This window comes from Hydrogenophaga borbori (genome assembly GCF_003417535.1).
Classification (GTDB): domain Bacteria; phylum Pseudomonadota; class Gammaproteobacteria; order Burkholderiales; family Burkholderiaceae_C; genus Hydrogenophaga; species Hydrogenophaga borbori.
The window spans coordinates 56,553-168,796 of record NZ_QVLS01000012.1 but is presented as its reverse complement, the minus strand read 5'-3'; the positions used below and the strand labels follow the sequence as shown (position 1 = coordinate 168,796).

Genomic DNA, 112,244 nt, shown 5'->3' with positions numbered 1-112,244 from the left:
GGAGCGAAGCCGGTTCCGCCACAGACGCACAGCAAGGGGCCACCGGCTTCGGGATCGAGGTCCACCTGGCCGAACGGCAGCTCCACATCGAGCAGGTCACCGGGCTGGAGGTCCGCCACCAGGGCGCTGAAACGCCCACCCGCGACGTGCCGCACGTGCAGTTGCACGCCGTCGCTTTCATGCGGCGGGTTGGCCATCGAGTAGCTGCGCCGTTCGCCATCGGGCAGCTGGACCTGCAGGTACTGTCCCGCGCGGAACTTGGCGCGCTGACCCGCCGGCAGGCGCAGCTGCAACAGGCTGACGTCGGGTGCGGCCAGGGTGTTGCGGTAGACCTTGAGCTGCAGGCGCTTGCGCGCGCCGGGCTCCAGGCGCCGCCAGCTCGACGGCGCGATCGCCAGATCGGCGCGCGGGCGGCATTGGCACAGCAGTTCCTGACCAGGCGGCGTCGCTTCGGCGGACACGGTGCCGCGCTCGAAGTCGCCGCCCTCGACGCGCGCGGCGCAGTTGCCGCACACGCCCTTGCGGCAGGAATACGGCATCTCGATGCCGGCCTTCAACGCGGCGTCGAGGATGGTTTCTCCGGGCTCGCATCCGAAACACACGTCGGAGCCCACGATGCGGATCTGGTGGCTCATGGCAAATGAAAGGAGAAGGTCAGTCGCGCAACGGGTCCAGCACCAGGCGCAGGCTGCGCAGCAAGGCATCGGGCCGCGCCCGGCCGGTGCCGGCGATGTCCATGGCGCTGCCATGGCCGGTGCTGGCCAGCAGCACCTCGGCGCCGATGGACAGGGCGCTGGCGCCTTGCGGGGCCAGCAGCTTGATGGGGATGTGGCCCTGGTCGTGGAACATGGCCACGTACAGGTCGTGCGGGCATCGCGCGTGGTCGGCCAACAGCACGTCGGCGCCTTGCGGCTCACCCACGTCCAGGCCCTGCTCGCGCAGCGCTCGCGCCGCGGGCACGGTGCAGCGCGCGTCGTGCGGACCGAACAGCCCCCCTTCGGAGGCGTGCGGATTGATGCCGAACAGCGCGACGCGCGGCTGAGGCAGGCCCAGCCGCTGACAGGCGCGCACGCCGGCGCGCGCGGCCGCCGCCACCAGCTCGGGACTCAGCCGCGACAGCGCGCGCTCCACGCTTTCGTGCAGCGTGGCGTGCACGATGCGCAGGCCGCCGCCCATGAGCAACAAGAAGACCTCGTCTTCGCCGAGTCCGCACACCGAGGCCACCAGGCTGGGGTAGCCGCTGAACGCGATGCCGGCCTGCGCGATGGCGGTCTCGTGGTGCGGGCCGGCCACCACGGCTTGCACCTCCCCCGCACGGCAGGCCTGAATGGCGGCGCTGGCGCTGGCCACCGCGCTGCGGCCGGCGACGGCGTCGATGCGACCGGGCCGGTGCGCGCCCCTCGGCAGGCCGCCCACCTGCACCTGCTTCAGGCCGGCCAGCATGCCTTGCAGACCCAGGCTTTGTGCCGTGGCGCGCAGCACCTCGCCCGGCCCATAGACCACGAGGCGCTCGCGCGCTTCGGGCGCCAGCTCGGCCAGGGCCTTGAGCGCGATCTCCGGGCCGACGCCGTTCGGATCGCCCAGGCTCAAGGCCACGCGCGGCTTGTTCATCGCTGCCCCGCAGCCGTTCACAGCGGCAAGGCCATGAGCGTGTCGGTGACGGTGCTGTCGCACACCGCCACGCGCTCGGCCAGCAGCAGCTTGCCGTCCAACCGAATGAAACGGTCGTGGTAGACGCCGGTCGCGAAGAGCTGCGTTTCGCCGTGCGCCATGATGCGCGCCACCATGAACGGCGTTCGGGCGCGCGCCGACGGCGCCTCGGCCGACTCCAGCACCGGCACGCCCAGCAGGTGGCGGTAGCGCTGGCGCTCGTAGATGTTGGCCTCGCGCAGCGCGGCCACACGGTCTTCGAGCATGGCTCGCGAGTCGGCCCAGACGATACCGGCTGGCAGGCCCTGCTGCTCGTTCTCCACATGGGTGATGCGGTAGAGCGCATCGGGCGCGAAGAAGTCGGGCCACTGCTCCAAGCGGTCGCTATCGATGGTGTCGGCGTAGGCCGCGTGAAAGGCCATCAGGCTCAGCAGGTCGATCACGACGCCACCCCCATGTGCTGGCGGTAGGCTTTCCAGAAGCCGCGCACCGAGGTCTCCGTGGCACGGCCTTCGCCCGAGGCCACCACCTCGCCGCCCATGGCCACCACGGCCTGCTGGTCTCGCGCGCCAGCGATGCCGCGCTGCACGAAGCCGCCCACGGCGCCGTCTTCCATGGAGATGAAGCCCGCCGGGCCCACCAGGTTGCACTGTTTGAGCCGCACGCGCAGCCGCTCGGGCGTGTCGTCCTCGAAGCCGAGGTAGACCCAGTGCAATTCGGCGCGGTCCTTGCCCTTGGTCACCACCTGGCGCACGGCCAGGCAGTTCTGGATCTGCTGCAGCACGAAGCCGGGGAACACCGACAGGATCTGCAGCGTGACGCCATCGGGCCATTCGTCGAAGCCTTCGAGCAGGCTCGGGTCCTTCAACCGGTAGCGGTCGTGGTCGGAACGCAGGCCCTGCTCCTTGTACGACGCGTCCTTGGCCGAGGGATCGATCATCGAATAGCTCACGTGGTTGCCGCCCGACTCGTCCACGATCACCCCACCCTTTTGCGAGAGGCGGTTGATCTCGAAGGTGGTGAAGAACAGGTGCAACAGGCTCGCGTGGTAGCTGTCGCGCACGTTCTCCACGTAGAGCTTCCAGTCGTTGGGCAAGGCCTGCGTGAACCGGCCGATCACCTTCACTGGCTTGTGCAGCACGCGCTCGATGCGCGCGCAGATGTCCTCCCCCAGGTACTCCTCGATCGGCGGCACCTCTTCGCTGAAGCTGCCAAACACCAGGCCGCAGAACACGGCCACGCGCAGCTTGCGCGGCCCGTGGTCTTCCTTGCAGAAATCCGGCGGCATGCCACCCTGGCCCTTCACACCCTTCTCGAAGGCCACGCCGGTGAGGTCGCCCTGGCGGCTGTAGCTCCAGGCGTGGTACACGCACTGAAAGCTCTCGGCCTTGCCTGACTTCTCCAGCGCGATCAAGGCGCCGCGGTGCGCACAGCGGTTCTCGAAAGCGTAGACCTCGCCATCGGCGTCGCGTACCACCACCACCGGCGTCTCGCCCACGTGCGTGGTGCGGTAGCTGCCGGCCTCGGGCAACTCGGCGTCCAGGCAGAGGTAGTTCCAGGTGGCGCCTCTGAACACGCGCGCCTGCTCTTGCTCGTGGACGCCGTCGTCCGCATAGACCGCGTAGGGCACGCGGCTGAGCCGATCGGTCCACCGGATGGTTTGCACGTCTGGCATGGCTGGCATTACTCGAGGGTCACGTTGGCGGTCTTGATCACGCGGGCCCACTTGTCTGACTCGGCCTTGATGAAGGCGGCCGTCTGCTTGGGCGTCTGTCCACCGGGTTCGGCGCCTTGGGCGGCGAACTTCTCGCGCACGTCGGGCAAGGCCATGGCTTCGGCGAAATGCTTCTGGACCTGCTGGGCCACGGCGTCGGGCGTGCCGGCGGGCGCCACCACGCTGAAGAAGGTCACGGCCTGCATGTCGGGCAACTTGAGCTCGGCAAAGCTCGGCACGTCGGGCAAGGCCTTGGAGCGGCGACTGTCGGCCACGGCCAGCACCTTGATGCGCTTGCCCTGGTGGTACTGGGCCGACGACGCGATGTTGTCGAAGAAGACGTCGACCTGGCCACCGACCAGGTCCGTGAGCGCGGGCGCGGTGCCGCGGTAGGGGATGTGCACCATGCGCGTGCCCGTGAGCTGCATGAACAGGTTGGCGGTCAGGTGCGAGGTGGACCCATTGCCTTGCGAGGCATAGGTCACCTTGTCGGGGTTGGCCTTGAGGTAGGCGATGAACTCTGCCAGGTTGGTCACGGGCAGTCGGTTCGACACGCCCAGCACATTGGGCACCGTGGCCACCACGGTCACCGGTACCCACTTGGTGGGGTCGAACGGCATGGACTTGTAGAGGTGGTGGTTGATCGCGATCGGGCCCGGGGGCGATACGAGCAAGGTGCTGCCATCGGGCTCGGCGCGCGCGACGAACTCGCCGCCGATGTTGCCGCCCGCGCCGGTGCGGTTCTCCACCACGATGCCGGCGGGATAGGCGTCGCGCATCTTCTCCGCCAGCACGCGCGGTAGCACGTCGGCCGTGCCACCGGCCGGAAACGGCACCACCAGGCGCAGCACCTTGGGTGCCGCTGCCGATTGGGCCTGCGCGTTGAAGGGCAGCACGGCGCTGAGGCCGGCGGCGACCGACGCCGCGGCCAGCGCGCGTCGCGTGATTCGTGGGGAGTTCATGTCATTCCTCTACTGGGGGTGGGCAGAACGTGGCGGCCAAACACCGGCACGGCGGCGCAGTCTAGGCGCGCACTTGATGCACATCAACGAATTCGAACAAAATGTGCGCCATGCGAACTTCACCCAAACCCTCTCCTGACACCCCTGCCGACGGCGCGAGCCATGAAACGGATGAACGCGCCGAACGCGGCGAGCGCGACTACGTCATGGCGCTGGAAAAAGGGCTGGCCATCATCGAAGCCTTCGGTCAGTTGCGCAGCGGGGCCACGCTCACCGAGCTGGCCGACGTCACAGGCCACACCAAGGCGTCGGTGCGCCGTTCATTGCATACCCTGTGCCACCTGGGCTACGCCACGCAGGACGGCCGTCAGTTCCAGCTCGCCGCGCGCGCGCTGCGCCTGGGCTCTGCCTTCGTGGTGTCGGACGCGCTCACGCGATTGGCCCAGCCCATCCTGGAAACCACCGCCGAGCGCACGAAGGAATCGGCTTCGATCGCGGTACTGGATTCGCAAGACTCGGTGTTCGTGGCCCGCGCCACGCACCGGCGCAGCCTATCGGTGGGACTGGGCGTGGGCGCGCGCCTGCCGGCCTACGCCAGCGCCACCGGGCGCGTGCTGCTGGCCGGGCAGCCGCGCGACGCGGTGCGCTTCATGCTCAGCCGCATGGGCCGCCCCGCGCTCACGGTCAAAACCATCACCAGCCTGCCGAAGGTGATGCAACAAGTGGAGCTGGCGCAGCGCCAGGGTTACGCGCTGTGCGACCAGGAACTGGAGATCGGCCTGCGCTCGATCGCGGTGCCCATACTCGACCGCCGAGGCCGCACCATCGCGGCCATGAGCCTGTCGGTGGCAACGAGCCGAATGGACATTCCGGCCATCATGGACAAGCTGTTGCCCGAGCTGGAGCGCGCGAAGCAGAAGTTTCCGGCGCTGTTGTGAAGCGGCGGCCTACGCACAGCTGCGTCCCCGACCTCATCAGCCTGGGCCTCTTCACAGGGGCCCGCGAACAGGAACTGTGCAGCTTGACTGCAGCCCAGGTCGAGGCCAGGTGCGGCAGCTACGTCTGTCTTCGCGCCCAGCCCGTCGCCCATGAGGTCAACGGCTCAAGGGCCACTCCCAGCTTCCGGCCTTCTGCAGTCAGTTGATAGCCCCCAGCGACGTGCTCCACGAGCCCCGCCTCCTTCAACTCGGCGAGCCGCGTGTTCAGCAAGCGCGAGTTGGTCTCGCATGCGTCCTGTAGCGCCCTGAATGTCAACGGGTCTCCGCGCAGCTCCCACAGGATGCGCAGCGCCGTACGCCGCCCCAGAAGGTCGAGCGCGACCATGATGGGACGCCCAGACTTAGAGCCGCGAGCGGGGGAGCCGATGCGAGGTACCATGCTTTAAAATATACAGCAACTCTGGAGACGCCATGCCCACGCGAGTAGCCCCCGCCGTTCCGCCGTTCGAGCCCGAGGTCGCCACCATCATCGACCGCACGATGAAAGGGCAGCCCCCGCTTCACCTCTTCGCCACGCTGGCCCGTGACTCGCGCCTCGCCAAGAAGTTCTTCGCGGGAGGGCTGCTCGACAAAGGCAACTTGACCATCCGCCAACGAGAGGTCGTCATCCACCGGACCACCGCCCTATGTCGATCGGAGTACGAGTGGGGAGTCCATGTCACGGCCTTCGCGCAACACGCAGGACTGACTCCCGAGCAGGTCCACTCGACCGCTGCGGGCACCGCCGAGGATGCCTGCTGGACCCCCGAGGACCGTGTGCTGATTCGCCTTTGCGATGCGCTCCACGAAACCTGCGACATCGACGACGGCCTGTGGCAGGAGCTGCAGGAGCGGTTCAACGAGAACGCCATCATGGAGTTGCTGATGCTCGCCGGGTTCTACCGGACCGTCAGCTACCTCACCAACGGGCTGCGGCTGCCGCTGGAATCCATCGGGGCGCGGTTCCCGGTGTGAACGGAGTACGGGGAGGGCCTACCGACAGCGCTTCCTTCGCGTCCGGCTCTTGAAGCCCCCGGGGGTGGGCTTTCTCAGTGCGCGTCCTTTGCCACAAGGTATCGGCGTCCGCAACGGGGCGCAGGTGTGCGCAGGGCCTGGCGGAGTCGACCCAACTGAGCCGCTCGATCAAGCAGGGCATTCCGAGCAGGCCATGACGGCGAGCCAGCACCAGTGCCTCAGCCATCATCGGGCCTCGCTTGTCGCCTACGGGATTCAACGCACCGCCACAACGAAAAAGCCCCGCGTCAGCGAGGCTCTTATCGTGCACCCCCAGCATGCACCCACACCAGCCTGGAGGCCGCATGAATGCTGGGGTTCAAAGGGTGGGGTGGCTGATGGGAGACCACCGGCCACAAAAATTCGCTCCGCGCTCCAAGGCGAGTCGCATCCTGCTACACGGCTCTGTGTCACAGCCAGTGTAACAGCGCAGAGGCCTTTGTCGATAGCGTGGGTGCGCCGAAGACAGCCTCCGCTTGAACATGCGCAAAACGCGACCCTCGAAATGAGGGTCGCGGTGAACAAAATAGTCAGAACGGCTCGGCAGCAAGCGGGAGCGCCGTGCGACTGCGGCGCTTGCCGGCGCCTACGGAACCGAGTTCGCGAAGAATCCGGACGATGGTCCCGTAGCTGCCTCTACCCAGTTCCAGTCGCACGTTGGTGGGGCCTATTTGACGCCCTTGAGCATTCAGCGCCTCGCAAGCCCGCCGAACGTCCTCGCGCGTAATACCTTTGCGCCCCCGTCGTGGTGGCGCGCCTTTCTCTTCCATCGATTGCCTCATGCGGTCGTTGATGTCGACCTCACCGCGTGTAGCAATCGCCTGTCGGCCGGGCGCCCGGGAATTTCGTAATCGAAAGCAGTTGCGCCCACCGGTCGAAGCACGGACCATCGCCGGCCGATGCTCAACCTCAAACTTCAACTGACGGACGAGATGCGCCGGAGCGTCACGCGCACCGGGTCCATTCGCAACGTCGGAACAACCCACGCACCGCGCCTTGCCACCGAGCTTGCCCTTGGCAACGGCGAGCCCTCCGTCACGTCCACCTGCGAGATGCCTTTCACATGGGAACTGACCGTTCCGCAGGTTGTCGTGCACTGCCTTGCAACGACGCTCGCGCGAGACAGCAGCCCGCGGCTGGACGTCCGCAAGTCGATGGGTACCGCTCAGGTTTCGGTGCGCAGAGGCTCCCGCGTGCTTGTTGCCCACACAGCTTGGCGCGTCTATGAAGACATGCACGACGAGTCTGGCGAATGGGAACCCCTGGGCCGCCGTGCCGTGACGGCGTGGCAACTCGCCATGCTCATGCTGCAACGCCCGCGGGAGCCGGCGTTCGCGACGGCCAAGACTTCCATGCCGCCGGCCCACGTCAAGGCGCAGCGCTCCTACTGCCGCGTCTCGGACCTTCCGGAAGCGCTGCAAGCGGACTACTGGGCGCACGGGTGCCTGCAGCCTCAGCCCATGGTCAAGGGGGTGCCGGATGCCGTCTACCCGCACGAGATGGCCAGGTTCTTGGCGCTGCACAACTGACGGCGCGGGGGTGCGCTTGCTCTACGGCGGTCTGCACGCCGTAGCTACACGCAGTGCAGGCCACTACAGATAGAAAGGATTTACTTGTGCACGCCACCCTCAGCCAGCGTCTTCACCTGGCGCGGATTCTGACCCCTCAGCAGTCCCAAACGGAGGCAGCCGGACTCAAGCAGCGCCCGAGCTTGCCCCCGTACATGTTCCACGCAGCGTTGCCCGATGCCGTCGTGCAGCGCTTCGAGGACCGAACCGCGTATATCGCGCGTCGTTTCAACATCTATCCCTTGCCATGCGGCGGCTGCATGGCGGTCGCAACGCTCCAGTCCGACGGGCTTCAACTGCGCACCGCGGTTCCGCTGCTGGACAGGACTACGCATGCCTGGCTGGAGCACCTCATTGCCGCGGGCGAGCTCACCTGGCTGCTGGAAATCGAAGAGCTCAGGCAAACTGCGCAATTCGTCGCGCGCTGTGACATCCCCGACCCCGCCGAGCTGCGGCGGGTGGTTGCGCAAGCTTCCCCCTTGCGCAGGGTCGAACTTGCAGGTGCTCTGGAGTTCCAATGTGCAGCCCTGCTTGAGCCTCTGGCAATTGAGAGCTGCCTGCCAGCGTTTCAGGTCACGGAAGCCCATGTTGGCCTCGTCGTCCCCGACATTGCCCAGATGGTCGCCGACGACAGCCACTGATTGATATGCCGAGCCTTGGCTTGGCTTGATTCGAGAGGCGCCTTTACGGGCGCCTTATTTCTTTGGCGGACGGCCAGCGGCGCCGGAGCACGCACCAGCGTCATGTGCGAGCTCCGGCGCCGCAGCGCGAGAGGCCCCTCCTGTCGGTTCGCACGTCGCTCTCTCGACGGACGATGGGTCTTATAAAAAATTATTGTCAGGTCTTATAACTATGGAAGCCGGCACATTTCTGGCCCGCAGGTGGCTAAGACAGCGATTGGCCCTCTTTCTTCCGCAAAAGCGACCAAAGGCCCCACCTTTTGGTGGGGCCCCTTCGGGCGTTGACCGCGATTCCCTCCAGTCCTGAAAGAAGAGCCGGCGGCGGTTAGACCGCCGGCTCCCGAATCAAGAATAAAGGCGAGGCGCGAGCCTCGTTGCATGCAGCAAGCCGCATGCGCTTTCCTCTATCCCCACAGACGATTCACCAAGGTGCCTCCCCTGGTTTCGTCCACCTGCCCATGCCATCACCCAGCGCAGCGCCAACCGCGCCGGGTGTCTAGCAGGCATGAACAGGTTCGGTCGATGGCCGCCACAGCCATCGGTTCCTCTCGAGCCCGGTACCACCCGGGCTCTCGTTCATCACATCCCATCAGTTCTGTTCCGACTCGGCACCCCGCCAGGGGGCCGGCCGCTCAACCGCACACTCAGGTGACATCTCGGGACTGTCCCAGCATTGCTGCCGGCCCGACCTTCGTTGTGAGCAGTTGTCTCATAGCCGTTGGTTTCCGCGGGTACCAATTTCCGCGGACCGCCGGCCATTTCGTCTTCGTTAGACCCGTTGAGTTTGACGAGCAGACCACCAGTCCCTCACGAACTGCACAGCTTTCGGGCGCATCTCCCGTTTTCCCCATCCCGAACCCATTAAGCGGATGGTTACTCGAGGCTGTGTTCTCAGTTCATTTCCAGGAATTCCAGGCACTTCAGGCCCTAGCTGGTTCTTACTCTCCCCATGCCGTCACCGGCACTTACACGCTTTTGCTCTCGGCGAGGCAAAGGACTTCCAGGCGCGACCCTGTTCATCCTCTGCTCCCGTGCCAGACTCCTCCGTCGATTCCTTCTCGACTTCATGTCCGGCCCTGCAGGCTTCGACCCAAGGACTGATGTCCTTGTGGCCTCGCAGCTGCCCTGCCTGTCTACGTGGGGGCTTTTCGTCGCGCATCTGTGCCTTTCCAGGGTCACAGGTAGCGCGCCGACGGCGGACTTCAACGACGATGCAAAGCGCATCCCCGTCATACCGCATTCAACAAATCAGGAGCTCGCATTGGGTGATGAATCCAATGGTCACAGGCATTTCTGCCCCTGGTGCGCTTGTTACCGCGCACCGTCCGTTTCCGAATCGCACTGATTCATCTGGCAGGTCAGTGCCAGGCTGCTCCGGCGCTTTCACGCCGGCTCGATGAAGTAGAGGTGGGGGATTACTCCGAGAGGCCTGAGCCCCTCGGGATTACTCCCCACCCCCCTTCCGACACGTGACGGGCGCCTTTTTGGGACGCATCACGCGCTGCGGCAGCGGTGGTAAATCGCTGAACGCCGGAAGGAACTGATAAGACATGAGCAAGGTCGGTGGCGCCGACGTTGCTCACAAGACGATGAACGTTTGCGAAGCAGCATTGGCGTGCCGCTGACCTTGTGCGATGTGGTGATGCATCACAGTAGTCCTACATCGTCTAGCGACGCACTTCGGCCGGGGTCGGGGCCCTGACCGGCCACCCTGCCGCCTCCGCGTGAGCGGCATGCCGCGCGGACGCCGCTGCAGACGGCCGGGCGGCGCGAGGCACAGGCGGCACCGACTGCGCCGTATGCCGCCCACGTCGAGCCGCCCCAACCGCGCTCCACGCGCGGTCGACAGCTCGCTTTGCCGCCGTATGCCGCGGCAAAGCGGCGGCCCCCGTGGTCGGGGACCGCGCAATGGCTCAACCGCGAGCCATCGCACTACCGGGCCCCCGTCGGCCGTATCGGCCGACGGGGGCCCGGTAGTAATGGGCTCATTGTCTGTTGACACGTCCGTGTCAACAGACCGCATCGACTGGAGCGGCGTCTCTATACGTCGCATGCCCAAAGACAAAACACTCGCTTTCAAGCCCCTCTCCGTTCTGGACCTCCCCGTCCCGAGGTCGCAGACCGCATTGATGCAACTGCTTCAGCTCCTCGTGGGCCGCGAGCGGTACCGCTACTGGTGCGGTGGCACGGTGCGCAAAGACAAGCTCGCGGTTTTCGCCGAGAAGATGAGCAAGCGCTACCCGCTCACTCGCAATGCCCGCCAGCGGTCCTACGACCGCAAGCGGGGACTGGCGTGCGTTCAGTTGCTGGTCAGGCCGGCAGTCGGCGACAACGTGCAATGGTGGCTCGTCTCAACGTCGGGCAAAGGTGGACTGGCCGACCCGGTGAGCCCCGACGCGCAGGTTGCTCGTCACGCGGACAGCAAAGCAGGACACGTGGTAGTCGACGACTACGTGCTCATGTACGCGACGAAGCCTCTGGTTCCCTACAAATGCAAGGACGGCGACTCGGGCGTCGTCGGAGAGCCGCAGAGCCCTGAACGCGGAGCTGCGCATGAGAAGCCCTCCCAGACTTCGACTTGGACGTGGAAGCTGCGCGGGGATGCCGTGACAGCCTTGCAAGCCGCGGTCGAAGAGGAATGCGCACGACTGGCCTTCGGCACCGAGGGCGCTTCAGCCTGGGGTCTTCGAGGCCTGCTGGCGGCTCAACGTCACCGCCCCCTGTTCAGCGGCGTTCGCAATCAAGTGCTTGAGCTGCACCGCTTCGCCCGAAAGCAATGGGCGCGTCGACGAGATTCCTGGCTTCATCTGCATCCTGGCATGGCGGAGCGCTACGGCGATGCCGCTGGGCAGCTCCCCAGCCTCAAGGTGACCCTGACGCAGCAACTGCCCTTGATGGTGCGGATGAAAGTCTATGACGCGCCTCCAGCTTCCCTGCGCAGCTTGTGCACCTCGACCCAAGACGAGTGAGAGCCGCACGTCACCCCCCGACAACGACAACCCATTGGTTCTACACATGCCCACCCTTCGCATCAAAGCCGACAAGGACCGCCGCAGCGCTCAACTGGTCCGCTATCGCTACTGCAAGACAGCCAAGCGCAGCGTGACGACCTACGTCGGGACCGTATCCGCGAATGCCGACCCCGACTATCTCCACGAGGAGGTTCAGCTCAAAGCAGGTGAGCAACTAGGGTGCGCCGACTACGAGCTCATCCGTGCCTGGCTCGCGTTGCACGGAACGTCCCAGGGACCGAAGCGCAGGCTCGCGCTACGCGAACAGCTCGCCGATGAGCTTCGTGCGCAGGAACGGACACAGGACCGTGCGCAGAGCCTATGGACGTGCGCCACCGACGCGCTCTCTGCTCTGGCCCAGGCAATTGAAAGCGTGCCGTCGGAAGTGGGCGAATCCACGGGCGAACTCAAGGTTCAGTACAAGGCCGTTCGTATCGCCTTCGAAGCGGTCCAAGCCGCGGGGCAGAAGCAAGGCTTCGTTAAGCAGCGACGGCTCGAAAGGCAGGGTGAGACACCTCGAGAGAGTAGCTCAGCGTCGAGCACCAAAACCTCGTGATAGGCGCCCATGTAGATGCCTGTTCCCATCGCTGCTGATTTTGACGACGCCACGAAACCACAGCATGTTCGTCCCACATGCCACGCCCAACGGCGGCTCAATTTTGAGTTCAAAACTGCCTCCCACACTAGGACGTGGTCTTCGACCTCGTCCAGCGCTCGTCGGCGGCGGGGTCGCGCCCTGCCTCAGCCAACCTGTCGCGAGCAACTCGAGTACGCGGCAGGCCTATTCGCCAGGGAGGCGAATCAGTTCGACTTGGCCGGTGAAGCCCCAAAGAGCGTCAAACCGTTGTTCAAGCGAGGTCACCGCTGCATGGAGCCGGCGCTGCAGTTGTATAACGGCGCGCCCAGTTGCGCGGGCCAACGACGCCTTCAACGCCATGATGTCGCGGACGTCCTGGACGATGGCAGAGTGAGCGGCCGCATGAGCGGCATTCCCGGCCAAATCAAGTGCAGGGACAGGAACGTCCGCCAGAACCGCACTTCCCCTGCTGTAGTACCCGCCTCGGAACGGGCTTCCCCGTTTGCGCAGGAAGTACTCAATAACACGCTGATTCAGCAGGCCCATGACGAATTCAAGAGAGTAGCCGTCGCGAGGGTTTAGCACCATGACCTCGCCTGCGGTGCCGCCGGACGCCACCGCGACTCCGACCGTGTCGAACGCGTACTTGTCACCGGTCTGGTTAACCGAGTAGATGATTTTCGGACGGGTGAAGACTGTCTCCAGCGATTGGTGGCGACCGAACGCATAGAAAACCCCAGCTGGTGGTGGCGGAGACACGTCGCGCTTTTCCAAGGTGGCACGGTAGTGCCGCAAGTAAGCCCAGCCTAGGGGGAAGTTCTTCTCTAGGTAGGCCGGCGCCATGACCTGGGGCGTGCCGCTAGGGCCCACGGCGTAAGGAAAGACGACTAGGGAGTCGGCCTGAATCTCGCCAAAGGACTTCACTTGCCCCGAGTCAGCCACGTACGGGCGTGTCAGCGCTTTCTCAAGCTCCCACTGGGCACCCTCCTTTTGGAAAAGGACCGTGCGCCCGGTGTCCGTGTAGTTTGAGATGACAAACACGCTATTCTTGCTTGTCTGAACCCCGTTCTTTATTTCGACAAGGTCGCCTAGCTTGCGGCCGCTGGCGTACAGCATGGAGAGCACCGTGTGCTCCTCCAGCGTCCCGGGCAGAACCCATGCAGACTCTCCGAGTGCGCTCAAGACGGCACCCGGTTGGACGTACCCCTTGCCTGCGGGGTCAAGTTCGAACTCGGCCTGCTTGTGGATGTTGCGATAGCAGAACTCGGCTACGCCAGGCTGCAGTATCAGGATGCAGACGTACGCTGACTTACCTGCGAACAGCGACTCATTGCCGAAGTCCAAAACCTCACGCACGGCCATTTTGTCGGCCATGAGCTTGCGCAACTTGCTCGCCGATTCGATGGTGAGCCACTTGTTCGGTACCAGCAGACCAACGGTGCCCGCTGGCGCCAGTGCACGAAGTGCCCGCTCGATGAACACGAAGTACTTGTCGAATTGTTTGTGGCAGCTGGTGTACTTCGCTTTGTAGTAGTCAAACTCCCTGCGATTCGCCGTCCTCATGTCATCGGTTGTCACGTACGGCGGGTTGCCGATGACAACGTCGAACTCGGACGGGAGCCCTTCGTCCTCCCAGTCAATGGGCGCCGTCTCCTCGCGCGCAGCAGGCGGTCCAACGAAATCCGTCCCCACCACCGTGTTGCCCCAAACAACATTTCCATTCAAGTCAGGAAGGATTCGCTTTTCAGCAGGAAGCGTCTCTGCCGTTTCGTCCTCCAGGAGCTTCACCATCAAGCTAAACTTGGCGACTTCCACCGCGTTGAAATCAACATCTATCCCGAATAGGCACTTCTCCAGCAACTGCCGCTTTGCCTCGAACCTCAGTCTGAATTCATTCGCCGAGGCTTTGTAGATTCGCTTGTCCTTGGGGTTCCCCGTGAGCAGCAGACTGATGGCGGTGTTGGCCAGCTTATCCAGGGCATGCAACAGGAATCGGCCAGAGCCAATGGCGACGTCCAGGACTCGGACGGCGCAGAGCTCCTCAAAGGTCGACACCGGCGCGGCTGCAAACCGGGCGTCGAATGCGCGCTGGATGACTTCCTCGACCAGCGGCTGCGGAGTGGTGACAATCTCTCGGTCTTCGTAGGCGGGCTTCTGTACCAGGCAAATGCTTCCGTCGTCGAGAAGCTCGAGACGCCTGGCCAGAAAGTGCTCATACACCTGCCCCAAAAAGTCCGCGTCCAGTACGGCAAAGTTGTAGGGCGACGCAGGCGAATAGACTTCCTCAACGAAGTCGTGGAACAACGTCGCATTGAGTTCGTACTGGTCCTGCAGCCGGTCTTCGGCAACGTCAAAGAGCCCGGTGTTATACCGGTCATCCAGCTTTTTGAAGAACGTCCGCAGCTCAATGACGCTCCTCTTCCCCGCGACTTTCCGCAGAGTCTCGCGCACCTCGATGCCGCGGTCTTCGCACATGCGCAAGAAGATGATGCGGTTGACCACCTTCTGAGCCAAGTCGCTAAGTTCGTTAACCGTCAGGCCGGGATACCGCCCATGGAGCTCGTTCGCGAGGCGGACGCGCCAGCCGTTGATGCGCGCCAGAAACTTCGCGCTTACGGCGAGAGTCCCGTCGGTTGTGCTCCCGTAGAAACTGTCGATTGAGCCGTTCGCTACAGCGGTCCGGCCAAAGCGGGCGACCAAGTCATTGAAGCGAGCAGGGAGTTCCGCATAGCTGATGCTGTCCAGAAGTCCCACGTCTGCGTCGTCGGTGGACTTGGGTTCCAGTCGTGAATCGTAGATTCGAAGCGTCCGGAAGTTCGTTAGTATGGACACGGGCAGTCCCACCGTGTACCCGTAGCTACGAGCCTGGAAGGCTGCCGTCTTGTTGGTTGTTATATCGATAGAGGGCTTCTTAGCCTCTACGAAGAACTTCTTGGCCGATGCGATGCGGAACGTATAGTCTGGCCGGCCACCATCGCCTTCCTGCGACTCTTCCCGCAGAACGTCCTTGAGGTTGTTGGGTAGTCCTTGGGCATTCGCCATATCCCAACCCAGGAGCTCAAGGAATGGGTCGATGTACTCGACCCGTGCCTCCGTCTCTTGATAGCCGGAAGCTGATGCCATGAGCTTTGTCTCGTCGGCAGCAAATCGCGCCACGAGGTCAAGGAGCCGGGCCGGCGTCGTCACTCGCCGTCCCTCACAGCCACCTCGCCTAGGAGTCGATGTCGGCGACTGCGAATCCGAATGAGTGCGTGACGCAGCAGTTCAGCCTCATCTTGGGTGAGGCCTGCAGCCGTAAGCACCTTGTCGTCTTGCGTTTTGAGGAGCTGTAGCGGGCAGGTTCCTGCCCGAACAGCTTCATCAAGCTTCGCCAGGTTGGGTCGCACCGCCGGAAGTGGAACAAGCAGTTTTTCAATTTCGCTGGGAACGAGTTCAAGGACGCCGCCGCCGTAGTGACGTCCCTCAAGCTCCGCAGTCAAGGCTGTGAGACTGTTTATGAAGCAGTACACCAGCTTCCCGGCCGCCGGTCCATCTGGCAGCGGCGTTATGCGGTAGGCCGTGTCCGTCGTGTACGCGCCCAGCGGGTTTAAGATTAGACGCGGATAGTTGTGAGAGCGTTTAAGAAGCCCAATCGGGGTAGCGTAAACCGACGGCACGCTGAACCAGGGGCTCCGAACGCGGCACTTGTAGCGGGTATGCAGCTTCTGCGACTCGCCGAGTTGGATATATTCGCGAACTCGCTTTGGCAATCGCGCGACGTTTGCGTCCTTCGCGATGGAGAAGAAGTTTGTAGGGAGCCCACGCTGGCGATTTGCCTCATGTACCCTTTGGTCGTAGACCACGCCGGGGCAGTGCTCACTGCGGCCGAACATCGGCCTTACGAACTTCTCGAGGCCGTACTGAGCGACGGTGTTGTCGTCGACCAGGAAGAACTTGTTCGCGCCAGTGACGATACCGACGTCGACCGTCGCAACGTCGCAGAATCGCTTGACAGAGGGCAGCGCCTCGGCCTTCTCGAAAACCGCCAGCTCCGCCGGCTCGAGCAGCACCTTCATCCACTTTCCGTTCAGAACGCCGCCGCTTACGTACTTTGCTGTTCGAAACAGCTGTTCCGGGTCACCGTTCAAAAACGAGTTGTCCGGGGCCGCGTGGATGGCGACGCCCTCCGACTGGTCAGAAGAAGTCGCCTTCTTTTCGACCATTAGGAGCACAGTTCCCTGCAGGGCTGCTTCGAATAGAAGTTCGTTTGGGTCGACCATCAGCACCCGTCGCGACTGCTCGAGAAGGAACTTGCGTAACGAGCCTGCGTGCAGGACGTGCATCAGCTCCGACGGAATGACCATTGCGAGGCGCCCGCCGGGAGAAAGGAGCGCGACACAAGCAATCACGAACGGCACCCAGGCGTTAGTGTGCTTCGTGAAGGCCAGGGAGAAGCGCGCAAAGAGCTGCTCTGACAGCCGCTGGTCCTCTTCGTCCAGGTACTGGTAGCGGATGTATGGTGGATTGCCGGTTACTGCGTCGAAAGACGCCCCGGCGTCAAGCCGCTCGTGGGCCCATTGCAGGAAGTCCGCCCGTACGACCTGTGCCGAGCGCAACTTCAATGCAGTTGCTGCTTTCCGCGCCTTCGCCGCCTCGCCAGCAAGTCGCTCCACGCCAGTCACCGCCAGCTTGGAGGTGCTCAGGCCATTTAGCGCACGGAAGAACGCACCGTCCCCGCAGCTTGGTTCGAGGATGCTTTCGGGCTGGGCGCAGAGCACCCACCGCGACAGGAAACGGGCGACATCAGGCGGCGTGTAGTAGCCGCCACGGAGCTTGTCTTCGGTCTCGTTCTCTTTGAAATTCATACACGCGCGCGTAAGACGGCAAAGCCGCACCGTTGCGGCCACCTTATGTGCTGTTTAGGCGCCGTGTTTCTTCACGTCCGTTATCCCTCCAGCAGAGGCGCGCTCGCTCCGTCAAATGCACGAGTTTAGATGAACATGAGCCAGGAGTTACGAAACCGAAGCTGATGGTCACAGTCGGCACGTCTTTTCCGTTTTCGGCTTCAAATCTATCCTTCGGGTGAGCTTCGACTGGACCCTGGTAGGGTTGGAGCGAGACGAGGTTCTGCTTACCCTCAATGCGCAGGGCCTTGCACAAAGAGGCGGCGGTTGGCGCCGAGAGCCGGCCGTATGCTTTGAGGCGCGATGGTGCTGTCAAACGCCACGCGCAGCCACGCTATTCGGACTCGCACTTCCCGCTTCTCCTCCTCAAACTGAACTGGTCACTCCCAGGTCTGCACCATGAGACCCGCTGGTCCGCAAAAGGTCGGCCGCGGGTGTGTTGAGCCCTCTCTTCCCACAAAATTGCGTAGCCGGGCCATTTGTACAAGCGCGCCCAGCGGTCTCTCAACAGGGAGTGCCATTCTGCCGGCCACCTTCATAGCCCGTTGACCGCAGCCAGGAATAAAAGACTGCTGAGCCTGACCGGCTTCGCATCCCTCATCAGGGTCAGTGTGACGACGGTGGTAAGCGTCCGTTGGTCGGCGCCCAAGCGGTGCGACCGCCCGACCGCTGCAGCTCGTCGAATCCAAGGGTGTGGCAGCACTCGTCCTTTGACGACCCTACTACCCTCTCGGCTCAACGGTAGCATGCCCACCGACGACGAGATTCCCCTTCTCACCCTGGAACATTTCCACTCCGCAAAATAAACCGCCGTTCGCTATAGGTGGCATGGGGCCGCCATGGGGGTGGCCCAAAGTATGCGCCCCTGGCTCCAGCTTTGGTCGGCAGGGAGGCAGGGGCGCGGCGGATAAAGATGACTACAGCAACGCATAGGTATCGCCATTTATCCGCCTTGCGGAGCCCTGGCGATGACGACTTCATTGCAACTCATGGGGGACGTCGGCTACGACGAGCCCCTGCACTACCACGACGCACAGAGAGGCGGCTTCGTGTCGGTCCTCTCGAAAGAGCACGGCAAGACGCGGCAAGCATCCTTCAAGCTGGTCGACCTTGAATCGAACCTGAGCCGCTGGCACGGACAGCCTGACGTCTGGCTGTCGCAGTGCGAGTTCTTCAGGCCGAATCGGCGCAGGGTCAATCTGTGGCGAATGCCGCTGTGCTACGTCGACCTCGACACGTACAAGCTCGCACACCTCGAAAACCACACACCCGAACACCTGCTCCAACTTCTACTTGTTGAATGCATCGACCAATCCCTTCCGCCGCCAAGCCTCGTGGTGAGTTCCGGCCGAGGGCTCCAAGCGAAGTGGCTGTTCGAGTCTCCTGCACCGCGCGCTGCGCTACCACGCTGGGAGCGCGTTCAGCTTCAACTGTGCTCTGCCCTGCAAAGGTTGGGGGCCGACTTCGCGGCCATGGACTCCGCGCGCGTACTACGGCTCACAGGCTCGACAAACTCGCGCTCAGGCAAGGTAGTCCGCCTCGTCCACGAGTGCCGAACGCCGACTCTGGGCGGCGCGTTGCTGCCATCAGGAATCGTGGGCTATGACTTCGACGTGTTCGCGGACACCGTGCTGCCTCGAGCACGCGCGGACATCGTCCAGGAACGCTTGGCTCGGGCGACAGCCTCCGGGGACCGTGACGCAGCCACCACCGCAGCAGCGGCTGTTGAGAAGGCCCGGCGCGCAGCTGGTCTGGGTGGCCCTTCGACGGCAGGTTGCCTGCGCCAGTTGCAGGGGCACAAGCTTGCGTGGGACCGACTCGCAGACCTGCGACGACTCAAGGAGCTCCGCTGGCCAACACACGCCTATGCAGGCATCCCGTCCGGGCACAGGAACATGTTCCTGTTCCTCGCGGCTTGCTTCCTCGGCGACTGCTGCCCAATGCACGAGGTCTTGCCAGAACTCATTGCGCTGCGAGACGAGTTCGCACCGGGTTGGTCGCACGAAGAGCTGCTCTCCTCCACCACGTCGGCGCTGTCGCGCGCACGAGCTTGCGCAGCAGGGCAGACGGTCGAGTTCGATGGCATGAAGGTTTCCCCGAAGTACCGCTGGAGAAACAGTACGCTTCTTGAACGCTTGGCCATCACGCCCGACGAAGAGAGACAGATGCAGACCATCATCAGCAAGGCCGAGGCAACCCGGCGGAACACGGAGCGGCAGCGGTCAGCCCGGCGCGCACAGGGGATGCAACCTCGTGAACAGTACTTGGAAAACGCTGCGCAGCAGCGTCAGGCAGCTCAGCAACTGCGAGCCGATGGACTGAGTAACACGCAGATTTCCCAGGCGCTCGGAATCAGTCTCGCCAGCGCCAAGCGTTACACCCAAAAATCGACTGGCGCTTGAGCTGGCTCAAGTGTGTGGCTACATATGGGGGAGTGGCGTAGCCGGCAGACGGGAGCGCCATAGAACAGGCAGGCTCCACCACAACCCCTCAGTGTCCTTCGGGTGGGCGCGGAGCCGAGCTCACGGACCAGCGCGAAGCCTCACAATCCTCATGCGACACCCCGCCCTTCGGCCGTGTGGTGAGCACGCCCTCGTGACCTTGTGTAACCCACCGACATGACGCACACCAGACCGTTGTTCGAGAAGCCGCCGCACTACTCCCCCGAGCACATCCAACGAATCAGAACCCAAGTCGCAAAGATGAGCCCGGCCGTCTTTGCTTCGTTCATGAGGGTGAGCGCTTCGACGGTGCATAAGTGGGAATCCGCCTCCGTCGGTCAGCGCCCAAGCGGTGCGGCCGCTCGACTGCTGCAACTCCTTGAGTCCAAGGGCGTGGAAGCACTCATCGTTTGAGGAGGTTGCCCCGTTCGCGCAGCGTCTTCGACGCGACGCAGTACGACCGGAAAGTGCCTCATCAGTTGATGCGCACATCGCGCAAGTCGCAGGGTGCGGTCTGCGAAAGCGCCGTCACTTCGTCTTTCGCCGTTGACTAGTAGCTCCGCGACCCGGCTCCCACGGCAGCGCCGGAATGGCCGGGAATCTGACTCGCTTGAACTGCTCCAACATCAGGTCAAATGGCAGGTCCGAGCCGTACCCGTCGGTCACAACGCCATCCCCAGACGTGTGCCCGAGGAATCGCTGGAGGTACTTCGTCTTAAAACCGGCCTTCTCCAGCATGTCCTTCATTGTGTGCCGGAACGAGTAGAGCACCTTGCGACTGTCGGTGATGCCGAGCGCCCGCAGTTCGCGCCCAAAAAACTTCGAGAACGCGCCGCCGAGCTTGCCGTGCCAATCTTTGGCCAACGTTGGAAAAAGTACCGTCTCTTTGCGTGCTCGCAGGTGCTCGACATACCGCAACAGACCCAGCTCGATGAGCTCCTTTGCGACGGGGACCCGCCGTTGGGATGCGCCGTTCTTGAGCGTGCGACGGTGGCTTGCGGGCACCTCTTCATCGAACAGGTCGTGGTCTTCGTTCGTCGGGCGGTCAAGCAGTTCGAAGTACCAGCCATCGTCAGAATGCTGGCGCAGGTCGCTCAACGCCAGTCCGCACAGTTCCTCGGGGCGGGCGCCGGTGTAGAACATCATCAGCGGTATCCAGTAGCTTGCTTCGCCGGACTGCCCTCGCGAACGTTTGTGCGCTGTGTAAATCTCCGACCCGAAGATTGTGCTCAAGTCACCCTCATCGAAGGGCAAGCGCCGTTTGCGGCGTCGCTGGGCACTGTTTTCCTTGAAACCCAGCGTGTCAGCCGCCGGATTGACGTCCAGCAGATGCCGTCCCACGGCAATCTTGTAGATGGCGCGGATTTTCGAGATGCGTTCGTTGATGGTGTCGACGGCCAGCTCGCGGTCGCGCATAGACTGCGCGAAATCCGTCATCAACCGTGGCGTGACCGCATCGGGTGACATGGTGTTGTGAGCCGCGGCGAACCGTCGCAGGTCACGCCAGGGCGTCTGGGCCGCGATGGTCGTCGATTTCGGACGGTTATCGACGTGGTCTCGCCACTTTTCGAAGACGCTATCCCAGGTCGCCCCATTCGCATTCCCGGGCGCTCGCTCGGGGGCCACCGTGCAGAGCGGATGCTCGGCCGCCGGCACGACCTTGGCCGTGTCGACAATCTCCCCTCGCTGGCGCGCGAGTTGATGGTCGAGGGTCTCGACGACTGCGCGGAGAAAAATGTAGCAAGCCCGCTTTGCATCCTCTCCCTCAGGGTTGAAATCCAGGCCGCATAAATACAAGAACCCGTGCATGGCGGGATAGATGTCCTGGGTCTTGCCCTGCGCAAGCAACCGCCCCAGTTCGACCCGCTGTTTGGTCAACTGTTCACCGAGTTCGTCGAACTCCTCGTCGTCCAGACACTGCTCTCGCCGCTTCTCGTCGGTCAGCAGGACCTGCTGAGACCAGAATCGCCCAGCCGACCGCAACTGCTCGTCCGAAAGCTTGCTGACCCTTTTGGCCGCCATGGAGGCACAACTAAGGTCAAGCTTCTGACGTTTGGAGGTGAATTCGGCGTCGATGCGCGCGAGTTCGGCATGCGCGCGTGCCTTGGCCTCGCGAAGGTCCGACGTACCGAGACTTTGAACGATGTGCGTCTGGTGACTGGGGTATGCCGACCGGAGGGCGGCGGGGATGCGGCGGCGCACGTATTTGGTGGCGTGCTTGCCGCGCTCATAGATGTGCTCGGATATTGCTTTCATTGCCTGATTCACATGGTTGTGTCACAGGCCGTGTAGCAAGTGCTGCCGGCACTTAAAGCGAAAAGTGCCTGATTCCCTAAGAAATCAGGCACTTACCGGTGCTTTAACGAATTTTGGGGTGGCTGATGGGACTCGAACCCACGACAACAGGAATCACAATCCTGGACTCTACCAACTGAGCTACAGCCACCGCAAGCCGCGCATTATAGCCTCAGCTGGAAAGCGCTTCAGCGCGCGGCCACGGTGGCCGCGCCGGGCTTGGGCACCTTGATGCTGGCCTTGTAGCGGGCCTTGAGCGTCTCGTAGTAGGCCAGGCCTTCGGCGCCCGACCACCACTGCGACACCTGCTGCACTTCCTGGCCCAGGCGCTGGGCGTTCACCTCGCCGCGCGGCAGCACCTGGCTGACCTGCACCACGGCATAGCCCTGCTCGCCCAGGTTCACGCCGGCCCAGGCCGGCAAGGCCTTGGGATCGGCGCTGAGGGCGGCGTCGAGCACGCGCGGATCCAGGTCGAGCGGGGCGTCGCGCGACACGGTGACCGCGGCGCCCAGCGCGCCCGCATCGGCACCGCCCTTCCAGGCCGCCAGCTGCTTCTCGCCCTCCTGCTTGGCCAGTTCGGCGGCGCGTTGCGCGACCAGTCGGGCGCGCACATCGTCGCGCACCTCGGCCAGGCTCAGGGTGCGCGCGGGGTGGTATTCCACGATGCGCGCCGACACCAGCTGGTTGCTGCCGGTGTCGATGGCCTCGGTGTTGCGCTTGCTGGCGGTTGACTCGGGCGCGAACAGGGCTTCGAGCAGGCGGCGGTTGCTCAGCACGCCCTGGGCACCAGGGGCCGGCACGCGGTGCAGGCCCTTGGCGGTCTGGATCGTGAGGTTCAGGCGCTCCGCGGCGGGCTTGAGCGAATCGGGCTGCTCGTAGACGAGGTTGGTGAAGCTGTCGGCCGACTCGGCGTAGCGCTGCTGGGCCTGCTGCTTGCGCAGCGCGGCCTCGATCTGCGGGCGCAGTTCCTCGAACGAGCGCTTGGGTGGCGCCTTGATGTCCGTGAGCTGAATGATGTGCAGGCCGAAATCGCTCTCGACCAAGTTGGAGATTTCGCCCTTCTTGAGTGAGAACACGGCCTGCTCAAACGGCGGCACCATGGCGCCGCGACCGAAGAAGTCGAGGTCTCCGCCGTTCGCAGCCGAGCCCGGGTCCTGCGAATGGGCCTTGGCCAGTTCGGCGAACTTGGAGGGATCGGCCTTGACCTTGGCGAGCAGTTCCTCGGCCTTTTTTCGAATCTCCGCCTTCTGCTCGGGCGTGGCGCCCGGGGGCACGCTCAGCAGGATGTGTCTGGCGCGGCGCTCCTCGGCCCCGCTGAGCTGCGCGGCGTTCTGCTCGTAGTAGGCGCGCAGGTCGGCCTCGTTGAGCTTGACCGATTGCTCCAGCGCCGCGGCGTCAAGCACGAGGTACTCGATGTCGGCCTGCTCGGTGGCCTGGAACAACGCCTGGTTCTGGTTGTAGAAGGCCTCGATGTCGGCGTCGCTTGGCGCCACGCGCGAGGCAAAGTCCTTGGCCGCGAAGGTCTTGACGCGCACCTGGCGTTTCTGGAAGAAGGCATCGAGCGACATCCGCGCCATCGCGCTGCCGGCGAAGCCGCTGTCCTGCACGCTCTGCAACACCTGGCGCTGCGACAGGTCGGCGCGCACGGATGCCTCGAACATCTCGGGCGTCATGCCTTGGCGCGAGAGCAGTTGCCGGTAGGCCTCGACGTCGAGGCTGCCGTCGGGGCGGCGCATGGCGGCGATGGTGGGGTTGGACTGCAACTCGCGCGCGAGGCGCTGGTCGCTGGTGTAGAGGTTCAGCTTCTGCGCGGCGGCGGCCAGCACGCGCTCGCGCACCATGCGCTCCAGCGTGCCGTAGCGCGCCTCGTCGGAGTCCAGCATGGCGGGGTCGATCGTCGGCATCATCTCGCGCAAGCGCTGCGATTCCTGGCGGTGCGCCTGCTCCCACTCGGTGCGCTTGATGCTCTTGCCATCGACCGTGGCCACCGCTTCGCCACCCTCGCTGAACCGGGTGTAACCCTCGACCCCGAAGAGCACGAAGGAGGGAATGATCAGGATCAGCAGGAAGCCCATGAGGTACTTCTTGTGATCGCGAATGGAATCGAACATGCGAACGTCCTTGAGGTGGCGGGTCGAGTGCCGGATTCTGAGGGACAACAAAAAAGGCGAACCCGGGTTCGCCTTTTTGTGGTGGGTGCTGACGGGGTCGAACCGCCGACCTACTCCGTGTAAGAGAGCCGCTCTACCGACTGAGCTAAGCACCCATGTACTTGAATGGCCAGGTCAGTTGACCGCGTCCTTCAGTGCCTTGCCGGGGCGGAACTTCGGCACCTTGGCGGCCTTGATTTTAATCTCGGCGCCGGTGCGCGGGTTGCGGCCCTTGCGAGCGGGACGTTTGCTCACGCCGAACGAGCCGAAGCCCACCAGGGAAACGGTGCCGCCCTTCTTGAGCGTGGTGCGGATGGCGGCGATGGTGGAGTCGAGAGCACGCGTCGCAGCGGCCTTGGAGATGTCGGCGTGCTTGGCGATGTGTTCGACGAGTTCGGTTTTGTTCACGAAGAGCCCCTCTTGAAATGGATTGGGTGAAGCGTGTATTGGGCCGGGTGCGACGGCCGCCGCGGGGGCCGGCCGGTGTCTGCCCGGGAGCGCAGGCCCTGGCGGAAGTGCCGGAATCCATGCGCCGAACGATTAGACCCATGTGCCGCGGCGCGTGTCAACAAGACATCGGGCGCCGAGGCCCATGGGCCACACGAGCGGCGATTCTAGACGCAGATGCCCCACACAGGCCTCCTTCGCCTGGGGCATCGGCGCGTCGGCGAGATCAGCGGTCAGAGGAGCGAGGCGATCGCGCGGCCCACGTCGGCCGTGCCCGCGCGCCCGCCCAGATCGGCCGTGCGCGGCGCACCACTGTTGGGCTCCAGCGTGGCCTCGATGGCGCGCAGCACGGCGTCGTGCGCCTCGCGGTGGCCCAGGAAGTCGAGCATCATCGCGCCGCACCAGATCTGTCCGATGGGGTTGGCGACGCCCTTGCCCGCGATGTCCGGCGCCGAGCCGTGCACCGGCTCGAACAGCGACGGCTGGGTGCGGTCGGGGTTGAGGTTGGCGCTGGGCGCGATGCCGATGGTGCCGGTACAGGCCGGCCCCAGGTCCGACAGGATGTCACCGAACAGGTTGCTGCCGACGACCACGTCGAAGAAGTCGGGCCGCTGCACGAAATGCGCGGTGAGGATGTCGATGTGGAACTTGTCCACCGTCACATCTGGATACTCTTTCGCCATTTCGGCCACGCGCTCGTCCCAGTACGGCATGGTGATGGCGATGCCATTGCTCTTGGTGGCGCTGGTCAGGTGCTTCTTGGGCCGCGAACGCGCCACCTCGAAGGCGTAACGCAGCACGCGGTCGACGCCGTGGCGCGACATCACGGTTTCCTGCATCACGATTTCGCGCGGCGTACCGGCGTACATGCGCCCACCGATGCTGCTGTACTCGCCCTCCGTGTTCTCACGCACGATGACCATGTCGATCTCGCCCGGCTGGCGCGGACTGCCGTCGCGGCGCACGACCGGCGCGACCACGCCGGGCATCAGGCGCGCGGGTCGCAGATTGATGTATTGGTCGAACTCGCGGCGAAAGAGCAGCAGCGAGCCCCACAGGGACACGTGGTCGGGCACCTTGGCGGGCCAGCCCACGGCACCGAAGTAGATGGCCTCGTGCCCCCCGATGAGGTCCTTCCAGTTGTCGGGCAGCATCTGGCCGTGCTTCTCGAAGTAGTCACAGCTGCTGAAGTCGAAGTGGTCGAACTGCAGGTCGATGCCGAAGCGCGTGGCCGCGGCCTCGAGCACGCGCAGGCCCTCGGGCATGACTTCGGTGCCGATGCCGTCGCCGGCGATGACCGCGATGCGGTGCTTGCTCATGGGGGGTCTCCTGGTGGTGCCGTCGAATCGGTGCGCCACTGTAACGAATCCATTCGCAATAATCCGTGCATTGATTATTGAGCCAGGAGCAATTCATGGACCGCGCCGATCTGGAGATGGTGCAAGCCGTTCGCCAGCACGGCAGCCTGGCGCAGGCTGCTCAGGCCCTGGGACTCACGCCGTCGGCCATCACGCGGCGGCTGGCGGCGCTCGAGGCCTCGCTCGGCGTGCGCCTGTTCCAGCGCACCACGCGCCGCGTCAGCCCCACGGCCGACGGCGAGACCCTGTCGCTGCGCGCGGTCGAGCTGCTGCGCGGCTTCGAGGCGGCGGAGGCCGAGCTGCGCGAGCGCCAGGCCGAGCCCGCCGGGCCGATCCGCCTGGCGGCCACCTTCGGCTTCGGGCGGCGCTGGCTGGGGCCGGCGCTGGCGGCCTTTCAGGCGAAGCACCCGGCGGTGTCCATCCAGTTGCAGCTCACCGAGCGCCTGCCCGACCTGGCCGCCGAAGGGCTGGACGGCGCCGTGTGGCTGTGGAGCGCGCCCGACCAGCGCGCGGGCGAGTGGGTGTCGCGCCGGCTGGCGCCCAACCGGCGCGTGCTGGTGGCCGCCCCCGCCTACCTGGCGGTGCACGGCGCGCCGCACACGCTGGACGACCTGGCCATGCACCACTGCCTGGTGGTGCGCGAGCACACCGACGCCGACCCGAGGCGCCACGACCACTGGGCGCTGCAGCACGAGGGCGACGCCGCCCTGCGCCGGGTGGCCATCGCCGGGCCGCTGTCGAGCAACTCGGGCGAGCTGGTGCGCGACTGGTGCCTCGCGGGCCAGGGCATCATGCTGCGCAGCCTGTGGGACATCGCGCCGCAGATCGCCAGCGGCGAGCTGGTGCACGTGCTGCCGGCCTGGAGCCACCGCGACGCCGACATCCACTGGCTGGCGCCCTGGCAGGCGCAGTCGCCCAAGCGCATCCGGCTGCTCGTGACCGCCCTGGCCGAGGCCTTCCGCGACGAGCCCTGGCGGCCCGCGCCGGCGCTCAGCGCGGCGAGCGCACGACCAGGCTCACGCCGAAGGCCGTGACCGCGATGCCCGCCACCGTGAGCGGCGTGATCGGCTCGCGAAACAACAGCCAGGCGATGACGGCCGTGGTCGGCGGCACCAGGTACATCAGGCTGGCCACGCTGGCCGCGGCCCCGCGCTGGATCAAGAGGTAGAGCAGCGAGCTGCCGCCCAGCGTGAGCCCCAACACCGACCAGGCCATGGCGCCGATGAACTCGCCCGTGTAGTGCATGGGCTCGGACTCCAGCAGGGCCAGGGGCAGCGTGACGATGAAGGCCGCGATGAGCTGCACCGTGTTGGCGGTGCGCACGTCGCAGGCCTGAACGAAGCGCTTCTGGTACAGGGTGCCGGCCGTGATGGCGAACAGCGCGAACACCGCGTACGACAGGTTCTCCGCATTGGCGTGGTCGCCCGGCGAGCCGTCGACCAGCTTGCGCGACACCACCAGCACCAGCCCCGCAAACCCCAGCAGCAGGCCCAGCCACTGCCGGCGCGACACCTGTCCCTGCGCGCCGCCCACGGCGCTGAGCCAGATGGCGGTGAGCACCGGCTGCAGACCGACGATGAGCGAGGACAGGCCCGAGCCCATGCCGGCCTTCACCGCCGCCCACACGCCGCCCAGGTAGCCCGCGTGCATGAGCACGCCGACGACCGACAGGTGCAGCCACTGCGCGCGGTTGGCCGGCCACTTCACGCCGGCCCAGACGATCCACGGCAGGAAGCACAGGATGGACAGCGCGTAGCGCATCGCCAGGAAGGACAGCGGCGGTGCGTGCGGCATGCCGTAGCGCGCGACGATGAAACCCGTGCTCCAGATCAGCACGAACACCCAGGGCATGGCGCGCAGCCAGGCGTTGTCGGTCGCGGGAGGACTCACGGGCTCGCTTTCAACGGGAACGCGCGCGGATCTCGGGCAGCGCCTTCTGCAGGTAATAGACCATGGACCACACCGTGAGGACGGCCGACATCCACAGCAGCCAGGTGCCCCACAGGCGGGTGTCGATCAGACCGAACAGCCGGCCGTCGAACAGCAGGAAAGGGATCGCGATCATCTGCACCATGGTCTTGACCTTGCCGATCATGTGCACGGCCACGCTCTTGGTGGCGCCGATGATGGCCATCCACTCGCGCAGCGAGGAGATCGCGATCTCGCGACCGATGATGATGAGCGCCGCGAACACGTCGGCACGGCCCATGTGCACCAGCACCAGCAGGCTGGCGCAGACCAGGAACTTGTCGGCCACCGGGTCGAGGAAGGCGCCGAAGGCCGAGGTCTGGTTGAGCTTGCGCGCCAGATAGCCGTCGGCCCAGTCGGTGAGCGCGAAGACGATGAACATGGCGGTGGCCACCAGGTTCTGCTCCGCCGGACCGAGATGGCCCACGTAGAACACCCCCACGATCAGCGGAATCGCCACGATGCGGGCCCAGGTCAGCAGGGTGGGGAGGTTGAAGAACATGGGCGGATTATGCGGGCTGGTCCGCGCGGGCCAGGACGGGGGCCGCAGCCACCGAGCGCCACTGCATAATTGACGTTTACGTCAACGTCAACGCCACCCCGGCGCACCCATCCCCTCAGGAGCACAAGCATGGAGATTGCAGGCAAGGTATTCATCGTCACCGGCGGCGCCTCGGGCCTCGGCGAAGGCACGGCGCGCATGCTGGCGGCCAACGGCGGCAAGGTCGTCATCGCCGACATGCAGGCCGACAAGGGCGAGGCCGTGGCCAAGGACATCGGCGGGGTGTTCGTCAAGTGCGACGTGAGCAGCGAGGCCGATGGCCAGGCCGCGGTCGCGAAGGCGGTGTCGCTGGGCAAGCTGATGGGCCTGGTCAACTGCGCGGGCATCGCCCCGGCCGAGAAGACCGTGGGCAAGAACGGCCCGCACGCGCTGGCCGTCTACACCAAGACCATCATGGTCAACCTGGTGGGCAGCTTCAACATGATCCGCCTGGCCGCCGACGCGATGTGCAAGAACGATCCCGAGTCGACCGGCGAACGCGGCGTGCTCATCAGCACCGCCAGCGTGGCGGCCTACGATGGCCAGATCGGCCAGGCGGCCTACAGCGCCTCCAAGGGCGGCGTGGTCGGCATGACGCTGCCGATTGCGCGCGACCTGGCGCGCAACGGCATCCGCAACATGACGATCGCCCCCGGCATCTTCGGCACGCCCATGCTGTTCGGCATGCCGCAAGAGGTGCAGGACGCGCTGGCCGCCAGCGTGCCCTTCCCCAGCCGCCTGGGCACGCCGCAGGACTACGCCAAACTGGCCAAGCACATCATCGAGAACGACATGCTCAACGGCGAGGTGATCCGCCTGGACGGCGCGATCCGCCTGGCGCCTCGGTAAGCCGGCGCTTCGGGCGTAGAGTCGCGCCATGAAGCGCTGGCTCTCCCCCCTCCTCCTGACCTTGCTGCTGGCGGCCTGCGCGCAGCCGCCCGCCGCACCCCCTCAGCCCGAAGCCGCCTCCGGCTACACGGCGAAGCCGGGCTGGTCTTTCGAGCGCTTCGCCGTCGCTGCCGCCAACCCGCTGGCCACCGAGGCGGGCGCGCGCGTCCTGCGCGAGGGGGGCAGCGCGGTGGACGCCGCGATTGCGGTGCAGATGGTGCTGACGCTCGTGGAGCCGCAGTCCAGCGGCATCGGCGGCGGCGCGTTCCTGCTGCATTGGGACGGCCGGCGCGTGCAGGCCTACGATGGCCGCGAGACCGCGCCGGCCGCCGTCGACGAGCGCCTCTTCCTCGACGCCCAGGGCCAGCCGATGCCCTTCGCGCAGGCCGTGGCCAGCGGCCGTTCGGTGGGCGTGCCGGGCACCGTGGCCATGCTGGCGCTGGCGCACCGGCAGCACGGCCGCCTGCCCTGGGCGCGGCTGTTCCAGCCCGCCATCGACCTGGCCGAGCGCGGCTTTCCCGTGAGCCCGCGGCTGCACACGCTGCTGGCCGCCGAGCGGGCACTGCCGGCCGACCCCGTGGCCCGCGCCTACTTCTACCGCGCCGATGGCACGCCGCATCCCGTCGGCCATGCGCTGCGCAATCCCGAGCTCGCGGCGGTGCTGCGCGACATCGCGGCCATCGGGCCACGGGCCCTGGTCGACGGCCCGGTCGCGCGCGCCATCGTCGACAAGGTTCGCCAGCACCCCAGCCTGCCCGGCGCGCTCACGCTGGACGACCTGCGCCGCTACCAGCCGCGCGAGCGCGAGGCCTTGTGCCACCCGCTGCGCACCGGCGGGCGCTGGGTGCGCCTGTGCGGCTTTCCGCCGCCCAGCTCGGGCGGCATCGCGGTCGGGCAGATCCTGGGCCTGCTATCGCGCACGCCGCAGGCCCTGGCCGGGCTGCGCGACGGCCGACCCGGCGCCGACTGGCTGCACGCCTACACCGAGGCCTCGCGCCTGGCGTTCGCGGACCGCGCCCAGTACGTGGGTGACCCCGACTTCGTGCCCGCGCCCGGCGGCGACTGGAACAGCCTGCTGGCCCCCGAGTACCTCAACGCACGCGCCCAGCTCATCGGGCCGCAGCGCATGCCCGAGGCCCGACCGGGCCGGCCGGCCGGCGCGACGCTGGCCTTCGCGCCCATGCCCGCGCAACCCGAGGCCGGCACCAGCCACATCAGCATCGTCGATGGCCGCGGCAACGCACTGGCCATGACCACCACCATCGAATCGGCCTTCGGCTCGCGCCTGATGGTGAGCACCGATCCCTCGCGCCCCGGCGGCTTCCTGCTCAACAACGAGCTCACCGACTTCAGCTTCGCGCCCGCCGATGCCCAGGGCCGCCCCATCGCCAACCGCGTTCAGCCGGGCAAGCGGCCGCGCTCGTCCATGGCGCCCACGCTCGTGTTCGACGCGCACAGCGGCGAACCCCTCATGAGCGCGGGCAGCCCGGGCGGCGCGCTCATCATTCACTACACCGCCAAGGCCCTGCACGGCAGCTTGCACTGGGGTCTGCACCCGCAGGCCGCGCTGGACCTGCCCAACTTCGGCACCCTGGGCGGCCCGCTGATGCTGGAGCAGAACCGTTTCCCCGACGCCACCGTGCAGGCGCTGCGCGCCCTCGGCCACACGGTGCAAACGGTGGAGATGACCAGCGGCGCGCAGGCCCTGGTGCGGCGCGGCGCGCGCTGGCTGGGCGGCGCCGATCCGCGGCGCGAGGGCATCGTCGCAGGCGATTGACCGCCACCCCCGTCGGCGCGAGAGGTCCCGTCCACACAGGCCACGGACCTGGCCGTGCCGCTCCGTCGGCCAGGCATCCTCGAGGGGGCCGCGCGCGGCGCGGCGGGGGTGCTTCATACTCTCCCCCTTCCCCATGGCCATCCCCCAGAGCTTCATCCAGGAACTGCTCACCCGCGTCGACGTGGTCGACGTGGTGGGCCGCTACGTGCAGCTCAAGAAGGGCGGCGCCAACTTCATGGGGCTGTGCCCCTTCCACGGCGAGAAATCGCCCTCGTTCAGCGTCAGCCCGTCCAAGCAGTTCTATCACTGCTTCGGTTGCGGGGCGAACGGCAACGCCATCGGCTTTCTCATGGAGCACACGGGCATGGGCTTCGTGGAAGCCGTGAAGGACCTGGCCGCCCAGGTCGGCCTGCAGGTGCCCGACGACGCCGCCTCGCCGCAGGACCGCGAACGCGCCGCGCAGCAGCGCCAGCAGCAGGCCACGCTGACCGACGTGCTGGAGAAAGCCGCGCGCGACTACCAGAAGCAGCTGAAAGCCTCGCCGCGCGCCATCGGCTACCTCAAGGGCCGCGGCCTGTCCGGCCAGATCGCCAAGGTGTTCGGTCTGGGCTACGCGCCCGAGGGCTGGCGCCACCTGGCCGGCGTGTTCCCGGACTACCAGTCGCCGCTGCTCACCGAGTCGGGCCTGGTGATCGAACACGCCGACGAAAAGGGCCAGGATGGCCAGGCCAAGCGCTACGACCGCTTCCGCGACCGCGTGATGTTCCCCATCCGCAACGTCAAGGGCGAGTGCATCGGCTTTGGCGGGCGCGTGCTCGACAAGGGCGAGCCCAAGTACCTCAACTCGCCCGAGACGCCGGTCTTCAGCAAGGGCCGCGAGCTCTACGGACTGTTCGAGGCGCGCACCGCCATCCGACAGCACGGCTACGCCCTGGTCACCGAAGGCTACATGGACGTGGTGGCGCTCGCCCAGCTCGGTTTCGGCAACGCCGTGGCGACGCTGGGCACGGCCTGCACAGCCGACCACGTGCAGAAGCTGTTCCGTTTCACCGACGCCGTGGTGTTCAGCTTTGATGGCGACGCCGCCGGCCGGCGCGCCGCGCGCAAGGCGCTGGACGCCGCCCTGCCCTGGGCCAGCGATACGCGCAGCGTGAAGTTCCTCTTCCTGCCCACGGAACACGACCCCGACAGCTTCATCCGCGAGCATGGCACCGAGGCCTTCGCCGCCCGCGTGAAGGAAGCCATGCCGCTGTCGCGCTTCCTGCTGGAGGCCGCCGGCGCCGATTGCGAGCTCGACACCGCCGAAGGCCGCGCGCGCATGGCCAGCCAGGCCCGCCCGATGTGGAGCGCCCTGCCCGACGGCGCGCTCAAGAGCCAGCTGCTGGCCGACATCGCCCACACCGCCGCGCTGGACGCCCAGGACCTGCTGCGCCTGTGGGCGCCGGCGGGCGGCCGCGGTCAGCCGGGCAGCGCCTCGCCGCGCACGGCCCGCGCCCGCCAGGAACCGCGCGACCACGGTGCGGGCCCTGAGCGCGATCATGGGTACGAACACGGTGGCGGATACGGGCCCGGTGCCCCGCGCCGCCGCCAGGGGCAGGCCGCCACCCAGCACGCCTGGCATGGCCGCTCGTCGGCTTCGCGCCGCGGCCTCATGAGCCGCGAGGACCGGGCTTTGGGCCTGCTGCTGTCGCATACGCCGTCCTGGGACCAGCTCTCTGCCGACGACCACCACCTGCTGGCCGAGCTGCCTGCGCCGCACGGCCCCCTGTTCGCCTGGCTCGAGGCGCAACTGCACGAACACGGTCACCAGCCCTGGGCCGCCCTGCGCGAGGCCCTGCGCGGCCACGAGCACGAGGCGCTGGCCTGCCAGCAGGTGGAGCGCTGCGCCCTGACCCCGGGCGCCGAGGAAGACGCCGAGGAACTGGGCGGCGTCATGCTGCGCCTGCGCATCGAGCACCTGAAGGCCCTGGAGGTCGAGGCCATCGCCCGCGCCGGCAACGACCCGGCCGAACTGCGGCGTTATGCCGACATCCAGGCCCAGCGCAAGGCGCTGGAGCACCAGATCGGGGCCGCGCCGGTATAATCCTCGGTTGCACCGCAAGCGCGACAGCAGCACCTCCGGCACCGGCCCGGCCCTCCTGCAAGGGCTACATGGCAACACCGCCTGGCCACCCCGCCCTCCCCGGGCGCGCGGAAACCCGCAAGGACTGCACACCAAATGATCGCCCCACAGCTTGCAGGCCCGCCCGCACCGGCCCGTGGCGGGTGCCGTGCTCTTCCAAAACCACCGGTTGACCCCAAGTAGGGTTTTCTGGCGGCTGTTGGGTGTTCTGCCGGTTCCATCGACGTTTTTTTGAGGTTCCCATGCCCGCGAAGAAAGCCAGTCCGTCCGCTGCCGCCACCAAGACCGCCGCCAAGAAGGCCGCTCCTGCCAAAGCCCAACCGGTGGCCGCTCCCAAGAAAGCCCCTGCAGTGACGACCAAGACCACCCCCACCAAAGCCGCCGCCAAGGCCGCGCCGGCCAAGAAGGCCGCCGCCAAGACCACCGCCAGCAGCACCGCGAAAAAAGCCAAGCCCGAGGCCCTGGCCGAGGAGCTGCTGGAAGGCGAAGCCCCCGCCAAGAAGAAGCCTGGCCGCCCCGCCAAGGCCGCGGCCGACAAGCCCGCCGCCAAGCGCGGCCGCAAGCCCAAGGCCGACGCCAAGGGCAAGGGCGAGGACGATCTCGACGACGCCGACCTCGGTGACATCGACGAGGACCTCGTCGGCGACGACGTGCCCGAAGAGGCCAGCACCGAGGAAGCGCAGCCGGTCGAGAAGGCCAAGCCGCTGCGCATGAAGATCAGCAAGGCCAAGGAGCGTGCGCTGATGAAGGAATTCGGGCTGGACGAGACCGTCCTGTCCGAGGAGGAGGCGCGCGCCCGTCGCGAGCGCCTCAAGACCCTGATCAAGCTGGGCAAGACGCGCGGCTACCTCACGCACGGCGAGATCAACGACCACCTGCCCGACAAGCTGGTCGAAGCCGAGACCCTGGAAGTGGTGGTCTCGCTGCTCAACGACATGGGCGTGGCCGTCTACGAACAGACGCCCGACGCCGAGACGCTGCTGCTCAACAACACCGGCCCCACCGCCGCCACCGAAGAAGAGGCGGAAGAGGAAGCCGAAGCCGCCCTGTCCACCGTGGACAGCGAATTCGGCCGCACCACCGACCCGGTGCGCATGTACATGCGCGAGATGGGCACGGTGGAGCTGCTCACGCGCGAGGGCGAGATCGAAATCGCCAAGCGCATCGAAGGCGGCCTGCACAGCATGATGGAGGCGATCAGCGAATCGCCCGCCACCATCGCCGAGATCCTGGCCATGGCCGAGGAGATCCGCGAAGGCAAGGTCGTGATCTCCACCGTGGTGGACGGCTTCGCCGACGCCGACGAGGCCGACGACTACGTCGCCGAGGAAGACTTCGACGACTACGACGAGGCCGACGACGACGATGGCAAGGGCGGCTCCAAGGCGCTCACGCGCAAGCTGGAGGAACTCAAGCGCGAGGCGCTGGAGCGTTTCGACGCCATGCGCGGCATGTTCGAGAAGCTGCACAAGACCTACGACAAGGAAGGCTACGGCAGCCCCCACTACGCCAAGACGCAGCAGGCCATCACCGAGAAGCTGATGACCATCCGCTTCACGGCCAAGGCGATCGAGAAGCTGTGCAGCACCGTGCGCGGCCAGGTCGACGAGATCCGCAAGAAAGAGCGCGAGCTGCGCCGCATCATCGTGGACAAGTGCGGCATGCCGCAGGAGACCTTCATCAAGGACTTCCCGCCCAACCTGCTCAACCTCAAGTGGGTGGAGAAGCAGGCCGCCGCGGGCAAGCCCTGGAGCACGGTGCTCGAACGCAACATCCCGCCGGTGCAGGAACTGCAGCAGGGCCTGATCGACATCCAGAGCAGCGTGGTGGTGCCCATCGAGCACCTCAAGGACATCCACAAGCGGATGAACAACGGCGAGGCCTCCTCGCGCGACGCCAAGAAGGAAATGATCGAGGCCAACCTGCGCCTGGTGATCTCCATCGCGAAGAAGTACACCAACCGCGGCCTGCAATTCCTGGACCTGATCCAGGAAGGCAACATCGGCCTGATGAAAGCGGTGGACAAGTTCGAATACCGCCGCGGCTACAAGTTCTCGACCTATGCCACCTGGTGGATCCGCCAGGCCATCACGCGCTCGATCGCCGACCAGGCGCGCACCATCCGCATCCCGGTGCACATGATCGAGACCATCAACAAGATGAACCGCATCAGCCGCCAGCACCTGCAGGAGTTCGGCTTCGAGCCCGATGCGTCCATCCTGGCCGAGAAGATGGAGATGCCCGAGGACAAGATCCGCAAGATCATGAAGATCGCCAAGGAACCGATCTCCATGGAAACGCCGATCGGCGACGACGACGATTCGCACCTGGGCGACTTCATCGAGGACACCACCAACACCGCCCCCATCGAAGCGGCCATGCAGGCTGGCCTGCGCGAGGTGGTGAAGGAAATTCTCGACAGCCTCACGCCGCGCGAAGCCAAGGTGCTGCGCATGCGCTTCGGCATCGAGATGTCCACCGACCACACGCTGGAAGAAGTGGGCAAGCAGTTCGATGTCACGCGCGAACGCATCCGCCAGATCGAGAGCAAGGCGGTGCGCAAGCTCAAGCACCCGAGCCGAAGCGACAAGCTGCGCAGCTTCATCGACTCGCTCTGATCGGGAGGGTTGACCAGGAAAAAAGGGAGCCATTGGCTCCCTTTTTTTTCTGGTCGAGTGGATCAGGTGCGGCGGGGCCGCACGACCAGCTCAAGGTAGCCCGTCGCCGCATCGGGCTCGCGCGCGAAGTCCCAATCGGGCAGCCAGGCGATCAGCAGCTCGGCCGTGGTGCGCACGCAGCAACCCGCCATCACATGCCCGCCCCACACACGGCCCTGGGCGTCCGCCACGCTCATGTGAAAGTGCGCGTGGTCTGTGCCCAGCGAGCCGCTGAGCGTCAGGATCTCACTGGGCCCGGGCACGAGCAGCACATCCTCCGCCGCCGCCAGGCGCAGGCGAGCGTCCACCAGGCTGCCGATGCCCGCGACCACGAAGGCCGCGCGCTGCCGGCGCTCGCGCGCCGCCGATTGCAGCGCAGCGCGCAGGTCGTCACCGGGGCTCAGGCGCAAAGGCAGGTGGTCCATGGTCGCGGTCTACATCAGCTCATCGAGAAATCCGCGCGCCGCCGGCGACAGCGGATGGCCGTTGCGCTGGTAGATATAGAACGCGCGCTCGATCGCGGGCTCGACCAGCGGGATGAAGCTCAGCTTGAGGTCGCGGCGCAGGGCCCTGGCGTAGTCGGGGGCGGTGGTAACGCCCAGGCCCTGGCCGACCAGCGCGAGCGCCGTGGGCAGGTGCTCGACGACGGTGGCGTCTTCCATGCGCTGGGTGCGGCCGTGCCGCCACAGCGCCTCGCGGATGTCTTTCTCGAACGTGCTCGGGTAGCAGATCCAGGGATCGTCCTGCGTGTCGCTCCACCGGATGGACCGCTTGCGCGCCGAAGGGTGCGCGGACGAACAGACGAACTGGATCGCGACCTTGCGGAAGAAACGGCGTTCCACGCCGGGATCGCATGGCCGGTCCGGACCGATGCCGAACTCCACCGCACCGCGCGAGACCGCGGCGGGAATGTCCTCCAGCGCCGTGTCCATGATCTGCACGCTGACCTGCGGGTGCCGGGCCGAGAACGCGGCCAGCGCCGGGGGAATGAGCGTGCAGGCGAGCAGGCTCGGCGCGCTGAAGCGCAAGGAGCCCCGCTGCAGCTGGCGGACGTCGGCCGCGCTGATGGCGATGCGGTCCAGATCGTCGAGCATGCGCTTGGCGATGGGCACCAGCTGCAGGCCCATCTCGGTCGGCGTGATGCGTTTGCCCTCCCGATTGAACAAGGGCAGGCCGACCTCGGCCTCCAGCTGGCGGATCACCATGCTGACGGCCGACTGCGTCAGGTGCAGTCGGTGCGCGGCGCGCGTGAAGCCGCCGGTCTCGACCGCGGCGATGAAGGCCCGCAGTTGCCGGAGACTGATGTGCATCAGCTGAACTTATGGGTGGGTCAAAAAACAGCGTTTGAATCCTAGCACCGGGGGCCGCAGACTCCAGCGCCAGCACACACCCCATCCACGACGCCCATGCCCCGAATCACCTTTGTCAGCCCCGATGGCGGGCGCAAGACCATCGACGCACCCGATGGCGAAACCCTGATGCGCGCCGCGACGCAGCACGCGGTGGACGAGATCCTGGGCGAATGCGGCGGCGCCTGCTGCTGCGCCACCTGCCATGTCTACCTCGACGACGCTTCCCTGGCCAGGCTGCCGCCGGCCAGCGAGATGGAACGGCAGGTCCTCGAATTCACCGCCGCGCCGCGGCGAAAGGGCAGCCGGCTGGCCTGCCAGGTGCTGGCGGACCGCTTGAGCGACGGGCTGATCGTTGAACTGCCAGCGACCCAGATCTAGGCGCCCCCCAGACACCCTTCCACCACCCCCGCCATACCGCCATGTCACAAGTCCCTCGCCCCCGCTCCTTCCAGCTCCATCCCGACGACAGCCCCTGGGAGCCCGCGGACTACAACATCCTCTGGGAGGACGGCCGCGAGTACGGGCGCTTCCGCCGCGTGCTGCGCCGCGACGCGCACGGCCTGACCGTCATCGCCCGCTTCGTGGCGCCGCCGGGCAAGGCCTGGAAGATCATGGGCCGCGCACCCGAACTCGGTGAAGAGGTCTACATCATGAAAGGCGCCTACTACGACACGCGCGGTCGGGTCGTGGCCAGGGAAGGCAGCTTCATGTACAACGCGCCGGGCGCGCTGCACGGCGGCATCTCGACCGACATGACGCTGTACCTGCACTGGTGCAGCGGCAAGCCAGACGAGATCGTGTCGGTGGACCTGATCGACTTCGAGGTGGCGCCCGGCGCCTGATGCCGCGGGGCCGCAGCCCTCAGCCCATGTGCAGGCCGCCGTTGACCGAGAAGTCGGCGCCGGTGGAATAACCCGCCTCGTCACCGGCCAGCCAGGCGATGATGGATGCGATCTCGCTCGGCTCGCCCAGGCGCTTGACGGGCACGGTGGCCACGATCTTGTCCAGCACGTCGGGGCGGATCGCCTTGACCATGTCGGTGCCGATGTAGCCCGGGCTCACGGTGTTCACCGTGACGCCCTTGTTGGCCAGCTCCTGCGCCAGCGCCATGGTGAAGCCGTGCATGCCGGCCTTGGCGGCCGAGTAGTTGGTCTGGCCGGCCTGCCCCTTCTCGCCGTTGACCGAGCTGATGTTGATGATGCGGCCCCAGCCCTTCTCCACCATGTCGGGCACGACCTGCTTGGTCACGTTGAACATGGAGTTGAGGTTGGTGCTGATGACCGCGTCCCAGTCCTCGCGCGTCATCTTGAGGAACATGCGGTCGCGCGTGATGCCCGCGTTGTTGACCAGCACGTCGATGGAGCCATGGTCGGCCTTGGCCTTGGCGAACGCGGCGACGGTGGAATCCCACTCGGCCACATTGCCCACGCTGGCGTGGAACGTGAAGCCCAGGGCCTTCTGCTCGTCGAGCCACTTCTGGTAGTCGCGCGTGGGCCCGCAGCCGGCAACGACCTTGAAGCCCTCCTTGTGCAGGCGCTGGCAGATGGCGGTGCCAATGCCCCCCATGCCCCCCGTGACGTATGCAACCTTCTGACTCATGGTGACCTTTCCAGGCGATTGTTGTTGAACACGTTCATGCTAGCCGCGCGCTCAGCGCTCGACAGCAAGGGAAACCCCCATCCCGCCGCCGATGCACAAGGCCGCGAGGCCGCGCTTGGCGTCGCGGCGCTGCATCTCGTGCAGCAGCGTCACCAGCACGCGACAACCCGAGGCACCGATCGGGTGCCCGATGGCGATGGCGCCGCCGTTGACGTTGACGCGCGACGGGTCCAGCTCCAGCGCCTTGTTCACCGCGCAGGCCTGGGCCGCAAAGGCTTCGTTGAGTTCGAACAGGTCCACGTCGGCCGCCTTCCAGCCCGCGCGCGCCAGCGCCTTCTTCGACGCCGGCACCGGCCCCATGCCCATGGTGGCCGGGTCCAGGCCGCTGGTGCCGAAGGCGGCGATGCGCGCCAGCGGCTTCAGGCCCAGCGAAGCCGCTTTCTTCGCGCTCATCACCACCACGGCGGCGGCGCCATCGTTGATGCCGCTGGCGTTGCCCGCCGTCACCGTGCCCGCCTTGTCGAACGCGGGACGCAGGCCGGCCAGCGCGTCGGCGCTGGTCTTCTTGTTGATGAACTCGTCGGCGTCGAAGACCAGGGCGTCGCCCTTCTTCTGCGGGATGCTCACGCCCACGATCTCGTCCTTGAACCGGCCGGCCTCCTGCGCGGCCGCGGCCTTCTGCTGGCTGCCCAGGGCCAGCGCGTCCTGCATCTCGCGCGTGATGCCGTGCGCCTTGGCCACGTTCTCGGCGGTGATGCCCATGTGGTACTGGTTGTAGACGTCCCACAGGCCGTCCACGATCATGGTGTCGGTCATCTTCCAGTCGCCCATGCGCTGGCCGTCTCGGCTGCCGTTGAGCACATGCGGCGACGCGCTCATGTTCTCCTGGCCGCCGGCGATGACGATCTCACTGTCGCCGGTCTGGATGGCCTGGGCCGCGAGCATCACGGCCTTCAGGCCCGAGCCGCACACCGCGTTGATGGTGAGCGCGGGCGTTTCCTTGGCGATGCCGGCCTTCATCATGGCCTGGCGCGCGGGGTTCTGGCCCACGCCGGCCGCCAGCACCTGGCCCATGATCACTTCGCCGATGGCGTCGTTGGGCAGGCCGCTGCGCTCCAGCAGCGCCTTGATGACGGTGGCGCCGAGTTCGGTGGCGGGCGTCTTGGCCAGCATGCCGCCGAACTTGCCGACGGCGGTGCGGGCGGCGGCGACGATGACGATGTCTTCCATGGATGCTCCTGTGTGATGCAAAAAGTGGGTCAGGCCTTGGCCTTCACATAGCGGCCCGGCGCGGGCTCGATGGCGCCGTAGGCTTTGCCTCGGCCATAGGTCTTGGGCGCGGGAATCTGCTTGCCTCCCATGGGCTTGAGCCAGGCGGCCCAGTCGCTCCACCAGCTGCCCGGGTGCTCGGTGGCCTGGGCGATCCAGTCCTTCACGTTCTCCGGGAAGGCGCTGGAGCCGCTGGTCCAGTGGCTGCGCTTGCCCTTGCTCGCGGGGTTGATGACGCCGGCGATGTGGCCCGAGGCGCCCATGACGAAGCGCTTCTTGCCCGGGAACAGCTGCGTGCTGCCGTAGGCGCCGCCGATGGGCACGATGTGGTCCTCGCGCGAGCCGTAGATATAGACCGGCAGCTTGACCTGGCGGAAGTCGATCTTCTGCCCGCAGACCGTCACCTCGCCGGGCTTGATCAGGTCGTTCTGCAGGTACATGTGGCGCAGGTACCAGGCGTAGTAAGGGCCGGGCAGGTTGGTGCTGTCGGAGTTCCAGTACAGCAGGTCGAACGGCGGCGGCGTTTCGCCCTTGAGGTAGTTGCCCACCACGTAGTTCCAGACCAGGTCGTTGGGCCGCAGGAAGCTGAAGGTGGTGGCCAGGTCGCGCCCGGGCATGAGGCCGCCATGGGCGAACTGCATCTCGCGAAAGCGCACGAAGTTCTCGTCGATGAAGACATCGAGGATGCCGGTGTCGCGGAAATCGAGCAGCGTGGTGAGGAAGGTGGCGCTGTGCACCGGCTGCTGGCCCCGGCCGGCCAGCACGGCGAGCGCCGTGCCCAGCATGGTGCCGCCCACGCAGAAACCCAGGGCGTTGATGTCCTTGGCGCCGCTGATGTCGCGCACCACCTCGATGGCCCGGATGACCGCGTCCTCGATGTACTGGTCCCAGGTGGCCTGCGCCAGCGACTCGTCGGGGTTGCGCCAGCTCACGACGAAGGTGCGGTGGCCCTGCTCCACCGCGTAGCGGATCAGCGAGTTATCGGGCTGCAGGTCGAGGATGTAGAACTTGTTGATGCAGGGCGGCACCAGCAGGAAGGGCCGCTCGTACACCTTGGCCGTGAGCGGCTTGTATTCGATGAGCTGAAACAGCTCGTTTTCGAACACCACCGCGCCTTCGGTGGTGGCCACGTTCTTGCCGACCTCGAACACGCTTTCATCGGTCATGGACACGTGGCCCTGCTTGATGTCGTGCAGCAGGTTGGCCACGCCCTTGGCGATGCTTTCGCCCTGGGTCTCGATCGCCTTCTTCTGCGCCTCGGCATTGAAGGCCAGGAAATTGCTCGGCGCGCTGGCGTCGATCCACTGCTGCACGGCGAAGCGCACGCGCGCCTTGGTCTTGGCGTCGCCCTGCACGGCCTCGGCCATGGCCATGAGGGTGCGGGCGTTGAGCAGGTACGTGGCCGCCGTGAAGGCCGCCAGGGGGTTGCCGCCCCAGGCCTCGGACGCGAAACGGCGGTCGCCCTCGGGCTTGGCCGCCAGGCCCTGGTTCCACAAGGCCGCGGCGTCCTTCAGGTAGGTCTGCTGAATCTCCAGCAACGTGGCCGGATCGAGCGAGGCCTGGGCGCCACCGGCCTGCTGGAACAGCTCGGTGAAGGCCGGCATGCCCATGGGCGCGGCGCCCTGCGCGGGGGGCATGAAGGCGCGCAAGGCCGCCATGGGATCGGGCGTGGGCCCGGCCGCCGCGGCCGCGGCGCCAGGAAACGACTGGGCCATTTGCGTCCACTGCCGCACCAGGCCCTGCTGGAACTCCTGGGCCGCCTGCGCCCAGTCGGCCGTGTCGTTCTTCTTGCCCGATGCCATGCCAGTCTCCTCAGCTTTCACGCTAGGCCTACAGTGTCGGCCCTTGTCTTCAGGAATGTCCCAGTATCCCTGCGCCGCCCAATGCGGGGCTTGACGCCAATCAACGAGAAAGCAAGCCGTGTACCTGGTCGTGATCGCTTGGATGTACGTCGTGCTGATGATGTCGGTGGCCGAGGCCACGAACACGACCGGCTCGGTGCTCGGGGCCATTGTGACCTTTTTTCTCTATGGGGTACTCCCCCTGGTCGTGGTCGTGTACCTGCTGCGCACGCCGCAGCGGCGCCGCGCGATCAAGGCGCGCGAAGCGGCCGAGGACGCGGCGCACGCGGCCGGTCGGGCGGCTCCCTCAGCCCAGCCAGACGCAGGCGGCGAAGCGGCCGGCGCCGCCGAGGCGGGCGGCGTCGCGCCGGTGCGAAAAGAACCTTGAGCGCTCGCTGACGGTGCACCAGCCGGCGCTGCCGTCGTTGCCATACAAGGAGCGCAAGCCGGCCGCCGACAGGCGCTGGCGCGCGAGCGCGGGCAGGTCCGCCCACCACTTGCCGCGCGTGGGGTGGGCGTGGAAGTGCGCGGCGGCCGCGCGGTCGGCGCTGACGAAGGCCTCCCACACCTCCTCTCCCACCTCGAAGGCCGTGGGGCCGATGGCCGGCCCCAGCCAGGCCATCACCTCGCCCGGACCAGCCACCTCGCGCAGCCGCTGGAGCGTGGCCTCCAGCACCCCGCCGTGCAGGCCGCGCCAGCCCGCGTGCGCGGCGGCCACGGCACGGCCGCTGGCGTGGGCGAACAGCACCGGCAGGCAGTCGGCCACCATGATGGTGGCGGCCAGGCCGGGCGTGTGCACCACGGCCGCGTCGGCCTCGGCGCCGTCGGGCGTGCCGGCGTCCAGCACCGCGACGCCCGTGCCATGCACCTGGCGCAGAAACACCGGGCGCGCCGGCGCGCAGAACGCGGCCAACCGCTGCCGGTTGACGGCGACGGCGGCGGGATCGTCGCGCACGTGGTCGCCCAGGTTGAAGCTGTCGAAGGGCGGCGCCGAGACGCCGCCCGCGCGCGTGGTGCACAAGGCGCGCACGCCCGCGGGCGCGGGCCAGTCCGGCGTGAAAACGGCGGCGGGGGTGTCCGGCGCCATCAGGCCGCGATGCCGCAACAGCCCTGGGCCATCAGGCCTCGGCGTCCGGACAGGCCGAGGGCTGCGCCTTCTGGAAGGCGTCCAGCGCCATGCAGGCCTCGAACGCGGCCATGGTGCGCGGCAGGCCACTGAAGTCGGCCTTGAAGCGCTGGCCGTTAAAAATCTGCGGCACCAGGCAGCAATCGGCCATGGTGGGCGTGTCGCCGTGACAGAAGCGGCCCGAGGGACCGGCGGCGAGCTGTTTCTCGAAGGCCTCGAGGCCGACGCGCACCCAGTGGCGGTACCAGTCGTTCTTCGGCTCCTCCCCCACCTTGAGCTCGTTGACGAGGTACTTGAGCACGCGCAGGTTGTTGATCGGGTGGATCTCGCAGGCCACGATCTGCGAGAGCGCGCGCACGCGGGCGCGGCCCAGGGCATCGGTAGGCAGCAGCTTCGCGCCGGCCTGGGTTTCGTCCAGGTACTCCATGATGGCCATGGACTGCGTCAGGCGCGTGCCGTCGCCGAGTTCCAGGGTGGGCACCAGGCCTTCGGGCAGCTGCTCGGACCAGGCCGCCTGCTTGTGCTCGCCGCGCGCGATGTGGATCGGCACGTACTCATAGGGCAGGCCCTTGAGGTTGAGCGCGATGCGCACGCGAAACGAGGCCGAAGAGCGGAAGTAGTTGTAGAGCTTCATGGCCCCCGAGGATAACCCCCGGGGGCTTCTGCACCGTGGCGCTCAGGCGCCGGCCAGCGCCGGGTAGTCGGTGTAGCCCTTCTCGCCGCCGCCGTAGAAGGTGGCCCGGTCGGCGGGATTGAAGGGACCGCCCTGGCGCAGGCGCTCCACCAGGTCGGGGTTGGCGATGAAGGGCTTGCCGAACGCCACCAGGTCGGCGCCATCGTTCAGCGATTGCTCGGCCAGCGCGAGGTCGTAGCCGTTGTTGACCATCCAGGCGCCCTGGCCACCGGCCGCGCGCCAGGCTTGGCGCAGCGCGGCGTAGTCGAAGGGCCGGTCCTCGATCTGGCGCGGACCGCCGGTGGCGCCCTCGATGACGTGCACGTAGGCCAGGCCCAGCGGGCCGAGCTCGCGCGCCACGTACTCGAAGAGCGGCTGCGGGTCGGCGTCGACGATGTCGTTGGCCGGCGTCACGGGCGACAGACGGATGCCGGTGCGGCCCGCGCCGATGGCGCCGACGACCGCCCGCGTGACTTCCAGCAGCAGGCGCGCGCGGTTCTCGATGGCACCGCCGTAGGCATCGTCGCGCTGGTTGGCGCCGGTCTTGAGGAACTGGTCGAGCAGGTAGCCGTTGGCGGCGTGGATCTCCACGCCGTCGAAGCCGGCCTCGATGGCGGCGAGCGCGGCGCGGCGGTAGTCGTCCACGATGCCGGGCAGTTCGTCGGTGCGCAGCGCGCGCGGCGCGGAGGTCTCCACGAAGGTCGGCACGCCGTCGACGATGAGCACGGTCTTGGTCTTGGCCGTGACGGCCGAGGGCGCCACCGGCGCGCCTTTGCCCGGCTGCAGCTCGGTGTGCGAGACGCGGCCCACATGCCAGAGCTGGGTGACGATCTTGCCGCCGGCCTGGTGCACGGCCTCGGTCACGCGCTTCCAGCCGGCGATCTGCTCGGGCGCGTACAGGCCCGGCACGTCGGCGTAGCCCTGCCCCTGGTGGCTGATGGCGGTGGCCTCGGTGATGAGCAGGCCGGCGCTGGCGCGCTGGCGGTAGTAGGTCGCCATCAACGGCGTGGGCACGGCGCCGGGCGCGCGGTTGCGCGTGAGCGGCGCCATCACGATGCGGTTCTTGAGTGCGATGTCGCCCGCGCGGGTGGGCTCGAACAGGGTGGTCATGGGCGGATTCTCCGGATGAAGGGGCGCGGCCCACAGGCCGCCGACACCCGCATTCTCCGGCCGCGCCGCAAAGGGCCTACGCCCCGTACGGCCAAGCGATTGGCGCTAACCGGCGCCGCCCCGCCAACCGCCTCAGCCCACCACCAGCTTCATCAGCGGCATCACGCGCTCGCTTTCGCTGCGCCGCTCCAGCGCCAGGCGCATGTTCATCTGCGCCACCTGGGTGTGCTCCACCGCCAGGGCCTGGGCGCGGGCGCCCTCGCCGCGCTTCAGGGCATCGAACAGCATGTGGTGCTGGCGGTGCGCATAGAGCATCCAGTCGCGGTCCATGGCCACGGTGCCCTGCATGGGCAGCATGGCCGAGGCCGGCGCGAAGGGCAGCTTGTCGTTCAGCACCACGGCGCGCTGCAGGGCGCGGTTGCCGCAGGCCTGCAGGATGAGCTCGTGGAAGCGGTCGTTCATGCGCGCGTAGGCCGCGTAGCTTTCCAGCGTGAGCGGGTCGTCGGCCAGCAGACGGTCGCCTTCGTCCAGCACGGCCTGCAGGTCGTTCTGCAAGGCTCGCGGTATCCCGTGTTCGGCCACCAGCCGCGCGGCCATGCCCTCCAGGTGGCCGCGCACGGCGATGGCGTCGACCACCTCCTGCGCGGTGAACTGGCGCACCAGGTACTTGCCGGTCTCGTTCGCCTCGACCAGGCCTTCCTGCTCCAGCGTCACCAGCGCGGCGCGCACCGGCGTGCGCGAGGCGCCCAGGCGCTCGGCCAGCTGTTGTTCGGCCAGCCGCTGGCCGGGCTCGAACTGGCCCGACAGGATCCAGTCGCGCAACTGCATCAAAACGGTTTCTTGCAAGCTCATGGTCGAAACTGTACACTGCATTTGCAAAACGGGATACCGTTTTAGACAGAACCCCCCACCCAAACCTTCCAGAGCCCCATGAAAGCTGAACTGAATCAACGCCTTACCCAAGTCGGCCCCGGCACGCCCGGCGGCAATCTGCTGCGCCGCTACTGGCAGCCCGTGGCCCTGGTCGACGAGTTCAACCCGGCGATCGATCCGGCCATGGCGGTTCGCCCGGTCAAGCCGGTGCGGGTGCTGGGCCAGAACTTCGTGCTGTTCAAGAACAGCGAGGGCCGTTTCGGCCTGCTCGACCGCGATTGTCCGCACCGCGGCGCCGACCTGGCCTACGGCCGCAACGAAGGCGACGGCCTGCGCTGCCCCTTCCACGGCTGGAAGTTCGACGTCGAGGGCCGCTGCCTGGAGACGCCCGCCGAGCCCGCCGGCAGCACCCTGTGCAAACGCGTGACGCAGAAGAGCTATCCGCTGATCGAGCGCAGCGGCGTGCTGTTCGGCTGGTTCGGCCCCGAGGGCATGGAGCCCCCGCCCCTGCCCGCGCTGGATTGCTTCAGCGCGCCCGACACCCACGTCTTCGCCTTCAAGGGCCTGTGGAACTGCAACTGGCTGCAGTCGCTGGAGGTGGGCATCGACCCCGCGCACGCGTCGTACCTTCACCGCTTCTTCAACGACGGCTCGCTCGACGACGCCTACGGCAAGCAGTTCCGCGGCGCCAGCGCCGGCGAGGTGGACGGCGAGCGCTGGCCCATGACGCGCGTGATGCGCGAGTTCGGCCAGCCCGAGATCCTGCACGAGCCCAAGCCCTGGGGCCAGCAGCTCACCGCGCTGCGCCGCCTGAACGACGAGCTCACCCACGTGCGCGTCACCAACTGCGTGTTCCCCCAGACCTTCGTGATCCCGCTGTCCGAGACGATGACGATCACGCAGATGCACGTGCCGGTGGACGACACCCACAACTACTGGTACGCCTTCTTCACCAGCTTCGACAAGGCCGTGGACAAGGACGCCATGCGCAAGCCGCGCCTGGACGCCGTGACCCTGCCCTTCTTCCAGCCCAAGATGGGCCGCCACAACGACTGGGGCTTCAATGCGAAGGAGCAGGTGGAGCGCACCTACCTGGGCATGGGCGAGGAAGACATCAACGTGCACGACCAATGGGCCTGCGAGAGCATGGGCGCCATCCAGGACCGCACGCGCGAGCACCTGGGCACCAGCGACAAAGTCATCATGGCCCACCGCCGCATGTTGCAGCAGGCCATCGACACGGTGGAACAAGGCGGCACCGCCCCCGGCATCGCCGACGCGGCCAAGCATGGCGACATCCATGGCCCCGACACCATCGACGGCTTCGCCCCCACGGGCGACTGGGACGCCTGGTGGCGCAAGGCGGTGAACGACCGCCGCGAGCGTTCGCCCTGGAGCGCGAAGGACGCGGCCACGGCGGGCGCCAAATGAGCTTCGCCGAACGCTGCGGACTCCACACCCCCGAGCGCGAAGCCGCCTGCCAGCGGCTGGAACGGCTGATCGCCGAGCGCGGCATCGAGCGCGTGCGCGTGGGTTGGTGCGACGCGCACGGCCTGCTGCGCGGCAAGACGCTGATGCCACACGCCGCCGTGCGCGCGCTGCGCCAGGGCGTGGGCATGGTGGGCACGCTGATGCTCAAGGACACCGCCGACCGCACCGCCTGGAAGGTGTTCGAGCCCGGCGGCACGGCCGACCTGCCCGGCTTCGCCGGTGCCTCCAACCTGCTGCTGCTGCCCGACCCCGAGAGCTTCATCGAGCTGCCCTGGTCGCCCGGCACCGCCTGGCTGCGCGCCCAGCCCTGGCATGAGGACGGCCGGCCCGTGGCCTTCGACAGCCGGCGCGTGCTGCAGGCCGCGCTGGAGCGACTGGCGCAGCGCGGCCTGGGCTTCACCACCGGGCTGGAAGTGGAATTCCACATCTACCGCCTGACCGACGCCACGCCCCAGCTCGACCCCGAACTGGCCGCCTGGCCGGGCCTGCCGCCGGCGGTGCAGATGGTGCACCCGGGCTACCAGCTGCATGGCGAGGCCATGACCGACATGGCCGAGGATGCCCTGCGCATCGTCGAACGCACCGCGCTGGGCCTGGGGCTGCCGCTGCAGTCGCTGGAGATCGAACTCGGCCCGAGCCAGGTGGAGGCCGTGTTCGACGCCACCGACGCGCTCACCGCCGCCGACCAGATGGTGCTGCTGCGCAACGGCGTGCGCCAGGCGCTGCGCCGCGAGGGCTACCACGCCACCTTCATGTGCCGGCCGCCCTTCCCCGGCATCATGTCCAGCGGCTGGCACCTGCACCAGTCGGTGGTGGCGCTGGACGGCGGACGCAACGCCTTCATGCGCGACGCGCCCGCGCCCGGCACCGACCCGCGCGACGCCACCCACACGCTCAGCGAACTGGGTGCCGGCTGGCTGGCCGGTCTGCTGGCGCACGCGCCCGCGCTCACGCCGCTGTGCACACCCACCGTCAACGGCTTCGGCCGCTTCCGCCCGAACGCGCTGGCGCCGCAGGCCATCCTGTGGGGCCGCGACAACCGCGGCGCCATGCTGCGCGTGGTGGGCGGCGCGGGCGACGGGGCCACGCGCATCGAGAACCGCCTGGGCGAGCCGGCGGCCAACCCCTACGTCTGCATGGCCGGCCAGATCCACGCCGGCCTGGACGGCGTCGACCAGCGACTGGCCGCCCCCCAGGGCACCGAGGCACCCTACGCCGAAGGCAGCCAGCGCATCCCCAACAACCTGGGCGACGCCCTGGCCGCGCTGCGCGCGGACGCCGCCATGGTCAAGGGCCTGGGCGAGACCGTGGTGAACCACTTCTGCCGCATCAAGCAGAACGAGTTGGACCGCCACGCCGCCGCCGAGGACAAGACCGACTTCGAACGCCGCGAGTACTTCTCGCGCTACTGAACCCCACGCACCATGATCAAGATCCGAATCATCAACGCCGACCAGAGCGAGACCGAACTCAGCGGCGCGCCCGGCAGCAGCCTCATGAAGGTGGCGGTGGACGCCGGCGTCAGCGGCATCGCGGCCGACTGCGGCGGCACCCTCACCTGCGCCACCTGCCACGTCTACGTGGACCCCGCCTGGGCCGACAAGCTGCCCGCGCCAGCCACCGACGAAAGCGACATGCTCGACTTCGCCGCCGCGCCGGTGCGGCCCGAAAGCCGCCTGTCCTGCCAGATCGTGCTGACGCCCGAACTGGACGGCCTGGTGGTCACGCTGCCGGCCAACCAGTATTGAAGTGGCACACTCCGGGGTCATGAACGCCTACGTCATCACCCCGCCCCCCACCGTCTCCGTGCCCGTGGTCGGGCGCGCCGAGCGCTTCCCGGTCCACCGCATCTACTGCGTGGGCCGCAACTACGAGGAACACGCCAAGGAGATGGGCTTCACCGGCCGCGAGCCGCCCTTCTTCTTCCTCAAACCGGCCGATGCCATCGTGGTGGCCGACGCCGGCCAGACGGCCAGCATCCCCTACCCGTCCCTGACCCAGAACCTGCACCACGAGATCGAACTCGTGGCCGCCATCGGCACCGGCGGCAGGAACATCAAAGCCGCCGACGCGCTCCAGCACGTCTTCGGCTACGCCGTGGGCCTGGACATGACCCGGCGCGACCTGCAGGGCGAGATGAAGAAGCAGGGCCGCCCCTGGTGCATCGGCAAGGCCTACGACCAGTCCGCCCCCATCGGCCCCATCACCCCGGCCGCCCAGGCGGGCAACATCGCCAAGGCCGCCATCTGGCTGCAGGTCAATGGCGCCGACCGCCAGCGCAGCAACGTCGGCAAGCTGATCTGGAACCTGGCCGAGACCATCGAACACCTCTCCGCCGCCTGGGAACTGCAGCCCGGCGACCTCATCTACACCGGTACCCCCGAGGGCGTGAACGCCGTCGTCAGCGGTGACACCCTGCACGGCGCGGTCGACGGCTTGGTGCCCATCACGGTCAAGATCGCCTGAAAACCGCCGATCTTGGGGTTTGACCTCTGATACAGGGGCACACCCAAGGTTTAAGCTTGAACCAGTTCACCAACCCCGGAGACCCTCCCATGATCCAGCGCAGAACCCTGCTTCAATCCGGCGCGGCCATCGCCCTCGGCGCCCCGGCGCTCACCGGCTTCGCCCAGCAAAGCGTCACGCTCAAGTTCCACACCTTCATGGCGCCCCAGTCCAACGTGTGGCTCAACATGCACAAGGCCTGGATGGACAAGGTCGAGAAGGACTCCGGCGGACGCATCAAGTTCGAGGCCTACCCTGCCATGACGCTGGGCGGCTCGCCGGTGCAGCTGTACGACCAGGCGCGCGACGGCGTGGTCGACGTCGTCTGGACCCTGCCGGGCAACACCCCGGGCCGCTTCCCGCGCATCGAGGTCTTCGAGCTGCCGTTCATGATGAACAACGCCGAGGCCACCTCCAAGGCCTACTGGGAGTACGTGCAGACGGTGGCCCAGGACGAGTTCAAGGAAACCCAGCCCATCGCGCTGCAGGTGCACGGCCCCGGCATGTTCCACATGCGCAACAAGCTCATCAAGACCGCCGACGACCTGCGCGGCTCCAAGGTGCGCGGCCCCACCCGCCAGATCACCAAGATGCTGGGCCTGCTGGGCGCCACGCCGGTGGGCATGCCGCTGCCGCAGATTCCCGACTCCCTCTCCAAGGGCGTGATCGACGGCTGCGTGATCCCCTGGGAGGTGGTGCCGTCGGTGAAGGTGCATGAACTCACCAAGTTCCACAGCGAATTCGCCCCGGCTGGCGGCGCGCTGTACACCACCACCTTCGTGATGGCCATGAACAAGGCCAAATACAACAGCCTGGCGCCCGACCTCAAGGCCGTGATCGACAAGAACTCGGGCATCGAGACCTCGGGTTGGCTCGGCAAGACCCAGCAGGCCGGCGACGCCGCCGGCCGCAAGGCGGCGGCCGACCTGGGCAACACCATCTACCAGATTCCCGCCGCCGACGCGCAGGAGTTCAAGCGCAAGGCCCGCCTGGTGGAGGTGGAGTGGATGCAGGACATGGACAAGCGCGGCTTCGACGGCAAGAAGCTGTTCGAGACGGCCAAGGCCCTGATCGAGAAGCACGGCAAAAAGGCTTAAGCCGCCCGATTGCTTGACCAGCCGGGGACATCCCCGGCTTTTTTTTGCGTTCCGCCCACTACACTGCCCCGATGCTGCGTCCGCCCGCCAAGTTCTGCCGCCACTGCGGCACCGCTGTGCAGATGCGCCTGCCCGACGACGGCGACACGCGCGAGCGCGCGGTCTGTCCGGCCTGCGGCACGGTGCACTACGACAACCCACTGAACGTGGTGGGCACGGTGCCCGCCTGGGGCGCCGAAGGGGACCGGGTGCTGCTGTGCAAGCGCAACATCGAGCCGCGCTGGGGCAAATGGACCCTGCCCGCTGGCTTCATGGAGCTCGGCGAGACCACCGCCGAGGGCGCGCTGCGCGAAACCGACGAAGAGGCCGGTGCGCAGATCGAGCTGGGTGAGCTCTTCACCCTCATGAACGTGCCGCGCGTGGGACAGGTGCATCTGTTCTACCGCGCGCGGCTGCTCAGCGAACGCTTCAACCCGGGGCACGAGACCATCGAGGCCCGGCTGTTCCGCGAAGACGAGATCCCCTGGGACGAGATCGCCTTTCGCACGGTGCGCGAAACGCTGCAGTGCTATTTCGCCGACCGCCGGCAGGGCCGCTTCGGCTTCCACACCATCGACATCGTGTGAGGCATGGCCAGCAACACGCCACTCGTGTTGCGCCTGGGGACGGCCCAGACCCTGGCCTGGGCCTCCAGCTACTACCTGCCGGCCATCCTGGCACGGCCCATGGCCGAAGGCGCGGGCGTGTCCGAGGGCATGGTGTGGACGGCGTTCTCGGCAGCGCTGCTGCTGTCGGCCGCCATCGGCCCGTTCGCCGGGCGCGCCATCGACCGCTTCGGCGGCCGGCCGGTGCTGGTCGCCAGCAACCTGGTCTTCGCCGCCGGCCTGGGCCTGCTGTCGCTGGCGGATGGGCCGGCGCCGTTGTTCGCTGGCTGGCTGCTCATTGGCGTGGCGATGGGCGGGGGCCTGTACGAAGCGGCCTTCTCGGCGCTGGTGCGCCTGCAAGGTGAGGCCGCGCGCGACGCCATCACCGGCATCACCCTGCTCGCGGGCCTGGCCAGCACGCTGGGCTGGCCCCTGTCGGGCTGGATGGAGGCGCAGTGGGGCTGGCGCGGCGCCTGCCTGGGCTGGGCGGCGCTGCACCTGCTGCTGGGCCTGCCGCTCAACGCCCGCCTGCCGCGCGCACTGGCCTTGCCACCCCCCCGGCCGCACAGCGACGGCCAGGAGACGGGCGCGCCACCACGCGCGCCCCGCCACGTGGCCTGGGTGCTGGCCTATGTGTTCGCCGCCACCTGGTTCGTCAGCACCGCACTGGCCTCGCACCTGCCGGCCATGCTCATGGCCAGCGGCCTCAGCCTGGCCGGCGCGCTGGCCGTGGGCGCGCTGGTGGGGCCGGCGCAGGTGGCCGGCCGCCTGCTCGAATTCGGCGGGCTGCGGCGCTTTCACCCGCTCGTGTCCGCGCGCGTGGCCGCCGCCATGCACCCCGCGGGCGTGCTGGTGTGGATGGCGGCCGGCGCGGTGGCCGCGCCGGTGTTCGCCATGCTGCACGGCCTGGGCAACGGCATCCTCACCATCGCCAAGGGCACGCTGCCGCTGGCCTATTTCGGCCCAGTGGGCTATGGCCGCCGGCAGGGCTGGATCGTCGCGCCCTCGCGCGTGGCCCAGGCCTTCGCGCCGCTGCTGTTCGGCGCGCTGGTGGAGCGCTGGGGCGCGCAGGCGCTGTGGGTGTCGGGGGCGCTCGTGGCCAGCGCGCTGCTGTGTCTGCTGTGGCTGCACCCTTCACCGGCCACCCCCAGGGCCTAAGGGTTCGCCCTGTCATTCCAAGGCGGGGGCTCCCACCGGCCGGCCCCGCGCTTGGACCGGCCATTGGCTTTAGTGCCTAGGCGTCTCATGTGACTGGAACATGAGCTGATGACTCCGTCACCCATGCAGCGTCGTGGTGATCACTGGAGTCGACATGGAAGAACCCGATCTGTCCACCTGGCTGCAGGACTGGCGACACGCCGCGCGCAGCGAAACGGCGCTCGGCATACACAGCCTGGACCCGATCGTCGTGTCGATCGACGACGACAACTGGGTCACCCTCTCGGCCACCGCGTCGCCCGAGATGCTGCGCCTGGACATGGTGCTCGACGCGGACCTGCCCGACGAGGTCATTCCCTGGCTGGTCCGCCAGATCCTGCACTGGACCTTCGACCACCCCTACGCCGAAACCGCCCTGCAATTCGCCCTCGCGCCCGACGCGACGCTCCTGGCCTACACCCACCTGCGCGTCTCGCCCGAGGACGACGCGCCGGTGGTCATGGACAGCATCCACACCGCGCTGGACCAGGCGGAGGACGCCTGGGGGCAGATCCTGGTCGACGCCCTGCTCAAGGCCCATCTGGACGAGCGCGTCCCGGCCGGCGAACCCGCCAGCCTCGCCGCCTGAGGGCGCCACGCCCATCACCCAACGCCCTCGCGCACGCATCGACATGAAGCACTGGACGCGACAGCCCTACGAACAGCACCGCCATTTGTGGTCGACGTCAGACTCGAGCACCCGCCGCCAGAGATCGGGCAACACCCCGTCCGACGAAGCATCGTCGGAGGAGCTCGCCACCCCCCTGCTCCAGCAACAGGCGGCCCAGCACATCGCCTTGGCGCACGCCTGTCCGTCCTGGCGCCACCCAAGGGGGAGCGCCAGCTTCGGTGCGATTCACCCGCCGGACGGTGCCATGCCCGTGCACACCCCGCTGGCGCTGCCCGCCCTGCCAGACGCCCCCGGCATGGCCGGCACCCAGTCTCTGATGCCCTGGGCGCCCCCGCCACGGCTCCCCGGGGACATGGCGGCGGAGATCACGCAGAACCAGCGCCACCGCGTGGCATTGACAGTGCACAACAAGAGCGTGGTCTATGGGCTGTGGGCGCTCACGGCGATTGGCCAGGTGATCCTGGCCAGCGTGAGCGCGGGCGCGGGCGTGGGCGGCCAGGCCTCTCCGGCGCCCGCCTTCCTGAGGAGCTTCTTCTCCTTTTACGACGGCTTCATCGTCAACAGCGACCACCGCTACGCCCATCGCGACTACCAAAAGGTGCAGGGCCTGCTCGAACAGGCCCTGGAGGACTGGCGAACCATGGCCCGGCAGGTGAACGGGCAGCCGCTGGACGAAGCCTCCGAGCAGCTGCTGGCCGCGACCCGCTACGCCGTGACGCTGCTGGCCGAGGTGTTGAGCGGGATCGAGTCGACCTTCCTCACCATCCCGCAGGCCAAGCTGCTGAAAGCCCATCGCGATCTGTCGCTGGCCGCCGAAGACAAATGGCTGGAGCGCCAGCGACTGCCCGATACGGTTCTCAACGCCCCCCAAAGGGCGGCGCTGGACCAGGAGATGCACGCCCTCCTGGATCAGCTCCATGCCTTGCCACACCAGCGCCACCCCCCTGCGACGCGCCGCGATCTCAAGCGCCTGCAACTGGAGGTCCGCCGAGGGGAACGTCGGATTCGCCGTCTGGAAAAGACGGCACCCCACGATCCCCAGCTGACCGCCCTGCGCGCCGAGCAGGCCGATCGGCAGCACCGGCTCGACCAGCTGCGACCCTTCTTCAGTCGAGGCCAGGGCATCGCCCTGCTGGGCGACCCCCGCGATATGGGGCTGCGGCAATTGGTGGAGATGCGCGATTGGGAGATCAACAAAATCACCGTGCCCGCCTCGGTGGCCTCCACGCTCACCGGCCTGATCGTGTCGAACCTGCACCTGGGCGCTCTGGCCTCACAAGGAACAGGCATTGCCGGCTCCTTGCTCGGCCTGTTGCTGACGCCGATCAGCTTCCGGTTCGCCGAACTCGACATGGAGGTCGCCCAACGGGAGCGCCTGAGCACCGCCGCCGGCATTCGCAGGGTGTTCGGGCGACTGGCGCACGCGGTCGCCCTCAAGAACGACATCGTCGGTGAGTCCGCCCAAGCCACCATCGGCAGGTACCTGGTTGACAACCAGATCACCACCTTGCGCGGCGAGTTCAAGGCGCACAAACAAACCCAGTGGTACACGGGCATTCGCGCGCTCAGGGCGCAGTGCGTGTTCCTGGTGACCACGCCGGTGGCGGCCATCGTCCTGGGCAGCGTGGCCCTGGCCCTGATCATCGTGGCCAACGTGGCCACGGCCGGCCTCGTGAGCGTGGTGGGCCTGGGCATCACCGCCGCGGTGCTGGCGCCGTTCTATGCCAGCATCTGGCACCGGCTGCGCAAAGCCAAGCAGGCCAAGGACCACGACAAGCAACAGCTGCGCATCGAGCAGCACCTGCAAAAGGTGCTGGGCACGGACTACACCCAGTGGATCTACACGCTGTCCGACACCGAGTTCGATCGGCGCATGCAAGTGGCGAGGCTGAGCGCGCCCAAAGGCTTGCGCCAGGGGCTGGAGCGCCAGGCCTTGCTCAAGCACAACAAATTCGTCGCCATCGAATGGCTCTCGCGCGATCTCTTGGGCGCCGCGCAACAGGCCGGCCTCAAGGGTGAGGCCGTGCGCGAGTGCTTCGCGGCACAGATGCTGCGCAAGATGGGCATGTCCGACGACGATGTCGACTACCTGCGGACCTGCCTCCCCCACTGCCGTGATGAGCAGCACTACCTCAGCGTGTGCCGCAGCACCATCGCCGCCAAGGTGTACAAGACCCGTCACTTTCAGTCCGATCGCCTCCCGTTCCACAAACGGGCGGCCTCCGTGGAAGACACCCACCAGGCGCTGCTGGCCCTTCTGGACGATCCCGCCCATGCGGGCCTTCGGCAAGACCTGATCGGCGCGACCTCGCGCGATGCCCTGCATCCCTGGGGTGCGGCCACGACCCAGAAACGCCTGAACCGCGAGGAGTGCCTGGCCCGGTTCAGGGCCGCGCTGCTTGAAAAGAACATCGATCCGGACGACCTCGAGCGGTTCAGAACCGAGCGCACCGCCTTCCACATGGACTTGTCCGACCAAGTGACGACGACGGCGACGACGGCCACCACCACCATCACCACGACAACAACGACGACAACAAGGGTCATGGGCCACCAGCTCCAATGGCTGCTGGAGGTGCTGATCGACCCCAGCGAGCACGTACCGTCGCCGCGTTATCTGCAGCCCCTGGCCCAGGCACCCCAGGTCCAGGCGCCGTTGATGGGCCACGAGGTGCTGGTCGGCGCCATCCAGGAAGTCGGCCACACGAAACTGAAGCCCTGGTTGGTCAGAGAGCTGGAGGGCTCCAGCTTCCGCACACCCAATCCCATGGGCACGGCGGGACAGTTTCTGAAGCGGATCGATCAGCGCCCCGAGCTGATCGACGAGGTACTGATCGCTCTGAAGGCGTGGAAGCTGCGCGAACTGCGCAAACTGCCCGACCCACCCACCACCCCCCCGGGATTCAACAGCATGGACGACTGGTTGCTCGCGGCGTTGCGGGAACGCATCGACCACTCCCTGAAGCTCAGCGAAGGCATTGAGGCCAGCCTGGCCGACGGGCACAAGCACCAGGGCAAGCGGCTCCACCGCCACCTTGCCGACGGGTATCTGGCGGCCAAGGCCTGCGCGCAGCGCCAGGAGGCCCTGATGAACGGAACGGCCACCGCCCTGCATCCCGTCACCGGCTTTCAGCGCTGGATCCCCGTCGAGTAGAGGCCATGGACCTCGCCCATGGCGCGCTTCGGCTGGCACCACCGGTGCGGGCCTTCGCAAACAAAAAGGCCTTGCGATCACTCGCAAGGCCTTTTTTCTGGAACGGGGTTCCTGGTGGGCGGTGCAGGGTTCGAACCTGCGACCCCTGCCGTGTGAAGGCAGTGCTCTACCACTGAGCTAACCGCCCGATCAGCGCCGCTTGGCAGCGCTGTCGGAAGCCTTGCATTATAGCCAGATTTTCGGGCCGCTCTTTCAGGCCGCTTCCAGCCGGCGCCACAGGGTCTTGCCCTTGCTGGATTTGTCGAGTTCGGCCAGCACGCTGTCGTGGGCCTGGGCTTCCTGCTCGTTGGCGCGCAGCACGGGCAGGTCCAGGCGGCTCAGGTCCACCGCCTCCACCACCCCGCCCTCGCCTGGCGCGTCGGCCACCTCGATGAGCAAGGCGTCCTGGCCACGCGTCATGTTGATGTAGACGTCGGCCAGCAGCTCGGCGTCCAGCAGGGCTCCGTGCAGCGTGCGGCCCGAGTTGTCCACGCCCAGGCGGTCGCACAGGGCGTCCAGGCCGTTGCGCTTGCCCGGGAACATCTCCTTGGCCATCACCAGGGTGTCGAGCACACCGCTCACCACCTCGGTCACGCGCGGCAGGCCCAGGCGCCTGAACTCCATGTTCAGGAAGCCAATGTCGAAGGGCGCGTTGTGGATGATCACCTCGGCGCCGCGCAGGTACTCGAGCAGCTCCTCGGCGATGGCCGCGAACTTGGGCTTGGTGCGCAGGAATTCGTTCTGGATGCCGTGCACCTTGAGCGCGTCCTCGTGGCTGTCGCGCTCGGGGTTGACGTAGTGGTGCAGGTTGTTGCCGGTGAACTTGCGGTTGAGCAGTTCCACGCAGCCGATCTCGATGATGCGGTCGCCGTTCTCGGCCGACAGGCCGGTGGTCTCGGTGTCGAGAATGATCTGGCGCATCAGTGGTTCTCTTTGGCGTGATTGATCGTGTACTTGGGAATTTCGATGGTCACGTCCTGCTGGGCCAGGATGGCCTGGCACGACAGGCGCGACTGTGGCTCCAGGCCCCAGGCGCGGTCGAGCAGGTCTTCCTCGTCCTCCTGGGCCTCGTTCAGGCTGTTGTAGCCCTCTCGCACGATGACGTGGCAAGTGGTGCAGGCGCAGCTCATGTCGCAGGCGTGCTCAATGTTCACGCCGTTCTCGAGCAGGGCCTCGCAGATGGAGGTACCGGCCGGCGCGCTGATGGTCTTGCCCTCGGGCGCGTACTCGGTGTGCGGGAGAATCTTGATCGTGGGCATGGGGTTCTTCGACTCAGACTTCTTCGATCTTCTTGCCGGACAGGGCCTGCTGGATGCCGCGGTTCATGCGCTCGGCGGCGAAGGACTCGGTGCCTTTGGCCAGCGCCTCGATCGCGGCCTCGATGGCGGCGGCGTCCTCGCCCCCGGCGGTGGTTCGCAGCGTGGCCATGAGGGCGTCGATCGCATCGCGCTCATCGGCCCGCAGCAGATCGCCATCGGCCGCGAGCGCGGAGTGGGTGGCCAGCAGCAGGCGCTCGGCGTCCACGCGGGCCTCGACCAGGGCGCGGGCCTGCATGTCCTGCTGGGCGGTGGCGAAGCTGTCCTGCAGCATGCGGGCGATCTGCTCGTCGCTCAGCCCGTACGACGGCTTGACGTCGATGCTGGCCTCGACACCCGAGGTCAGCTCTTTCGCGGCCACGGCGAGCAGGCCGTCGGCATCGACCGTGAAGGTGACGCGGATGCGCGCCGCGCCCGCCGCCATGGGCGGAATGCCGCGCAGCGTGAAGCGCGCGAGGCTGCGGCAGTCGGCGACCAGGTCGCGCTCACCCTGCACCACGTGCAGGGCCAGCGCGGTCTGGCCGTCCTGGTAGGTGGTGAAGTCCTGCCCGCGCGCGGTGGGAATGCTGCTGTTGCGCGGCACGATGCGCTCGACCAGGCCCCCCATGGTCTCGATGCCCAGCGACAGCGGGATCACGTCGAGCAGCAGCAGGTCGCCGTCCTTGCTGTTGCCGGCCAGGGCATTGGCCTGGATCGCCGCGCCCAGCGCGACGACCTCGTCGGGGTTGAGGTTCACCAGGGGTTCGGTGCCGAAGAAGCCGCCCACCGTGCGGCGGATGACCGGCATGCGCGTGGAGCCGCCCACCATCACCACGCCCTGCACCTCGTCCTTGGACGTGCGCGCATCGCGCAGGGCCTTGCGCACGGCGGCCATGGTGCGGGCGGTGAGCGGCTCGGTGCAGGCCTCGAAATCGGCGGCGGTCACCGTTTGCTCCACCACGCGGCCCGCCAGCGTGGCACGGAACGGCACCTGCGCGTCGGCCGACAGGGCCTCCTTCACGCGCCGCGCCTCCTTGTGCAGCGCCGCGCGCGCGGAGGCGTCCAGCGATTCGATCGCGATGCCGTGGCGCTGCAGCACCCAGGCCGCGAGCGCCTGGTCGTAGTCGTCGCCCCCGAGCGCGGAGTCGCCGCCCGTGGCCAGCACCTCGAACACGCCGCGCGTGAGACGCAGGATGGAAATGTCGAAGGTGCCCCCGCCCAGGTCGTAGACGGCGTAGACGCCCTCGGCGCCGTTGTCCAGGCCGTAGGCGATGGCCGCGGCCGTGGGCTCGTTGATGAGGCGCAGCACCTCGATGCCGGCCAGCTTCGCGGCGTTCTTGGTGGCCTGGCGCTGCGCATCGTCGAAGTACGCGGGCACGGTGATGACGGCGCCGAACAGGTCGTCGGCGAAGCTGTCCTCGGCGCGGTAGCGCAGCGTGGCCAGGATCTCGGCGCTCACCTCCATGGGGGTCTTGCGGCCGGCCACGGTGTCGATCTGGGCCATGCCGTCCTGGTCGACCACCGCATAGGCCAGGCGGTCCACGTCGACCACCTGGTCGCGGCGGCGGCCCATGAGGCGCTTGACCGAGCTGATGGTGTTGGCCGGGTCGTCCACCTGCGCGGCCAGCGCGTCGTGCCCGATCTGGCGGCCCGAACCACCGGCCGAGGCCGGGAGGTAGCGCACCACGCTGGGCAAAATCACGCGGCCTTGCTCGTCGGGCAGGCATTCCGCCACGCCGTGGCGCACCGCGGCCACCAGGGAATGCGTGGTGCCGAGGTCGATGCCGACCGCCACCCGGCGCTGGTGCGGGTCAAGGGACTGGCCGGGTTCGGAAATCTGCAGGAGCGCCATCGGGGTTGTCTGTCTTGTCGGTATCGCGGGAACGGGAGCCGCCTATTGTCCCCGCTGATCGAGCCGATCCTCCACGTCGCTGGCAAAGCGCTCAATGAACATGAGGGCTCTGACTTGACGCGCGGCCTCCGGCGCATCGCCCCGTTCGTCCAGCGCGGCGCGCAGGGCCTCGATGCGCGCGCGCCTCGCCTCGGCCACCTCGTCGGCCAGGGCCTCCAGCGCGGCCACACCCTCGGTCTCGTCAAGCGACTCGCGCCACTGCATCTGCTGCATGAGGAAGTCGGCCGGCATGGCGGTGTTGTTCTCGGCCTCGATCGGGGCGCCGCGCCGCTCGCACAGGTAGGCCGCCCGGCGCAGCGGGTCCTTCAGGCGCTGATAGGCTTCGTTGATGCGCACCGACCACTGCATGGCCTGGCGCTGCGTGGCCGGGTCGGCGTGTGCGTTGCGGTCGGGGTGGGCATGGCGCTGCAGGTCCTTCCAGCGCGCGTCGAGCGCGGCGCGGTCGATGGCGAAGGACTCGGGCAGGCCGAAGAGTTCGAAATCGCTGGATTGCAGGTTCATGGAAAAAGAAAGACCGCCGAGGCCTGCGCCGGGCGGTCGATTCGAGACCTCATCGCTCAGATTCTGAAGCTCTCGCCGCAGCCGCAGCGGTCCCGTTCATTGGGGTTGTTGAACTTGAAGCCCTCGTTGAGGCCCTCGCGCACGAAGTCGAGTTGCGTGCCGTCGATGTACGGCATGCTTTTCGGGTCGACCAGCACCTTCACGCCGTTGTCCTCGAACACCACGTCCTCGGGTGCGATCTCGTCGGCGTACTCCAGCTTGTAGGCCAGGCCCGAGCAGCCGGTGGTCTTGACGCCCAGGCGCACGCCCACGCCCTTGCCGCGCTTGGCGATGTAGCGCGTGACGTGGCGCGCCGCGGCTTCGGAAATCGTGACGGCCATGGGATCAGTTCGCGTGCTTCTTGCGGTAGTCGTCCACGGCCGCCTTGATGGCGTCCTCGGCCAGGATGGAGCAGTGGATCTTCACCGGCGGCAGCGCGAGCTCCTCGGCGATCTGGCTGTTCTTGAGCGCGGCGGCTTCGTCCAGCGTCTTGCCCTTGACCCACTCGGTCACCAGCGAGCTCGAGGCGATGGCCGAGCCGCAACCGTAGGTCTTGAAGCGCGCGTCCTCGATCACGCCGGTGGCCGGGTTCACCTTGATCTGCAGCTTCATCACGTCGCCGCAGGCCGGCGCGCCCACCATGCCGGTACCCACCGTCTCGTCGCCCTTGTCGAAGGAGCCGACGTTGCGGGGGTTTTCGTAGTGGTCAACGACTTTTTCGGAATAGGCCATGTTGTTCTCCTTCGGATCAGTGGGCCGCCCACTGGATGGTCGACAGGTCGACGCCATCCTTGAACATTTCCCACAAGGGTGACAGTTCACGCAGCTTGGCGACGTTCTCCTTGATCGTCGCAATCGCGTAGTCGATCTCTTCTTCGGTCGTCCAGCGGCCGATGGTCATGCGCAGGCTGCTGTGCGCGAGTTCGTCGCTGCGCCCCAGGGCGCGCAGCACGTAGCTGGGCTCCAGGCTGGCCGAGGTGCAGGCCGAGCCCGAAGACACCGCGAGGCCCTTGATGCCCATGATCAGCGATTCGCCCTCGACGTAGTTGAAGCTCATGTTGAGGTTGTGCGGGATGCGGCGCGCCTCGTTGCCGTTGATGAACACCTCCTCGATGTCCTTCAGGCCATTGACCAGGCGGTCGTGCAGGGCCTGGATGCGCCGGTTCTCCTCGTGCATCTCGGCCTTGGCGATGCGGTAGGCCTCGCCCATGCCCACGATCTGGTGCGTGGCCAGCGTGCCCGAGCGCATGCCGCGCTCGTGGCCGCCACCGTGCATCTGCGCCTCGATGCGCACGCGCGGCTTGCGGCGAACGTACAGCGCGCCGATGCCCTTGGGGCCATAGGTTTTGTGCGCGGTCAGGCTCATCAGGTCCACCGGCAGGCTCTGCAGGTCGATATCGACGCGGCCCGTGGCCTGCGCGCCATCGACATGGAAGATCACGCCCTTCTCGCGGCAGATGGCGCCCAGGGCGGCGATGTCCTGGATGACACCGATCTCGTTGTTCACGAACATGACCGAGGCCAGGATGGTGTCGGGGCGGATCGCCGCCTTGAAAGCCTCCAGGTCGACCAGGCCGTCGGCCTGCACGTCGAGGTAGGTGACCTCGAAGCCCTGGCGCTCCAGCTCGCGCATGGTGTCCAGCACGGCCTTGTGCTCGGTCTTCACCGTGATGAGGTGCTTGCCCTTGCCCTTGTAGAAGTTCGCCGCGCCCTTGAGCGCGAGGTTGTTCGATTCCGTCGCGCCGCTGGTCCAGACAATCTCGCGCGGGTCGGCGCCGATCAGCGCGGCCACCTGCTCGCGTGCGGTCTCCACCGCCTTCTCCGCCTCCCAGCCCCAGGCGTGGCTGCGCGACGCGGGGTTGCCGAAGTGCTCGCGCAACCAGGGAATCATGGCGTCCACCACGCGCGGATCGACCGGGCTGGTGGCGCTGTAGTCCATGTAGATGGGGAAGTGGGGGGTGCTCATGGGCTTGTTCTGTCTGGCGTTGGACAAGGGCTGGCGGGGCCGGCGGCCGACACGCCGCCAGCCCCGCGCGCCGGGTTCACTTCGAGAGCGCGGCGCCTCCAAGGGCGAACACGGAATTCGGCGCGTTCACGCGGATGGGCTTGACCACCGGCGTGCTGGAAATGGCGCGCTTGATCATGGGTGCGTTCTCCACCACCACGCCCTTGGCGAGCTGCTCGTCCACCAGCGACTGCAGCGTCACCGAATCCAGGAAATCAACCATGCGGGCATTGAGCTGGGCCCAGAGCTCGTGCGTCATGCAGCGCTGGCCTTCGCCCAGGCAGTTTTCCTTGCCACCGCACTGGGTGGCATCGATCGGCTCGTCCACCGACACGATGATGTCGGCCACGGTGATTTCGCCCGCCTTGCGGCCCAGGGTGTAACCACCGCCCGGCCCGCGGGTGGACTCCACCAGCTGGTGCCGGCGCAGCTTGCCGAACAGCTGCTCGAGATAGGACAAGGAAATCTGCTGGCGCTGGCTGATAGCGGCCAGCGTGACCGGACCGTTGTTCTGGCGCAGGGCCAGATCGATCATGGCTGTGACCGCGAAGCGGCCCTTCGTCGTGAGGCGCATTGCAAGCTCCTTCTGTGTTGCTTGACCTTCGTGGCAAGGCCCGCCGGGCATCCGCCGTGGCGAACCCCTCCTCCACCCGCCCCGACCCTTGAGGGTCTGTTGCTGTCGCGGGGTTTCCCGACTAATTTTGTCGAATTATAGCCCAAAAGCTGAGCGATTTGCTCGGCATTGTACCGGTATGGGGTTTATGCCAGTGGACAGGCGCCCGGGCGCGACCCCGGATTCTGGGAGTCGGGCCGCCACCCAAACGTTCAGGCCGCGCTGTCGTGCCCGGTGGAGCCGAACACCCGGGCCTTGAGTTGGGCGAGCTGGTCACGCACCTGGGCGGCCTTCTCGAACTCCAGGTTGCGGGCGTGCTCCAGCATGAGCTTTTCCAGCCGCTTGATTTCCCGGGCCACGTCCTTCTCGCTCATTTCTTCGAGCTCGGCGCGGGCGGCGCTTTCGGCGGCCAGGCGGTCGGCCTCCTTGCCCGCCTTCTCGCTGTACACGCCGTCGATCAGGTCCTTGATGCGCTTGTTCACGCTGCGCGGCTCGATGCCGTGCGCCGCGTTGTGCGCGATCTGCTTGGCGCGGCGGCGCTCGGTTTCGCCGATGGCCGCCTTCATTGAATCGGTGATCCGGTCGGCGTAGAGGATGGCCTTGCCGTTGAGGTTGCGCGCGGCGCGGCCGATGGTCTGGATCAGGCTGCGCTCGGAGCGCAGGAAGCCCTCCTTGTCCGCATCCAGGATGGCGACCAGCGAGACCTCCGGAATGTCCAGGCCCTCGCGCAGCAGGTTGATGCCCACCAGCACGTCGAAGGCGCCCAGGCGCAGGTCGCGGATGATCTCCACGCGCTCGACCGTGTCGATGTCGCTGTGCAGGTAGCGCACCTTCACGCCGTTCTCGGTCAGGTAGTCGGTGAGCTGCTCGGCCATGCGCTTGGTGAGGGTGGTGATGAGCACGCGCTCCTGGCGCTGCACGCGCAGGCGGATCTCCTGCAGCACGTCGTCCACCTGGTGCATGGCGGGGCGCACCTCCAGCTCCGGGTCGACCAGGCCGGTGGGCCGCACCAGCTGCTCGACCACCTTGCTGGCGTGGGTCTTTTCGTAGTCGGCCGGCGTGGCCGAGACGAAAACCACCTGTCGCATGCGCTGCTCGAACTCCTCGAACTTCAGCGGCCGGTTGTCCAGCGCGCTGGGCAGGCGAAAGCCGTACTCCACCAGCGTGGTCTTGCGCGCGCGGTCGCCGTTGTACATGCCGCCGAGCTGGCCGATCAGCACGTGGCTTTCGTCCAGAAACATCACCGCGTCGCGCGGCAGGTAGTCGGTCAGGGTGGACGGCGGATCGCCCGGGCGCGCCTGCGACAGGTGGCGCGTGTAGTTCTCGATGCCCTTGCAGTGGCCCACCTCGCTCAGCATCTCCAGGTCGAAACGGGTGCGCTGCTCCAGACGCTGCGCCTCCACCAGCTTGCCCATGCCCACCAGCTCCTTCAGGCGCTGGTCGAGCTCAAGCTTGATGGTCTCCACCGCCTGCAGCACCTGCTCGCGCGGGGTCACGTAGTGGCTGCTGGGGAAGACGGTGAAGCGCGGGATCTTCTGGCGCACCTTCCCGGTGAGCGGATCGAACAGCTGCAGGCTTTCGATCTCGTCGTCGAACAGCTCGATGCGGATCGCCATCTCGGAGTGTTCGGCCGGGAAGACGTCGATGGTGTCGCCGCGCACGCGGAACTTGCCGCGGCCGAAGTCGGTTTCGTTGCGCGTGTACTGCATGCGGACCAGCTGGGCGATGGCGTCGCGTTGCCCGATCTTGTCGCCCACGCGCAGGGTCATCACCATCTGGTGGTAGCTCTCGGGCTTGCCGATGCCGTAGATGGCGGAGACCGTGGCCACGATGAGCACGTCGCGCCGCTCCAGGATGCTCTTGGTGCAGCTCAGGCGCATCTGCTCGATGTGCTCGTTGATCGCGCTGTCCTTCTCGATGAACAGGTCGCGCTGCGGCACATAGGCTTCGGGCTGGTAGTAGTCGTAGTAGCTGACGAAGTACTCGACCGCGTTCTTCGGGAAGAACTCGCGGAACTCGCTGTAGAGCTGGGCGGCCAGGGTCTTGTTGGGCGCGAACACGATGGCCGGACGGCCCACGCGCGCGATCACGTTGGCCATGGTGAAGGTCTTGCCCGAGCCGGTCACGCCGAGGAGGGTCTGGAAGACCTCGCCGTCGTTGATGCCTTCAACGAGCTGGTCGATCGCCTCGGGCTGGTCCCCCGCCGGCGGGTAGGGCAGGAACAGCTCGAAAGGGGAGTGGGGGAAGCGCACGAACTCGCCCGGGGTGGGGGCCTCGCTCGCCACTTCCTGCAGCAGGGGGGTGGTCATCGGGAAATTGTGCCGGAACGCGATGGCCCTGGCGGCTATGCTGGCGCCCCATGACCGCGCGCGAAACCCGACCCACGCCCGACAAGGACGCCATCGACGCCCTGCCCCCCTTCCCGCCGCTGGACCTCGCGCGCATCGCGCTGGTGCGCAGCGCCGACGGCGCCCGCGAAGCCGCCGCCGCGCTGGCCGCGCACCCGGTCTGGGGCTTCGACACCGAATCCAAGCCCACCTTTTTCAAGGACCAGGTGTCCGACGGCCCGCACGTGGTGCAACTGGCCGTTGCCGAGCGCGCCTGGGTGTTCCAGCTCGCCGACCCGGGCTGCCGCGCGGCGGTGGCGGCCCTGCTGGCCCACCCGGCGCACGCCAAGGCCGGCTTCGGCCTGCGCGACGACAACCTGCGGGTGCGCGCCAAGCTGGGCATCGAACCCGCGGGCGTGATCGAACTCAATTCCCTCTTCCGCGCCCAGGGCTACCGCAAGGACATGGGCGTGCGCGCCGCGGTGGCGGTGCTGTTCGGTCAGCGCTTCGCCAAGAGCAAGAAGGCCGCCACCAGCAACTGGGCCGCCGCCAGCCTGAGCGAGGCGCAGCTGCTCTATGCCGCCAACGACGCCTGGGCGGCGTTCCGCGTGGCTCAGGCCCTGGGGGTGGAGGCCGGCTGAGTCACGTGGGCCAGCCAGTCCTTGAGCACGGCGTGGAACTCGGCCGGCTTCTGTTTCATGATCCAGTGCCCCGTGTCCAGCGACTTGGCCGCGCAGCCGGTGGTGCGGTTGAGGTGGCGCACCCAGCGGCTGGAATGGAACATGAAGGGCTTGCGCCGGCCATAGACGAACAGGCCAGGCAGTTGTTCGTCTATCAGCCGCTCGGCCTGGCCCGCGCCGCGCAGGCCGCCGAAGGCATTGAACCAGCGCATGGCGTAGGGGTAGTTCATCTCCCAGCCGATCAGGGCCGGGTCGTTGCGGCAACCGATCCGGCGCGCCATCCAGCGCGTCATGCGGTTGGCCAGGCCGGGCGCGCGCGGGCCCAGTGACCAGGCCGCGGCCAGCCAGAGCTGGTAGCCCGCGATCATGAGCTTCTCGCGCCAGCCCAGGGACTCGAAGTAGTCGCGCGAGCCCACGTCGCCGATGTCCAGCGCCACGATGCGCGCCACGCGCTCGGTGTGGCGCTTGGCGTAGGTGTAGCCGAAGGCGCAGCCCCAGTCGTGCAGCAGCAGGGTCACGCGCTGGTCGGGGCTCACGGCATCCACGATGCGCGCGATGAGCGCGACGATGTCGCTCTGGCTCATGGGCCGCGGGCCGCGCGCCAGGTCGAAGCCCGGCAAATGGAAACGCACGCAGCGCCACTCGGGCACCAGGGCGGCCACGGTGCCGTCCCACAGCGCGGGCGTGTCGGGCCAGCCATGCACCATCACCACCGTCTGGGGCCCCACGCCGTCGATGAAGACGTCGACGTCGTCGATCACCAGTTCGGGCACGGGGCCCGGTTGTGTCTCGGGACCGTCGTCGGACCCGGCGACCCGGGCAGCGGTGGTGGTGGTGTTCATGTCACAAGGCTTTGCCCAACCGTTGAATGCCTTCCTCGATCTTGTCCAGCGGCGCGGTGGCGAAGCTCAGGCGCAGCGTGGCGTGCACCGGGTCGTTGGCGAAGAACGGGGCGCCCGGCACGAAGGCCACGCCCTGCTCGATGGCCTTCTTCGCGAAGACCGCGCCGTCGGCCACCTTGCCGCCCGCGCCCGTGAGCCAGGCCCACACGAACAAACCGCCCTGGGGTGCGACGAAGTCGATCGCGTCGCCCAGTTCGCGCCGCAGCGCGGTCGTCATGGTGGCGGCGCGCTCGGCGTAGACACGACGCACGCGCGACAGCGTGGCGGGCATGCGACCGGCCTTGAGGTACTGGGCCGCCGTGGCCTGGGCGAATGTGCTGGTGTGGGCGTCGCTGAACTGCTTGCACATGGTGGCCTTGGCCAGCAATTCGGCCGGCCCCACCATCCAGCCCACGCGCAGGCCGGGGCTGAGCACCTTGCTCAGCGAGCCGCAGTGCACCAGGACGTCGCGCGCGCCGGGCACCTCGTCGGCCAGGGCCAGCAGGCTGGGCGGCGGCGCGTCGCCGAAGTACAGGTCGCCGTAGGGGTCGTCTTCCACGATCAGGGTGCCGTGCTTGACCGCCATCCGCAGCACGGCCTTGCGGCGCTCCAGGCTCATCATGGCGCCGCTGGGGTTGCCGAAGGTGGGGATGAGGTAGACGAACTTGGGCTTGTGCTCGGCGATGAGCTGTTCCAGCCGATCGGTCTGGGCGCCCTGCCCGTCCACGGGTACGGTGACCAGATCGGCGCCGTAGAGGCGGAAGCACTGGATGGTGGCCAGGAAGGTGGGGCCTTCGACGATCACCTTGTCGCCAGGCGACACCAGCGTCTTGCCCAGCAGGTCCAGCGCCTGCTGGCTGCCGGTGGTGACGATCAGGTCGTTGGCGGCGAGCCCGCGCACGCCCTTGCTGGCCATGAAGGCGGCCAGTTGCTCGCGCAGGGGCGGGTGGCCTTCGGTGGCGCCGTACTGCAGGGTGGCGCCGGGCTCTTCGCTCAGCGCGGCGTTCACGGCCTCGCGGATGCCGTCGACGTCGAACAGGGCGCTGTCGGGAAAGCCGCCCGCGAAGCTGATGATGCCGGGCTTGCCCAGCAGCTTGAACAGCTCGCGGATGGCGGACGTTTCGACGTTGTTGAGGCGATCGGCGAAGGGAATGGTGTGGCTCATGCGGGCGGGGGGGGGGTCGGATCGGAATGGCGCATTGTCACCAAAACCGCGCGCCGCGCACCGGCCCCGGGCAAACCCTCAGAGGGATGGATAGACTGCGCGCCCATGAAGCGCGAGCTGATCGAACCCTTCTTCGCCACCTTGAAGGCGAGCAACCCCAGCCCCCAGTCGGAGCTGGAATACACCACCGTCTTCGAGCTGCTGGCCGCCGTGCTGCTGTCGGCCCAGGCCACCGACGTGAGCGTCAACAAGGCCACGCGCAAGCTGTTCCCCGTGGCCAATACGCCTCAGGCCATCCTGGCCCTGGGGCTCGAGGGGCTGGAGGGCTACATCAAGACCATCGGCCTGTTCCGCAGCAAGGCCCGGCACCTCATGGAGACCTGCCGCATCCTGGTGGAGCGCCACGGTGGCGAGGTGCCGCGCACGCGCGAGGCGCTGGAGGCCTTGCCCGGCGTGGGCCGCAAGACGGCCAACGTGGTGCTCAACGTGGCCTTCGGCGAGCCCACCATGGCGGTGGATACGCACATCTTTCGCGTCAGCAACCGCACCGGCCTGGCGCCGGGCAAGACGCCACTGGCCGTGGAACTGGCGCTGATGAAGCGCGTGCCGCCCGAGTACGCGGTGGATTCGCACCACTGGCTCATCCTGCACGGGCGCTACGTGTGCCTGGCGCGCAAGCCGCAGTGCCACCGCTGCGCGGTGGCGGCGTACTGCGACTTCACGCCCAAGACGGCGGGTTGACGCTGGCTTCGAGCCAGCGCCCGCCAGCGGGGCTCAGCCCTTTGCCGCCGCCTTCGCCTCGGCGATCCAGCCGTCGAAGGTCTTCTGGTTCGCCTTGATCCAGGCGTCGACGTGGCGCTCGATGTCGGCCGGCTTGTTCTCGCCGTCGCGCATGCGCAGGTTCTGGGCGTTGATGTCGCCCACCGACAGCTTCATCACCTCGAACAGCTTGCCCGCGGCCGGGTTCTTCTCCACGAAGGCGCGGTTGGCCACGATGCGCTGCGTGTTGATGACGAAGCCGTAGTTCTGGCCATTGGGCAGCTTGGTGTCCAGCTTGGCCTGCTCGCCGGGCAGCGAGGAGAACGGCACCTGCAGCCACACCACGTCCTGGCCCGGGCGCAGCACGCCGCTCACCCAGTAGGGCGTCCAGGTGTAGTACAGGATGGGCTTGCCCTGCTTGTAGCGGGTGATGGTGTCGGCGATCAGCGCCGAGTAGCTGCCTTGCACGTGGCGCACGGTGTCGCGCAGTTTGAAGGCCGTGAGCTGGTGTTCGATGACGGCCTCGCAGCCCCAGCCGGGGTTGCAGCCGGTCAGGTCGGCCTTGCCGTCGCCATCGGCGTCGAAGAGCTTGGCGATCTCGGGCTTCTGCAGCTGCGCGACGTTGGTGATCTTGTGGGCGTCGGCCGTCTTCTTGTCGATGAGGTAGCCCTGGGCCGCGCCGGGCGAGTAGGCACCGGTGCGCGAGAGCTTGGCGTCGCCGCCGGCATTCTTGTAGAAGTCGGCGTGCAGCGGGTCCCAGTGGCTGGCCAGGTAGGTGGCGTCGCCGTTGGCCAGCGCCACGTGGGCGGTGGCGTACTCCACCTCGCTGATCGGCTGCACCTCATAGCCCAGCTTCTGCAGCGCGCGACCCACCAGCAGGGTCTGGAAGGTTTCTTCGGCGATGGAGCTCTTCACCGGCTTGACCACGACGCCCTTGCCAGGCAGGTCCTGGGCGACGGCCGTGGCCGCCGTGGCGGCCACCAGGCCGGCGGCGAAGAGCTTGCGCCACAGCGCGAATCGGTTGAATGGAACGTTCATGCGGTTTCTCCTTGGGTGAGTTCGTTGGAGGAAGAAAGTGAAGGGTGGCGGCGGCTTCGCGCCAGCCGCAGCACCAGGCCCGCGGGCCCGGTCTGCCACCAGTGGCGCGCGCCGCGGCGCGGCTGGCCCATGGCCTGGGTGATGCGGTCCAGCGTGATGGCCAGCAGCACGATGCCCAGGCCGCCGACCGTGGCCAGGCCCATGTCCAGGCGGCCGATGCCACGCAGCACCATCTGGCCCAGGCCGCCGACGGCGATCATGGAAGCGATCACCACCATGGACAGCGACAGCATCAGCGCCTGGTTGATGCCCGCCATGATCGAGGGCATGGCCAGGGGCAGCTGCACCTTGGTCAGCATCTGCCAGGGCGAGGCGCCGTAGGCCTGGGCGGCCTCGATCAGGTCGGGCCGCACCTGGCGGATGCCCAGCGTGGTCAGGCGCACCAGCGGCGGCAGCGCGAACACGATGGTGACGATCACGCCGGGCACGTTGCCGATGCCGAACAGCATCACCACCGGCACCAGGTAGACGAAGGCCGGCGTGGTCTGCATGGCGTCGAGCACCGGCCGCACGACACGCTGGGCGCGGTCGCTGGCAGCCAGCAGCACGCCCAGCGGCAGGCCGATCAGCACGCAGAAGGCCAGCGAGGTCAACACCAGCGAGAGCGTGACCATGGCCTCGGGCCAGATGCCCAGCGTCGACACCAGCAGCAGCGAGACCACCGCGCCGATGGCCACGCCGCGCCCCGCGCACTGCCAGGCGATCAGGCCCAGCAGGGCCACCATCACCGGCACCGGCACGGCCAGCAAGGCGGCCTCCACGCCGCCCAGCGTGGCGTCGATGGGGCCGCGCACGGCCTGGAAGAAGGGCCGGAAATGGTCCACGGCCCAGCCCAGGCCACTGTTGATCCAGTCCTGAACGGGCAGGCTGCCGTCCCAGAGCTGGCTGAGGTGAAAGCCGTCCGCGCCGGGCGCGGCGGCGGCATCGGCCGGCGCGGCGTCCAGCCAACCGCCACCCGAGGCTTGCGTGCTGGTGGACCAGGCGTCGCCGGCCGGCGCAACCGCCGACCCCTGGGGCTCGGCCGCGGGCGCGGCGGAGCCCCAGGGGTCGGTGGCCGCGGCGTCGGCCTGCGCCACCGACGGGGTGTCCGGGGACAGGGGGGTGTCGTTCTGCATCGCTTCTCCTTGTTCAGTCGCTGCCACGGTCCATGAAGCGCAGCAGCGTGGTCTTGCTGATGGCGCCGACGTACTGGCCGCCCGCGTCCACCACCGGCAGCGGCCAGGGCGACTGCGCCACCTGGCCGAACAGACCGTTGACGGGCTCGGCGGCCTCCAGCGCCCGCACCTCGGGCAGGAAGGCGTGCTGCAGGCCCAGCGGACCCTCATGGCCGTTCAGCGCGGCGCGCAGCGACTCGACCGAGACCATGCCCTGGAAGCGCTGGCGCGGGTCCACCACGTAGGCGAATTCGCGGTCCTGCTGCTCCAGCATGGACAGGGCGGCGCGCGAACCCCGCGTGGTGCTTTCGGCCACCACCACCTGGCTGCGGCGCGCGATGTCGCCGGCCTTGAACACGGCGGCCGCGTCCACGCCGCGCACGAACTGGCGCACGTAGTCGTCGGCCGGCCGGCGCAGGATCTCCTCGGGCGTGCCCACCTGCACCACCTGGCCGTCTTTCATGATGGCGATGCGATCGCCGATGCGCATGGCCTCGTCCAGGTCGTGCGAGATGAAGACGATGGTGCGGCGGCGCACCTGCTGCAGCCGCAGCAGCTCGCTCTGCATGTCGGTGCGGATGATCGGGTCGAGCGCCGAGAAGGCCTCGTCCATCAGCAGGATGGACGGGTCGCTGGCCAGCGCGCGCGCCAGGCCCACGCGCTGCTGCATGCCGCCGGAGAGTTCGTCGGGGTAGCTGTCGCCCCAGCCCTCCAGGCCCACCTGGGCCAGGGCCTCGTCGGCCTGGGCCAGGCGCGTGGCCCGCTCGACCCCCGCCAGCTCCAACCCCAGGGCGGTGTTGTCGCGCACGGTCATGTGCGGCATCAGCGCGAAAGACTGGAACACCATGCTGATGTCCTTGCGGCGCAAGGCGCGCAGATCGCGGTCGCTGTGCTCGAAGATGTTGCGGCCGTCGATCACGACCCGCCCGGCGCTGGGCTCGATGAGCCGGTTGAGCAGGCGCACCAGCGTGGACTTGCCCGAACCCGACAGGCCCATGATCACGAAAATCTCGCCGGCCTGGATATCGAAGTGCGCGTCGAAGACGCCGATGGATTGGCCGGTGCGGGCCAGGATCTCCTGCTTGCTCAGGCCGTCGCGCGCAAGCGCCAGCGCGGCCTCGGGGTCGTCGCCGAAGACCTTGAACACGTGGTCGATCTGAATGTCTTTTGCCATTGCGGCGGGGCCTCCTGTGCGGTGGGCTTGGGCAATGGCCGCCGGCGAAACGTGCGCGCAGGCGACCGCGAACCGCAGCCGCGCAGCAGGCACTGAAGACGACGAAGCAAGGCCGCAACCAGCGCCTGAACGCACCAAGAATGCCGTTCAGCGGGCCTGGTCGAGGGGCGTGAACGGGGTGGCGCGACGCGGCGTCGGGTGGCTGGAAACCAGCCGGTGCCAGGCGGGGCCTGGCGGGGAGGAACCGGCGCCGCGACGGGATTCAAGACGATCCGCGAGTAGCGCTCGGTGCGTCAACATATGTAGTTGACTGATAGGAAACCTTGGATTGTAACTTTTGGGTCTAAGCCGGTCAAGTCACGCCCGGTGCATTCCCCGGCAACGGCGGGCAATGCCCCTCGAACAGCGGGCATCGGAAAACAAAAAGCCCGCCGAAGCGGGCCTTGCGCGAAACGCTGGTGATCAGCCGCTGTGCGGGCGCTTGCCAGGGTTCTTCTTGCTGCGCGTGGCCACGCCGCGCTCCAGGCTGCGGCGCTGGCCACGGCCGGGGGTGGGCAGCACGACGCCGTTGGCAGCGACGGGACGGGGGGTGGCCTTGCGGTCGGCCTCGGTGACGATCTTGTTGCCCATGGCAATCTTCCTTCGAACGGCGGGATTGGACGAAAAGGCGATATTCAACCACAGACGCCGGTCCCGCCCCGGGCGCGTAAGCTGCTCGCATGCGCCGCTTGCTCGCCACCGTCTCCTGGCAGGAGTTCCGCCACCACCCCTGGCGCAGCGCCACCGCCGTGCTCGCGGTGGCGCTGGGCGTGGCGCTGGCGCTGGCGGTGCAGCTCATCAACGCCTCGGCCCTGGCCGAGTTCCGCGACGCCGTGAGCGCCGTCAACGGCCAGCCCGACATCGAGCTGCGCGCCCGCCAGGGCCTGCTGGACGACGCCCTGTTCGAGCGCGTGGCCGCGCACCCGGGCGTGGCGGCGGCCAGCCCGGTGCTGGAGCTGCCGGCCTCGCTGGCCACGGCCCGCGGCGAGCGCCTGCCGGCGCGCCTGATCGGCGTGGACGCCCTCAGCGTGGGCCGCGTGGCGCCCGCGCTGATGCCGCTGACGGGCGGGGACGACGGCCGCCGCCTGGACCTGTTCGCGCCCGACGCCGTGTTCCTGAACGCGAGCGCGCGCCAGGCCGTCGGCGCCGCCGCCACCGTCGGCCTGCGGCTGGGCGCGGCCGAGCACCCCTTGCGCGTCGCCGGCCAGGTGAACGCGCCCGGCGCGCCGGTGCTGGTGATGGACATCGCCGCCGCGCAGGCCCTGGCCGGGCGCATCGGCGCGCTCAGCCGCATCGACCTGCGGCTGGCCCCCGGCACCCCGGCCGAGCGCGTGTTGGACGAACTGCAACTGCCCCCGGGCACCCTGGCCCAGCGCCCCGAACAGGCGGGCGAGCGCATCAGCAACCTGTCGCGCGCTTACCGCGTCAACCTCACGGTGCTGGCGTTGGTGGCCCTGTTCACGGGCGCCTTCCTGGTGTTCTCGGTGCTGTCCCTGTCGGTCGCTCGGCGACAGGGGCCGCTGGCGCTGCTGGGCGTGCTGGGCCTGTCGGCGCGCGAGCGGCTGCGCCTGGTGCTGGCCGAATCGGCCCTGCTGGGCCTGCTGGGCGGCGCCATCGGCGTGGCCCTGGGCAGCGCCGTGGCGGCGCTGGCGCTGCGCCAGCTCGGCGGCGACCTGGGCGGTGGCTACTTCACCGGCGTATCGCCCGCCCTGCGCTGGAGCCCATGGGCCGCGCTGCTGTACGGCGCGCTGGGCGTGGCGGCGGCCGTGGCCGGCGGCTGGTGGCCGGCGCGCGCGGCGCAGACCCTGGCGCCGGCGCAGGCGCTCAAGGGCCTGGGCACGGACGCGCCCACCGCGCGGCGGCATACCCTGGCCCTGGGGCTGCTGCTGCTCGCCGGCCTGGCCGCGCTGGCGCCACCCGTGGCCGGCCTGCCGCTGGGGGCCTATGTGTCGGTGGGCCTGCTGCTGATCGGCGGCATCGCGGCGCTGCCGCTGGGCGTGTCGGCCCTGCTGGACCGCCTCGCGCCGCACACCGCCCGCCACCTGCTGCCGCTGCTGGCGGTGGAGCGCGCGCGCCGCCTGCGCGAGACCGCCGCCGTGGCCACCAGCGGCGTGGTGGCCAGCCTGGCCCTGTCGGTGGCGCTCACGGTCATGGTGGCGAGTTTTCGCGACTCGGTGACGCACTGGCTGGACACCGTGCTGCCCGCCCCGCTCTACCTGCGCGGCAGCGTCGGCGCCGGGGACGCCCTGCACCTGCCACCGGCCTTCGTGGACGCGGTGTCGGCCGTGCCTGGGGTGGCGCGGGCCGACCCGCTGCGCGCCCTGCCCCTTCAGTTCGACCCCGCGCGCCCGCCGGTGACGCTGGTGGTGCGCCCGCTGCGCGGCGATCCCTTGCCGCTGCCCCTGGTGGGCCAAACCGTCGCCGTGGCCGCGCCCGACGTGCCCGTCTATGCGAGCGAGGCGATGGCCGACCTGTACGGCGCCCGCCTGGGCCAGCCCCTGCCCGCGCTGGCCCAGGCCCTGGCCGCGCCCGAGGCCCGGCGCGCCCGCTACGTGGTGGCGGGCGTCTGGCGCGACTACGCGCGCCAGCACGGCAGCCTGGCCATCGACGCCGACACCTTCGCGCGCCTGAGCGGCGAGCGCCTGGTGAGCGACCTGGCGCTGCACCTGGCGCCCGGCGCCGACCCGCGGGCGGTGCGCGAAGCCATCGATGCGCTGGCGCGAAGGCAGGGCCTGCAGGACACCATCGAATTCGCCTCAGCCGAGCAGATCCGCGCCGCCTCGCTGCGCATCTTCGACCGCAGCTTCGCCGTCACCGTCTGGCTGCAGGCCGTGGCCATCGGCATCGGCCTGTTCGGCGTGGCCGCGAGCTTCAGCGCCCAGGTCCTGGTGCGGCGCAAGGAGTTCGGCCTGCTCGCGCACCTGGGCCTCACGCGGCGCCAGATCCTGGGCGTGGTGGCCGCCGAGGGCCTGGCCTGGACCGCCCTGGGCGCGCTGGCCGGCACGGCCCTGGGCCTGCTGGTCAGCCTGGTGCTGGTGCACGTGGTCAACCCGCAGAGCTTCCACTGGACCATGGACCTGGTGCTGCCCTGGGCGCGGTTGGGCGCGCTGGCCTTGGCGGTGGTGCTGGCCGGCACGTTCACGGCCTGGCTGGCCGGGCGCGCGGCGGCCAGCCGCGACGCGGTGCAGGCCGTCAGGCAGGACTGGTGAACGCCATGCCCCCCCTCTCCCGCCGCCACTGGCTGCTCGGCAGCGCCGCCGCCCTGGCCTGGCCTCCCACACACGCGCGCGACATTGCCCGCCCCGGCGACGCCCTGCGCCCGCGCGCGCTGGCCTTCCCGCGCGACCATGGCAGCCACAACGACACGCGCACCGAATGGTGGTACCTCACCGGCCACGCGCGCGACGGCGGCGGCCGCGACTTCGGCTTCCAGATCACCTTCTTCCGCAGCCGCGTGGACGAGGCGCGCGACCTGCCCGGCCGCCTGGCCGCGCGCCAGCTGCTGTTCGCGCACGCCGCCATCACCGACGTCGCGGGCCGGCGCCTGCACCACGACCAGCGCATCGCGCGCTGGAACGGCGAACGGCCCGCCAGCACCGAACGCGCCGTGTTCGCCAGCGAGACCGACACCGAGGTGGTGCTGCGCGACTGGTTCCTGCGCCGCCGCACCGACGGCGGCTACGCCACGCGCGCCGTGGGCGACACGCTGCTGATCGACATCGAGGCCAGCGCGCCGCAGGCCTGGCTGCTGCAGGGCGACCGGGGCTTCTCGCGCAAGGGGCCGGACGCCGCGCAGTCCAGCTTCTACGTCTCGCAGCCGCAGCTGCAGGCGAGCGGCACCCTGGGCCTGGCCGGCCAGCGCTTCCAGGTGAGCGGCAGTGCCTGGCTGGACCACGAATGGAGCGAGGCCCTGCTGCACCCCGAGGCCGTGGGCTGGGACTGGATCGGCATGAACCTGTTCGACGGCCACGCCCTCACCGCCTTCCGGCTGCGCCGCGCCGACGGCTCGGCCCTGTGGGCGGGCGGCTCCTTGCGCGCCGCGGCCGACGCGCGCGAGCCGAACGCCATCCACCGCTTCGCCCCGGGCGAGGTGGCATTCGTGCCCCAGCGCTGGTGGACCAGCCCGCTCACGCGCACGCGCTACCCCGTGGAATGGCGGGTGCGCACGCCGGCCGACTTCTACACCGTGCGCGCGCTGGTCGACGGGCAGGAACTCGACAGCCGCGCCAGCACCGGCGCGATCTACTGGGAAGGCCTGTCGGAGCTGATCGACAGCAACGGCCGCCTGGTGGGACGGGGCTACCTGGAGATGACGGGGTACGCCAAGCGGCTGGCGCTCTGAGGCCGCCCGCGCGCCCCGCGCTCAAGCGGGTCTCAGGACGGCTTCTTGTCCTCGGCGCCCACGGCGTCGCGCACGCACTTGTTGGTGAAACTCGTCTTGGCCGCGCCGGAAAGCTTCTTCTCACCCGCGGCCATGGTGCAGGCCGCCGTGGCGTCCTTCTTGCACTTGGTCATGAAGGAATTCTTGGCCGCGCCGGCCAGCTTCTTCTCCATCGCCTTCGCCTGGCAGGTGGCCTCGTCGGCCCAGGAACCGGTGGCGGTGAACGCCAGGGCGGCGGCGAGGATCAGGGTGCGGGTGAGCATGGGGAACTCCTGGGGGTGTAGGAGCGCCGATTGTTATCACGCGATGGGATAGCGTGCAATGGGATCGCAGAGGAAGCGGCTCGCGCAGAGGGCCTGCGCTAGCATGGCGGTCATCGGCCCAATGCAGACTTTCGATCGCCCGGGCCTTCTGGGGGGAACACCATGGGCGCTGTTCGTTGGATCCATCTCATGCTCACGATGGCATTGGCATTGGCATGGGGTGGCGGCATCGCTCAGGCGCAGGTGTACCGCTGGAAAGACAGCAACGGCCAGATCCATTTTGGCGATCGGCCAGACCCCGAGCGGGGAGCGAAAAAGGTGGTTGTCCCCCGACCCAATCTGGCCAAGGGCCTCGAGGTCACTGCGCCGACGGCTTCTGCCGGCGCGACCCATGCCGCTTCGGATGGCGAGACCGACACCTCAACGGTCCCTGCGCAGGCGGCGCCAAGGCCCCCGCCTGAGCCCATGCCCCAACGAGGCGTTGCCGCACAACGCCACAACAGTTGCCAGGCGAAGTGGGCCGCCTTTGAAGCCAGCGCGGCTTGTTTTGGCGCTTGCGGCAGAAACAACGGCGCGGAGAGGACAAGAAACAACGCCGGCTGCGAGCATTGCGCCGAAACGCCGATGCCGAATTGTTGACACGCCCGCCCGGCGGCTCTTGTTCGATCCGCCCTCTCCCCTCTCGATAGGAGCCTGGCCCGGTGCAACGGTCCTGGCCCGGGCCGGATCGGCGCATGGCGGGCGCCACCCCTCGACGCGCGCGTCTTGGCCTAAGCTAGGCACCCACCTCGGCACCGACCTCCGCGTCCCCTCCCCCCATGGCCACCGCCTCCGACCGCCCCTCGGGCAAGAGCCCGCGTTCGCTCACCGGGCTGCTGCCTTTCATGCGCCCCTACCGCCTGCAGATGGGCCTGGCCCTGCTCTTCCTGGTGCTCGCGGCGGCGGCCACGCTGGCCTTTCCGGTGGCGCTGCGCCTGCTGATCGACGACGGCCTGGTGCCAGCGGGGCGCGGCGATCAGGTGCTGGCGCTGCGCGAGCATTTCGCGGCGCTGTTCGGGGTGGCGGTGGCGCTGGGCCTGTTCTCGGCCGTGCGCTTCTACCTGGTCAGCTGGATCGGCGAGCGCATCACGGCCGACCTGCGCAACGCGGTGTACCGCCACGTGCTGCGCCAGAGCCCGCAGTTCTTCGAGACCACGCAGACCGGCGAGGTGCTGTCGCGCCTGACGGCCGACACCACGCTGGTGCAGACGGTCGTGGGCTCCTCGCTCTCCATGGGCCTGCGCAACGCGGTGATGGGCCTGGGCGCGCTGGTGATGCTGGTGTGGTCGCACCCCTATGTGATGGTGCTCGTGCTGGCCACGGTGCTGCTGGTGGTGCTGCCGGCCATGTGGTTCGGGCGCCGGGTGCGCCGGCTCTCGCGCGCCAGCCAGGACCGCATCGCCGATTCCAGCTCCATCGCGGCCGAGGTGCTGAACGCCATTCCCACGGTGCAGAGCTACGCGGCCGAGGGACGCGAATCCCAGCGCTTCGAGCAATCCACCCAGCATGCGTTCGAGACCGCCGTGCGCCGCACCAAGGCGCGCGCGGCGCTGGTGGCCTTCGTCATCATCGCCAACGCGGCGCTCATTCTCTGGGGCATGTTCCAGGGCACGCAGGCGGTGCTGAACGGCCAGCTGTCGCCGGGGCAGCTGGGTCAGGCGGTGTTCTACGTGGTGATCTTCGCTGGTGCGGTGGCCGTGCTGGGCGAGGTGTACGGCGACCTGCTGCGCGCCGCGGGCGCGAGCGAGCGCCTGGTGGAGCTGCTGGCCAGCGAATCGCCGGTGAAGTCGCCCACCAAGGCCGTGGACGCGCCGCTGCCGGCGGGCGGCAGCGCGCTGGCGTTCGAGCAGGTCCGCTTCCACTACCCCTCGCGCCCGGCGCAGGCGGCGCTGGACGGGTTTTCACTGGCGGTGGCGCCTGGGCAGACGGTGGCCATCGTGGGCCCCAGCGGCGCCGGCAAGACCACCGTGTTCTCGCTGCTGCTGCGCTTCTACGACCCGCAGCAGGGCCGCATCGTGCTCGACGGCACGCCGATCAACGCCCTGCGGCTGCAGGACCTGCGTGAGCGCATCGGCATCGTGCCGCAGGACCCGGTGATCTTCTCCAGCAGCGCGATGGAGAACATCCGCTACGGCCAGCCCGGCGCCAGCGACGAAGCGGTGAAGGCCGCCGCGCGCGCCGCCTTCGCCGACGAGTTCATCGCCCAACTGCCCGAGGGCTACGCCACCTTCCTGGGCGAGCGCGGCGTGCGCCTGTCGGGCGGCCAGCGCCAGCGCATCGCCATCGCACGCGCCATGCTGAAGAACCCGCCGCTGCTGCTGCTGGACGAGGCCACCAGCGCGCTGGACGCGCAGAGCGAGCGCGTGGTACAGGCGGCGCTGGAGGCCGCCATGCGCAACCGCACCACCCTGGTCATCGCCCACCGGCTGGCCACGGTGCAGCGCGCCGACCGCATTGTGGTGATGGACCACGGCCGCCTGGTCGAGCAGGGCACGCACGCCGAGCTGGTGGCGCGCGGCGGCGTGTACGCGGGCCTGGCGGCCCTGCAGTTCAACGCCTGAGGGCCACCGGCGTGCCCGAGCCCGGGACCCGGCCTCAGCGCCCGGGCGTCCACTCGCGGAAGAAGCGGATGCGATCCTCGTCCGCCGGGTGGCTGGCCAACGCGATCGGCAGCACGCCGCCGGCGTCGCGGTCCTTGTCTTTTCGTGCGGTGGCCAGGCGCTCGAACAGCGTGACCATCACGGCCGGCGACAGGCCCGCGCGGTCCAGCCGCTCGGCCGCGTAGGCGTCGGCGCGGCGCTCCACGTCGCGCGAGTAGGACTGGGTCAGCAGCGCCGCTGGCACGCTGGCGATGAAGCCGCTGGCGTCGCCGAAGACCACGCCCACGATGGCGCTCAGCAGGCTGGCGCGCACCAGCATGTCCAGGCCGTCGCGGTGGCGCACGTGGCCCAGCTCGTGCGCCAGCACGCCCGTCAGCGCGTCGGGCCGGTCGTGCAGCAGCTCGACCAGCTGGTCGGTGACGATCATCTGCCCGCCCGGCAGGGCCAGGGCGTTGGGGCCCAGCTCGGGCGCGTGCCGGAACGACAGGCGCCAGGCGGGCGCGTCGCCTTCTGGGTGGGCGCGCTCGACGAAGGCCCGCCAGCGCCGTTCGATCGCCTGGCGCCGCGCCTCGTCCAGGCGCGTGGGCTTGAGCAGCGCGCGGTCGAGTTGGGCCAGGCCGTCGCGGCCGATGCGCTCGTCCAGCGCCACCGGCAGGCGCTGCGCGACGAACTGGCTGGCCAGGGGCACGCCCCAGAACCAGCTCGCCAGCAGCACCACGACGGCACCCACCGCCGCCGCGGTGGCGGCGCGCCAGCTCTGCTGCCAGCCCACCACCCAGGACTCGCGCAGGCCCTGGGCGGCCCACCAGGCGTCCCAGCCGCCGGCGTCGGCGTGCTGGATCAGGCCGCCGTCGGGCAGCTCGGTCTGGCGCTGGCCGTGCGTGCGGCGCTCGGGCCAGCGCACCTCGCGCAGGCGGTAGCGCCGCGGCGGCTCCGCGCGCTCGGCGTCCAGCGGCTCCAGCACCAGTTCATCGCCCTCGACGCGCAACTGCACCGCGCGCCCGCGCGGGCTGCGGCCATCGAACCAGCGCGTGGACAGCGGCTCACCCATGCCGGCTCACAACCCCATGTCGATGCCGAAGAAGTCGCCCGCGGCGTCGCCCAGCGGGCCGACGTCGCGCCGCTGCGCGTGCGCCAGCCAGTCGTTCACCGAGCCCTTGACCTGCAGGGCCATGGCTTCCAGCCGGGCGCGCGCCAGGCGCACCTGGGCGAACGGCCAGTACAAGCCCAGGGTCAGCGCGATCAGCAGCCAGTTCACCGCCGTCACGCGCGCCAGCGCGCCAAAGCCCAGCCCGCTGCGAAAGCGCGTGTTGCGGCTGCGGGTGTTCTGCCACACCAGGTTCTGCAGCGCGGCGGTGTAGTGGGTCACCACCAGCATGGGGAACAGCAGATAGCCCAGCGCCACGGCGCCGCTCAGCATCAGCACGCCGGCCGCCGTGCGCCCCGCCAGCCCCACGCCCAAGGCTGCGATGGCGCCCACGATCAGCAACACCAGCAGCATCACGCCGCCGGAGCGCAGGCCAAGCCCGTAGAACTGGCGCACACCGGCGCGCAGCTCGGTGCGCTCGCCGGCGAAGCGGTAGCCGCCGTGCTGGTACTGCTTGATGCGCGCCAGGCACCAGGGCATGACCAGCGCGAACAGCGCCATCACGCCCAGGAACAGCAGGCCCATGCGCCGCCGCTCCTCGGGCGAGGCGCCCTCGCCGGGTGCCAGGTCGGGCGCGTTCAGGCCCAGGGCCACGAAGCCCAGCACCGGCAGCAGCAGCGGCGCGAAGGCCAGGTAGGCGCCCTTGAGGTCGCCCTCGAAGCTCAGGCGCACGCCGCGCCAGCTGGTGTTGCGCAGACGAAACTGCAGCGAGGCCCGCCACAGCGCCGGCCACAGCAGGGCGAACACCAGGAAGATGGCACCGGCCACCAGCGGCGCCGTTTCCGAGGTGACGCCATAGGCCAGGCCGAACAGCGCCACCACCAGGTAGCCGCGGAACATTTTCCAGGGATTGGCGTGAAAACCCAGCGGGTCATCGCCCACCAGGGTGTTGTTCTGGAAATACGTGAGGCGCCGCGCCCGCGCGAAGGGCCAGTACAGCGTGAACGTCACCAGGACCAGCAACAGGTTCACGATCCAGATGCGGAAGTACTCGCTGCCCGAGCCGGTGAAACGGATCGGCAACGTCTGCACCTGGGGCCGCGCGTCCTGTGCGCCCGGCGCCTCACCCAGCCTATCGATGTTGTTCATCTTGCCTCCCTCCTGTTAGCAGGCCGGCGGATGCTAGCACCGGCCGGCCAAGGCCATGCAGCGCAGGCATGGAGCCATCCTCAGCCCGCCTTGGACAAGCGCCGGGGCGCTGCGTACAGTGATTGGCGCCGTGGCCCCGCAGCGGCCATGCCCCATCGAAGGACCCACCATGTCGTCGCCCACCCCTCCCTCCGTGCTGACCCAGGCCCTGCCCTCCTACCTCGACCCCCACCACCTCGGCCCCTGGGGCATCTACCTCCAGCAGGTCGACCGCGTCGCACCCTACCTGGGCAAGCTGGGGCGCTGGGTCGACACCCTCAAGCGGCCCAAGCGCACCCTCATCGTGGACGTGCCCATCCATCTGGACAACGGCACCGTCGCCCACTTCGAGGGCTACCGCGTGCAGCACAACACCAGCCGCGGCCCCGGCAAGGGCGGCGTGCGTTTCCACCAGGACGTGACCCTGTCCGAGGTGATGGCCCTGGCGGCCTGGATGTCCATCAAGAACGCCGCGGTCAACGTCCCCTATGGCGGCGCCAAGGGCGGCATACGGGTCGATCCCAAACAGCTCACGCGCGGCGAGCTCGAGCGCGTGACGCGCCGCTACACCAGCGAGATCGGCATCATCATCGGCCCCACCAAAGACATCCCCGCGCCCGACGTGAACACCAACGAACAGGTCATGGCCTGGATGATGGACACGTACTCCATGAACGAGGGCGCCACCGCCACCGGCGTGGTCACCGGCAAGCCGGTCGACCTGGGCGGCTCGCTCGGCCGACGCGAGGCCACGGGCCGCGGCGTGTACACCGTTGGCATCGAGGCCGCGCGCCGCATCGGCCTGGACGTGACCCGCTCGCGCGTGGCCGTCCAGGGCTTCGGCAACGTGGGGGGCGTGGCCGGCAAGCTGTTCGCCGAGGCCGGCGCCCGCGTGGTGGCCGTGCAGGACCACGGCGGCACGGTCTACAGCGAGGCCGGGCTCAACGTGCCCGCCCTGCTCGACCACGTGGGCCGCCACGGCTCCGTCGCGGGCTTCGAGGGCGGGCAGGTCATTCCCAACGAGGACTTCTGGGGCGTGCCCTGCGACATCCTCATCCCCGCCGCGCTCGAAGGCCAGATCAACGAGAAGAACGCCGGCCGCATCCAGGCCCGCATGGTGATCGAAGGCGCCAACGGCCCCACCACGCCGCAGGCCGACGACATCCTGCACGACCGCGGCGTGCTCGTGCTGCCCGACGTGATCGCCAACGCCGGCGGCGTGACGGTGAGCTACTTCGAGTGGGTGCAGGATTTCTCCAGCTTCTTCTGGACCGAAGACGAGATCAACGCCCGCCTGGTGAAGATCATGAAAGACGCCTTCTCGGCCGTGTGGCAGGTGTCGGAGGACCACAAGGTGAGCCTGCGCACCGCCACCTTCATCATCGCCTGCCAGCGCATCCTGCACGCGCGCGATTTGCGCGGGCTGTATCCCTGAACCCCGGGGGTACCCGCCAACACGAAGGGCGCCCGGGGGCGCCCTTTCTTCATGTCCGACCGCTCGGGCCCAGGGGCTTACTGCAAGGTGTCCTTGACCGCCGGCAGCAGGGGCAGTGGCATCACCTCCACGCCCTCTTCCAGCAGCTCCAGCGCCACGGCCGCGCTGGTCTGGCCGCGGATGTTGCGGCGCTCGATCTCGCCGTGGTGCATGGCGCGGGCCTGCTCAGCGAAGCGCTCGCCCACGTCCTCGGTGTTGACCATGATCTCGCGCATGGCCTTGAGCATGCGCGCCTGCAGCTCGGCCAGTTCGGCCTGTGCGGGGTGGTTGCTCAGCGTGAGACCTTCGGGCCTATGGGCCGCGCCCGGTGCGTCGCGGCCCGCGCGCAGGTTCAGGCGCGGCGCCGAGAGCTTTTTCTCGACGCGCTGATCACCGCACAGCGGGCAACTCACCAGCCCGCGCTCCAGCTGCTGGTGAAAATCGTCTTCGGAGCCGAACCAGCCCTCGAACACGTGCTGGTGGGCGCATTGCAGATCGAGCACCTTCATGGAGCGCAATTATCCTGCCAGTCCAAGACCCATTGGCCACTGAGCACATTCTGCAGCCACAGCATGCCCACCAAGGTCTTGCTGTCGATGACCCGGCCGTCGCGGCACCAGGCCTGCAGGTCGGCCGGCGTGGCGGCGAAGACGTCCAGCGCCTCGCCGTCGTCGAGCGCGCGCTCGCCCAGGCTCAGGCCGCGGGCGAACCAGACGTCGATGACCTCGTCGGAGTACGCGATGGTGGGCGCCAGGCGGCCCGCGAAGGCCCATTGCCGGGCCGAGTAGCCGGTCTCCTCGCGCAACTCGCGCCGCGCGCAGGCCAGGCTGCCCTCGCCCGCGTCGAGCTTGCCGGCGGGAAACTCCACCATGACGGCCCCCATGGGGTGGCGGTACTGGCGCTCCAGCACCACGCGGCCATCGTCCAGCACAGGGATCACCATCACCGCGCCCGGGTGCAGCACGAATTCGCGCGTGGCCTCGGCGCCCGTGGGCAGGCGCACGCTGTCGCGCACCACGTGCAGGAAATGCCCGCGCAGCAACTCGGTGCGCGCCAGCGGCACTTCGGTCAGGTGAGGGTCATCCACCGCGGCGCTTGTAGAGGTAGCGGTACACGAAGCCGGGGAAAGCCAGCGTGAGGAACAGGCTCGCCGTGGTGGCGTAGAACTCCCAGCCCTGCGGATAGATCTGGCCCACGCGCTGCTCCAGGGCCAGGCCCAGGGCCCCGACGGCGAAGTACAGCAGCACGAGTTCGAGCAGCCGCAGCCACAGCGTCTTGGGCTTCGCGCGCGGCAGCACCGCGAGCCAGCGGTTGTTGACGAAGGGCAGGTTCGCGGCCACCAGGGCGGCCGCCAGCACCAGCCAGATCAGAGCGGTTTGGTTCATGGCGACGGTGTGAGCGGTCCGGCGCGCGAGGGTTCCCCGCGCCGCGGTCTCAGGCGAACAGGGCCGCCACCGCCTGCGCGCACAGGGCCATGAGGCCGCCCGGCACGATGCCCAGGATCAGCACCAGCGCGCCGTTCACCGACAGCACCGAGCGCACGTCCAGGCCGGCTTCGATGGGCGCGGTCTGTGTGGGCGCGTCGAAGTACATCACCTTGACCAGGCGCAGGTAGTAGAAGGCGCCGATCAGCGACATCACCACCGCGAACACGGCCAGGCCGACGTGGAAGGCGCTGGGCGAGGCCAGCAGCGCCTGCAGCACCGAGAGCTTGGCATAGAAGCCCACCAGCGGCGGCACGCCGGCCAGCGAGAACATGCAGGCCGCCATGACGCCGGCGTACAGGGGGCTGCGCTGGTTCAGGCCGGCCAGGTCCTGGATGGTGTCGGACTCGAAGCCCGCGCGCGACAGCAGGATGATCACGCCGAAGGTGCCCAGCGTGGTGAGCACGTAGGTCACCACGTAGAACATGGACGAGCTGTAGGCATTGGCCATGTTGCTGCCGTCGCCGCCGGACACGCCGGCCATCAGGCCCAGCATGAGAAAGCCCATCTGCGCGATGGTGGAGAAGGCCAGCATGCGCTTGAGGTTGCTCTGCGCGATGGCGGCCAGGTTGCCCACCAGCAGCGAGAGCACGGCCAGCACGGCCAGCATTTGCTGCCAGTCCATGGCCAGCGGCTGCAGGCCTTCGACGAGCAGGCGGATCACGATGGCGAAGGCGGCCAGCTTGGGCGCGCCGCCGATGAGCAGCGTGATGGACGTGGGAGCGCCGTGGTACACGTCGGGCACCCACATGTGGAACGGCGCCACGCCCAGCTTGAAGGCCAGGCCCGCGACCACGAACACCAGGCCCAGCACCAGCACCTGGACGGAGCCCTTGAGCGTGGCCTCGCCGCCGGCGATGGACGCCATCACCTGGCCGATGTCGAGCGAGCCCGTGGCACCGTAGACCATGGACAGGCCATAGAGCAGGAAGCCGCTGGCCAGCGCGCCCAGCACAAAGTACTTCATGGCGGCTTCGGTCGCGGCGGTGTCGTCGCGGCGCAGCGCCACCAGCGCGTAGCTGGAGAGCGTGAGCAGTTCCAGGCCCAGGTAGATCACCAGGAAGTTGTGGCCCGAGATCATCACGAACATGCCCAGCAGCGCGAACAGGCTCAGGCTGAACAGCTCGCCACCGCGCAGCATGTCGCGCGCGCCGGCGTAGGCGCGGCCGTAGACCAGCGTGGCCATCAGCGCGATGGTGGCGAAGCACTTGAGCCAGTTGCCCATGGGGTCGCTGACGATCATGCCGCCAAAGCCCTCGATGGTGGTGCCCGAGGCGCCGGCCACACCGAGGAACACCGCGACGACGGCCAGGGTGAGCAGGGTCAGCGCGTAGGTGCTGCCGCGCAGCGGCGTCTTGACCGCGAGGTCGGCCAGCGCAATGACGCAGGTCATCACCGCCAACAGAATTTCCGGGTAGGCCGCGACCCAGCTGAGTTTGTCGATCATGGGGCTGTTCTCGCTCGGTCTATTCTTGTCAATTCAGCTTGGAGTTCGCCACGTGGCGCAGCAGCTCGGCCACGGCCGGGTCCATCACGTCGGTGAAGGGCTTGGGGTACACGCCCATGGCGAGCACGGCGACGGCCAGCAAGGCCATCACCAGGAATTCGCGAGCATTGATGTCGCTCAGGCCTCGCACCTCGTCGTTGCCCGGCTCGCCCAGGTAGACGCGCTTGAACATCCACAGCGAGTAGGCGGCGCCGAAGATCAGGGCCGTGGCGGCCAGCAGGCCGATCCAGAAGTTGGCCTTGACGGCCGCGATGATCACCATCCATTCGCCCACGAAGCCGGCCGTGCCGGGCAGGCCGGCGTTGGCCATGGTGAACAGCAGCGCGAAGGCGGCAAAGCGCGGCATGGTGTTGACCACGCCGCCGTAGTCGGCGATCTCGCGCGAGTGCACCCGGTCGTACAGAACGCCGATGGCCAGGAACATGGCCGCCGACACGAAGCCGTGCGACACCATCTGCACCAGGCCACCGCTCATGCCCAGGTCACTGAAGATGAAGAAGCCCAGCGTCACGAAGCCCATGTGCGCCACGGACGAATAGGCCACCAGCTTCTTCATGTCTTGCTGGACCATGGCCACCAGACCGACGTAGATCACCGCGATCAGTGACAGCGCGATCATCAGCCAGGCCCATTCGTGGGAGGCGTCGGGCAGGATGGGCAGCGAGAAGCGCAGGAAGCCGTAGGCGCCCAGCTTGAGCATGATCGCCGCCAGCACGGCGGAGCCACCGGTGGGCGCCTCCACGTGCACGTCGGGCAGCCAGGTGTGCACCGGCCACATGGGCACCTTCACCGCGAAGGCCGCGAAGAAGGCGAAGAACAGCAGGGTCTGCGCGGTGCCGCCGATGGGCAGGCGGTACCAGTCGCTGAGCGCGAAACTGCCACCCGACTGCACGTACAGGTAGATCAGCGCGATCAGCATGAGCAGCGAGCCCAGCAGCGTGTAGAGGAAGAACTTGAAGGCCGCGTAGATCTTGTTGGGGCCGCCCCAGATGCCGATGATGAGGTACATCGGGATCAGCGTGGCCTCGAAGAACACGTAGAACAGCATCGCGTCCTGCGCGCTGAACACGCCGATCATGAAGCCCGAGAGGATCAGGAAGGCGCCCATGTACTGGTTCACGCGCTCGGTGATCACCTCCCAGCCCGCGATCACCACAATGACGGTGGTGAAAGCCGTGAGCAGCACCAGCCACAGCGAGATGCCGTCCACGCCGAGGTGGTAGTGAACGTTGAAGCTCTCGATCCAGACGGCCTTCTCGACGAACTGCAGGGCCGCGCTGCCGACCTCGAAGCCGGTGTACAGCGGCACGGTGACGGCCAGGCCCGCGAGCGCGCCCAGGAGCGCAACCCAGCGGACCACGCCCGCGTGCTGATCGCGCCCCAGCGCGAGCAGCACGACGCCCACGAGGATCGGCGTCCAGATGGCAAGGCTCAGCAAACCCATGGTCTTTTCTTTCTTCGTTGTCTTATTTCGCGAGCCAGACGAAGTACGTCATGAACAGCATCACCCCCACGAGCATCACCAGCGCGTAGTGGTAGAGGTAGCCGGTCTGCGCGCGGCGCACCACGGCGGCGATGGCGCCGACGATCTTCCAGCTGGCGTTCACCACGCCGCCTTCGATGACGCCACGGTCCCCGCCCTTCCACAGGCCCACGCCCAGGCCGCGCGCGGCGCGGGCCAGCACGTTCTCGTTGAACCAGTCCATGTAGTACTTGTTCTCGAGGACGACCACGATCGGGCGCAGCGCGCGCGCGATGGCCGCGGGCACAGCCGGGTTGACCAGGTAGCAGTACCAGGCGCTCACGGCACCGGCCAGCGCCAGGTACAGCGGCGCCGTGCTGAAGGCGTGCGCGGCCATGGCCCAGGCGCCGTGGAACTCTTCGGCGAAGGTTTTCAGCGCGGGGTGCGCCTCGGCGTTGACGGTGATGGCATCGCGGAAGAAGTCACCGATGACCATGGGTTCGATCGTGAAGTAGCCGATCACCACGGACGGAATGGCCAGCAGCACCAGGGGCAGGGTCACCACCCAGGGCGACTCGTGCGGCTTGCCGTCGCCGTGGCCATGCCCGTGGTCGTCGTGGTGATCGCCATGGTGCGCGTCGGGGTTCTGGTCGTAGCGCTCCTGGCCATGGAAGACCAGGAAGTACAGGCGGAACGAATAGAACGAGGTCACGAACACGCCCGCCAGCACCGCGAAGTGGGCGAACCCGGCGGCCGGCAGGTTGCTGAAATGCACCGCCTCGATGATCGAGTCCTTGGAGTAGAAACCCGAGAACAGCGGCGTGCCGATCAGCGCCAGCGTGCCGATCAGCGAGGTGAGCCAGGTGATGGGCATGTACTTGCGCACGCCGCCCATCCAGCGGATGTCCTGGTTGTGGTGCAGGCCCATGATGACCGAGCCGGCCGCGAGGAACAGCAAGGCCTTGAAGAAGGCGTGCGTCATCAGGTGGAAGACCGCGACCGAGTAGGCCGAGGCGCCGAGCGCCACCGTCATGTAGCCCAGCTGCGAGAGCGTGGAGTAGGCCACCACGCGCTTGATGTCATTCTGGATGATGCCCAGGAAGCCCATGAACAGCGCGGTGATGGCGCCGATGACCATGACGAAGTTGAGCGCCGTGTCGGACAGCTCGTACAGCGGGCTCATGCGCGCGACCATGAAGATGCCGGCCGTCACCATGGTGGCGGCGTGGATCAGCGCGGAGATCGGCGTGGGACCCTCCATGGAGTCGGGCAGCCAGACGTGCAGCGGGAACTGCGCGCTCTTGCCCATGGCGCCGATGAACAGGCAGATGCAGATGACGGTGATCAGCATCCAGTCGGTGCCCGGGAAGCCCAGGGCGCCGAGTTCACCCGCCTTGGCGAAGATCTCGCTGTAGTTCATGGTGCCGGCGTAGGCCACGATCAGGCCGATGCCGAGGATGAAGCCGAAGTCGCCCACCCGGTTGACCAGGAAGGCCTTCATGTTGGCGAAGATCGCCGAGGGCTTGTTGAACCAGAAGCCGATCAGCAGGTAGGACACCAGGCCCACCGCTTCCCAGCCGAAGAACAGCTGCAGCAGGTTGTTGCTCATGACCAGCATGAGCATGGAGAAGGTGAACAGCGAGATGTAGGCGAAGAAGCGGTTGTAGCCGTCGTCGTCTGCCATGTAGCCGATGGTGTAGAGGTGCACCATGAGCGAGACGAAGGTGACCACCACCATCATCATCGCGGTCAGGCCGTCGACCAGGAAGCCGATCTCCATCTTCAGCCCGCCGATGACCATCCATTCGTAGATGGTCTGGTTGAAGCGGGCACCGTCGATCACGTCGGCCAGCGTCATGGCCGACAGAATGAAGGCGACCAGCACGCCCAGGATGGTGGCGCCGTGCGAGGCGCGCCGGCCGATGACGTTGCCGCCGAAGGCGGTGCCCAGGATGCCGGCCACCAGCGAGCCCACCAGGGGCGCCAGCGGCACGGCGAGCAGCGTGGAGGCGGATAGCGTGTTGCTCATGTTCCGATCAGCCCTTGAGCGTGTTGAGTTCTTCGACGCTGATCGACGACTTGTTGCGGAACAGCAGCACGAGGATGGCGAGGCCGATGGCCGACTCGGCGGCCGCCACGGTGAGGATGAAGAACACGAACACCTGGCCGTGCAGGTCGCCCAGGTAGTGCGAGAAGGCCACGAAGTTCATGTTGACCGCGAGCAGCATCAGCTCGATGGCCATGAGCAGCACGATCAGGTTCTTGCGGTTGAGGAAGATGCCGACGACGGAGATCGCGAACAGGATCGCGCCGACCGACAGGAAATGTCCCAGCGTGAGGCCACTCATGCCTTGCCCTCCTCGGTGTTGGGGGTGGCGGCCACGGGCGCCGGCTTGGCGGCGGCCATGGGCACGATCACCAGGCGGTCGCGGGCGCGCACATGGACCTGGTCACCCGGGTTGATGGCCTTGCTGTCCTTGCGCCGGCGCAGCGTCAGCGCGATGGCCGCGACCATGGCCACGAGCAGGATGAAGCCCGCGACCTGGATGGGATAGAGGTAGGCCGAATACAGCAGCTTGCCCAGCTCGCCCGTGTTCGACACGTTGGCGGGCACGGTGGCGGCGGTGGTGGCAATGGAAGGGAAGCCCACCCACAGCACGGCGATCAGCTCGCCGGCCACCACGGCGCCGAGAATGGCCGCCAGCGGGAAGTGGTGCCAGAAGCCGCGGCGCAGCGACTCGATGTTGATGTCCAGCATCATCACCACGAACAGGAACAGCACCATGACGGCGCCGAGGTAGACCAGCACCAGCGTGATGCCCAGGAACTCGGCCTTGAGCAGCAGCCACAGCGCGGCCGCCTGCGAGAAGGAGAGCATCAGGTACAGCACCGCGTGCACGGCGTTGCGCGAGGTGACCACGCGAAAGGCCGCGAACAGCAGCACCGCCGCGAAGAGGTAGAAGAAACCGGTGGTGAAGTCCATGGGATCTCTGGATGGGCTCGGTCGCGCCGCGCTCAGCGGTACTTGGCGTCGGCGGCCTTGGCCGCGGCGATCTGGGGTTCGTAGCGGTCACCCACCGCGAGCAGCATTTCCTTGGTGAAGTACAGGTCGCCGCGCTTTTCGCCGTGGTATTCGAAGATGTGCGTCTCGACGATCGAGTCGACCGGGCAGCTCTCTTCGCAGAAGCCGCAGAAGATGCACTTGGTGAGGTCGATGTCGTAGCGCGTGGTGCGGCGCGTGCCGTCGGCGCGCACGTCGCTTTCGATGGTGATGGCGACGGCGGGGCACACGGCCTCGCAGAGCTTGCAGGCGATGCAGCGCTCTTCGCCGTTCTCGTAGCGGCGCAGCGCGTGCAGGCCGCGAAAGCGCGGCGACAGCGGCGTCTTCTCCTCGGGGAACTGCACCGTGACCTTGCGGCGGAAGGCGTAGCGGCCGGTCAGGGCCATGCCCTTGGCGAGCTCGACGAGCATGAAGCTCTTGAAGAAGTCGCGGAAACTGAAGGGCGCGACGGCGGTGGTGGTACTCATGCTTGTGCCCTCCTCACTGCCAGATGTTCCAGCGCGTCTGCATGAGCGCACCCACGAGCAGCAGCCACACCAGCGTGACGGGGATGAAGATCTTCCAGCCCAGACGCATGATCTGGTCGTAGCGGAAGCGGGGGAAGGTGGCGCGGATCCAGATGAACATGGACACCACCACGAAGGTCTTGAGGCCCAGCCAGATCCAGCCCGGCACCCAGTTGAAGATGGCGCTGTCGATCGGGGGCAGCCAGCCACCCAGGAACATCAGCACGGCCAGGATGGACACCAGCCACATGCTGGCGTACTCGGCGAGAAAGAAGATCGCGAAGCCCATGCCCGAGTACTCGACCATGTGGCCGGCCACGATCTCGGCCTCGCCCTCGACCACGTCAAAGGGGTGGCGGTTGGTTTCGGCCACGCCCGAGATCACGTAGACCACGAAAATAGGCAGCAGCGGCAGCCAGTTCCAGGACAGGAAGTTCAGGCCCATGCCCGCGCCCATGCCGCGGGACTGCGAGTTCACGATCTCGGCCAGGTTCAGGCTGCCGGCGGTCATCACCACCACCAGGAAGCAAAAGCCGATGGCGATCTCGTAGCTCACCATCTGGGCCGAGGCGCGCAGCGCGCCGAGGAAGGCGTACTTCGAGTTCGAGGCCCAGCCCGCGATGATCACGCCGTAGACCTCGATGGAGGTGATGGCCAGGATGACCAGCAGGCCGGCGTTGACGTTGGCCAGCACGGCCTCCGGGCCAAAGGGAATGGCCACCCAGGCGGCCAGCGCCGGCATGATGGCCATGACCGGGCCGAGGCGGAACAGGCCGTTGGCGGCCGCGCTCGGGCGGATCAGCTCCTTGGTCAGCAGCTTGAGCGCGTCGGCGATGGGCTGCAGCAGACCGAAGGGGCCCACGCGGTTGGGGCCGTGGCGCACCTGCATCCAGCCGAGCAGTTTGCGCTCCCAGAGCGTGAGGTAGGCCACCGCGCCCATCAGCGGCGCGAGCACCGCGACGATCTTGATGAGGGCCCAGAGCACGGGCCAGGCCGCCGAGGTCCACCACGCGGCGTTGATGAGGCCCAGGCCGCCGTTGTACATCGCGTCGATCACGCTGCCACCCCTTCTTCTGCGCGCGCGCGGCGGGCATCGGCCGTGAGCTGCAGCGACGGAGCGCGGCGCACCAGGGCGTCGAGTTGGTAGATGCTGGCCACGCAGGGCTTGGCCGCCGCGGGCGTGGTGTCGATGGTCGCGCCGGCGGCCTGGTTGTTGAGGCGCTCGGCCGGCACCAAGCCACCCGACGCGACACCCGGCAGCGCGCGCGCGAGCACGGCCTGCGAGGAGTCGGCATCGAAGCCCGGCAGCTCGAGCAGGTTGCCCAGCACGCGCAGCACCTTCCAGGCCGGGCGCGTGTCGCCCAGGGGGGGCACCACGGCGTGGAAGCTCTGCAGGCGGCCTTCGGCGTTCACGAAGCTGCCGGAGGTCTCGGTGAACGGTGCGATCGGCAGCAGCACGTCGCTCACGTCCAGGTTGGTCTTGAAGGGGCTCAGGGTCACGACCATGTCGGTGTTCGCCAGCCCCTGCAGCCCGGCGGCCGTGTCCTCGGCCTCCACGTTGAGCAGCAGCGCGGCCTTGAGCGCACCGCCGAGCATGCGGCCGGCGTGCAGGCCGCCCTGTCCCGGGACGGCGCCCACGAGCTGCGCGCCCACGGTGTTGGCCGCCTCGGTGAGGTAGCCCACGCTGGCGCCGGTGTGCTGGGCGATGAACTGGGCCAGGGCCAGCAGGCTGGTGGCCTGGGCGTGGTGCGCGGCGGCGTTGCCAAGCAGCACCGCCTTGTGCTCGCCGCCCAGCAGCGAGGCGGCGATGGCGCGCTGCGCGTCGGTCGGCTCGACCGGCACCGGCGCGGACACGCCCTTCTCGGCGGCCACCGCGGCGGCCACGCCGGCCAGGGCCGATGCCCAGGCCGTACTGTCGCTGAGCAGCGTGTGCTTGACGTTCATGGCCCACTGGGGCGCGGCCTCGACCAGCGCACTCAGTTGCGCGCCGCGGCGCACGGCCTGGCGGATGCGTTGCGCGAACAGCGGGTGGTCCTTGCGCAGGTTCGAGCCCACGACCAACACACGCTGCAGCGTGGAGAGCTCGGCGATGGGGCGGCCCAGCCAGCGCGCCTGGCCCTGGGGCGCCACGGCGCCGGGGTCGGCCGCGCGCAGGCGGCTGTCGATGTTCTCGCTGCCCAGGCCGCGCACCAGGGCGCCAGCCAGGGCCAGCTCTTCCACGGTGGCGTGCGGGCTGGCCAGCAGGCCGATGGCGCCCGCGCCGTGCGCGCCCTTGACCTGCCTGAGGCCATTGGCGACGTACTCCAGCGCGGTCTGCCAGTCCACGGTTTTCCACTCACCGCCCTGCTTGAGCATGGGCTGGGTGAGGCGGTCCGCGCCATGGAGCGCTTCGTAGGAGAAGCGGTCGCGGTCAGCGATCCAGCATTCGTTGACCGCCTCGTTCTCGAGCGGCACCACGCGCATCACCTGGTGGTTCTTGACCTGCACCACGAGGTTGGCGCCGGTGGAATCGTGCGGGCTCACGCTCTTGCGGCGCGAGAGTTCCCAGGTGCGCGCGCTGTAGCGGAAGGGCTTGCTGGTGAGCGCGCCCACGGGGCAGATGTCGATCATGTTGCCCGAGAGCTCGGAATCGACCGACTGACCCACGAAGGTCTCGATCTCGGCGTGCTCGCCGCGGTGGCTCATGCCGAGCTCCATGACGCCCGCGATCTCCTGCCCGAAGCGCACGCAGCGCGTGCAGTGGATGCAGCGGCTCATCTCCTCCATGGAGATCAGCGGACCCACATTCTTGTGGAAGACCACGCGCTTTTCTTCCTGGTAGCGCGAGCCGGAGCCACCGTAGCCCACGGCCAGGTCCTGCAGCTGGCATTCGCCGCCCTGGTCGCAGATCGGGCAGTCGAGCGGGTGGTTGATGAGCAGGAACTCCATCACCGACTTCTGGGCCTTGACGGCCTTGTCGCTCTGCGTGCGCACGATCATGCCCTGCGTGACGGGCGTGGCGCAGGCCGGCATGGCCTTGGGCGCCTTCTCCACGTCGACCAGGCACATGCGGCAGTTGGCCGCGATGGACAGCTTCTTGTGGTAGCAGAAGTGGGGGATGTAGGTGCCCGCCTTCTCGGCCGCATGCATGACCATGCTGCCCGGAGGCACTTCGACCTTCTTGCCGTCGAGTTCGATTTCAACCATGGGGATGTCCGTGTTCCTCGTGCTCTCAGGCCGTGGCCGCCTTGTTGCCCGTTTCGGCCTGCGCAGCGTTGATCTTGGCCTCGAACTCGTGGCGGAAGTGCTTGATCATGGCGCGCACCGGCATGGCCGCCGCGTCGCCGAGCGCGCAGATGGTGCGACCCATGATGTTCTCGGCCACGTTGTCGAGCAGGGCCATGTCCTCGGGCCGGCCCAGACCGCGGTCAATGCGGTCGACCATGCGCCAGAGCCAACCCGTGCCCTCGCGGCACGGCGTGCACTGGCCGCAGCTCTCGTGCATGTAGAAGTACGACAGGCGCTTGAGCGACTCGACCATGTCGCGCGAGTCGTCCATCACGATGACGGCACCCGAGCCCAGCATGGAGCCGGCCTTGGCGATGGAGTCGTAGTCCATCGTGCACTCCATCATGATGTGCGCCGGCAGCACCGGGGCCGAGGAGCCGCCGGGGATCACGGCCTTGAGCGTGCGGCCCTTGCGCACGCCGCCGGCGAGTTCGAGCAGCTTGCTGAAGGGCGTGCCCAGCGGGATCTCGAAGTTGCCGGGCATCTCGACGTCGCCGCTGACCGAGAAGATCTTGGTGCCGCCGTTGTTGGGCTTGCCGATCTCCAGGTAGGCCTGGCCGCCGTTGCGGATGATCCAGGGCACCGCCGCGAAGGTCTCGGTGTTGTTGATGGTGGTGGGTTTGCCGTAGAGGCCGAAGCTGGCGGGGAACGGCGGTTTGAAGCGCGGCTGGCCCTTCTTGCCCTCCAGCGATTCGAGCAGCGCGGTTTCCTCGCCGCAGATGTAGGCGCCGAAGCCGTGGTGGCCGTGCAGCTGGAAGCTGAAGCCCGAGCCGAGGATGTTGTCGCCCAGCAGGCCGGCCGCCCTCGCCTCTTCCAGCGCGGCCTCGAAGCGCTCGTACACCTCGAAGATTTCGCCGTGGATGTAGTTGTAGCCCACGCTGATGCCCATGGCGTACGCCGCGATCGCCATGCCTTCGATGACGATGTGCGGGTTGTACATGAGGATGTCGCGGTCCTTGCAGGTACCCGGCTCGCCCTCGTCGGAGTTGCAGACGAGGTACTTCTGCCCCGGGAACTGGCGCGGCATGAAGCTCCACTTGAGGCCGCTGGGGAAGCCCGCGCCGCCGCGGCCACGCAGAGCCGATTCCTTGACGGTGGCGATCACCTGGTCGGGCGTGAGGCCTTCGCCGCCGTCCTTGCCCAGGATCTTGCGCAGGGCCTGGTAGCCGCCGCGCGCCTCGTAGTCCTTGAGGGACCAGTTTTTGCCGTCCAGGTCCGCGTAGATCTGCGGGCTGATGTGGCGGCCATGGAAGCAGGTCTGCACGCCGGTGGCGGCGAACTGGCCGATGATCTGTTGGGCGTTCATCAGGACTGGCCCTCCGCGGCGCGCAGGCCATCGACGAGCTGGTCGAGCTTGTCGTGGCTCATGAAGCTGCACATGTGGCGGTCGTTCACCAGCATCACGGGCGCGTCGGCGCAGGCGCCCAGGCACTCGCTCTGCTGCAGCGTGAACAGGCCGTCGGGCGTGGTCTCGCCCATTTCGATGCCCAGCTTCTTCTCGAGGTGGTGCAGCGCCTTCTGGCCATCGCGCAGCTGGCACGGCAGGTTGGTGCAGACGTTGAGCTTGAACTTGCCCACCGGCCGCTGGTTGTACATGTTGTAGAAGGTCGTGACCTCGTGCACCGCGATCGGCTCGACGCCGAGATAAGCGGCCAGCGCGGCCTCGGCCTCGGTGCTGACCCAGCCCTGCTCCTGCTGGATGATGGACAGGCAGGCCATGACGGCCGAGATGCGCTGCTCGGCCGGGTACTTGGCGACCTCGCGGTCGAAGCGCGCGATGGTCGCGGCGGAAAACTGCACGGGGGTGCTCATCGGTCGATCTCCCCGAAAACGATGTCCATGGTGCCGATGATGGCGACCGCGTCGGCCAGCATGTGGCCGCGCGCCATCTCGTCGAGCGTGGCGAGGTGCGCGAAACCGGGCGCGCGGATCTTCAGTCGGTAGGGCTTGTTGGCCCCGTCGCTCACGAGGTAGATGCCGAACTCGCCCTTGGGATGCTCGACGGCGGCGTAGGCCTCGCCCTCGGGCACGTGGAAACCTTCGGTGAAGAGCTTGAAGTGGTGGATCAGCTCTTCCATGTTGGCCTTCATGGCCTCGCGCGCGGGCGGCGCCACCTTGTGGTTGTCGGTGATCACCGGGCCCGGGTTGGCGCGCAGCCAGGCCACGCACTGCTGGATGATGCGGTTGGACTGCTTCATCTCCTCCATGCGGACGAGGTAGCGGTCATAGGTGTCGCCGGTCTTGCCGACCGGGATGTCGAAGTCCAGGCGGTCGTACACCTCGTAAGGCTGCTTCTTGCGCAGGTCCCAGGCAATGCCGGAGCCGCGCAGCATGGGGCCGGTCATGCCCAGGTTGAGCGCGCGCTCGGGTGGCACCACGCCGATGCCCACGGTGCGCTGCTTCCAGATGCGGTTGTCGGTGAGCAGCGTGTGGTACTCGTCGAGGTAGACCGGGAAGCGCCGGGTGAAGTCGTCGATGAAGTCGAGCAGCGAGCCTTGGCGGTTCTTGTTCAGTTCGTCCACGCCGCGCTGGTTGCGCACCTTGCTCGCCTGGTACTGCGGCATGCTGTCGGGCAGGTCGCGGTAGACGCCGCCGGGACGGAAGTAGGCCGCGTGCATGCGCGCGCCCGACACCGCCTCGTACATGTCGAACAGGTCCTCGCGCTCGCGGAAGGCGTAGATGAGGATGGTGGAGCTGCCGCAGTCGTTGCCGTGCGAGCCCAGCCACATCAGGTGGTTGAGCAGGCGGGTGATCTCGCTGAACATCACGCGGATGTATTGCGCGCGAATCGGCACTTCGATGCCCAGCAGCTTCTCGATGGCCAGGCAGTAGGCGTGCTCGTTGCACATCATGGACACGTAGTCGAGACGGTCCATGTAGGGCAGCGACTGGATGAAAGTCTTGTGCTCGGCGAGCTTTTCGGTCGCGCGGTGCAGCAGGCCGATGTGCGGGTCGGCGCGCTGCACGACCTCGCCGTCGAGCTCGAGCACCAGGCGCAGCACGCCGTGCGCGGCCGGGTGCTGCGGGCCGAAGTTCAGGGTGTAGTTCTTGATCTCTGCCATGTCGGTTCGCCCCGCGCCTTCAGTGCAGGCCGCCGTAGTTGTCCTCGCGGATCACGCGCGGCGTGATCTCGCGGGGTTCGATGGTCACCGGCTCATAGATGACGCGCTGACGCTCGGCGTCGTAGCGCATCTCGACGTGGCCCGAGAGCGGAAAGTCCTTGCGGAACGGGTGGCCGATGAAACCGTAGTCGGTGAGGATGCGGCGCAGGTCGTCGTGGCCATCGAAGACGATGCCGTAGAGGTCGAAGGCCTCGCGCTCGTACCAGTTGGCGCTGTTCCACAAGCCGTTGACCGAGGGCAGCACGGGGAAGTCATCGTCGGCGCAGAACGCGCGCACGCGCACGCGCTGGTTCAGGCTCACCGACAGCAGGTGAGAGACCGCCGCGAAGCGCGGGCCTTCCCAGCGGCCGTCGCCGTAGGTGGAGTAGTCCATGCCGCAGAGGTCGACGAGCTGCTCGAAGCGGGCCTGGGGCGCGTCGCGCAAGGTCTGCATGACATCCAGGTAGGCGGCGGCGTCGACCGTGACCGTGACCTCGCCGCGTTCCAGGTCGACCGCGCGCACGCGGCCGGCGAGCAGTTCCTGGAGGCTGGCCTGCAGGGTCTCGGGCGCGACCAGGTGGTGGTTGGATGCGTCGGTCATGTCGTGGGGCTCGGTGGTGTTCTGTGACTCAGGCGCGGGCAATGGTCTGCGTGCGCCGGATCTTCTGCTGCAGCTGAATGATTCCGTACAGCAGCGCCTCGGCGGTGGGCGGGCAGCCGGGCACGTAGACGTCGACCGGCACGATGCGATCACAGCCGCGCACGACCGAGTAGCTGTAGTGGTAGTAGCCGCCGCCGTTGGCGCAGGAACCCATGGACAGCACCCAGCGCGGCTCGGCCATCTGGTCGTAGACCTTGCGCAGCGCCGGCGCCATCTTGTTGCACAGCGTGCCGGCCACGATCATGAGGTCGGACTGGCGCGGGCTGGCGCGAAAGACCTCGGAGCCGAAGCGCCCGATGTCGTAGCGCGCGGCGGCCGCATGCATCATCTCCACCGCGCAGCAGGCCAGACCAAAGGTCATGGGCCACAGCGAACCGGTCTTGGCCCAGTTCACCACCGCGTCGTAGCTGGTGGTGACAAAGCCTTCCTTGAAGACACCTTCAATCATGTGCTGCTCCGAAGCGCCCGCGCAGCGGGGGTGAACTCACTCCCAGTCCAGGGCGCCCTTTTTCCATTCGTAGGCGAAACCCACCGTGAGGATGGCCAGGAACACCACACCGGCGACGAAGCCCGTCATGCCGATGTCGGAGAAGGCCACGGCCCAGGGGATGAGGAACGCGATTTCGAGGTCGAACAGGATGAAGAGGATGGCCACCAGGTAGTAGCGCACATCGAACTTCATCCGCGCGTCTTCGAAGGCCTCGAAGCCGCATTCGTAAGGGGAGTTCTTCTCGGCGTCCGGCAGGTTCGGGCCGAGGATGAAACCGAGGACCTGGGGAATGATCCCGACCGCGATACCCACGACGATGAACAGAAGCACGGGCAGGTACTGGTCAAGGCTCATGGTGGGGCGGTTCCGTGGACAGGGCCTGCTGGCCCTGCCTTCAACGATCTGGTGCCGACGGCGAGACTCGAACTCGCACAGCTTTCGCCACTACCCCCTCAAGATAGCGTGTCTACCAATTTCACCACGTCGGCTTGGGTCTGCGTTGCCGTGCTCATGAGGGACACTGAGCACTGCGGACAACTCATAGAGTTTACCCTGAATCGCCTCCCCAATCTGGGGAGCGGCCCATCCTTTTTTCATGGGCGTCCCCGAGGCGTCAGGCCCCGCCGCTGGCGGGGTTTCGCATCACTGCGCGGGAATCTGGCCCGCGCCCGTGGGTGCGGGTGCACTGGCGGGCGCCGGGGCATTGCCCGGGGCGGCGGGCGCGGTGGGCGCGGCGGCACCACCCGGGATCTGCTGCACCGGGCTCGCGGGCGCGGCGGGCACGTTCTCGAGCACGCTGCCCGAGCTCGCCGGCGCGGCACGCAGGTTGCCGAAATAGGCCAGACCCAGCGTGCAGGCCAGGAACACACCCGCCAGCACGGCCGTGGTGCGCGACAGGAAGTTCGCGCCGCCCGAGGCGCCGAACAGGCTGGCCGAGCCCGCGCCACCGCCACCGAAGGCGGCGCCCGCGTCGGCGCCTTTGCCGTGCTGCATGAGGATCAAGCCGATCATGCCGAGCGCAGCGAGGATCTGCACCACGAGCAGGAGGGTCAACAGGACGTTCATCAGGTTCTCCGTAAGGGTCGATCAGCGCCTTCGCGGCGCCATCGGTTCGATGCTGTGTTCAGTGGGCGGCGGCAATGATCCGCAGGAAATCGGGCGCCTTGAGCGAGGCCCCGCCGATCAGCCCGCCGTCGATGTCGGGTTGGGCCAGCAGGCTGGCGGCGTTGGCGGCGTTCATGCTGCCGCCATAGAGGATGTGCACACGCTCCGCCTGGTGGGTGGCCGCGGCAAGCTGAGCGCGCAGCACGGCGTGCACCTGCTGGGCCTGCTCGGGCGTGGCCGTCTGGCCGGTGCCGATGGCCCACACGGGCTCGTAGGCGACGACGATTTCGCTCGTGCAGTGCGCCACGGCGTGGATCACAGCGGCCAGCTGGCGCTTGACCACGGCCTCGGTCTGCTCGGCCTCGCGCTCCACCAGGGTCTCGCCCACGCACACGATGGGCGTGATGCCCGCGGCCAGGGCACGCTGCGCCTTGGCAGCGACGGTGGCATCCGTCTCGCCGTGGTACTGACGGCGCTCGGAATGGCCCACGATGGCGTAGCGGCAGCCGAAGTCCTTGAGCATGGCGGCCGACACCTCGCCGGTGTAGGCGCCCTGCTCGTGCGCGGACAGGTCCTGCGCGCCCCAGCCGATCGGGCCGCCGGCCAGCAGGCCCTGCAGCTGCGCGAGGTAGGGCGCGGGCGCGCAGACGGCCACGTCGGCCGAGGGCTGGCCGAGACCGGCCAGCAGCGCGCGCAGCAGCGCCTCGTTGGCGGCCAGGCCGCCGTTCATCTTCCAGTTGCCGGCGATGAGCTTTTTCTTCGTCATGACATCAGGCCCACTTCAGCACGAGTTTGCCGACGTGGCGGTTCGATTCCATGAGGGCGTGCGCCTCGGCCGCCTGCGCGGGGGCGAACACCTGGTGGATGACAGGCTTGACCGCGCCCGATTCGAGCAGCGGCCAGATGTGCTCCCTGAGCGAGCGCGCGATGGCGGCCTTGAAGGCCACCGGGCGCGGGCGCAGCGTGGAGCCCGTGACGGTGAGGCGGCGGCGCAGCACCAGACCGGCGTTGAACTCGGCCTTGACGCCGCCCTGCACCGCGATGATGACCAGGCGGCCGTCCTCGGCCAGGCAGTCGACCTCGCGCGCCACGTAGCCACCCGCCACCATGTCGAGGATCACGTCGACGCCGCGGCCGCCGGTGACGTCGGCCACCGCGGCAACGAAGTCCTGCGTGCGGTAGTTGATGGCGTGGTCGGCGCCGAGCGCCTTGCAGGCGGCGCACTTCTCGTCGCTGCCGGCGGTGGCGATCACGGTCGCGCCGCGCGCCTTGGCCATCTGGATGGCGGTGACGCCGATGCCGCTGGTGCCGCCCTGCACCAGCAGGGTTTCACCGGACTGCAGACGGCCGCGGTCGAAGACGTTGCTCCAGACGGTGAAGAAGGTTTCGGGCAGCGAAGCGGCGGCGACATCGTCCAGGCCACGCGGCACCGGCAGGCACTGGCCGACCGGCGCCACGCACCACTCGGCGTAGCCGCCGCCGGCCACCAGCGCGCAGACCCGGTCACCCAGCTGGAGGCCGGCCTCGGCCAGCGCGGTGGCGTCACCCGACTCGATGGTGCCGGCCACCTCCAGCCCGGGGATGTCGGACGCGCCGGGCGGCACCGGGTAGTTGCCGGTGCGCTGCAGCACGTCGGGGCGGTTCACGCCCGAGGCCGCGACGCGGATCAGCAACTCGCCGGCGCCCGCGACGGGGCGCGGGCGCTCGGCCAGGCGCAGCACCTCGGGCGCGCCAAAGCCATTGATCTCGACCGCTTGCATGCTCGACATCGCGTGCGGGGCTTACTGCGGCTGTTGCTGTTGCTGCGCGGCCTCGTCGGCCGACGCCGCGGGGCGCTGGTCGCGGTGCTCACGCGGTTCACGCGGTTCGCGGTGCTCACGCGGTTCACGCGGTTCACGCGGTTCACGGGGCTCGCGGGGCTCGCGGGGCTCACGATCGCCACCGCCGCTGCGCTCCAGCAGCGCCTTCATCGACAGCTTGACGCGGCCCTTCTCGTCGGTCTCCAGCACCTTGACCTTGACGATCTGGCCTTCCTGCAGGTAGTCGCTGACCTTCTCCACGCGCTCGTGGGCGATCTGGCTGATGTGCAGCAGGCCGTCCTTGCCCGGCAGCAGGTTGACCAGGGCGCCGAAGTCCAGGATCTTGGTGATCGGGCCTTCGTAGACCTTGCCCACTTCCACCTCGGCCGTGATCTCGGCGATGCGGCGCTTGGCTTCCTCGGCGCGCGCGCCGTCGGTGGAGGCGATGGTGATGGTGCCGTCTTCGCCGATGTCGATCTGCGTGCCGGTTTCTTCGGTCAGCGCGCGGATGGTGGCGCCGCCCTTGCCGATCACGTCGCGGATCTTCTCGGGGTTGATCTTCATGGTGTAGAGGCGCGGCGCGAAATCGCTGATCTCGGTCTTGGCCTCGCCCATGGCGGCCTGCATCTTGCCCAGGATGTGCATGCGCGCCTCTTTGGCCTGGGCCAGCGCGACCTGCATGATTTCCTTGGTGATGCCCTGGATCTTGATGTCCATCTGCAGGGCCGTGATGCCGTTGGTGGTGCCGGCCACCTTGAAGTCCATGTCGCCGAGGTGGTCCTCATCGCCCAGGATGTCGGTCAGCACGGCGAAGCGGTTGCCGTCCTTGATCAGGCCCATGGCGATGCCGGCCACGTGCGCCTTCATGGGCACGCCGGCGTCCATCAGCGCCAGGCAGCCGCCGCAGACCGAGGCCATGGACGAGGAGCCGTTGGACTCGGTGATCTCGGACACCACGCGAATGGTGTAGGGGAAGTCTTCCTTGGTGGGCAGGCAGGCCACCAGGGCGCGCTTGGCCAGGCGGCCGTGGCCGATCTCGCGGCGCTTGGGGCTGCCCACGCGGCCGGTTTCGCCGGTGGCGAAGGGCGGCATGTTGTAGTGCAGCATGAAGCGGTCTTCGAACTCGCCGGCCAGCGCGTCGATCTTCTGGGCGTCGCGGTCGGTGCCCAGGGTGGCGACCACCAGGGCCTGCGTCTCGCCGCGCGTGAACAGCGCCGAGCCGTGGGTGCGCGGCAGCACGCCGTTGCGGATCTCGATGGGGCGCACGGTGCGCGTGTCGCGGCCGTCGATGCGCGGCTCGCCGGCCAGGATCTGGCCGCGCACGATGCCGGCCTCGATATCGAACAGCAGGCCCTCGACCTTGACGCTGTCGAATTCGACGCCGGCGGCCTTCAGGCCACTCATGACGGCGGCGTAGGCCTCGCGGCACGCCTGGGTGCGCGCCTGCTTGTTGCGGATTTGGTAGGCCGCGCGCAGCTTGTCGCCGCCGAGCTCATTCACCTGGGCGATCAGCGCCTCGTCGCGCGCCGGGGCCTGCCACTGCCACTCGGGCTTGCCGGCCTCGCGCACCAGTTCGTTGATGGCGTTGATGGCGATGTTGGCCTGCTCATGGCCGAACACCACGCCGCCCAGCATGATTTCTTCGGACAGCTGCAGGGCCTCGGACTCGACCATCAGCACCGCGGCCTGCGTGCCGGCGACCACCAGGTCCATCTGCGAGTTCTGGCGCTCGGTCTGGCCCGGGTTGAGCACGTAGGCGCCGTTGACATAGCCCACGCGCGCCGCACCGATGGGGCCGTTGAACGGAATGCCCGAGACCGACAGCGCGGCCGAGGTCGCGATCATCGCGGCGATGTCGGCGTCCACTTCGGGGTTGAGCGACAGCGTGTGGATGACCACCTGCACTTCGTTGAAGAAGCCCTCGGGGAACAGCGGGCGGATCGGGCGGTCGATCAGGCGGCTGGTCAGCGTTTCCAGCTCGCTCGGGCGGCCTTCGCGCTTGAAGAAGCTGCCGGGGATCTTGCCGGCGGCGTAGGTTTTCTCGATGTAGTCGACGGTCAGGGGGAAGAAGTCCTGACCGGCCTTGGCCTCGCTCTTGGCGACCACGGTGGCCAGCACGACGGTGCCGTCCATGTCGAGCAGCACGGCGCCGCTGGCCTGGCGGGCGATCTCGCCCGTTTCCATGGTGACCGTGTGCTGGCCCCACTGGAAGGTCTTGGTGACTTTGTTGAACATGCTCATGGCGTATCTCCGTTGGCGTCCCGTTCATCGGGACTGCATGGCGTGCAATGCCTTGCACGAACCCGGAGAACGCACCCGCCAGACGATGCCATTCCAGAGGGACTGCGCTGGCCGCAGCCCCGTTGGAATGACACAGCTTCGCTCGGTGTGTGAACTCCGGAGGAATGGAGCGGGGGCGCCAAACGCAAAAAGCCCGAGCCAGCGAACCAACTCAGGCTTTTCGATCGGGCACACCCGGCTCGGTTTACTTGCGCAGGCCCAGTTTCTGGATCAGGGCCAGGTAACGGTCGGCGTCCTTGGACTTGAGGTAGTCCAGCAGCTTGCGGCGACGGCTCACCATGCGCAGCAGGCCGCGGCGGCCGTGGTGGTCCTTGGCGTGCGTCTTGAAGTGCGGGGTGAGTTCGTTGATGCGGGCCGTCAGGATGGCGACCTGGACTTCGGGGCTGCCGGTGTCGTTGGCGGAACGGGCGTTGTCGGCGATGACGCCGGCCTTGACTTGCTGATCGATCATGTGAAGCTTCCTGTTGACTTGCGTCCCGCTGCAGCCCGGGCCACCCGAAGGGATGGCCTGCCGCGACGGGCGTGAAGCCGCTCCAGCTGGAACGGCAACCGCGCATTCTAGCCGAATCGGCGCGCCGGCGACCTAGCGGCGGGGCCGGCTGTCCGCCAGCCAGCCGTTCAGGCGCCGCACGCCCTCCTCCAGCCGCGACGCGTCCCGGCTGGCGAAACACCAGCGCAGCCAGCCGGCCGCCTCCGGGCCGAAGGCGCTGCCCGGCGCCAGGCCCAGGCCGGCCTCGCGCACCAGCCGCTTGGACACCTCCAGGCAGTCGGCCTGTCCCGGCAGGCGGAAAAAGGCGTACATGCCGGCGCGCGGCGTGGCCAGCTCCACCCCGGGCAGGGCCTGCAGCAGGGGCACCAGCGTGTCGCGGCAGCGGCGCAGGTGGGCCACCAGGGCCGGCGTCACGGCGTCGCCGTGGGCGATGGCGGCGACCGCCCCGCGCTGCACGAACACCGGCGCGCAGGAGGTGTTGAACTCGATCAGCTTGCCCACCGCCTCGGTCAGCGCGGGCGGCAGCACCAGCCAGCCCAGGCGCCAGCCGGTCATCAGGAAGCTCTTGGAGAAGCTGTGGGCAACGATGAGGCGGTCGTCGGGCTCGGCCACGTCCAGGAAGCTGGGCGCCGCGCCGTTGGCGGTGTCGCTCTCGAAGTAGAGCCGCTCGTAGACCTCGTCGGCCACGATCCAGGTGCCGGTGGCGCGGCAGTGGGCCAGGATCTGGCGCTGCTGCTCGGCCGTGAGCGCGAAACCGGTCGGGTTGGCCGGGGCGTTGACGATGAGCACGCGCGTGGCCGGGGTCACGGCCTGTCGCAGGGCGGCGAGGTCCAGCGTCCAGGCGCCGCCGCGCGGCACCAGCGGCAGCGCCTTCACCCGCGCGCCCAGGATGGCCGGCTGGGCCGCCAGGTTGGGCCAGGCCGGCGTGACCACCGCCACCTCGTCGCCCGCGTCGACCAGGGTCTGCGCCGCCAGCATGAGCCCGTTGACGCCGCCCGAGGTGACGGCGATGCGCTCGAACCAGTGGACCGCGCCGCGGCCAGGGTGCAGGCGCTCGGTGTAACCGGCGATGGCCTCACGCAGCTCGGGCAGGCCCAGGTTGTGCGCGTAGAAGGTTTCGCCGGCCTGCAGCGAGGCGATCGCGGCCTGACGGATGGGCTCGGGTGTGACCTCGTCGCTCTCGCCGAACCAGAACTTGAGCACGCCCTCGCGGCCGATGCCTTCGTTCGCCACCTCCCGAATGCGCGAGCCCTCCAGGCCCGCCACCACGTCACGCATGCGCCGACTCCCGCGTCAATGTCAGAAGCGGGTCATCGTACAGCTGTGCGGCATCTCGGCCTGCTGCGGGCTCAGGCTGCGGATCACGCGAAAGCCGTAGCCCGATCCCTCGACGTCGAACCTCACACCGGGCGTGCCCTGGCGGTCCATCACGGCCACGGCCAGGCTTTGCTGGAACTGGTGGTCGGCGCGGCGCATGCGCGCGCGCTGGCCGGCCAGGGTGACGTCGGCCTTCTCCAGTTCGGCGGCGATGGCCCCCGCCTCCACCCGACCCGCGCGCTCGATGGCCTGCGCCAGCGCCTCGACCATGAGCTGCATGCGCATGTGCACGTAGTCGTCCTCGGGCTTGGGAAAGCGCTCGCGGAAGGCCTTGTAGAAGGCCTCGCTTTCGGGCGTGGGCACGTTGGGGAACCAGTCGGCCACGGCCACCACCTGGCCGATGCCGGCGTCGCCGAGCGCCGCCGGCGCACCCAGGGCGTTGCCGTAGAAGGTATAGAAACGGCCCTCGAAGCCCACCTCGCGCGCGGCCTTCACCAGCAGCGTGAGGTCATTGCCCCAGTTGCCCGTGAGCACGGCCTGCGCGCCGCTGGCCTTGATCTTGGTGGCGTAGGGCAGGAAATCCTTGATGCGCGCCATGGGGTGCAGCTCGTCGCCGACGATCTTCACGTCCGGCCGCTGGGCGCCGAGCTGGCGGCGCGCCTCGCGCAGCACGCCCTGGCCGAAGCTGTAGTCCTGGCCGATCAGGTAGATGCGCTGCAGCGCCCTGTCCTCGCGCAGCACGCTCATGAGCGCGGCCAGTCGCATGTCGGCGTGGGCGTCGAAGCGGAAGTGCCAGTAGCTGCACTTCTCGTTGGTGAGCGCCGGGTCCACCGCCGAGTAGTTGAGGAAAAGCTGGCGCTGCGCCGGATGACGCTCGTTGTGCTTGTTGATGGCCTCGATCAGGGCGCTGGCCGCCGCCGACGAGTTGCCCTGGGTGACGATGGCGATCCCCCGGTCATTGGCCAGGCGCAGGGAGGACAGGGCCTCTTCCGCCTGGTTCTTGCTGTCGAAGCGCTCGATGAGCAGCGGCCGAGCGCCGCCGGGCAGCTTGACGCCGCCGCGCGCATTGACCCGCTCCGTGGCCCAGAGCAGGTTGCGGAACACGGCCTCGCCGGTGTTGGCGAAGGGGCCCGAGAGGCCTTCGATCATGGCGATGCGGATGGGCTCGCCGCGAGCGGCGGGGGCCTGGGCCCAGCCGGACGGGACGGCGCCGAGGCCAAGGACGGCGGCGGCCAGGGTGGCCAGCCGGCGGCGGGAAATCAGGGTCATGCAGAACTCCGTGGTGGCAACGCCGGGCCCTCGACGGGGCCCGCTCTTGTCGCGTCCGCGACAGGACGGGTACTCTAATTCATAATTATTTGAACCCGCCGCCGCCGGTCAGGCGGCCCTGGCCCGCTCAGGCGGCGGACGCCAGCTCGGCCAGCGGCCAGCGCGGGGCCACGTCGAAGCGCCCGGCCGGGGCGTCGGTGGCCAGCAGACCGGCCTGGGCGCGCAGCCCGGCGGCCAGGGCGATCATGGCGCCGTTGTCGGTGCACAGCGCCAGTTCCGGGTAGTGCACCCGCAGGCCGCGCCGCGCGGCGGCCGCGTTCAGTTCGGCGCGCAGGCGGGTATTGGCGCCCACGCCACCGGCCACCACCAGGCGGCGCAGGCCGGTGTCGCTCAGCGCCGCCAGCGATTTCTTCACCAGCACCTCCACGATGGCGGCCTGCGCGCCGGCCGCCACGTCGGCCTTCTCCTGCTCGCTCAGCGGGTCGGCCAGTCGGCTGGTGGCCGGTCCCTCGGGCGCGGCGCGCGCCAGGCGCTTCACCTGGGTCAGCACCGCCGTCTTGAGGCCGGCGAAGGAAAAGTCCAGGTCGCCGCTGTGCAACAGCGGACGGGGGAACCTGTAGGCGGTGGCGTCGCCCCGCTCGGCCAGGCGCGCCAGCGCAGGCCCGCCCGGGTAGCCCAGGCCCAGCAGCTTGGCCGACTTGTCGAAGGCCTCGCCGGCCGCGTCGTCGATGGTTTCGCCCAACAGCGTGTAGCGCCCCACCCCGTCCACCCGCATGAGCTGCGTGTGCCCACCCGAGACCAGCAGGGCCACGAAAGGGAATTCGGGCGGATCCGCGCTCAGGAAGGGCGACAGCAGGTGCCCTTCCAGGTGGTGGATGCCGTGCACCGGCCGGCCCAGCGCCACGCCCAGCGCGTGCGCCACGCCCGTGCCCACCAGCAGCGCACCGGCCAGGCCGGGGCCACGCGTGCAGGCGATGGCGTCGACGTCGGACAGTGCCAGCCCGGCCTGGGCGAGCACCGCGTCGGTCAACGGCAGCACGCGGCGGATGTGGTCGCGGCTGGCCAGCTCGGGCACCACGCCGCCATAGGCCTGGTGCATCTCGATCTGGCTGTGCAGCGCGTGGCCGAGCAGGCGCGGCACGCCCTGCACGCCAGCGTCCACCAGGGCCACACCGGTTTCGTCGCAAGAGGATTCGATGCCGAGGATTCGCATGAGGGGCGGGAGTTTAAGGGCCGACAGGCCCTGGGCGGCACGCTTGTTGCTCCTTCACCAGGGAGATGTGCCATCGCAAGGGTGAACGATGAAAACGGGCCTGGATTTCCTGTTGGCCGCCAAGCGCTGCGAGATCGATGGCCTGCAGCGCCTGGCCTTCACGGCCACCCTGGTGGACGTGAGCGCGCGCCTGGTGCACCAGCTGCAGCGCGAGCGCGGGCTCACCAATCTGTACCTGGGTTCGATGGGCCAGCGCTTCGCCGAGGCGCGCGCGGCGCAGATCGGCGCCTCGCGCCAGGTCGAGGCCGAGTGGCGCGCCCAGTTCGGGCGCGTGGACACCGGCACCGCCCAGGCCGGCCACGGGGCGCGCCTGTTCAGCCGCATCGCCTACGTGCTGCAGGGCCTGGACGGCCTGGACGCGCTGCGCGGCCAGCTTGACGCCCAGGCCTGGGACACCGACCGCGCCACCGAGGCCTATGCCCGGCTGGTCGCCGCCCTGCTCGCCGTGGTGTTCGAGGCCGCCGACAGCGCCACCGACCCCGAGGTCTCGCGCCGCCTGGTGGCCCTGTTCAACTTCATCCAGGGCAAGGAGTTCGCGGGCCAGGAGCGCGCCGTCGGCGCCGCCCTGTTCGCGCGCGGCCAGTCCGACAGCGCCAGGCAGCAGCGCCTGCTGCACCTGATCGAATCGCAAGAGCGTTGCCTGGAGCTGTTCGACAGCGTCGCCCCACCCACCGCGCGCGCGCTGTGGACGGCGCCGCACAGCAGCGCCCCCCTGGCCGAGCTGGAGCGCCTGCGCCGCGTGCTCTACACCGCCCCGCACGGGGCCGCGCTGCGGCCGGAACTCAGCCAGGCCTGGTTCGACGTCTGCAGCGCGCGCATGGACGCCATGAAGCTGGTGGAAGACCGCCTCACCGCCGACCTGCGCGCCCTGTGCGGCGAAAAGATCGCCCAGGCCCAGGCCGAACTGGCCAGCTTCGGCGCGCTCAGCGCCCAGGCCGCGCCCGACCCCCTGGTCTTCTACCTGGCCCCGGCCGATCCAAACGGCCCCGCCGCGCCAGGCGCCACCCAGGGCTTCGCCCTGCCGCTGGACCGCTCGGTGCTGGAACTGGTGCACGACCAGGCGCGCCGCCTGCAGGCCATGGGCGACGAGCTGGAGGCGGTGCGCGCCAGCCTGAACGAGCGCCGCCTCATCGAACGCGCCAAGGGCCTGTTGATGGCACACCGCCAGTTGAGTGAGGCCGAGGCCCACAAGACCCTGCGCCAGATGGCCATGAACCAGAACCGGCGCCTCGTGGACGTGGCCGAGGCCCTGCTGTCCATGGCCGAGGTGCTGCCCCCGCGCTGAACGCACTGCTGCAGTGCACCAATTCCGGACGGGCGCACCAGACGGGCCCGTTCCGCCGACCCGGCACATCAGTCAAATCAAGCACTTGCGCGCGCCCGGCCGACTGGCACGGTCCCTGCTAAATGAAAGCAGCACAGCTCGCGGCCAATGGCGGCCGCGGTCTGGACAGTCTTCCCAGACACGGACAACGGCGTCCATTTCCTTCCCGCGCATGGCGGGCCTGGAAATGGGCGCCGTTGTGCTTTGGGTTTCCGGTTCGCCATTCACCCCACAGGAGTCCACGACCATGCCATCGATCCCGCTGTCCCGCCGCCGCCTCATCCAGCAGGCCGGCGCCCTCGGCTCCGCCGCTTTCGCTGGCGGCCTGTTGAGCACCCGGGCCCAGGCCGCCACCGGGCTGGAAACCAAGGCCGCCAAGCTCGGCTTCATCGCGCTGACCGACGCCGCGCCCCTGTTCGTGGCCGACGAAAAGGGCTTCTTCAAGAAGCACGGCATGACCGAGGTCGAGGTGCTCAAGCAATCGTCCTGGGGCACCACGCGCGACAACCTGGTGCTCGGCTCGCCCAAGGGCGGCATCGACGGCGCGCACATCCTCACGCCCATGCCTTACCTCATCAGCACGGGCGCGGTCACCGCCAACAACGTGCCGGTGCCGATGAACATCCTGGCGCGCCTGAACCTGGGTGGCCAGTGCATCTCGGTGGGCGACGAGTACAAGGACCTCAAGGTCGGCCTGGACACCAAGGCCTTCGGCAAGGCCCTGCTGGACAAGCGGCTGAAGACCGGCAAGCCGGTGAACGCGGCCATGACCTTTCCCGGCGGCACGCACGACCTGTGGATCCGCTACTGGATGGCCGCCGGCGGCGTGGACCCGAACAAGGACATCACCACCATCGTGGTGCCACCGGCGCAGATGGTGGCCAACATGAAGGTGGGCAGCATGGACACCTTCTGCGTCTGCGAGCCGTGGAACCGCCAGCTCATCAACCAGAAGATCGGCTACACGGCGCTCACCACCAGCGAGCTGTGGATGAACCACCCGGAAAAGGCCTTCGCCATGCGGGCCGACTGGGTGCAGGCCCACCCCAACGCCACCAAGGCCCTGCTCAAGGCCGTGATGGAAGCGCAGATGTGGTGCGAGGAACCGGCCAACCGCGCCGAGGTGGCCGAGATCTGCTCGCGCCGGCGCTGGATCAACGCGCCCGTGGCCGACGTGATCGACCGCGTCAAGGGCGACTTCGACTACGGCACCGGCCGCGTGGAGGCCAACAGCAAGTTCCAGATGCGCTTCTGGAAGGACCAGGCCAGCTACCCCTTCCAGAGCCACGATCTGTGGTTCCTCACCGAAAACATGCGCTGGGGCTACCTGCCCACCACGCTGGACACCAAGGCCCTGATCGCCAGGGTCAACCGCGAGGACCTCTGGCGCCAGGCGGCCAAGGAGCTGGGCGTGGCCGCCAAGGACATCCCCACGTCCACCTCGCGCGGCGCCGAGACCTTCTTCGATGGCAAGGTCTTCGACCCCGCCAACCCGAAGAAGTACCTCGACAGCCTGTCGATCAAAACCCCCAAGGCCGCCTGAACCCAGCCCCCTCGCCGACACCAGGAGTCCCCGCGATGAACACCACCGACACCGTCGAGCCGATCCGGCTGGCCACGCCCGCCGCGCCCCCGGCCCCGCTGCCCGATGGGCTGCGGCGCGCCGCGCGCGGCTTCACGACCCACGTGTTGCCGCCGCTGGTGATCACCGGCCTGCTGCTGCTCGTCTGGGAGCTGCTGGGCTCGCGCCCCGGCGCGGCCCTGCCGCCGCCGAGCAAGGTGGTACAGGAGACCTGGGAGCTGATCGTCAGCCCCTTCTACGACAACGGTGGCAACGACGTCGGCATCGCCTGGCAGCTGCTGGCCAGCCTCAAGCGCGTGGCGTACGGCTACTCGCTGGCGGTGCTGGCGGGCGTGGGCCTGGGCGTGCTGGTGGGCCAATCCACCTGGGCCCTGCGCGGCCTCGACCCGCTGTTCCAGGTGCTGCGCACCGTGCCGCCGCTGGCCTGGCTGCCGATCTCGCTGGCCGGCTTCCAGGACGGCCAGCCCTCGGCCATCTTCGTGATCTTCATCACCTCGGTCTGGCCGATCATCATCAACACCTCCATCGGCATCCGCAACATCCCCGACGACTACCGCAACGTCGCGCGCGTGATCCGGCTCAACGGCCTCGAGTACTTCGGCCAGATCATGCTGCCGGCCGCCGCGCCCTTCATCTTCTCGGGGCTGCGCATCGGCGTGGGTCTGTCGTGGCTGGCCATCGTCGCGGCCGAGATGCTGATTGGCGGCGTCGGCATCGGCTTCTTCATCTGGGACGCGTGGAACAGCTCGCGCATCAGCGACATCATCCTCGCGCTCTTCTGCGTCGGCATCGTCGGCTTCCTGCTCGACCGTTGCGTCGCCTTCCTCGGCCAGCTCGTCACGCGCGGCACCAGCGCCGGCTGAACCCGCCCGACCCCACAGGAGCCTCCCCATGAACGACAACGCCTACCTCAGCATCAGCGGCGTGGACATGACCTTCGCCAAGGGCCGCACCGTCAACCCCGTGCTGCGCCACATCCACCTGGACGTGCGGCGCGGCGAGTTCATCTCCCTCATCGGGCACTCGGGCTGCGGCAAGTCCACCGTGCTCAACATCGTGGCCGGCCTGCTCAAGGCCAGCGCGGGAGGGGTCATCGTCGATGGCCGCGAGGTGAACGAGCCCGGCCCCGACCGCGCGCTGGTGTTCCAGAACCACTCGCTGCTGCCCTGGCTCACGGTGCAGCAGAACGTGGCGCTGGCGGTGGACAAGACCTTCCGCGGCAGCAAGAGCGCGGCCGAACGCCGGGACTGGGTGCTGCACAACCTGGAGATGGTGAGCATGGGCCACGCCC

General features: G+C 68.2%; 103 protein-coding genes and 4 tRNA genes (2 of these 107 cut by a window edge). 36 read left to right on the top strand and 71 right to left on the bottom strand.

Annotated elements, in window-relative coordinates:
* The 5 genes in view from DY262_RS18055 to DY262_RS18035 are tightly spaced (at most 19 nt apart) and all read right to left on the bottom strand, a layout consistent with a single transcriptional unit that may run on beyond the window.
* A protein-coding gene (locus DY262_RS18055) for a 2Fe-2S iron-sulfur cluster-binding protein (RefSeq protein WP_116960472.1) crosses the window boundary here: on the bottom strand, positions 1–635 show its 5' portion. It extends 370 nt beyond the left edge of the window; only the first 635 of its 1,005 coding nucleotides appear in the window; it begins with the start codon at positions 633–635; its stop codon lies beyond the left edge, outside the window.
* Positions 636–654: 19 nt separating this feature from the next.
* On the bottom strand, positions 655–1,611 hold the full coding sequence (locus tag DY262_RS18050; protein WP_116960471.1) for a PdxA family dehydrogenase: 957 nt from the start codon (positions 1,609–1,611) through the stop codon (positions 655–657).
* Between the two features lie 17 nt (positions 1,612–1,628).
* Entirely contained in the window at positions 1,629–2,093 is a 465-nt protein-coding gene (locus DY262_RS18045; RefSeq protein WP_116960470.1) for an aromatic-ring-hydroxylating dioxygenase subunit beta, read from the bottom strand.
* Positions 2,090–3,325 (bottom strand): aromatic ring-hydroxylating dioxygenase subunit alpha, encoded by a 1,236-nt coding sequence (locus DY262_RS18040; RefSeq protein ID WP_116960469.1) that lies wholly within the window; start codon positions 3,323–3,325, stop codon positions 2,090–2,092. The genes DY262_RS18045 and DY262_RS18040 overlap by 4 nt, the downstream gene beginning before the upstream one ends.
* 8 nt (positions 3,326–3,333) lie before the next feature.
* Positions 3,334–4,326: a Bug family tripartite tricarboxylate transporter substrate binding protein gene (locus tag DY262_RS18035; RefSeq protein WP_116960468.1), complete on the bottom strand. Its 993-nt coding sequence runs from the start codon at positions 4,324–4,326 to the stop codon at positions 3,334–3,336.
* Between the two features lie 110 nt (positions 4,327–4,436).
* Here DY262_RS18035 and DY262_RS18030 point away from each other — a divergent pair, with 110 nt between their 5' ends.
* Positions 4,437–5,264: an IclR family transcriptional regulator domain-containing protein gene (locus tag DY262_RS18030; RefSeq protein ID WP_116960503.1), complete on the top strand. Its 828-nt coding sequence runs from the start codon at positions 4,437–4,439 to the stop codon at positions 5,262–5,264.
* A 118-nt stretch (positions 5,265–5,382) separates the two neighbouring features.
* On the opposite strand, the gene DY262_RS18025 is transcribed toward DY262_RS18030, so the two are convergent.
* Positions 5,383–5,649, bottom strand: coding sequence for a winged helix-turn-helix transcriptional regulator (locus DY262_RS18025; protein WP_116960467.1), 267 nt, complete (start codon positions 5,647–5,649; stop codon positions 5,383–5,385).
* Between the two features lie 86 nt (positions 5,650–5,735).
* Here DY262_RS18025 and DY262_RS18020 point away from each other — a divergent pair, with 86 nt between their 5' ends.
* Complete coding sequence (locus tag DY262_RS18020; RefSeq protein ID WP_116960466.1) at positions 5,736–6,278, top strand: carboxymuconolactone decarboxylase family protein; 543 nt, start codon at positions 5,736–5,738, stop codon at positions 6,276–6,278.
* Positions 6,279–6,847: 569 nt separating this feature from the next.
* On the opposite strand, the gene DY262_RS22230 is transcribed toward DY262_RS18020, so the two are convergent.
* Complete coding sequence (locus DY262_RS22230; protein ID WP_181936555.1) at positions 6,848–7,087, bottom strand: DNA-binding protein; 240 nt, start codon at positions 7,085–7,087, stop codon at positions 6,848–6,850.
* 129 nt (positions 7,088–7,216) lie between these two features.
* Between DY262_RS22230 and DY262_RS18010 the strand changes: the two genes are divergently transcribed.
* From DY262_RS18010 to DY262_RS17995, 4 genes are all read left to right on the top strand, one after another.
* Positions 7,217–7,846 (top strand): hypothetical protein, encoded by a 630-nt coding sequence (locus DY262_RS18010; protein WP_116960464.1) that lies wholly within the window; start codon positions 7,217–7,219, stop codon positions 7,844–7,846.
* Positions 7,847–7,932: 86 nt separating this feature from the next.
* Positions 7,933–8,526: a hypothetical protein gene (locus DY262_RS18005; RefSeq protein ID WP_116960463.1), complete on the top strand. Its 594-nt coding sequence runs from the start codon at positions 7,933–7,935 to the stop codon at positions 8,524–8,526.
* 2,168 nt (positions 8,527–10,694) lie between these two features.
* Positions 10,695–11,534: a hypothetical protein gene (locus DY262_RS18000; protein ID WP_147326268.1), complete on the top strand. Its 840-nt coding sequence runs from the start codon at positions 10,695–10,697 to the stop codon at positions 11,532–11,534.
* A 46-nt stretch (positions 11,535–11,580) separates the two neighbouring features.
* The gene (locus DY262_RS17995) at positions 11,581–12,132 is read left to right on the top strand and encodes a hypothetical protein (RefSeq protein WP_116960461.1); all 552 of its coding nucleotides are present in this window, start codon (positions 11,581–11,583) and stop codon (positions 12,130–12,132) included.
* Positions 12,133–12,357: 225 nt separating this feature from the next.
* On the opposite strand, the gene DY262_RS17990 is transcribed toward DY262_RS17995, so the two are convergent.
* Both DY262_RS17990 and DY262_RS17985 read right to left on the bottom strand, forming a co-directional pair.
* Entirely contained in the window at positions 12,358–15,339 is a 2,982-nt protein-coding gene (locus DY262_RS17990; RefSeq protein WP_116960460.1) for an Eco57I restriction-modification methylase domain-containing protein, read from the bottom strand.
* A complete protein-coding gene (locus DY262_RS17985; RefSeq protein ID WP_116960459.1) occupies positions 15,336–16,997 on the bottom strand; it encodes an N-6 DNA methylase in 1,662 nt (553 codons plus the stop codon). The genes DY262_RS17990 and DY262_RS17985 overlap by 4 nt, the downstream gene beginning before the upstream one ends.
* 1,007 nt (positions 16,998–18,004) lie before the next feature.
* Between DY262_RS17985 and DY262_RS21660 the strand changes: the two genes are divergently transcribed.
* Complete coding sequence (locus tag DY262_RS21660) at positions 18,005–19,438, top strand: hypothetical protein (RefSeq protein WP_147326267.1); 1,434 nt, start codon at positions 18,005–18,007, stop codon at positions 19,436–19,438.
* A 216-nt stretch (positions 19,439–19,654) separates the two neighbouring features.
* Positions 19,655–19,891 (top strand): helix-turn-helix domain-containing protein, encoded by a 237-nt coding sequence (locus tag DY262_RS21655; protein WP_147326266.1) that lies wholly within the window; start codon positions 19,655–19,657, stop codon positions 19,889–19,891.
* A 114-nt stretch (positions 19,892–20,005) separates the two neighbouring features.
* Here DY262_RS21655 and DY262_RS17975 read toward each other — a convergent pair whose 3' ends face one another.
* The 6 genes from DY262_RS17975 to DY262_RS17950 all read right to left on the bottom strand — a co-directional run bounded on the left by DY262_RS17975 (position 20,006) and on the right by DY262_RS17950 (position 25,688).
* Complete coding sequence (locus DY262_RS17975) at positions 20,006–21,733, bottom strand: site-specific integrase (protein WP_116960457.1); 1,728 nt, start codon at positions 21,731–21,733, stop codon at positions 20,006–20,008.
* Positions 21,734–21,847: 114 nt separating this feature from the next.
* Positions 21,848–21,923 (bottom strand) — tRNA-His (locus DY262_RS17970).
* A 37-nt stretch (positions 21,924–21,960) separates the two neighbouring features.
* Positions 21,961–23,883, bottom strand: a complete 1,923-nt coding sequence (locus tag DY262_RS17965) for a SurA N-terminal domain-containing protein (protein WP_116960456.1) — start codon at positions 23,881–23,883, stop codon at positions 21,961–21,963.
* Between the two features lie 79 nt (positions 23,884–23,962).
* Positions 23,963–24,038 (bottom strand) — tRNA-Val (locus tag DY262_RS17960).
* A gap of 19 nt (positions 24,039–24,057) precedes the next feature.
* On the bottom strand, positions 24,058–24,330 hold the full coding sequence (locus DY262_RS17955) for an HU family DNA-binding protein (protein ID WP_070397700.1): 273 nt from the start codon (positions 24,328–24,330) through the stop codon (positions 24,058–24,060).
* A gap of 272 nt (positions 24,331–24,602) precedes the next feature.
* Entirely contained in the window at positions 24,603–25,688 is a 1,086-nt protein-coding gene (locus DY262_RS17950) for a tartrate dehydrogenase (protein ID WP_116960455.1), read from the bottom strand.
* 95 nt (positions 25,689–25,783) lie between these two features.
* On the opposite strand from DY262_RS17950, the gene DY262_RS17945 reads away from it, so the two are divergent.
* The gene (locus tag DY262_RS17945) at positions 25,784–26,761 is read left to right on the top strand and encodes a LysR family transcriptional regulator (RefSeq protein ID WP_116960454.1); all 978 of its coding nucleotides are present in this window, start codon (positions 25,784–25,786) and stop codon (positions 26,759–26,761) included.
* Here DY262_RS17945 and DY262_RS17940 read toward each other — a convergent pair.
* Together DY262_RS17940 and pgsA are read right to left on the bottom strand one after the other, a co-directional pair.
* Positions 26,718–27,578, bottom strand: coding sequence for a DMT family transporter (locus tag DY262_RS17940; protein WP_181936562.1), 861 nt, complete (start codon positions 27,576–27,578; stop codon positions 26,718–26,720). The genes DY262_RS17945 and DY262_RS17940 overlap by 44 nt on opposite strands.
* A gap of 49 nt (positions 27,579–27,627) precedes the next feature.
* Positions 27,628–28,197 (bottom strand): CDP-diacylglycerol--glycerol-3-phosphate 3-phosphatidyltransferase, encoded by a 570-nt coding sequence (gene pgsA / locus DY262_RS17935; protein WP_116960452.1) that lies wholly within the window; start codon positions 28,195–28,197, stop codon positions 27,628–27,630.
* Positions 28,198–28,326: 129 nt separating this feature from the next.
* On the opposite strand from pgsA, the gene DY262_RS17930 reads away from it, so the two are divergent.
* From DY262_RS17930 to rpoD, 4 genes are all read left to right on the top strand, one after another.
* Positions 28,327–29,085, top strand: a complete 759-nt coding sequence (locus tag DY262_RS17930; protein WP_116960451.1) for a 3-hydroxyacyl-CoA dehydrogenase — start codon at positions 28,327–28,329, stop codon at positions 29,083–29,085.
* 28 nt (positions 29,086–29,113) lie between these two features.
* A complete protein-coding gene (locus tag DY262_RS17925) occupies positions 29,114–30,901 on the top strand; it encodes a gamma-glutamyltransferase family protein (RefSeq protein WP_116960450.1) in 1,788 nt (595 codons plus the stop codon).
* A gap of 133 nt (positions 30,902–31,034) precedes the next feature.
* Entirely contained in the window at positions 31,035–32,984 is a 1,950-nt protein-coding gene (gene dnaG / locus DY262_RS17920) for a DNA primase (RefSeq protein ID WP_116960449.1), read from the top strand.
* Between the two features lie 281 nt (positions 32,985–33,265).
* A complete protein-coding gene (rpoD, locus tag DY262_RS17915) occupies positions 33,266–35,641 on the top strand; it encodes an RNA polymerase sigma factor RpoD (protein ID WP_116960448.1) in 2,376 nt (791 codons plus the stop codon).
* Positions 35,642–35,703: 62 nt separating this feature from the next.
* Here rpoD and DY262_RS17910 read toward each other — a convergent pair whose 3' ends face one another.
* Positions 35,704–36,105 carry a PPC domain-containing DNA-binding protein gene (locus DY262_RS17910; protein ID WP_116960447.1) on the bottom strand — a complete coding sequence of 134 codons (402 nt, stop codon included), beginning with the start codon at positions 36,103–36,105 and terminating at the stop codon, positions 35,704–35,706.
* Positions 36,106–36,114: 9 nt separating this feature from the next.
* Complete coding sequence (locus DY262_RS17905; protein ID WP_116960446.1) at positions 36,115–36,990, bottom strand: LysR family transcriptional regulator; 876 nt, start codon at positions 36,988–36,990, stop codon at positions 36,115–36,117.
* Between the two features lie 96 nt (positions 36,991–37,086).
* Between DY262_RS17905 and DY262_RS17900 the strand changes: the two genes are divergently transcribed.
* Together DY262_RS17900 and DY262_RS17895 are read left to right on the top strand one after the other, a co-directional pair.
* Complete coding sequence (locus DY262_RS17900; RefSeq protein ID WP_116960445.1) at positions 37,087–37,410, top strand: 2Fe-2S iron-sulfur cluster-binding protein; 324 nt, start codon at positions 37,087–37,089, stop codon at positions 37,408–37,410.
* A gap of 41 nt (positions 37,411–37,451) precedes the next feature.
* Positions 37,452–37,874, top strand: a complete 423-nt coding sequence (locus tag DY262_RS17895; RefSeq protein WP_116960444.1) for a cupin domain-containing protein — start codon at positions 37,452–37,454, stop codon at positions 37,872–37,874.
* Positions 37,875–37,893: 19 nt separating this feature from the next.
* Here DY262_RS17895 and phbB read toward each other — a convergent pair whose 3' ends face one another.
* Genes phbB through phaC form a run of 3 tightly spaced genes read right to left on the bottom strand, consistent with a single transcriptional unit; the run spans position 37,894 to position 41,702 of the window.
* Positions 37,894–38,631 (bottom strand): acetoacetyl-CoA reductase, encoded by a 738-nt coding sequence (gene phbB / locus DY262_RS17890; protein WP_070397688.1) that lies wholly within the window; start codon positions 38,629–38,631, stop codon positions 37,894–37,896.
* A 51-nt stretch (positions 38,632–38,682) separates the two neighbouring features.
* Entirely contained in the window at positions 38,683–39,861 is a 1,179-nt protein-coding gene (locus DY262_RS17885; RefSeq protein WP_116960443.1) for an acetyl-CoA C-acetyltransferase, read from the bottom strand.
* Positions 39,862–39,890: 29 nt separating this feature from the next.
* Entirely contained in the window at positions 39,891–41,702 is a 1,812-nt protein-coding gene (phaC, locus tag DY262_RS17880) for a class I poly(R)-hydroxyalkanoic acid synthase (RefSeq protein ID WP_116960442.1), read from the bottom strand.
* A 118-nt stretch (positions 41,703–41,820) separates the two neighbouring features.
* Here phaC and DY262_RS17875 point away from each other — a divergent pair, with 118 nt between their 5' ends.
* Positions 41,821–42,129, top strand: coding sequence for a hypothetical protein (locus DY262_RS17875; protein WP_116960441.1), 309 nt, complete (start codon positions 41,821–41,823; stop codon positions 42,127–42,129).
* Here the strand turns inward: DY262_RS17875 and pgeF are convergent.
* The 4 genes from pgeF to DY262_RS17855 form a co-directional block, all read right to left on the bottom strand.
* On the bottom strand, positions 42,049–42,828 hold the full coding sequence (gene pgeF, locus DY262_RS17870; protein WP_116960440.1) for a peptidoglycan editing factor PgeF: 780 nt from the start codon (positions 42,826–42,828) through the stop codon (positions 42,049–42,051). The two genes, DY262_RS17875 and pgeF, sit on opposite strands and share 81 nt — an antisense overlap.
* 31 nt (positions 42,829–42,859) lie before the next feature.
* Positions 42,860–43,501 (bottom strand): maleylacetoacetate isomerase, encoded by a 642-nt coding sequence (maiA, locus tag DY262_RS17865; protein WP_116960439.1) that lies wholly within the window; start codon positions 43,499–43,501, stop codon positions 42,860–42,862.
* 42 nt (positions 43,502–43,543) lie between these two features.
* Positions 43,544–44,650, bottom strand: coding sequence for an alkene reductase (locus tag DY262_RS17860; protein WP_116960438.1), 1,107 nt, complete (start codon positions 44,648–44,650; stop codon positions 43,544–43,546).
* A gap of 132 nt (positions 44,651–44,782) precedes the next feature.
* Positions 44,783–45,502, bottom strand: a complete 720-nt coding sequence (locus DY262_RS17855; protein WP_070397681.1) for a GntR family transcriptional regulator — start codon at positions 45,500–45,502, stop codon at positions 44,783–44,785.
* 78 nt (positions 45,503–45,580) lie between these two features.
* On the opposite strand from DY262_RS17855, the gene DY262_RS17850 reads away from it, so the two are divergent.
* From DY262_RS17850 to DY262_RS17810, 9 genes are all read left to right on the top strand, one after another.
* Positions 45,581–46,954 (top strand): Rieske 2Fe-2S domain-containing protein, encoded by a 1,374-nt coding sequence (locus DY262_RS17850; protein WP_116960437.1) that lies wholly within the window; start codon positions 45,581–45,583, stop codon positions 46,952–46,954.
* Positions 46,951–48,426 carry a glutamine synthetase family protein gene (locus tag DY262_RS17845; RefSeq protein WP_116960436.1) on the top strand — a complete coding sequence of 492 codons (1,476 nt, stop codon included), beginning with the start codon at positions 46,951–46,953 and terminating at the stop codon, positions 48,424–48,426. The genes DY262_RS17850 and DY262_RS17845 overlap by 4 nt, the downstream gene beginning before the upstream one ends.
* A 12-nt stretch (positions 48,427–48,438) precedes the next feature.
* The gene (locus DY262_RS17840; RefSeq protein ID WP_070397678.1) at positions 48,439–48,762 is read left to right on the top strand and encodes a 2Fe-2S iron-sulfur cluster-binding protein; all 324 of its coding nucleotides are present in this window, start codon (positions 48,439–48,441) and stop codon (positions 48,760–48,762) included.
* Between the two features lie 19 nt (positions 48,763–48,781).
* The gene (locus DY262_RS17835) at positions 48,782–49,480 is read left to right on the top strand and encodes a fumarylacetoacetate hydrolase family protein (RefSeq protein ID WP_116960435.1); all 699 of its coding nucleotides are present in this window, start codon (positions 48,782–48,784) and stop codon (positions 49,478–49,480) included.
* 89 nt (positions 49,481–49,569) lie between these two features.
* Complete coding sequence (locus tag DY262_RS17830) at positions 49,570–50,616, top strand: TRAP transporter substrate-binding protein (RefSeq protein WP_116960434.1); 1,047 nt, start codon at positions 49,570–49,572, stop codon at positions 50,614–50,616.
* Positions 50,617–50,687: 71 nt separating this feature from the next.
* Positions 50,688–51,242, top strand: coding sequence for an NUDIX hydrolase (locus DY262_RS17825; RefSeq protein ID WP_070397675.1), 555 nt, complete (start codon positions 50,688–50,690; stop codon positions 51,240–51,242).
* A 3-nt stretch (positions 51,243–51,245) separates the two neighbouring features.
* Entirely contained in the window at positions 51,246–52,418 is a 1,173-nt protein-coding gene (locus DY262_RS17820) for an MFS transporter (protein ID WP_116960433.1), read from the top strand.
* 154 nt (positions 52,419–52,572) lie between these two features.
* The gene (locus DY262_RS17815; RefSeq protein ID WP_116960432.1) at positions 52,573–53,046 is read left to right on the top strand and encodes a hypothetical protein; all 474 of its coding nucleotides are present in this window, start codon (positions 52,573–52,575) and stop codon (positions 53,044–53,046) included.
* A gap of 286 nt (positions 53,047–53,332) precedes the next feature.
* Positions 53,333–56,242 carry a hypothetical protein gene (locus DY262_RS17810; RefSeq protein ID WP_116960431.1) on the top strand — a complete coding sequence of 970 codons (2,910 nt, stop codon included), beginning with the start codon at positions 53,333–53,335 and terminating at the stop codon, positions 56,240–56,242.
* A 112-nt stretch (positions 56,243–56,354) separates the two neighbouring features.
* On the opposite strand, the gene DY262_RS17805 is transcribed toward DY262_RS17810, so the two are convergent.
* The 10 genes from DY262_RS17805 to uvrB form a co-directional block, all read right to left on the bottom strand.
* Positions 56,355–56,429: transfer RNA gene (locus DY262_RS17805), tRNA-Val, on the bottom strand.
* A gap of 65 nt (positions 56,430–56,494) precedes the next feature.
* A complete protein-coding gene (gene dnaQ / locus DY262_RS17800; protein WP_181936554.1) occupies positions 56,495–57,202 on the bottom strand; it encodes a DNA polymerase III subunit epsilon in 708 nt (235 codons plus the stop codon).
* The gene (gene fdx / locus DY262_RS17795; protein ID WP_070397671.1) at positions 57,202–57,540 is read right to left on the bottom strand and encodes an ISC system 2Fe-2S type ferredoxin; all 339 of its coding nucleotides are present in this window, start codon (positions 57,538–57,540) and stop codon (positions 57,202–57,204) included. Before fdx ends, dnaQ begins: the two co-directional genes overlap by 1 nt.
* 13 nt (positions 57,541–57,553) lie before the next feature.
* Entirely contained in the window at positions 57,554–59,428 is a 1,875-nt protein-coding gene (gene hscA / locus DY262_RS17790) for a Fe-S protein assembly chaperone HscA (protein ID WP_116960430.1), read from the bottom strand.
* A gap of 42 nt (positions 59,429–59,470) precedes the next feature.
* Positions 59,471–59,989 carry a Fe-S protein assembly co-chaperone HscB gene (gene hscB, locus DY262_RS17785; RefSeq protein WP_116960429.1) on the bottom strand — a complete coding sequence of 173 codons (519 nt, stop codon included), beginning with the start codon at positions 59,987–59,989 and terminating at the stop codon, positions 59,471–59,473.
* A 56-nt stretch (positions 59,990–60,045) separates the two neighbouring features.
* Positions 60,046–60,369 (bottom strand): iron-sulfur cluster assembly protein IscA, encoded by a 324-nt coding sequence (iscA, locus tag DY262_RS17780; protein ID WP_070397668.1) that lies wholly within the window; start codon positions 60,367–60,369, stop codon positions 60,046–60,048.
* 4 nt (positions 60,370–60,373) lie between these two features.
* Positions 60,374–60,760, bottom strand: a complete 387-nt coding sequence (gene iscU, locus DY262_RS17775; protein ID WP_070397667.1) for a Fe-S cluster assembly scaffold IscU — start codon at positions 60,758–60,760, stop codon at positions 60,374–60,376.
* A gap of 16 nt (positions 60,761–60,776) precedes the next feature.
* The gene (locus tag DY262_RS17770) at positions 60,777–61,994 is read right to left on the bottom strand and encodes an IscS subfamily cysteine desulfurase (RefSeq protein WP_116960428.1); all 1,218 of its coding nucleotides are present in this window, start codon (positions 61,992–61,994) and stop codon (positions 60,777–60,779) included.
* A 76-nt stretch (positions 61,995–62,070) separates the two neighbouring features.
* Positions 62,071–62,607 carry a Fe-S cluster assembly transcriptional regulator IscR gene (iscR, locus tag DY262_RS17765; RefSeq protein ID WP_070397665.1) on the bottom strand — a complete coding sequence of 179 codons (537 nt, stop codon included), beginning with the start codon at positions 62,605–62,607 and terminating at the stop codon, positions 62,071–62,073.
* A gap of 251 nt (positions 62,608–62,858) precedes the next feature.
* A complete protein-coding gene (gene uvrB / locus DY262_RS17760) occupies positions 62,859–64,955 on the bottom strand; it encodes an excinuclease ABC subunit UvrB (RefSeq protein WP_116960427.1) in 2,097 nt (698 codons plus the stop codon).
* 50 nt (positions 64,956–65,005) lie between these two features.
* Between uvrB and DY262_RS17755 the strand changes: the two genes are divergently transcribed.
* Entirely contained in the window at positions 65,006–65,614 is a 609-nt protein-coding gene (locus tag DY262_RS17755) for a 3'-5' exonuclease (protein WP_116960426.1), read from the top strand.
* Here DY262_RS17755 and DY262_RS17750 read toward each other — a convergent pair.
* Both DY262_RS17750 and DY262_RS17745 read right to left on the bottom strand, forming a co-directional pair.
* Positions 65,587–66,495, bottom strand: a complete 909-nt coding sequence (locus DY262_RS17750) for an alpha/beta fold hydrolase (RefSeq protein ID WP_116960425.1) — start codon at positions 66,493–66,495, stop codon at positions 65,587–65,589. The genes DY262_RS17755 and DY262_RS17750 overlap by 28 nt on opposite strands.
* A 1-nt stretch (position 66,496) precedes the next feature.
* Entirely contained in the window at positions 66,497–67,687 is a 1,191-nt protein-coding gene (locus tag DY262_RS17745) for an aminotransferase-like domain-containing protein (RefSeq protein WP_116960501.1), read from the bottom strand.
* Positions 67,688–67,804: 117 nt separating this feature from the next.
* Here DY262_RS17745 and nth point away from each other — a divergent pair, with 117 nt between their 5' ends.
* The gene (nth, locus tag DY262_RS17740; RefSeq protein WP_116960424.1) at positions 67,805–68,440 is read left to right on the top strand and encodes an endonuclease III; all 636 of its coding nucleotides are present in this window, start codon (positions 67,805–67,807) and stop codon (positions 68,438–68,440) included.
* 33 nt (positions 68,441–68,473) lie between these two features.
* On the opposite strand, the gene proX is transcribed toward nth, so the two are convergent.
* From proX to DY262_RS21850, 4 genes are all read right to left on the bottom strand, one after another.
* Positions 68,474–69,496 (bottom strand): glycine betaine/L-proline ABC transporter substrate-binding protein ProX, encoded by a 1,023-nt coding sequence (proX, locus tag DY262_RS17735; protein ID WP_116960423.1) that lies wholly within the window; start codon positions 69,494–69,496, stop codon positions 68,474–68,476.
* Positions 69,493–70,671: a glycine betaine/L-proline ABC transporter permease ProW gene (proW, locus tag DY262_RS17730; protein WP_116960422.1), complete on the bottom strand. Its 1,179-nt coding sequence runs from the start codon at positions 70,669–70,671 to the stop codon at positions 69,493–69,495. The genes proX and proW overlap by 4 nt, the downstream gene beginning before the upstream one ends.
* 13 nt (positions 70,672–70,684) lie before the next feature.
* On the bottom strand, positions 70,685–71,884 hold the full coding sequence (gene proV, locus DY262_RS17725; RefSeq protein WP_116960421.1) for a glycine betaine/L-proline ABC transporter ATP-binding protein ProV: 1,200 nt from the start codon (positions 71,882–71,884) through the stop codon (positions 70,685–70,687).
* Between the two features lie 462 nt (positions 71,885–72,346).
* Positions 72,347–72,514: a hypothetical protein gene (locus DY262_RS21850; protein ID WP_009515307.1), complete on the bottom strand. Its 168-nt coding sequence runs from the start codon at positions 72,512–72,514 to the stop codon at positions 72,347–72,349.
* A gap of 89 nt (positions 72,515–72,603) precedes the next feature.
* On the opposite strand from DY262_RS21850, the gene DY262_RS17720 reads away from it, so the two are divergent.
* Both DY262_RS17720 and DY262_RS17715 read left to right on the top strand, forming a co-directional pair.
* Entirely contained in the window at positions 72,604–75,132 is a 2,529-nt protein-coding gene (locus tag DY262_RS17720; protein WP_116960420.1) for an FtsX-like permease family protein, read from the top strand.
* Between the two features lie 5 nt (positions 75,133–75,137).
* A complete protein-coding gene (locus tag DY262_RS17715; protein WP_181936553.1) occupies positions 75,138–76,265 on the top strand; it encodes a lipocalin-like domain-containing protein in 1,128 nt (375 codons plus the stop codon).
* Between the two features lie 32 nt (positions 76,266–76,297).
* Here DY262_RS17715 and DY262_RS17710 read toward each other — a convergent pair whose 3' ends face one another.
* Positions 76,298–76,567: a hypothetical protein gene (locus DY262_RS17710; RefSeq protein ID WP_116960419.1), complete on the bottom strand. Its 270-nt coding sequence runs from the start codon at positions 76,565–76,567 to the stop codon at positions 76,298–76,300.
* Positions 76,568–76,756: 189 nt separating this feature from the next.
* On the opposite strand from DY262_RS17710, the gene DY262_RS17705 reads away from it, so the two are divergent.
* Both DY262_RS17705 and DY262_RS17700 read left to right on the top strand, forming a co-directional pair.
* Complete coding sequence (locus DY262_RS17705; protein ID WP_181936552.1) at positions 76,757–77,206, top strand: DUF4124 domain-containing protein; 450 nt, start codon at positions 76,757–76,759, stop codon at positions 77,204–77,206.
* Between the two features lie 179 nt (positions 77,207–77,385).
* A complete protein-coding gene (locus DY262_RS17700; RefSeq protein ID WP_116960417.1) occupies positions 77,386–79,167 on the top strand; it encodes an ABC transporter transmembrane domain-containing protein in 1,782 nt (593 codons plus the stop codon).
* Between the two features lie 34 nt (positions 79,168–79,201).
* Here DY262_RS17700 and DY262_RS17695 read toward each other — a convergent pair whose 3' ends face one another.
* Positions 79,202–80,257 (bottom strand): M48 family metallopeptidase, encoded by a 1,056-nt coding sequence (locus DY262_RS17695; protein ID WP_116960416.1) that lies wholly within the window; start codon positions 80,255–80,257, stop codon positions 79,202–79,204.
* 6 nt (positions 80,258–80,263) lie between these two features.
* Positions 80,264–81,442, bottom strand: coding sequence for a YjgN family protein (locus DY262_RS17690; protein ID WP_116960415.1), 1,179 nt, complete (start codon positions 81,440–81,442; stop codon positions 80,264–80,266).
* Positions 81,443–81,611: 169 nt separating this feature from the next.
* On the opposite strand from DY262_RS17690, the gene DY262_RS17685 reads away from it, so the two are divergent.
* Complete coding sequence (locus DY262_RS17685; RefSeq protein ID WP_116960414.1) at positions 81,612–82,916, top strand: Glu/Leu/Phe/Val family dehydrogenase; 1,305 nt, start codon at positions 81,612–81,614, stop codon at positions 82,914–82,916.
* 77 nt (positions 82,917–82,993) lie between these two features.
* Here DY262_RS17685 and DY262_RS17680 read toward each other — a convergent pair whose 3' ends face one another.
* The 26 genes from DY262_RS17680 to tsaD form a co-directional block, all read right to left on the bottom strand.
* Positions 82,994–83,464 (bottom strand): DUF1178 family protein, encoded by a 471-nt coding sequence (locus tag DY262_RS17680; RefSeq protein WP_116960413.1) that lies wholly within the window; start codon positions 83,462–83,464, stop codon positions 82,994–82,996.
* On the bottom strand, positions 83,461–84,042 hold the full coding sequence (locus tag DY262_RS17675) for an NUDIX domain-containing protein (protein ID WP_116960412.1): 582 nt from the start codon (positions 84,040–84,042) through the stop codon (positions 83,461–83,463). The genes DY262_RS17680 and DY262_RS17675 overlap by 4 nt, the downstream gene beginning before the upstream one ends.
* Entirely contained in the window at positions 84,035–84,340 is a 306-nt protein-coding gene (locus DY262_RS17670; protein WP_070397650.1) for a DUF2818 family protein, read from the bottom strand. Before DY262_RS17670 ends, DY262_RS17675 begins: the two co-directional genes overlap by 8 nt.
* Positions 84,341–84,389: 49 nt before the next feature.
* The gene (gene nuoN, locus DY262_RS17665) at positions 84,390–85,886 is read right to left on the bottom strand and encodes an NADH-quinone oxidoreductase subunit NuoN (RefSeq protein ID WP_116960411.1); all 1,497 of its coding nucleotides are present in this window, start codon (positions 85,884–85,886) and stop codon (positions 84,390–84,392) included.
* Positions 85,887–85,914: 28 nt separating this feature from the next.
* On the bottom strand, positions 85,915–87,390 hold the full coding sequence (locus DY262_RS17660) for an NADH-quinone oxidoreductase subunit M (protein WP_116960410.1): 1,476 nt from the start codon (positions 87,388–87,390) through the stop codon (positions 85,915–85,917).
* A gap of 22 nt (positions 87,391–87,412) precedes the next feature.
* Complete coding sequence (gene nuoL / locus DY262_RS17655; RefSeq protein ID WP_116960409.1) at positions 87,413–89,437, bottom strand: NADH-quinone oxidoreductase subunit L; 2,025 nt, start codon at positions 89,435–89,437, stop codon at positions 87,413–87,415.
* A gap of 7 nt (positions 89,438–89,444) precedes the next feature.
* Positions 89,445–89,756: an NADH-quinone oxidoreductase subunit NuoK gene (nuoK, locus tag DY262_RS17650; RefSeq protein ID WP_070397646.1), complete on the bottom strand. Its 312-nt coding sequence runs from the start codon at positions 89,754–89,756 to the stop codon at positions 89,445–89,447.
* The gene (locus tag DY262_RS17645) at positions 89,753–90,391 is read right to left on the bottom strand and encodes an NADH-quinone oxidoreductase subunit J (protein WP_116960408.1); all 639 of its coding nucleotides are present in this window, start codon (positions 90,389–90,391) and stop codon (positions 89,753–89,755) included. Before DY262_RS17645 ends, nuoK begins: the two co-directional genes overlap by 4 nt.
* 32 nt (positions 90,392–90,423) lie before the next feature.
* Positions 90,424–90,936 carry an NADH-quinone oxidoreductase subunit NuoI gene (gene nuoI, locus DY262_RS17640; protein WP_070397644.1) on the bottom strand — a complete coding sequence of 171 codons (513 nt, stop codon included), beginning with the start codon at positions 90,934–90,936 and terminating at the stop codon, positions 90,424–90,426.
* A gap of 13 nt (positions 90,937–90,949) precedes the next feature.
* Positions 90,950–92,032, bottom strand: a complete 1,083-nt coding sequence (gene nuoH / locus DY262_RS17635) for an NADH-quinone oxidoreductase subunit NuoH (RefSeq protein ID WP_116960407.1) — start codon at positions 92,030–92,032, stop codon at positions 90,950–90,952.
* Positions 92,029–94,161, bottom strand: a complete 2,133-nt coding sequence (gene nuoG / locus DY262_RS17630) for an NADH-quinone oxidoreductase subunit NuoG (protein WP_116960406.1) — start codon at positions 94,159–94,161, stop codon at positions 92,029–92,031. The genes nuoH and nuoG overlap by 4 nt, the downstream gene beginning before the upstream one ends.
* 25 nt (positions 94,162–94,186) lie before the next feature.
* Entirely contained in the window at positions 94,187–95,548 is a 1,362-nt protein-coding gene (gene nuoF / locus DY262_RS17625; RefSeq protein ID WP_116960405.1) for an NADH-quinone oxidoreductase subunit NuoF, read from the bottom strand.
* A complete protein-coding gene (gene nuoE, locus DY262_RS17620; protein WP_116960404.1) occupies positions 95,548–96,054 on the bottom strand; it encodes an NADH-quinone oxidoreductase subunit NuoE in 507 nt (168 codons plus the stop codon). Before nuoE ends, nuoF begins: the two co-directional genes overlap by 1 nt.
* Positions 96,051–97,304: an NADH-quinone oxidoreductase subunit D gene (locus DY262_RS17615; RefSeq protein ID WP_070397639.1), complete on the bottom strand. Its 1,254-nt coding sequence runs from the start codon at positions 97,302–97,304 to the stop codon at positions 96,051–96,053. Before DY262_RS17615 ends, nuoE begins: the two co-directional genes overlap by 4 nt.
* Positions 97,305–97,323: 19 nt before the next feature.
* The gene (locus tag DY262_RS17610) at positions 97,324–97,944 is read right to left on the bottom strand and encodes an NADH-quinone oxidoreductase subunit C (protein ID WP_116960499.1); all 621 of its coding nucleotides are present in this window, start codon (positions 97,942–97,944) and stop codon (positions 97,324–97,326) included.
* A 28-nt stretch (positions 97,945–97,972) separates the two neighbouring features.
* On the bottom strand, positions 97,973–98,452 hold the full coding sequence (locus tag DY262_RS17605; protein ID WP_009520160.1) for a NuoB/complex I 20 kDa subunit family protein: 480 nt from the start codon (positions 98,450–98,452) through the stop codon (positions 97,973–97,975).
* A 36-nt stretch (positions 98,453–98,488) separates the two neighbouring features.
* Positions 98,489–98,848: an NADH-quinone oxidoreductase subunit A gene (locus tag DY262_RS17600; RefSeq protein ID WP_070397638.1), complete on the bottom strand. Its 360-nt coding sequence runs from the start codon at positions 98,846–98,848 to the stop codon at positions 98,489–98,491.
* Positions 98,849–98,897: 49 nt separating this feature from the next.
* Positions 98,898–98,982, bottom strand: a tRNA-Leu gene (locus tag DY262_RS17595).
* Between the two features lie 154 nt (positions 98,983–99,136).
* Complete coding sequence (secG, locus tag DY262_RS17590) at positions 99,137–99,559, bottom strand: preprotein translocase subunit SecG (protein ID WP_116960403.1); 423 nt, start codon at positions 99,557–99,559, stop codon at positions 99,137–99,139.
* A 58-nt stretch (positions 99,560–99,617) separates the two neighbouring features.
* Positions 99,618–100,364: a triose-phosphate isomerase gene (gene tpiA, locus DY262_RS17585; RefSeq protein WP_116960402.1), complete on the bottom strand. Its 747-nt coding sequence runs from the start codon at positions 100,362–100,364 to the stop codon at positions 99,618–99,620.
* Positions 100,365–100,368: 4 nt separating this feature from the next.
* Positions 100,369–101,358, bottom strand: coding sequence for an NAD(P)H-quinone oxidoreductase (locus DY262_RS17580; protein WP_116960401.1), 990 nt, complete (start codon positions 101,356–101,358; stop codon positions 100,369–100,371).
* Positions 101,359–101,379: 21 nt separating this feature from the next.
* The gene (gene pnp / locus DY262_RS17575) at positions 101,380–103,638 is read right to left on the bottom strand and encodes a polyribonucleotide nucleotidyltransferase (RefSeq protein ID WP_116960400.1); all 2,259 of its coding nucleotides are present in this window, start codon (positions 103,636–103,638) and stop codon (positions 101,380–101,382) included.
* A 244-nt stretch (positions 103,639–103,882) separates the two neighbouring features.
* On the bottom strand, positions 103,883–104,149 hold the full coding sequence (rpsO, locus tag DY262_RS17570; RefSeq protein WP_070397633.1) for a 30S ribosomal protein S15: 267 nt from the start codon (positions 104,147–104,149) through the stop codon (positions 103,883–103,885).
* 132 nt (positions 104,150–104,281) lie between these two features.
* Positions 104,282–105,466, bottom strand: a complete 1,185-nt coding sequence (locus DY262_RS17565; RefSeq protein ID WP_116960399.1) for a pyridoxal phosphate-dependent aminotransferase — start codon at positions 105,464–105,466, stop codon at positions 104,282–104,284.
* A gap of 21 nt (positions 105,467–105,487) precedes the next feature.
* Positions 105,488–106,774: a branched-chain amino acid ABC transporter substrate-binding protein gene (locus DY262_RS17560; protein WP_116960398.1), complete on the bottom strand. Its 1,287-nt coding sequence runs from the start codon at positions 106,772–106,774 to the stop codon at positions 105,488–105,490.
* 127 nt (positions 106,775–106,901) lie between these two features.
* A complete protein-coding gene (gene tsaD, locus DY262_RS17555) occupies positions 106,902–107,987 on the bottom strand; it encodes a tRNA (adenosine(37)-N6)-threonylcarbamoyltransferase complex transferase subunit TsaD (RefSeq protein ID WP_116960397.1) in 1,086 nt (361 codons plus the stop codon).
* Between the two features lie 88 nt (positions 107,988–108,075).
* Here tsaD and DY262_RS17550 point away from each other — a divergent pair, with 88 nt between their 5' ends.
* From DY262_RS17550 to DY262_RS17535, 4 genes are all read left to right on the top strand, one after another.
* Entirely contained in the window at positions 108,076–109,332 is a 1,257-nt protein-coding gene (locus DY262_RS17550) for a nitrate regulatory protein (RefSeq protein ID WP_116960396.1), read from the top strand.
* A gap of 286 nt (positions 109,333–109,618) precedes the next feature.
* Positions 109,619–110,914, top strand: coding sequence for a CmpA/NrtA family ABC transporter substrate-binding protein (locus tag DY262_RS17545; protein WP_116960395.1), 1,296 nt, complete (start codon positions 109,619–109,621; stop codon positions 110,912–110,914).
* 35 nt (positions 110,915–110,949) lie between these two features.
* Complete coding sequence (ntrB, locus tag DY262_RS17540; protein ID WP_116960394.1) at positions 110,950–111,816, top strand: nitrate ABC transporter permease; 867 nt, start codon at positions 110,950–110,952, stop codon at positions 111,814–111,816.
* A 28-nt stretch (positions 111,817–111,844) separates the two neighbouring features.
* Positions 111,845–112,244 carry the beginning of an ABC transporter ATP-binding protein gene (locus DY262_RS17535; protein ID WP_116960393.1) on the top strand. Its footprint extends 443 nt past the window's final position, so the window shows 400 of its 843 coding nt (coding positions 1–400); its start codon is at positions 111,845–111,847; the stop codon falls past the right edge of the window.

What these genes read in the sequence shown, in the direction of transcription:
- DY262_RS18050 (WP_116960471.1), bottom strand. Translation starts at nt 1,611, where the DNA reads ATGAACAAGCCGCGCGTGGCCTTGAGCCTGGGCGATCCGAACGGCGTC.
- DY262_RS18040 (WP_116960469.1), bottom strand. Translation starts at nt 3,325, where the DNA reads ATGCCAGACGTGCAAACCATCCGGTGGACCGATCGGCTCAGCCGCGTG.
- DY262_RS18035 (WP_116960468.1), bottom strand. Translation starts at nt 4,326, where the DNA reads ATGAACTCCCCACGAATCACGCGACGCGCGCTGGCCGCGGCGTCGGTC.
- DY262_RS18030 (WP_116960503.1), top strand. Translation starts at nt 4,437, where the DNA reads ATGCGAACTTCACCCAAACCCTCTCCTGACACCCCTGCCGACGGCGCG.
- DY262_RS18025 (WP_116960467.1), bottom strand. Translation starts at nt 5,649, where the DNA reads ATGGTCGCGCTCGACCTTCTGGGGCGGCGTACGGCGCTGCGCATCCTG.
- DY262_RS18020 (WP_116960466.1), top strand. Translation starts at nt 5,736, where the DNA reads ATGCCCACGCGAGTAGCCCCCGCCGTTCCGCCGTTCGAGCCCGAGGTC.
- DY262_RS22230 (WP_181936555.1), bottom strand. Translation starts at nt 7,087, where the DNA reads ATGGAAGAGAAAGGCGCGCCACCACGACGGGGGCGCAAAGGTATTACG.
- DY262_RS18010 (WP_116960464.1), top strand. Translation starts at nt 7,217, where the DNA reads ATGCTCAACCTCAAACTTCAACTGACGGACGAGATGCGCCGGAGCGTC.
- DY262_RS18000 (WP_147326268.1), top strand. Translation starts at nt 10,695, where the DNA reads ATGCAACTGCTTCAGCTCCTCGTGGGCCGCGAGCGGTACCGCTACTGG.
- DY262_RS17995 (WP_116960461.1), top strand. Translation starts at nt 11,581, where the DNA reads ATGCCCACCCTTCGCATCAAAGCCGACAAGGACCGCCGCAGCGCTCAA.
- DY262_RS17985 (WP_116960459.1), bottom strand. Translation starts at nt 16,997, where the DNA reads ATGAATTTCAAAGAGAACGAGACCGAAGACAAGCTCCGTGGCGGCTAC.
- DY262_RS21660 (WP_147326267.1), top strand. Translation starts at nt 18,005, where the DNA reads ATGACGACTTCATTGCAACTCATGGGGGACGTCGGCTACGACGAGCCC.
- DY262_RS21655 (WP_147326266.1), top strand. Translation starts at nt 19,655, where the DNA reads ATGACGCACACCAGACCGTTGTTCGAGAAGCCGCCGCACTACTCCCCC.
- DY262_RS17975 (WP_116960457.1), bottom strand. Translation starts at nt 21,733, where the DNA reads ATGAAAGCAATATCCGAGCACATCTATGAGCGCGGCAAGCACGCCACC.
- DY262_RS17965 (WP_116960456.1), bottom strand. Translation starts at nt 23,883, where the DNA reads ATGTTCGATTCCATTCGCGATCACAAGAAGTACCTCATGGGCTTCCTG.
- DY262_RS17950 (WP_116960455.1), bottom strand. Translation starts at nt 25,688, where the DNA reads ATGAGCAAGCACCGCATCGCGGTCATCGCCGGCGACGGCATCGGCACC.
- DY262_RS17945 (WP_116960454.1), top strand. Translation starts at nt 25,784, where the DNA reads ATGGACCGCGCCGATCTGGAGATGGTGCAAGCCGTTCGCCAGCACGGC.
- DY262_RS17940 (WP_181936562.1), bottom strand. Translation starts at nt 27,578, where the DNA reads ATGCCCTGGGTGTTCGTGCTGATCTGGAGCACGGGTTTCATCGTCGCG.
- pgsA (WP_116960452.1), bottom strand. Translation starts at nt 28,197, where the DNA reads ATGTTCTTCAACCTCCCCACCCTGCTGACCTGGGCCCGCATCGTGGCG.
- DY262_RS17930 (WP_116960451.1), top strand. Translation starts at nt 28,327, where the DNA reads ATGGAGATTGCAGGCAAGGTATTCATCGTCACCGGCGGCGCCTCGGGC.
- DY262_RS17925 (WP_116960450.1), top strand. Translation starts at nt 29,114, where the DNA reads ATGAAGCGCTGGCTCTCCCCCCTCCTCCTGACCTTGCTGCTGGCGGCC.
- dnaG (WP_116960449.1), top strand. Translation starts at nt 31,035, where the DNA reads ATGGCCATCCCCCAGAGCTTCATCCAGGAACTGCTCACCCGCGTCGAC.
- rpoD (WP_116960448.1), top strand. Translation starts at nt 33,266, where the DNA reads ATGCCCGCGAAGAAAGCCAGTCCGTCCGCTGCCGCCACCAAGACCGCC.
- DY262_RS17910 (WP_116960447.1), bottom strand. Translation starts at nt 36,105, where the DNA reads ATGGACCACCTGCCTTTGCGCCTGAGCCCCGGTGACGACCTGCGCGCT.
- DY262_RS17905 (WP_116960446.1), bottom strand. Translation starts at nt 36,990, where the DNA reads ATGCACATCAGTCTCCGGCAACTGCGGGCCTTCATCGCCGCGGTCGAG.
- DY262_RS17900 (WP_116960445.1), top strand. Translation starts at nt 37,087, where the DNA reads ATGCCCCGAATCACCTTTGTCAGCCCCGATGGCGGGCGCAAGACCATC.
- DY262_RS17895 (WP_116960444.1), top strand. Translation starts at nt 37,452, where the DNA reads ATGTCACAAGTCCCTCGCCCCCGCTCCTTCCAGCTCCATCCCGACGAC.
- phbB (WP_070397688.1), bottom strand. Translation starts at nt 38,631, where the DNA reads ATGAGTCAGAAGGTTGCATACGTCACGGGGGGCATGGGGGGCATTGGC.
- DY262_RS17885 (WP_116960443.1), bottom strand. Translation starts at nt 39,861, where the DNA reads ATGGAAGACATCGTCATCGTCGCCGCCGCCCGCACCGCCGTCGGCAAG.
- phaC (WP_116960442.1), bottom strand. Translation starts at nt 41,702, where the DNA reads ATGGCATCGGGCAAGAAGAACGACACGGCCGACTGGGCGCAGGCGGCC.
- pgeF (WP_116960440.1), bottom strand. Translation starts at nt 42,828, where the DNA reads ATGGCGCCGGACACCCCCGCCGCCGTTTTCACGCCGGACTGGCCCGCG.
- maiA (WP_116960439.1), bottom strand. Translation starts at nt 43,501, where the DNA reads ATGAAGCTCTACAACTACTTCCGCTCTTCGGCCTCGTTTCGCGTGCGC.
- DY262_RS17860 (WP_116960438.1), bottom strand. Translation starts at nt 44,650, where the DNA reads ATGACCACCCTGTTCGAGCCCACCCGCGCGGGCGACATCGCACTCAAG.
- DY262_RS17855 (WP_070397681.1), bottom strand. Translation starts at nt 45,502, where the DNA reads ATGAGCTTGCAAGAAACCGTTTTGATGCAGTTGCGCGACTGGATCCTG.
- DY262_RS17850 (WP_116960437.1), top strand. Translation starts at nt 45,581, where the DNA reads ATGAAAGCTGAACTGAATCAACGCCTTACCCAAGTCGGCCCCGGCACG.
- DY262_RS17845 (WP_116960436.1), top strand. Translation starts at nt 46,951, where the DNA reads ATGAGCTTCGCCGAACGCTGCGGACTCCACACCCCCGAGCGCGAAGCC.
- DY262_RS17840 (WP_070397678.1), top strand. Translation starts at nt 48,439, where the DNA reads ATGATCAAGATCCGAATCATCAACGCCGACCAGAGCGAGACCGAACTC.
- DY262_RS17835 (WP_116960435.1), top strand. Translation starts at nt 48,782, where the DNA reads ATGAACGCCTACGTCATCACCCCGCCCCCCACCGTCTCCGTGCCCGTG.
- DY262_RS17830 (WP_116960434.1), top strand. Translation starts at nt 49,570, where the DNA reads ATGATCCAGCGCAGAACCCTGCTTCAATCCGGCGCGGCCATCGCCCTC.
- DY262_RS17825 (WP_070397675.1), top strand. Translation starts at nt 50,688, where the DNA reads ATGCTGCGTCCGCCCGCCAAGTTCTGCCGCCACTGCGGCACCGCTGTG.
- DY262_RS17820 (WP_116960433.1), top strand. Translation starts at nt 51,246, where the DNA reads ATGGCCAGCAACACGCCACTCGTGTTGCGCCTGGGGACGGCCCAGACC.
- DY262_RS17815 (WP_116960432.1), top strand. Translation starts at nt 52,573, where the DNA reads ATGGAAGAACCCGATCTGTCCACCTGGCTGCAGGACTGGCGACACGCC.
- DY262_RS17810 (WP_116960431.1), top strand. Translation starts at nt 53,333, where the DNA reads ATGCCCGTGCACACCCCGCTGGCGCTGCCCGCCCTGCCAGACGCCCCC.
- dnaQ (WP_181936554.1), bottom strand. Translation starts at nt 57,202, where the DNA reads ATGCGCCAGATCATTCTCGACACCGAGACCACCGGCCTGTCGGCCGAG.
- fdx (WP_070397671.1), bottom strand. Translation starts at nt 57,540, where the DNA reads ATGCCCACGATCAAGATTCTCCCGCACACCGAGTACGCGCCCGAGGGC.
- hscA (WP_116960430.1), bottom strand. Translation starts at nt 59,428, where the DNA reads ATGGCGCTCCTGCAGATTTCCGAACCCGGCCAGTCCCTTGACCCGCAC.
- hscB (WP_116960429.1), bottom strand. Translation starts at nt 59,989, where the DNA reads ATGAACCTGCAATCCAGCGATTTCGAACTCTTCGGCCTGCCCGAGTCC.
- iscA (WP_070397668.1), bottom strand. Translation starts at nt 60,369, where the DNA reads ATGGCCGTCACGATTTCCGAAGCCGCGGCGCGCCACGTCACGCGCTAC.
- iscU (WP_070397667.1), bottom strand. Translation starts at nt 60,760, where the DNA reads ATGGCCTATTCCGAAAAAGTCGTTGACCACTACGAAAACCCCCGCAAC.
- DY262_RS17770 (WP_116960428.1), bottom strand. Translation starts at nt 61,994, where the DNA reads ATGAGCACCCCCCACTTCCCCATCTACATGGACTACAGCGCCACCAGC.
- iscR (WP_070397665.1), bottom strand. Translation starts at nt 62,607, where the DNA reads ATGCGCCTCACGACGAAGGGCCGCTTCGCGGTCACAGCCATGATCGAT.
- uvrB (WP_116960427.1), bottom strand. Translation starts at nt 64,955, where the DNA reads ATGACCACCCCCCTGCTGCAGGAAGTGGCGAGCGAGGCCCCCACCCCG.
- DY262_RS17755 (WP_116960426.1), top strand. Translation starts at nt 65,006, where the DNA reads ATGACCGCGCGCGAAACCCGACCCACGCCCGACAAGGACGCCATCGAC.
- DY262_RS17750 (WP_116960425.1), bottom strand. Translation starts at nt 66,495, where the DNA reads ATGAACACCACCACCACCGCTGCCCGGGTCGCCGGGTCCGACGACGGT.
- nth (WP_116960424.1), top strand. Translation starts at nt 67,805, where the DNA reads ATGAAGCGCGAGCTGATCGAACCCTTCTTCGCCACCTTGAAGGCGAGC.
- proX (WP_116960423.1), bottom strand. Translation starts at nt 69,496, where the DNA reads ATGAACGTTCCATTCAACCGATTCGCGCTGTGGCGCAAGCTCTTCGCC.
- proW (WP_116960422.1), bottom strand. Translation starts at nt 70,671, where the DNA reads ATGCAGAACGACACCCCCCTGTCCCCGGACACCCCGTCGGTGGCGCAG.
- proV (WP_116960421.1), bottom strand. Translation starts at nt 71,884, where the DNA reads ATGGCAAAAGACATTCAGATCGACCACGTGTTCAAGGTCTTCGGCGAC.
- DY262_RS21850 (WP_009515307.1), bottom strand. Translation starts at nt 72,514, where the DNA reads ATGGGCAACAAGATCGTCACCGAGGCCGACCGCAAGGCCACCCCCCGT.
- DY262_RS17720 (WP_116960420.1), top strand. Translation starts at nt 72,604, where the DNA reads ATGCGCCGCTTGCTCGCCACCGTCTCCTGGCAGGAGTTCCGCCACCAC.
- DY262_RS17715 (WP_181936553.1), top strand. Translation starts at nt 75,138, where the DNA reads ATGCCCCCCCTCTCCCGCCGCCACTGGCTGCTCGGCAGCGCCGCCGCC.
- DY262_RS17710 (WP_116960419.1), bottom strand. Translation starts at nt 76,567, where the DNA reads ATGCTCACCCGCACCCTGATCCTCGCCGCCGCCCTGGCGTTCACCGCC.
- DY262_RS17705 (WP_181936552.1), top strand. Translation starts at nt 76,757, where the DNA reads ATGCTCACGATGGCATTGGCATTGGCATGGGGTGGCGGCATCGCTCAG.
- DY262_RS17700 (WP_116960417.1), top strand. Translation starts at nt 77,386, where the DNA reads ATGGCCACCGCCTCCGACCGCCCCTCGGGCAAGAGCCCGCGTTCGCTC.
- DY262_RS17695 (WP_116960416.1), bottom strand. Translation starts at nt 80,257, where the DNA reads ATGGGTGAGCCGCTGTCCACGCGCTGGTTCGATGGCCGCAGCCCGCGC.
- DY262_RS17690 (WP_116960415.1), bottom strand. Translation starts at nt 81,442, where the DNA reads ATGAACAACATCGATAGGCTGGGTGAGGCGCCGGGCGCACAGGACGCG.
- DY262_RS17685 (WP_116960414.1), top strand. Translation starts at nt 81,612, where the DNA reads ATGTCGTCGCCCACCCCTCCCTCCGTGCTGACCCAGGCCCTGCCCTCC.
- DY262_RS17680 (WP_116960413.1), bottom strand. Translation starts at nt 83,464, where the DNA reads ATGAAGGTGCTCGATCTGCAATGCGCCCACCAGCACGTGTTCGAGGGC.
- DY262_RS17670 (WP_070397650.1), bottom strand. Translation starts at nt 84,340, where the DNA reads ATGAACCAAACCGCTCTGATCTGGCTGGTGCTGGCGGCCGCCCTGGTG.
- nuoN (WP_116960411.1), bottom strand. Translation starts at nt 85,886, where the DNA reads ATGATCGACAAACTCAGCTGGGTCGCGGCCTACCCGGAAATTCTGTTG.
- DY262_RS17660 (WP_116960410.1), bottom strand. Translation starts at nt 87,390, where the DNA reads ATGGGTTTGCTGAGCCTTGCCATCTGGACGCCGATCCTCGTGGGCGTC.
- nuoL (WP_116960409.1), bottom strand. Translation starts at nt 89,437, where the DNA reads ATGAGCAACACGCTATCCGCCTCCACGCTGCTCGCCGTGCCGCTGGCG.
- nuoK (WP_070397646.1), bottom strand. Translation starts at nt 89,756, where the DNA reads ATGAGTGGCCTCACGCTGGGACATTTCCTGTCGGTCGGCGCGATCCTG.
- DY262_RS17645 (WP_116960408.1), bottom strand. Translation starts at nt 90,391, where the DNA reads ATGGACTTCACCACCGGTTTCTTCTACCTCTTCGCGGCGGTGCTGCTG.
- nuoI (WP_070397644.1), bottom strand. Translation starts at nt 90,936, where the DNA reads ATGAGTACCACCACCGCCGTCGCGCCCTTCAGTTTCCGCGACTTCTTC.
- nuoG (WP_116960406.1), bottom strand. Translation starts at nt 94,161, where the DNA reads ATGGTTGAAATCGAACTCGACGGCAAGAAGGTCGAAGTGCCTCCGGGC.
- nuoF (WP_116960405.1), bottom strand. Translation starts at nt 95,548, where the DNA reads ATGAACGCCCAACAGATCATCGGCCAGTTCGCCGCCACCGGCGTGCAG.
- nuoE (WP_116960404.1), bottom strand. Translation starts at nt 96,054, where the DNA reads ATGAGCACCCCCGTGCAGTTTTCCGCCGCGACCATCGCGCGCTTCGAC.
- DY262_RS17615 (WP_070397639.1), bottom strand. Translation starts at nt 97,304, where the DNA reads ATGGCAGAGATCAAGAACTACACCCTGAACTTCGGCCCGCAGCACCCG.
- DY262_RS17610 (WP_116960499.1), bottom strand. Translation starts at nt 97,944, where the DNA reads ATGACCGACGCATCCAACCACCACCTGGTCGCGCCCGAGACCCTGCAG.
- DY262_RS17605 (WP_009520160.1), bottom strand. Translation starts at nt 98,452, where the DNA reads ATGATTGAAGGTGTCTTCAAGGAAGGCTTTGTCACCACCAGCTACGAC.
- DY262_RS17600 (WP_070397638.1), bottom strand. Translation starts at nt 98,848, where the DNA reads ATGAGCCTTGACCAGTACCTGCCCGTGCTTCTGTTCATCGTCGTGGGT.
- secG (WP_116960403.1), bottom strand. Translation starts at nt 99,559, where the DNA reads ATGAACGTCCTGTTGACCCTCCTGCTCGTGGTGCAGATCCTCGCTGCG.
- tpiA (WP_116960402.1), bottom strand. Translation starts at nt 100,364, where the DNA reads ATGACGAAGAAAAAGCTCATCGCCGGCAACTGGAAGATGAACGGCGGC.
- DY262_RS17580 (WP_116960401.1), bottom strand. Translation starts at nt 101,358, where the DNA reads ATGCAAGCGGTCGAGATCAATGGCTTTGGCGCGCCCGAGGTGCTGCGC.
- pnp (WP_116960400.1), bottom strand. Translation starts at nt 103,638, where the DNA reads ATGAGCATGTTCAACAAAGTCACCAAGACCTTCCAGTGGGGCCAGCAC.
- rpsO (WP_070397633.1), bottom strand. Translation starts at nt 104,149, where the DNA reads ATGATCGATCAGCAAGTCAAGGCCGGCGTCATCGCCGACAACGCCCGT.
- DY262_RS17565 (WP_116960399.1), bottom strand. Translation starts at nt 105,466, where the DNA reads ATGCGTGACGTGGTGGCGGGCCTGGAGGGCTCGCGCATTCGGGAGGTG.
- DY262_RS17560 (WP_116960398.1), bottom strand. Translation starts at nt 106,774, where the DNA reads ATGACCCTGATTTCCCGCCGCCGGCTGGCCACCCTGGCCGCCGCCGTC.
- tsaD (WP_116960397.1), bottom strand. Translation starts at nt 107,987, where the DNA reads ATGCGAATCCTCGGCATCGAATCCTCTTGCGACGAAACCGGTGTGGCC.
- DY262_RS17550 (WP_116960396.1), top strand. Translation starts at nt 108,076, where the DNA reads ATGAAAACGGGCCTGGATTTCCTGTTGGCCGCCAAGCGCTGCGAGATC.
- DY262_RS17545 (WP_116960395.1), top strand. Translation starts at nt 109,619, where the DNA reads ATGCCATCGATCCCGCTGTCCCGCCGCCGCCTCATCCAGCAGGCCGGC.
- ntrB (WP_116960394.1), top strand. Translation starts at nt 110,950, where the DNA reads ATGAACACCACCGACACCGTCGAGCCGATCCGGCTGGCCACGCCCGCC.